This window comes from Gemmatimonadetes bacterium SCN 70-22 (genome assembly GCA_001724275.1).
Lineage (GTDB): Bacteria > Gemmatimonadota > Gemmatimonadetes > Gemmatimonadales > Gemmatimonadaceae > SCN-70-22.
Genome location: MEDZ01000002.1, coordinates 230,687 through 327,590 on the forward strand (window position 1 = coordinate 230,687; position 96,904 = coordinate 327,590).

Here is a 96,904-nt window from a genome sequence, read left to right on the forward strand (position 1 = left end):
AGCGGCGGGGACGCGCGGGATCTCGATGTTCCTCGTCCCCAAGTTCATCCCCGACGCCGACGGCTCGTTAGGCGCCCGCAACGGGGTCACCTGCGGCTCGATCGAGCACAAGATGGGGATCAAGGGGTCGGCCACCTGCGTCCTCAACTTCGACAACGCGGTGGGCTACCTGGTGGGCGAGGAGGGCAAGGGAATGCGCGCGATGTTCACGATGATGAACTCGGCGCGCCTCGGGGTGGGGATCCAGGGGTTGGGGCTGGCGGCGCACTCGTACACCAACGCGGTGAACTACGCGCGCGAACGGCTGCAGGGGCGCTCGCTCACCGGGACGAAGAACCCCGACGGTCCCGCCGACCCGATCATCGTGCACGCCGATACGCGACGCGGGTTGCTGACGATGCGCGCCTACATCGAGGGGGCGCGGGCGCTGTCGGCGTGGACGGGCATGCTCATCGACCAGGAGTTCCGCGACCCGGACGAGGCCAAACGGCAGGAAGCCGCCGACCTCGTGGCGCTCCTCACCCCCATCATCAAGGCGCTCTTCACCGACCTCGCCTTCGAGAGCACCAACATCGGGATGCAGGTGTACGGCGGGCACGGCTACATCCGCGAGTGGGGGATGGAGCAGTTCGTGCGCGACTCGCGCATCGGGCAGATCTACGAGGGGACCAACTACGTGCAGGCCATCGACCTCGTCGGGCGCAAGCTGGCCGAGGGGAACGGGCGGCTGCTCAAGCGCTACGCGGCCATCGTCGCGGCGGAAATCGAGGCGAGCGGAAAGGTTCCCGCGCTGGCGGCGCACGCGGCCACGCTGGGCAAGGCGGCGGGGGCGCTGCAGAAGGCGACCGAATGGCTCGCCCAGGCCGCCGCGCGCAACGCGGACGAGGCGGGGGCGGCCGCCTGCGAGTACCTGCGCATGTTCGGCCTGGTGACGCTGGGGCACCAGTGGCTGCGCACCGCGCGGGTGGCGACCGAGCGCCGGGCCAGCGGCGGGGCCTTCGCTCCCGCGCACTACGAGGCCAAGCTGGCCACGGCACGCTTCTTCTTCGAGCGGCTCATGCCGCAGACGCTGTCGCTCTACGCGACGATCACGGCGGGGGGCGGTGCGGTGATGGACTTCCCGTCGGAGGCGTTCTAGGGCAGTTATCCGGGCGAGGACCCGACCGTGGCTGGCGCGAAGCGAGGAGGGCGTGGCCGGCGATTGCTGCTGACGGTTGGCGCCCTCGCCATGGCGGGTTGCCCGGCCTGGCTCCTGCGCGACCCGGTGCCGGGGATGCGCGCCCGGCACGGTTCACTGCATGCGTCGGACCTCGTCCCGGTGGACAGCGCGGGGCGCTACGTGAACGAGCGCATCGTCCTGCGCTCGGCGAGCGGGCTGCGCGCGGAGCTGCTGCTGCGACGGCCGGCGGTCACGGCAGCATCGCCAGCTGCAAACCCGCGGGCGACGACCGGCTCGGAAGCGCCGTCGGCACGCCGGCGCCCGGTCTTCATCATCCTCGGCGGCCACACCACCCAGGAGCGCGCTGCCACACTCATCGAGGATCCGGGCGACAACATCGTCGCGGCGATGGCGTATCCCTTCCAGGGCGATCCGCGGGTGAAGGGACTCGCGGTCGTCCCTCTCGTCCCCCGCATCCGGAAGGCGCTCCTCGACACGCCACCGGCGGTGATGCTCGCCCTCGACTACCTGCGCGCGCGCCCCGACGTGGACACCACCCGCATCGAGCTGGTGGGGGCGAGCTTCGGCGCTCCGTTCGCCGCGATGACGGCGGCGCTCGACACGCGCGTCACCCGGCTCTGGCTGGTGCACGGCGCCGGCCAGCCCTATGCGCTGCTCGAGCACAACCTGAGGAAGAGCATCCCCTGGAAGGCGCCTCGCGTGCTCGTGGCGGCGCTGGCCGACCTCCTGGCCGCTGGGCCGCGCTTCGCGCCGGAGCGTTGGGTCCCGCTGGTGTCGCCACGCCCGGTGATCATGATCAACGCCACGGAAGACGAGCGCCTCCCGCGCTCGGCGATCGAGACACTGCACGACAGCGCGCGTCATCCGAAGGAGATCATCTGGCTCCCGGGGCAGCACATCCGCTCCAACCGCAAGGCGATCATCGAGGGGTTGGTGAAGCTCGTCCTCGAGCGCAGCGCCTTGCCGGCACGCGCGGGCTCGTAGGACGCCGCGAAGGCGTGCCAAAGAAGGGTGGCTTCCGGGCGAGATATATTCACGCCATGACCAGCTCGAAGCCCCACCTCATCCTCGTCAACCTCGGCACCCCCGAGGCCGCGACCGCACCCGCGGTGCGCGACTTCCTTCGCGAGTTCCTCAGCGACCCCGCGGTCATCGATTTCCCGCGCTGGTTCTGGCAGCCGATCCTCCAGGGGATCATCCTGCGCACGCGCCCCAAGCGCGTGGCCGAGGCGTACGCGACAATCTGGACCCCCGAGGGATCGCCCTTGCGCGTGGGGACGCAGCGGATGGTGGCGGCGGTTCGCGAACGCGCCGACGGGCGCCTGACGGTGAGCGAGGCATATCGATACGGCGAGCCGTCGCTGGAGACGGCGATCCGCCAGGCGGCGGCGCAGCACGATGGCCCAATCGTGATCCTCCCGCTCTTTCCGCAGCGCACCGATTCCACCACCGGCACGGCGTTCACGCGCGCGCGCGAAGCGGCCCAGGACATGGGCCTCACGTCGCGCCTCGCCGAGCGACTCGTTGCCCCTGACGACCACAACTACGTGGCCGCCATGGTGGCGTGCTGGCGCGATGCCATCGCTCAGGCTCCGGCGATGCCCGATCACCTCGTGCTGTCGTACCACGGCATCCCCGCCCGCTACGATCGCAACGAGCGACACGTCTACTCGCGCGATTGCGAGGCGACGACCCGCGCCTTCCTGGCCGCCATCGGGTGGCCGGCCGAGAAGGCGACGCATGCGTACCAGTCGAAGTTCGGCCCGGAGAAGTGGCTCACTCCGGCGACGGCCGACGTTCTCGAGGCACTCCCCGGCCAGGGGGTGAAGCGCGTCGCGGTCATCACCCCGGGCTTCGTGACCGACGGCCTCGAGACGATCGAGGAGATCGGCGAGCAGGGGCGCGAGAGCTTCCTCCACGCCGGCGGCGAGGTTCTCATTCGCGTGGCCGGCGTCGAGAGCCACCCGTCCTTCATCGACGCGCTCATCGGAAGCGCCCTGTCGTAGCCCGGGCGGCCGCCCGCGCGCGGCCATCGCCCGTTAGAGCTGCCTAAGGAAGGAGCGCCGGCCCATCGCCGGGAATTTTCCGGCGATGTGCGAGCCATGACGCGATTGTGACACTCCTGCGTCGAATGCTGCTAGAATCCCGAGTGGCGTGCGATGGCCTGGATGCCGTCGCACCTATGGCCGCCAGCGCGCGGGCGCGCGGCTGCGGCCTCGAGCCGTCCGTGACGTGCGAGACGGCTCGCAGCCCGATGGGAGGTCGCGTTTGCATCGAACCGGCGTAGTAGGCATTACCTGGCGGCATCGGCGTACGGACACGCTCGCCGCGTTCACGATCGCCCAAGAAGAGCGCGCCGAGCGCCTCACTCGCCTGGCGTCGGCCGTCGGCGTGCGGGAGCTCGTCTACATCGCCACCTGCAACCGCGTCGAGTTCGCCTTCGTCTCCGAGGGGCCGACCCCGATGGTCGAGTACCGGCGCCGGATCTTCGCCGCGCTCACGGGACGCCCGCCGTTCAGCGGCGAGGCCGAGCAGGCACTCCGCGTCTGGCAAGGGGAAGGGGCGGCCGAGCACCTCTTTCTCCTCACCGCCGGCCTCGACTCGGCGCGCCTCGGGGAGAGCGAGGTGACCGGGCAGGTGCGCGAGGCCATCGACACTTCCCGCGAACTGGGGCTCATGGGCCCGCGCCTGGAACACGTCTTTGGCGAGGCGCTGCGCGTCGCCAAGAGGATCCGCCCGATTACCGAGGGAAGGAACGGAAAGGTCTCGCTCGCCGACATCGCCGTGCGCCACGTGGAAGAGCGGCTGCAACGCACGCCGGGGAGCGTGGCGCTCATCGGCGTCTCGCCGATGACCGAGCAGTGCGCCCGCACACTGGCCTCGGCCGGCGTATCGGTGATCGTCGTGAACCGGACGAAGGAGCGCGCCGAGACGCTGGCCAGGGAGATCGGCGCACAGGCGCGGTCGCTCGACGAATTTCGCCGTGCCCCCGACCGTGTGGAGGCCGTGGTCACGGCGACCGGGGGTCGCGAACCGGTGCTGGGGCGTGGCGAGTTGGAACGGCTGGCCGCCCGCACCGGCTCGGGCGAATCCCCGCTGGTCATCGACCTCGGCGTCCCTCCCAACGTGGACCCCGACGTCGCCCGCACCGCCGACGTCCCGCGCATCGGGATGCACGAGATCAGCGCCGAGGCGGCCCATGATCGCGACCGGCTCCTCCTCGAGTTCGCCGACGCGCGCGCCATTGTCGACCACGCCCTCACCGAGATGCGGCGTCATGCTGCGGAGCGTTTGGTAGGGCCGATGATCGCCCAGCTGCGCCTGCGCTACCGCCACACCGCCATCGAGGGAGTCGAGCGTCTCTTCGAGCGCGAGCTGGCCGGCGTTGGCGAGGCCGAGCGGGAGGTGATCCGTCGCTGGGCCGAGACGCTGGCGCGCCGCTTCGCGCACGTCCCGTCGCTCGGCCTCCGCGACCTGGCCTTCGAGGCGGGGCCGACGGCGGTGGCCACCTTCTTCGGCAACGCCGAGCCCGAGCTGGCGCGCGAGCTGCGCGAGGCGGCGGAGCGCGCCGGGATGGACATGCTCGAACCTTCATCCGACGACTCGTGACACTGCGCATCGGCACCAGGGGCTCCGCCCTCGCGCGCGTGCAGGCCGCGGACGTGGCCCGTCGGCTGCAATCCGGGGGCTTCGAGACCGAGACGGTCATCATCAGCACGGCCGGCGACCGCGCGACCGACCGCCGCTTCGCCGACGTGGGCGCCTTCGGGATCTTCGTCCGTGAGATCGAGGAAGCCCTTCTCGATGGCCGCATCGACGTGGCGGTGCATTCGTACAAGGACCTCCCATCGCAGGGCCCGGAACAGCTGGTGATCGCCGCCGTCCCCGAGCGGGTCGACGCCGCCGACGTGCTCTTGATCCGCGCCGCCTCGTACGACGGAAAGGCTGGCCCCCTTCCCGTGCGCCAGGGCAGCACCGTGGGGACGTCGGCCGCGCGGCGCGCGGCGCTCGTGCGCGCCCTGCGCCCGGACCTCGCCGTCGGGATGCTCCGGGGCAACGTCCCCACACGCATCGCGGCACTGGCCGGCGGCAACTTCGACGCCATCGTCCTGGCCGCCGCCGGGCTCGCGCGGCTCGAACGCGATGCCGATCGCGCAGTACCCGTGGTTCCCGATGGAATCGTGCGCTCGCGCCTCGACCCCAGCGTCTTCACCCCTGCGCCTGCCCAGGGAGCGATCGCCGTGCAGGTGCGCCGCGACGCAGCCGACGTGATCGCGGCGGTCTCGCAGATCCATGATCCTCACAGCGGGCGCGCCCTCCGGGCCGAACGTCGCATCCTCGCCCGCGCCGAGGGGGGGTGCACGCTCCCCTTCGGGGCGTGGTGCGAGATCCTCCGCGACGAGTCGTTGCAGCTGCACGCCACGCTGGGGTGCGAGGACGGCTCGGTGGCGCGGATGGTGCACACCGGCAGCGACCCCGAGACGCTCGCCGACACGACGTGGGCGGAGCTGGCGCAGCTGGCGGGACTCGCCCGATGATCGCTCCGCTGGCCGGCCGCCGCGTCCTCGTCACGCGCGCCCAGGATGACGCCGAGCGGTGGGCGGCGCGCCTGGCGTCGCTCGGCGCCATCCCCGTCATCCTCCCCTGCCTGGTGAGCGAGCCGCTCGACTCGGCGCCCGCGCGCGCTGCCCTTCGCACCGCCCTGCATAACGCGGCGTGGCTCGTCGTCTCGTCGCCGCGCGGGGCGGCGATCGCTGCGACGCTCATCGGCGTCCAGCTCCCCGCGCACGTGCGCGTCGCGGCGGTGGGCGAGGCCACCGCCGCCGCCGCCCGCACGCACCTGGGGCGCGTCGACCTCGTCCCCGAGCTGCAGACGTCGGCAGGGCTCGGCGAGGCCCTCGCGCGTCGCCTCACCCACGACGGCGCCCCGCAGCTCCAGCCCGTGGTGCTCGCCGGGGCGCTCGGCGGGCGCGGCGAGGCCGAGATGTCGCTGCGAACGGTTGGGGCGCCGGTGACGCGCGTCGACATCTATCGCACCATCCCCGCCCCTGCCGCGTCCGCCAGGCGCGACCTGGCGCGCGAGACGATCCACGACATCCTCCTGGCCAGCCCCTCCGCGGTCGCCGGCCTCCTGAACATCGCGCGCGTCCCGGAAGGGGCGCGGGTGATCACCATCGGTCCCACCACCTCGACGGCGGCCCGCCAACGCGGGCTCACGGTGAGCGACGAGGCCCGGCGCCCCACCTTCGAGGGACTGCTCGAAGCGATGACATGAGTACCGATCACGTCACGACCCCGGGGCGCATTCGCCCGCGCCGCCTTCGCCGCACCTCCGCGCTCCGCGACCTGGTCGCCGAAACACAGGTGCGCGCCGGGCAGCTCATCATGCCCCACTTCGTCCTCCCGACCGAGCGCGGCGCCGAGCCCATCCCGTCGATGCCAGGACTGTCGCGACTTGGCGTCGACGACCTCGTGCGCACCGTCGAAGGCGACCTGGCTCTCGGGATCCGCACCGTCCTCCTGTTCGGGACTCCCGAGGAAGGGCGCAAGGACGCCACCGGGAGCTGCGCCAGCGACCCCAGCGGAACCGTGTCGCGCGCGATTCGCGCCCTCAAGGCGCAGTTCGGGAGCGACGTGGTGGTCATCACGGACGTCTGTCTCTGTGCCTACACCGATCACGGGCACTGTGGCGTGATCGTCGACGGCCGCATCGACAACGATCGCTCGTTGGCGCTGCTCGCCGCGATGGCCGCCGCCCATGCCGACGCGGGAGCCGACGTCGTGGCGCCCTCCGACATGATGGACGGGCGGGTCGGGGCCATTCGTGACGTGCTGGACGCGCGCGGCCAATCGGACGTGGCCATCATGTCGTATGCGGTGAAGTACGCCTCCGCCTACTACGGCCCCTTCCGCGACGCCGCCGCCTCGGCACCGCAGCACGGCGACCGGCGCGGCTACCAGATGGACTCGCGCAACGCCATCGAGGCGATCCGCGAGGCCCGCCTGGACGAGGCGGAGGGAGCGGACATGCTGATGGTGAAGCCGGCCCTGGCATACCTCGATGTCGTCCGCCGTGTGCGCGACGCGAGCACGTTGCCCCTGGCGGCCTACAACGTCTCGGGCGAGTACTCGGCGGTGAAGGCCGCGGCCGAGCGCGGGTGGCTCGACGAGGCGGGAATCGTGCGCGAGAACCTGCAGGCCATGGTGCGCGCGGGCGCCGACCTGGTCATCACCTATCACGCGCGCGAGGCGCTGCAGCGGAGGTGGCTGTGAGCGCGCGTCCGATGTCGGCGGCATGGATGGAGCGCGCCACCCGAGTCATCCCGGGCGGCGTGAGCTCGCCGGTTCGCGCCTTCCGCGCCGTCGGCGGGACCCCCCTGGTGATGCGCGCCGGCCTGGGCGCCGAGATCGAGGACGTGGATGGCCGTCGCTACGTCGATTTCGTCTGCTCGTGGGGACCGCTCATCCTGGGACACGCACACCCTGAAGTGCAGCCCGCGATCGTCGCCGCGGTGGCGCGCGGGACGACGTTCGGTGCCCCGTGCGAGCCGGAGATCGAGCTCGCCGAGCACATCGTCGCCTCCTACCCGGGGCTGGAGCAGGTCCGATTCGTCTCGTCCGGGACCGAGGCGACGATGAGCGCGATCCGCGTGGCGCGCGGCTTCACCGGACGCGACCGCATCATCAAGTTCTCCGGGTGCTACCACGGGCATGCCGATCCGCTCCTCGTCGCGGCCGGGTCGGGACTCGTCACATACGGTCGCCCGTCGTCGGCGGGAGTCCCCGAGGGCTTTGCCCGCGAGACCGTGGTCCTCCCGCTCGACGACGAGGAGCGCCTGGTGAGCTACCTCCGCGAGCACGGCGACCAGGTGGCGGCCGTCATCATCGAGCCCGTGCCGGCCAACAACGGCTTGTTGCTGCAGCGCATGGAGTTCCTCCAGACGCTGCGTCGCGAGACGGCGCGCGCTGGAGCCATCCTCATCTTCGACGAGGTGATCAGCGGCTTTCGCATCGCCCGCGGCGGCGCAGCAGAGTTCCTTGGCATCACCCCGGACCTGGCGACGTTCGGCAAGGTGATCGGCGGCGGGCTCCCGGTGGGCGCGTTCGGCGGGCGTCGCGAGATCATGCGGCAGCTGGCTCCCGAGGGTCCGGTGTACCAGGCGGGGACGCTCTCGGGGAACGCCGTGGCGATGTCGGCCGGGCTCGCGACGCTTCGCGTCCTGGAGCGCGAGAACGGGTGGGCGCGCCTCGAGGAGACTGGGCGCACGCTCGACGCGATGATTCGCCCGGTGCTCGCCCGTGCGCCGTTCCCGGCGAGCTTCGCGAGACTCGGCTCCCTCTTCTGGATGTCGTTGCAGCCGGGAGAGCCTCCGCGGTCTGCCGAGCGTGTCGAGAGTGCCGCCGCCGAGCGCTACCGCCCCGTCTTTCACGCGCTCCTGGAGGCGGGAGTCGCCATCGCGCCGTCCGCGTACGAGGTCGGCTTCCTGTCGCTGGCGCACGGCGAGGCGCATCTTGCTCGCCTGCGCGATGCCCTCGAGGGTGCCCTGGCCATGCTCCCCCGCCGAGATCGATGACCGCCTCGCCGTCCCGCCGAGTACGCGCCACCCAGGTCGGGCTTCTCGTCCTGCTGGTCGTCTGTAGCGCGCAGCTCGCGTACTGGATGTTCGACGAGGTGCGCTATACGGCCGACGTGAAGACGCGCCTGCGCGTGGCATACGAGGCGGAGGTGGAGTCGGCGCGCGCCCTCGTGCGAGCGGGAATGCCCTGGCACGAGATCGCGTACGCCTACCCGCAGGTCAAGTTGTCGGCGGACTCGGTCACCCTCGTGCTCGACCCCAACGTGGCCGAGCGTCTGGAGGCCGAGCGGGATCACCGTCTCAACCGCTACGGGTGGGAAGGGGCATTCTTCCTCGCCGTCCTTCTTGCCTCGATGACCATCGTCGTTCACGCCGTTCGCGAGGATGCCGCGCTGCGGCGCCGACAGGAGGAGTTCCTCGCCGCCGTGTCCCACGAACTCAAGAGCCCTCTTGCAAGCCTCCGTTTGTCTGCCGAGACGCTCGCCCTGCGGGACCCCCCTGCGGCGCGGCGCATCGAGCTGGTGCACCGGCTGCTGGCCGACCTCGGGCGCCTGCAGCGCGTGATCTCCAACCTGCTGGAGACGTCGCGCCTCTCGGCCGCTGAATTGCGTGGCGCGCCGCAGCCCACGGTGCTGGCCCACGCCGTGGCCGACGTGGTGGGTGAGATGCAGGACCAGGAGGAAGGGGCGGCGCGACTGCGCGTGGACGTCCCCGAACAACTGGTGATCGTGGCCGATCCGGAGGGGTTGCACGCGCTGCTGCGGAACCTCATGCACAACGCCCTCAAGGCCACCAGCGACGGCGGGGATGTCTCGGTGCGCGCGTGGGAGGCCGTCGACGGCGTGCATCTCGAGGTTCGCGACACGGGGATCGGCTTTCCGCCGGAGGAGGCGTCGCGCCTGTTCGACAAGTTCTATCGCGTCACGGGTGACGCGAGCGATCGGGCTGCTGGCACGGGGCTCGGCCTCTATCTCGTGCGGCGCTTTGCCGAGCTCGATGGCGGGACGGTGACCGCCCACAGCGAGGGGCCGGGGTACGGCGCCCGCTTCACCGTGACGTGGCCCCTCGCCCAGCGCACATGATGAGCACTCCCGCCCGCATCCTCCTGGTGGAGGACGAGATCAACCTCGCTCGTGGCATCCGTGAGAACCTGGAGGCCGAGGGCTACAGCGTGGAGGCCGTCGTCGACGGGCTCACTGCCCTCGACCGCATCCGCCGCAAGGAATACGGCCTCGTCATTCTCGACGTGATGCTTCCCGGCATGGACGGCTTCACCGTGTGCGAGACGGCGCGCCGCGAAGGACGCGACATTCCCGTCTTGTTCCTGACGGCGCGCGGAGGCGGCGACGACCGCATCCGCGGGCTCGAGGCCGGGGGTGATGACTACCTGCCCAAGCCGTTCCAGCTGCGCGAGCTCCTGCTGCGCGTGGCCGTCATCCTGCGCCGTCGCTCGCGCTACGACGCGATGACCGCGCTCGAGCCCGTGGTCCGCTTCGGCGGCAACGAGTTCGACTTCCGCAGCTTTCGCGGCCGTTCGTGGGACGGCAGCGACCAGATCCTGACACAGAAGGAAGCCATGATCCTCAAGGTCCTCGCCGAGCGCGAAGGAGAGGTCGTCTGGCGCGATGACATCCTCGAGAAGGTGTGGGGTGACGACGTCCTCCCCTCGTCGCGCACGATCGACAACTTCATCGTCCGGCTGCGCAAGCGCTTCGAGCCGGACCCCGAGCACCCGCGTCACTTCCACACCATTCGCGGCATCGGTTACCGCTTCACCGCGGCGGACGAGGAGGAGGGGCGATGAGCTCGATCCTCCTGTCGGCGCTGCGCGGCGAGGCGACCCCCCGCCGGCCGCTGTGGGTGATGCGGCAGGCCGGACGCTACCTCCCCGAGTATCGCGCCCTGCGGGCGAAGCACTCGTTCGAGGAGCTGTCGGGGAGCGCCGAGCTGGCCGCCGAGGTGACGTTGCAGCCGCTGGCCCGCTTTCCGCTGGACGCGGCGATCATCTTCGCCGACCTCATGAGCCCTGTCGGGGCGCTGGGGCTCGACGTGCGCTTCGACCCCGGTCCGATCCTCGCGCGCCCCGTGCGCACCGCGGCCGACGTCGACGCCCTGCGCGACCCGTCGCCCGGGGAGATCGCCCCCGAGGTGGCGCAGGCATTGCACCTGGTGAAACCCTCGCTCCCCCCCGGCACCGCGCTCCTGGGCTTCGCCGGTGCGCCGTGGTCGCTGGCGGCGTACCTCGTGCAGGGGCGCGGGAGCCCGGGCTTCCCCGCGCTTCGCGCGCTCGCCGCGCGCGACCCGGGGCTGCTCCACGCCTTGCTCGAGAAGCTCACCACGCTCGCCATCCGCTACGTGGGGAAGCAGGCCGAGGCCGGCGCCGACGCCGTGCAGCTTTTCGACACGTGGGCGGGGGTCTTGTCGCATGCCGACTGGGCACGCCTGGTGCGGCCGCACATCGCCCGCTTTCTCGCCGAGACCGAGGCGTTTGGCATCCCACGCATCCTGTTCGTGCAGGATGCGTCGCACCTCGTGGACGGCTACGCAGCGCTTCCCTCGGAGGGGCTCGCCGTCGACTGGCGTGAGGACCTGGCGGCGCTGCACCGGCGCATCGTCCCCGGCCGCGCGCTGCAGGGGAACCTCGACCCCGCCGTCCTCCTCGCCGGCCCCGAGGCCACCGCAGCGGCGGCGCGCGACCTCCTGGCCCGCGTCCCTCCGCATTCTCACATCGTCAACCTCGGGCACGGGATCCTTCCCGAGACCCCGATCGAAAGCGTGCAGGCACTGGTCGACACGGTGCATGCCGAGGTCCTGCCATGATAGACACCACTTCCCACGCGCCGGGCGACGACGTGCGCCCGGTCGAGCGACGCGTCACCGCGGAGCTCATTGCGCGCCACGACCGGCCCGGCCCGCGCTACACCAGCTACCCCACGGCGGTCGAGTTCCACGAGGGATTCACGGAGGCCGACTACCTCGGCCGCCTCGCGGTAGCCGATGCGGCGGCCGATGCGGCAGCCGACGACCCGCTGTCCATCTACATCCACCTCCCCTTCTGCGAGCAGCGCTGCCTGTTCTGCGGCTGCCACGTGATCATCACCCGTCACCGCGACGTGGCGGCGCCGTATCTCGAGCTGCTCAAGCGCGAGATCGAGCTCCTGGCCGAGCGGCTCCCCCACCGCCGCTCGTTCGCACAGTTGCACCTGGGGGGCGGGACGCCGACGTACTACACGCCGGCGCAGCTCACCGACCTCCTGACGCACCTGTTCCGCTACTTCCATGCCGTCCCCGGCGCCGAGCTGGCGGTGGAGGCCGACCCACGCGTCACGACCCCCGAGCACATCGACGCCCTGGCCGACCTGGGGTTCAACCGGATCTCGTTCGGCGTGCAGGACCTCACCCCCGAGGTACAGGAGGCCATCAATCGCATCCAGTCGCTGGAGCAGACCGAGCGACTCGTGAAGCACGCGCGCGCGCGCGGCTTCCGCGGGATCAACGTGGACCTCATCTACGGGCTCCCGCTGCAGACGCCGGAGAGCTTCGAGCGCACCATCGAGTCGGTGATCGGCCTCCAGCCCGACCGGGCGGCCGTCTACTCGTTCGCCTTCGTCCCCTGGGTGCGTGGACACCAGAAGAAGATCGAGGAGTCGCAGCTCCCCGACGCCCAGACGAAGGTCGCCCTCTTCGCCATCGCCCGCGAGCGCTTCCTGCGCGCCGGCTATGAACCGCTGGGGATGGACCACTTCGCGCGTCCCGACGACGAACTGGCGAAGACGAAGCGCGATGGACGGCTGCGCCGCAACTTCCAGGGCTACTCGGTGCTGCCCGGCGACGATGTCATCGGGCTCGGCATCTCGGCCATCGGCGACGTGCGCGGCGCCTACGTGCAGAACGAGAAGAAGCTTTCCACGTACGAGGAGCGCATCAACGCCGGCTCGCTCCCGGTGGCGCGCGGGATCATGCGCTCGGCCGACGACGAGGTGCGGCGCGTGGTGATCCACGAGCTGATGTGCAACTTCCGCGTCGACCCCGCGATGGTGGAGCGGCGATTCGGGATCGACTTCGCCTCGTACTTCGCCGCCGACCTCGAGCGCCTGGCGCCGCATGAACGGGAAGGGTTCGTGCGCATCCGCCCCGAGGCGATCGAGGCGACCCCCATCGGCGAGCTGTTCATCCGCAACCTCGCCATGTGCTTCGACCGCTACCAGCAGGAGAAGCACGCCGCCGAGTCGGCCCCCGTCTTCAGCCGCACGGTGTGATGGCCCCGCGGCTCGTCGTCGTCGGGGGAGGGATCTCCGGCCTCGCGGCGGCGTGGGCGGCGCGCCGGTTGGCCAGGGAGCGCGGTGACGCGCTCGAGGTCATCGTGCTCGAACGCGACGCCGAAGTCGGCGGCAAGGCTCGTTCGATCGAGCGGGACGGGTGGCTCGTGGAAGCGGGGCCGTCGGGCTTCCTTGGCGGGCGCCCGGCGATGGAGCGTCTCGTCGAGGAGGCGGGGTTGTCGCCAGATGCAATCCCGGCGGGAGTGGCGTCGAGGCGCCGCTTCATCTATCGCGCCGGGCGCATGCGGGAGATCGTGCCGAATCCCTTCGCCCTCGTGCGGCATGGCATCCTCAGCGTGCGCGGGATGGGGCGCCTGCTCGTGGAGCCGTTCGTCCGGGCGCGCCGCGACGGGGGCGACGAAGGGGTGTTCGACTTCGCCGCCCGCCGGCTCGGGAGCGAGGTAGCCGACCGCATGGTGCGCCCCATGGCGCTCGGGATCTTCGCCGGCGACGCTCGGCGGCTGTCGTTGGCTGCCGCCTTTCCCCGCATGGCAGCGCTGGAGCGCGAGCACGGCTCCATCATCCGTGGGATGATGGCGAGGAGGGGACGCACCTCGTCGGGGACGCTGACCTCCTTCCGCCACGGGATGCAGAGCCTCCCGCTCGCCCTGGCACAGGGAGGGGCCTTCACCGTCAGGCGCAACGCGCGGGTCGAGGCCATCCGCCGCGCCACGGCGTCATCAATGCCGACCCAGCCCGCATCGGCGTCCCCGTCATGGGAAGTCGTGGTGGAAGGCGATGGCATACCGATCCGGGCGGACGGGGTCATCCTCGCCGGTGAACCGTGGGCGATGGCCGCGCTCGTCCGCCCGCTGGACCACGCGGCCGCCGCCGAGCTCGAGGCGATTCCCTGCCCCCCGATCGCCGTGGTGGCGCTGGGTTTCGCCCCCGGGGCCACCGAGCGCATCCCAGCCGGCTTCGGCGTCCTCATCGCCCGCGACGAGGGATTCCGCATGCTCGGCAACCTCTGGGAGAGCCATCTCTATCCCGGACGCAGCCCGGAGGGGCACGTTTTGGTGCGCGCAATACTCGGCGGCGCGGTCGATCCCGACATCGGCGCGCTGTCGGACGACGCCGTGTTGCAGCTGGCGCGCGAGGAGGTCACCCGCCTCTACGGCATCACCGATCCCCCGGTCCATGTCCGGATCGAGCGGGTGGCGCGCGCCATCCCGCAGTACGTACTCGGGCACGGCGAGCGCGTGGCGCGCATCGAGCGGGCGCTGGCGTGCTTTCCGCACCTCGACGCCACCGGCTTCGGGCTGCGGGGGGTGGCGTTCGCCGACGCGGCATCGGACGGCGTGACGGTGGGCGAGCGCATGGCGGCGCGCCTGCTCGGCATGCCCACGTCCATCGACGCCGCGGCCGCCATCGCCGGCTAACCCCGGCGCGCGGCACACGCGCCGGGGAACCTTTCCTACTGCGCCACTCGCATCGGCGGGCTCGCCTTGCGCGGAAGCGGCTCGTCACGCATCGCCGCATTGTAGGCGAACCACGCCACCACGGTCGCCATCTGCACCATGTCGTCGCGCTGCACGTGGTCCACCACGTCCATGTTGGAGTGGTGGGTGCGCGAGTTGTACTCCAGGCGCTCCTGCATGAACTGGAACCCCGGAATCCCGGCGGCGTCGAACGGGACGTGGTCGGTACTGGTCACCGAACGGGGCCCGAGCGTGGTGACCCCCAGGTCCTTGAGCGGCGCAATCCACTGCTGGAAGACCGGCTGGACCCCAAAGTTCTGCTGCAGCCACACCCCGCGAATGCGCCCCGTCCCGTTGTCGATGTTGAAGTACGCCGAGTGCCTGGCCTGCTCCGGCTTCACGGTCGCGCCGTCGGCGATGTGCTCCTTCACGTAGTGGCGCGAGCCGAGCAGCCCCTGCTCCTCGGCTCCCCACAGCCCGAGGCGGATGGTGCGGCGCGGCTGCACGCCCAGTGCCTTGAGGATGCGCAGCGCCTCCATCATCGCCGACGCCCCGGCGGCATTGTCGGTGGCACCGGTCCCCGAATGCCACGAGTCGAAATGCGCCCCCAAGAGGACGATTTCGTCCTTCAGCCGGGGATCGGTCCCCGGCAACTCGGCGATGATGTTGAAGCCGTTCGGCGTCGCCCCCTCGTCGTGGAACTTCACCCGCACGTCGAGCTCGACCTTCACCGGGACTCCCTTCTTCAGGATGCGGACCATCCGGTTGTAGTGCTCCACGGCCAGCGTGACCTGCACCGGGACCGGGGCGGCGTTGGGCTCGCGCCCGCCCCCGCTCCCCACGAAGATCGTCCCGCCATCGACCCGCTGCGTCGTCCACGACAGGTCGCTCCCCCCGGTCGAGACGTCCGAGTCGGAGCCGCGGTCGAGCACCGCCGCCACCCCCTCGTTCACGAAGAACTGGTTCAGCTGCGCGGGCGTGACCGCCGGCCGCGCCGCGCGCCCACCGACAGCTGCAGGAATGGGCGTCGACTCGGCCTCGGCGATGTCCTGCTCGTTCATCTTGAGGACGATCCGCCCCTCGAGCATCCGCACGTCGCGCTCTGCCTGCGGGAGGACGATCTTCCCCTTGAGCGTCCCGCGGTACTTCTCGAAGTCGGCCGGCGTTGTGATGAGGACCTGCACCACGTCGCCGGTGATCACGCCGTTCGTCCCCGGCGTCCACGCCTTGGGATAGCCGATGAGTGGCTGGATCTGCGGGGCGATCATGTGGGCGCTGAAGCGCTCCAACGACCACCCGCGCCCGAACGGCCAGCGCTCGTAGTGCACGTTCGACAGCCCCCACTTCTTCAGCGTCTCCACCGTCCAGTCGCCCGCCTCCCTGAAGCCGGGGCTCCCCGTGAGGCGTGGCCCCTTCACGTCGGAGAGCCACGAGACCAGCTCCATGACCTGCGAACGCTGCATCCCCTCCTCCCGGATGCGGCCGAGCATCTGGTAGTCGAGCTTCTCCGGCGCCTGCGCCGACAGTGCGGGCGGGAGCGACACGAGGACGGCGAGGGCGAGCGAACGAGCGATGCGCATGGCGGGCTCCGGAAGCGGGAGGGAGACGATACAATAGTCGCCCATGACGCAATACGACGCCGGCGTCATCGTCGTTGGGGGCGGGCGTACCGGGTGGGGGGCGACCGACGGGCCGGCACTGCCCGGCTCCCTACTCCCCCGAAATCGGCTCCAGCACGTCCGGATACGCCTGCCCCAGCGGGAAGCTGCTCCCGGCCATCTCCATCACCACCCACTGCGCGATGCGCTCCCGGACATCGACGGGAACGTGCTTGTAGCGGTCGGCCGACCCGCTCACGAACAGCTCGGCGTTGGTCTGCAGGATATGCGGCGGGTGCATCTCGAAGGCATCCTGGTGCTCCTGCATGTAGGCGAAGCTGCACTTGCGCACGACTGCCGCCACCTCCGCCTCCGACAGCGGCGCCATGCCGAGGAACGCCGCCACCTGCCGCACGATGCGCGCCAGGTCCTTCTTCATGTCCTCGAAGTACACGAACAGGACGTTGGGCGACTGCTGCGAGCGCTCCCACCACCCCTTCACGTGGTCGGTCCAGGTCCCCCACCACATCAGGTCGGGCGACGTGTACCATCGCTCGAAGGCCGGGATGTCCGGGGCCATGCCGCCCACGTTGGTATCGACGAAGTCGATGCAGCTGGCGAAACACGACACCGGGTGGCGCGCCACATAGATGTACCGGGCCTCCGCGCTGAACGGGCACAGCGAGGCCGGGAGGTGCGTCTTGATGATGCGCGACGGGCGCTCCGTCCCCACCATCGGGGCCTGATCGACGGGAACGCTCCGGCGCCCCTCGATCCACGGGGAGATGGCGTACATCGCGCTCCCGGTGGCGACCAGGTCGCCCTCCCCCCGGCGCAGCACCTCGTACACGACGTGCTGCATCCACGTGGTCCCGCACTTCATCTGCGTCACCACGAACACGTCGTCGGGGCGCGGGGCGTAGGCCGCCGCCCGGGCGAACGATTCCTCGCTGCAACTGCCAGTTGGTGCCGAAATGCCCCGGTACTGGATGCGCGCTCGGGCGAAGTCGAGCTTGGCGAGTCGCGAGTTGAGGGCGAGAATCGGGCGCAACCGGCGCGCATGCGCACGGAGCCTGTCCTTGAAGGCGTTGCGCTCGGCCAGCGATCGCCCATAGTACCCCAGCCCCACCGTCTCCTCGTCCTCCCACTTCAGCACCATCGCCAGGTAGGTGGTGTAGGCCACGTAGCCGACGATGATCGCGCCGAGGAGCCAGAGGACGAGGGACATGTCTCGAAACGGGAGGCGGAGAACGGGAGGCGGATACACGCTGGGGTGCGGCCGCGGCGCGTGTCAAACCTACCGGGGCGCGGCGGTCGCATCCACACGCACAATCTGCCGGGCGCCCCGGGCTCGCGCGGCGGCGGCGAGCGCTCCCGCCCCCGGGCCTCACTCCTCGTCCGGGAGGGTCCGGGGAAAGTCCTCCTTGAGGAGGCGCGAGAGGGCGCGGTCGGCGAGGATGCGCCCGTCGTTCTGGCAGCGTGCGCAGTAGTTGGTCTCGTTGTCGGCGTAGCGAATGCGCTGGACGGGAGCCCCGCACGTGGGGCACGGCTGGCCGAAGCGCCCGTGCACCGCCATCCCCTCGCGGAAGGCGGTCACCTTCTCCGGAAAGCCATCGCCCACCTCGCGCCGAGTGCGCTCGGTCCACTCCGACAGGACCGCCATCGTGGCCAGGTGCAACCGGCTCACCTCGGCCTCGTCCAGGCGCGACGTGAGCTGCATGGGTGACAGTCGCGCGCGGTGAAGGATCTCATCGGAAAAGGCGTTGCCGATCCCGCTGAAGAGACGCGGGTCGGTGAGTGCGCGCTTGAGGGTGTGATTCTCGCGCTGCAGGCGCTCGGCGAACGCCTCGCGCGAGCAGCCGATCACCTCCATGCCCCCGCGATCGAGCGCCGCCAGGGCGGCCTCGCCTTGCACCAGGGTGATCGACGCGCGTCGCTTGGTCCCCGCCTCGGTCAGGATCAGGCTGCCGTCGGGGAAGTCGAGGAACGCCATGCCCATCCTGGCCGGTACCTTTCCGCCGACCGGGCGCCATCGAAGGCGCCCGGCGATCATCAGGTGAAAGACGAGAAAGCGCTCGTCGCCGAAGTCGAGGACGATCCGCTTTCCGAGCCGCCGCACCGCGATCACCGTCCGACCGGCGATCGACTCCAGTGGCGGAGTCACCGATCGCAGGACGAACGGACTCCCCAATCGCACGCGCGTGAGCGGGCGGCCGACCACGTGGCGGTCGAGCGCTTCGCAATAGACGACGACATCGGGGAGTTCGGGCACTCTGGAGACGGGAGACGGGAGTAGGGAGACGGGAGTCGGGGATCGAGCAACTGGCTGGGGCGGTCGCACGACGTGCGCGCGACGACCGCGCTCGCGCAGCACGACCGATGCTCCGCTCGTAGCTTTCCCCGCGTGAACTTGTACCCCGCATGACGCTCCCACCACTCCCCATCCTCGAGGCGCTCCCGGCGCTGCAGCACGCGCTGGAGACGAATGCGTGCGCGGTGCTCCAGGCGCCGCCCGGGGCGGGGAAGACGACGATCGTCCCGCTCGCGCTCCGCGATGCCGCGTGGCTGGGTGGGGCGAAGGTCATCATGCTGGAGCCGCGGCGGCTGGCGGCCCGCGCGGCGGCGCATCGCATGGCGCAGCTGCTGGGCGAACGGCTCCCCCAGACCGTCGGCTACCGCGTCCGGCGCGAGACGAAGGTCGCCTCCTCGACCCGGATCGAGGTCGTCACCGAGGGCGTGCTGGCGCGGATGATCAACTCCGACCCGACGCTCGAGGGCGTGGGGCTGGTGATCTTCGACGAGTTCCACGAGCGATCGTTGCAGGCCGACCTCGGTCTCGCCCTCACGCGGCACACGCAACGCCTCGTCCGCCCCGACCTGCGCATCCTCGTCATGTCGGCCACGCTGGACGGCGATCCGGTGTCGCGCCTGTTAGGCGGCGCGCCGATCGTCACCAGCGCAGGGCGCATGTTCCCGGTCGAGGCTCGCTGGCTCCCGCGTCGCACCGGCCAGCGCCTGGAGGCGGCCATGGCCTCGGCCGTCCGTCAGGCGCTGCGCGACGCCGAGGGCGACATCCTCGCCTTCCTCCCCGGCCAGGGAGAGATCCACCGCGTGGCCGACCTCCTCGACGCCGAGCCCGTGGGCGCGGGCGTGGACGTTTTGCCGCTGTACGGCAACCTCCCGTTCGACGAGCAGGACCGGGCCATCGCCCCATCCACGCCGGGGCGGCGGAAGGTGGTGCTCGCGACCTCCATCGCCGAAACGTCGCTCACCATCGAGGGGGTGCGATGCGTGGTCGACAGCGGACTGACACGCGTCGCGCGCTTCGCCCCTGCGGTCGGGATGACGCGGCTCGAGACGGTCCGCGTCTCGCGCGCCTCGGCCGAGCAGCGGGCGGGACGCGCCGGTCGGCTGGCCCCGGGGGTGGTGTACCGCCTGTGGGCCATGGAAGAGCACTCGGGGCTCGTCCCCTTCTCACCTCCCGAGATCGCCGAAGCCGACCTGGCCCCCCTCGCCCTCGAGCTTGCAGCTGCCGGCATTGCTGCGGTCGAGGAGCTCGAATGGCTCGACCCACCCCCGGCCGCATCGCTCGCCCGCGCGCGAAGTCTCCTCGCCTGGCTCGGCGCCGTCGATGCCGACGGGCGGATCACCGCGCACGGCACGCGCATGGTGCGGATGGCGGCCCATCCGCGCATCGCCCACATGCTGCTGCGCGCCCGCGAGGAAGGTGGAGCGGCGCTCGCCGCCGACCTCGCTGCGCTGGTCGGCGAGCGCGACATCCTGCGGTCCGAAGGCTCCATGCACGACGCCGACCTGCGCGTGCGCGTCGACCTGCTGCAGGCGCTCCGTCGGCGCCAACACCTTCCGGCAGACGTGCAGGGGATGCGCGTGCTCCGCGATGCGGTCAAGCGCGCGCTGGACGAGTCCAACGCCTGGCGGCGCGAGCTCGGGATTCCCCCCCATCCCAACTCCGAGTCGCGCCATGAGAGCGGACGGAGCAATGAGCGCGCCCTCCCCCGCGAGCGTCCGGCCGGCGTCCCGTGCAACGACGAGCCGGTGGACGACACGGGGCGCCTCCTCGCCCTCGCCTTTCCCGATCGCGTAGGCCAACGGCGCCCGGGGGCCGGGGCGCGTTACCTCCTGCGCAACGGGACCGGCGCCGTGCTGCGCGACTCCCCCACGCTCGCGCAATCGGAGTACATCGTCGTCGCCGAGTCCGACGGCAAGCGCCCGGAGAGCGCGATCTACCTGGCCGCCCCGATCACGCTCGACGAGGTCCGCCGGGACTTCGCCGACGATATCGAATCCGAGGACCTCGTCTCGTGGGACGATGCCCTCGACAGCGTGCGGGCCGTGCGCGTGGAGCGCCTCGGGGCGATCACGCTGCGCGAGAGCCCCTTGCGAGACCCGTCACCCGAACTCGTCACGAGGGCATTGCGCGACGCCGTGCTGCACTCGGCGTTGCAGTTGTTGCCGTGGCGCGAAGGGGCACGGCGGCTCCGCGAGCGGTTGTCCTTCCTCCACGCGCACGACGCCAGCTGGCCCGACGTGGGCGACGACGCGCTGGTGGCGACCCTGGACGAATGGCTCACCCCGCACCTCCATGGCATGCGCCGCGCCAGCGACCTCGAGTCGCTCGACCTCGCCGCGCTCCTCCTCGGGCGCCTCTCCTGGCAGCAGCGCTCGGCCCTCGACTCGCTTGCCCCCAGTCATGTCGAGGTCCCCACCGGGAGCCGGCTCCCAATCGACTATGGCGATCCCGCGTCGCCGGTCCTCGCCGTCCGCCTGCAGGAGATGTTTGGATGCCGGGACACTCCGCGCATCCTCGCCGGGCGCATCCCCGTCACGCTCCACCTCCTCTCGCCCGCCCATCGCCCCCTGCAGGTCACGCGTGACCTGGCCGGCTTCTGGCAGGGGTCGTACCGCGACGTCCAGAAGGAGATGAAGGGTCGCTATCCCCGGCACCCATGGCCCGATGACCCGGCCAACGCCGAGCCCACCCGCCGCGCCAAGCCGCGCGGGAGCTGAGGGGACCGGTATTCCCCTACGTCCCGCATCGAACAGCTAGGGCATTCTCCCACACGGCCCGGCGACGGCGCCAAAGTCGTGCGGGAATACGGGGATTGCCCCCATGACACGCCGCCGGGTGTCCGGCATGGTCATGAACATCGCCCTCCCTGTGACGTCCAATCATGTACGGGGCGACATGTCCGGGGCGAACCGAACCTCCCTGCCCCGTGCGCACGTCCGCGTGGGCAGCGCTGGAGCACCCGGCGGTTACGAGGCATGACATCATGACCAGGAAGTCTCTCACGATCGTAGTCGGACTTGCCGTGGCTGCCGCCGCAGCCATCTGGTGGTATCGCCGCGAGAGCGCCGCGGGCGCCGTGACGTACCGCTTTGCGTCCGTGGAGCGCGGCCCGCTCCAGTCCACCGTCTCCGCCACCGGGTCGCTCGACGCCGTCACCACCGTCCAGGTCGGCACGCAGGTCTCCGGTCAGGTCTCGGAGATCTACGTCGACTTCAACGACCGCGTGAAGAAGGGACAGCTCCTCGCCCGCATCGACCCGACGCTGCTGCAGCAGTCGGTGCTCGATGCGCAGGCCGTCCTCGAGCGCAACGTTGCCGAGCGCGACCAGGCGCAGCGCGAGAATGACCGCAACAAGTCGCTGTACGAGCGCAAGGTGCTGACCGAGGTCGAGTACCAGACCTCGCAGTACAAGCTGGCGGTGGCGGAGGCGTCGGTGAAGTCGGCTCGCGTGAGCCTCGAGCGCGCACGCCGCAACCTCGCCTATACGGAGATCTACGCCCCCATCGACGGCGTGGTCGTCGAGCGCAACGTCGACGTGGGACAGACCGTCGCCGCCTCGTTGCAGGCCCCCCAGCTCTTCCTCATCGCCAACGACCTGTCGCAGATGGAGATCCTGGCGCGCGTCGACGAGAGCGACATCGGCGCCATCCACGAGGGGCAGGCGGCGCGCTTCACCGTGCAGCCGTACCCCAACGAGACTTTCCCGGGGACCGTGCGGCAGGTGCGCCTCCAGAGCACCACACAGGAGAACGTCGTCAACTACACGGTCGTCGTCTCGGTGCGGAACGAGAGCGGCAAGCTCCTTCCGGGGATGACGGCCACGGTGTCGTTCATCACCGGTTCGGTCGACGACGCCCTCATCGTCCCCAATGCCGCGCTGCGCTTCCGCCCCACCAACGCGATGCTGGCGGCCTCGGGCGTCGACACCACGGTCGCACCACGCGCCAGCGGCGGCGGAAAGGCGGCCACGCCGGCAGCTGCAACCCCGGCGGCGCGCGGCGCATCCCGAAGCGGCGAGGCCGGCGCAGCGGCGGGCGGCGCTCCAGCGTCACGCGCGACGACCCGGCTCTGGGTCCTCGACGCCGACAAGCGCCTGCACCCCCTTCCCGTCCAGCCTGGACTCACCGACGGCCAGAAGACGGTCGTCTCGGGGACGGGGTTGGAGGCCGGCATGCAGGTCGTCATCGGCGCCGCGAGCGGCGACGCGGCTCCTCCCGCTGCCTCCGGGACTAGCCCCTTCCAGTCCACGCAACAGCGCGGGCCGACTGGTGGCCCGCGCCCTCCGGGGTTCTGACCGGGGAGATGCGCGCATGACGCCACTCAAGCTCATCGAGGTGCAACAGCTCTCGAAGGTTTACGAGAGCGGTGCCAACCGCGTGCTCGCCCTGCGCAACGTCGACCTCACGGTCGAGGCGGGGGAGATGATCGCCGTGATGGGCGCCTCGGGATCGGGGAAGTCCACCTTCATGAACATTCTCGGCTGCCTCGACACGCCCACCAGCGGGAGTTACCTCCTGGATGGCGTCCGCGTGGACGGCCTCAGCGCGAACGAACTCGCCGACCTGCGCAACGAGAAGCTCGGCTTCGTCTTCCAGGGATTCAACCTTCTCGCCCGCACGACGGCGCTCGACAACGTCGAGCTCCCGCTCCTGTATGACCGCAAGGGACGCTGGCCAGACCCGCGTGCGCTCGCCCTCGCCGCCCTCAGGCAGGTCGGGCTCGAGGACCGTGCCGAGCACCACCCGAGCGAGCTCTCCGGCGGGCAGCAGCAACGGGTGGCCATCGCGCGCGCCCTGGTCACCAGGCCGCGCCTCCTCCTCGCCGACGAGCCGACGGGGAACCTCGACAGCCGCACCTCGGTCGAGATCATGGCGATCTTCCAGGCGCTCAACGACGCGGGCATCACCATCCTCCTCGTGACGCACGAGCACGACATCGCCGACTACGCCAAGCGGGTGATCGAGATGCGCGATGGGCGGATCATCCGCGACGAACCGGTGGTGTCGCGCCGCATCGCATCGGTCGACCTGCGCGCCCTCGCGACGGAGTTCGACGAGGGCCGCGACGAGAGCCCCGCCCCGGCGCCCGCGCCCGCCCACTCTTCACCACGGGTGACGCCATGAAGACCACCACGCTGGCGCGCGTCGCCATCGAGAGCATCCGCAAGAACAAGATGCGCACCAGCCTCACCATGCTGGGCATCGTCATCGGCGTGGCGGCCGTCATCGTGATGGTCGCCATCGGCCAGGGCGCGACCACCCGCATCCAGCAGCAGATTCGCTCGCTCGGAACCAACATGCTGGTCATCACGCCCGGCGCCAGCGCACGCGGTGGCGTCAGCCAGGGGGCGCAGACGTTCAATCGCCTCACCGTTGCCGACGCCGAGAAGCTGCAACGCGAGGCGACGCTCGTCACCGGTGTGTCACCCGTCATCTTCACCCGCGGGCAGGTCATCGGCGGAACGGGGAACTGGCGCTCGCAGATCAACGGCGTCGACGCGAACTACACCACCATCCGCGACTGGTCCACCACCAGCGGTACCTTCTTCACCGATGCCGATGTCCGCGCCGCGCGCAAGGTCGTCGTCCTCGGCGCGACCGTCGCCGATGCACTCTTCCCGGGAAGCGATCCTGTCGGGCAGCTGGTACAGGTGCGCAACGTCCCGTTGACCGTCGTCGGCGTCCTCGCCCGCAAGGGACAGACGGCAGGCGGGAGCGACCAGGACGACGTGGTCATCGTCCCCTACACCACGGCGCAGAACCGCCTCGCCGGCCATTCGTTCATCGGGCAGATCATCGCCAGCGCGGCCTCGCCCGCGCAGGTGACCGCGGCGCAGGAGGAGCTGCGGGTCCTCATGCGGGAGTCGCACAAGCTCGGCGACGCCGATGACGACTTCACCGTGCGCAACCAGAACGAGCTCGCCGATGCCGCGACGAGCACGACCGAGGTCATGTCGTGGCTCCTCGCCGCCATCGCGTCGATCTCCCTCCTCGTCGGGGGAATCGGCATCATGAACATCATGCTCGTCTCGGTCACCGAGCGCACGCGCGAGATCGGGATCCGCATGGCGGTGGGGGCACGCGGCAACGACGTGCGTTTCCAGTTCCTGGTCGAGAGCGTGATGATCAGCCTCGCCGGCGGCGTCATCGGGATCCTCCTCGGCTTCCTCAGCGCCACCCTCGTGGGGAGGATGACGGGATGGAGCATGCGCACCTCCCCCGAAGCGGTCCTCGTCGCCGTCCTCTTCTCGGCGGCCGTCGGCATCTTCTTCGGCTTCTATCCCGCGCGAAAGGCCGCCTCGCTGAATCCCATCCAGGCCCTGCGCTATGAATAGCCCACGCGTGATCCGCGCTGCCCATGCCACCATGGTCCTGTCCCTCGTGCTCGCGACCGTGCTGCCCGTGACCCTGCCGGTCGCGGCGCAGCAAGCGGCGCAGCAGGCACCGCAGCGGCTTGCGCCGCCACCGGCGCAACCTCCGGCGCAACCACCGCAGGTCATCTCCTACGCCGAAGCACTCCGGCTCGCCCTGCAGCGCAACGTGACCGTCCGCCAGGCACAGGCCACCGTCGAGAGCAATGCCATCGCCGCGTCGCAGGCACGTCGCAACCTCCTCCCCGACTTCCGCTTCAACACGTCGGGGGCCGAGAGCTACGGCCGGAACTTCAACCAGTCCGACGGGCAGATCGTCAACCGGACGATCCAGACGCTGAATGCCGGCGTCTCGTCTGGTGTCACCCTCTTCGACGGGAAGCGGAGCCTCGCGTCCATTCGCCAGGCCGAGTCCAACGCCACCGCCAGCGAGCAGGACGCGGCCCGCACGCGGCAGACGGCGCTGTACACCGTCGCCGCGAATTACGTGGCGATGGTTGCCCAGCGCGAGCAGCTGACGGTTCGCGAGCAGGCGCTGGCGGCCCAGCGCGGGCTCGAGGCCCAGGTGCAGGCCTTCGTCGACGCCGGGACCCGCTCCATCGCCGACCTGTATGCGCAGCAGGCTGCCGTTGCCTCCGCCAACCTCGATGTCGTCCAGGCCAGGCGCGCCCTCGAACTCGCGCGCCTCGAGATCATCCGCACCCTGCAGCTCGACCCGGCCGGGAACTACGACTTCACCGCCCCGCCACTCACCGACACCGCCACCACACCGCCCCTCGACTCGCTCATCGCCCGTGCCCTGGCGCACCGCGCCGACCTCACGGCACAGGTATCTCGCCTCCAGGCAGCCAACGCCGCCGTCAACGCCGCTTCCGCCACCCGCTGGCCCACCCTCTCCCTTTCGTTGGGCTACAACACCTCGTACTCCAGCGTCTCCGACTTCGGGTTCGTCGACCAGCTCGACCAGCGTCGTGGCGGTTCGGTCTCCCTCGGCTTCTCCCTCCCCATCTTCGACAAGTTCAGCACCCGCAGCGCCACGCAGCAGGCCACCATCCAGCTCGAGAATGCGCGCCTGGCCCTCGAGAAGCAGCGCCTGGAGGTCGGGCTCGAAGTACGACAGGCCTGGCTCGACCTCACCTCGGCCCGCGAGCAGCTGGTAGCCGCCGAGGCGCAGCAGCGCTCGGCCGAGATGGCGCTCACCGCTTCGCGCGAACGCTACCAGGCCGGCGCCGCCACCCTCGTGGAGCTGGCGCAGGCCCGTGCGACACAAGTCCAGGCCGCGACCGCACTCGTCAACGCGCGCTACAACCTCATCCTGCAGCAGACGGTCGTGGCCTACGCCACGGGGGCGCTGGACGCATCCACCATGATGCCGTAGGGAACTCGTCCGCCGTTGGCGCTGGCAGGTTGTCGTCGTCGCACGCTAGGTTGCCGACATCCCAGCTCCCCTCCGCGAGGTCCCACGATGGCGCTCGTCCAGCGTGACCACATCCTGCGCCTCATCGAGCGCATCGCCGCCGCCATCGCGCGCGCCATGAAGCGCAAGAGCGATGGCGACCTGGTCGGCGCGCGCCAGGAGGTGCAGCAGGCCACCATGGAGCTGCTCGGGCCGGCGGCGGCGATGGCGCTGCTGGTCGATTCGCGCACCGCCGCCAACCTCGTTGGCGACGCCCATCGCATCCGGCTCTGGGCCGGACTGCTGTCCACGGATCGCGACCTGCTGCAAGCGATGGGGCGCGATGCGGAGGCCGTCAACACCGATCGCCGCATCGTCGAGCTGCTCCTGGAGGGGTGGAAGCGCGAGCCGGAGTGGGACGACGCCACGCACGCCATCTTTGCCGCGGCGCGAGCGCGTGGCGCCGGCGCGGCCCTCGACCCGGGGTTCACGGCGGCACTGCGGGCATGGGACGACGCCCGGCGATGACCACCCGATGCGCGTAGGGCGTTAGGCGTCCGGCCCCAGGCGTTCGGCGCGCGCTGGCGGGGCCTCGGGCGGCACGTGCGAGGCAGCACCGTCGCCCGCATCTCGATGCGACTCCTCGCCAGCTGTCCCCTCGCCGCGCCCGTACCCGGTGGCGATGGCGATGACGATCGCCAGCACCAGCGCCCACGCATACGTGTTCATCACCCCGGCCGACAGCGGCGCCACGCGCGGCATCCCGAACGCCTCGCCCGAGGCGCTCGCGCTCGACGCCAATATCGTCGGCAGGAAGTAGGGGAGGATGAACGGATAGGTACAGACCGTCATGTCGAGCAGGTTGGCGCGCCGGTAGGCGCTCAGCCCTGCTCCCCCTCCCAGCTCGCGAGCGAAGGGGGCGACCGTGAGGAGCGCGACGACCGAGTGCGTGGTCAACAGCACGGCGACCGAGGCGGCAGCCACGATCCAGACCTCGGCGCGGCGCGGCGAGGCCGTGGTCCCGCGCGCCCACGCCAACGCTCCCTCCACCGCGCTCGACGCCTGCAGCGCCCCCACCAGCCCCACCAGGAGGATCGTGAAGATCGACACGCCGACGCCCCGTGAGATTCCATCGATGATGAGCCCCTTCGCGCCGAAGGCGGCCTTGTCGATGTAGAGCAACTTGGCGGGGGCGATGAGCCCCAGGGCGACGCCCAGGACAAGGGCAAGGGCGATCCCCGAGAGGAGCCCCTCGAAGAGGTGGCGCCCCCGCGCGAGGAGCACGATCACCACCACGGGAACGAGGAGCATGGGGAGGGCGGCCGGCGATCCCGCCGGCGAGGCGCCGCCAATTCCTAACGACTCGCCACCAGCCGGGATGCCCGCGCCGAGGACCGCCAGCGTCATGCTCGCCACCAGGGCGAGCGCGCCGGCCGGGACGACGTACTTGAGCCTGGCCCGCACCGTCCCGGGAATGTCGGTGCGCTGCGACCCGGCGCTGGCGATGGTGGTGTCGGAGACCGGGGAGATGGAATCGCCGAACGTCGCCCCCGCCAGGATGGCCCCCATCAGGACGGCAGGCGGCGCCCCCAGTTCGCCCCCCGCCGGATAGAGGAGCGGCCCGGCGAGCATGATCGTGCCGAAGCTCGTCCCCGTCGACGTGGAGATGATGGCGCACGTGAGGAAGGCGGAGGCGACGAAGAGCGCTCCGGTGAGGTGAAGCGCGCGCGCCCCCCATACCAAGGTCTGCACAAACCCCGACTCGTTGAGCACCACGCCCAACACCCCCGCCAGGAGCCAGGCCATGATCATCAGCATGACCACCGGCTCCCCCATCGCCGCGATGACCGCCTCGCTGTATCGCGTGCGGTCGCGGGCGAGGGCGAGTCCGAGCGCGAGCGCCGCGAGCAGCACCGGCCAGAACCCCTTCTCGTCGGGGGCGCCAGCGAGCGAGAGCCACCCCACGCCGGCAAGGAAGAGGACGAAGGGCGCGAGGGCGCCCAGGAGCTTGCCGTGGAATTCGAGGGGAGCGCGCACGGCGGTTATCATACAACGCGCCCCCGTCGCGGGAAGGCATCCGCGGACGACTCTCGGAGCACGCACGGAGCCATCGATGTCCACGCCCAGCGACTCGTTCACGCTCTACGACCTGCGCATCGAGGTCATCGCCACCGATCGCCCCATGGTCTGCAACCACAAGGCCGGCGACTGGTTCGAGCTCTCGGGCGAGAACCTGCGCTTCCCTGATGGACAGACATTTCCGCTCTATTCGCTGGCGGGGATCCTCCCCCTCCTCCCCGCCAAGCAGCGCGAGACGCATCCGGCGGACTGGATGACAACCGACACCGACGTCGCCTGCGTCGACCCCAACTGCGGCGCACGTTTCCGCATCACGCGCACCGGCCGCCGCACCTTCCGCCACGGCGACGTCACCGTCGTCCCGATGCCGATCGGGGAGGGCCAGCCGTGAGCGACCAGCCATCCGCCACCCACGTCGACCTGGCGCCCGGCTACCGCATCTCGCGCCTCATCAAGGGAGGTTGGCAGCTGGCGGGGGGACACGGGCGCGTCGAGCACGAGCGCGCCATCGCCGACATGACCGCCTTTGCCGAGGCGGGGATCACGACCTTCGACTGCGCCGACATCTACAGCGGCGTGGAGGAGCTCATCGGCGAGTTCCTGCGCCGCTGGCGCCCCGCGCACGCGCACCCCGCCGGGCACGTGCGCGTGCACACCAAGTTCGTCCCCGACCTGGACGCCCTCGGATCGCTCACCGCGCACGACATCCGGCGCATCATCGACCGTTCGCGCGAGCGCCTGGGACTCCGCGCCCTCGACCTGGTGCAGTTCCACTGGTGGGACTACGACATCCACGGCCTCAAGGACACGGCACACTACCTCGACGCACTGCGGCAGGAGGGACGCATCCGCCAGCTCGGGGTCACCAACTTCGACACGGCGCGCCTCGCCACCCTCCTCGACGCCGGGATCCCGATCATCGCGCACCAACTGCAGTACTCGCTCCTCGACCGCCGGGCCGCCGGGACGATGGCGTCGCTGTGCATGGATCGGGGAGTCGGGATCCTGGCCTACGGATCGCTGGCCGGCGGCTTCTTCTCCGAGCGCTGGCTCGGCGTCCCCGAACCGACGACGCCGCTGGAGAATCGCTCCCTCGTGAAGTACAAGCCCATCATCGACGAATTCGGCGGATGGGCGCTCTTCCAGGAGCTGCTCCGCGTGCTGCAGCGCATCGCGGGGCGGCACGACGTGCGCATCGGGACCGTGGCCATCCGGTGGGTCCTCGACCAGCCGGGGGTGGCGGCCGCCATCGTCGGCGCGCGCGATGCCGGACACCTCCCGCACACCCTCGCGGCGCTCCACTTGCACCTCACGGAGGAAGACCACGCCGAGCTCGCCGCGGTCGTGGCCCGTGCCACGGGCCCCTCGGGCGAGGTCTACGCGCTGGAGCGGGACCGTCACGGAACCCATGGTCGCATCATGCGCTACAACCTCAACGCGATGCGCTGACCCCGGTGCCCCCAGGCGTCGCGCCGACCAGGGCCACGGCGCGCTGGTGTCGCATCTCCCCTTTCCTCCCTAGTTTGGTGACATGACCCGGCGCTGGTTCCGCTTCGCCCTTGCCCCCCTGCTGTGGGGGTGCTCGCAGGACCCGACGATTCCCAAGGTGGAGGAGGAACCGATCACCCTCTCGCTGGCCTTCAGCTCCGCCACCTTCCGCCAAGGCAAGGCCGACACCATCGGCGTCACGGCGCAGAGCGTCCTCGACTACGACGCCACGCTCCAGTTCGCGACCGACTGCCAGATCCTCGTCACCATCCGCAGCGCCAGCGGGAGCGCCGTCGTCCCGCCTAACGGGCAGGCCAGTTGCCTTCCCATCACCTCGAAGCTCGTGATCCCTGCCGGCGGGAGCGTGACGCAGCGGTTCGTCTGGACCGGCACCGACAACTTCACTCCACCCGGCTCCAGCGCCGTGCTCCCCCCGGGGACCTACTACGTCTCCGCCGCCATCAAGGCCCTCAACTACTCCACCGTCGCCCCGGCGGTGAAAGTCGAACTCGTCGCCCCATGACCCAGGCCATGATCCGTCGCACCGTCCTCCTCGCCGCGGCCGCCGCGGTCGGCACCTTGTCCTCGAGCGCCGCTGCGCAGCAGGGCGACGCGGCCCACCTCGCCAAGGTTCGGCGGGTCCTGCGCACCACCCCGCTCGTCGACGGGCACAACGACCTCCCGTGGTACGTGCGCGAGGAGGTCCCCCAGGCCCCCCGGGACGTCGACGCCTACGACCTTCGGAAGCCGACCTCGGGGAACACCGACATCGCCCGCCTCCGGAAGGGGATGGTCGGCGGGCAGTTCTGGTCGGTGTACATCCCGGGTGAGGCGAAGGACTCCGGCTACGCGCGGCTGCAGCTGGAGCAGATCGACATCGCCCGACGCATCATCGCGAAGTACCCCGAGGCCTTTGCCCCCGCCTACACCGCCGCCGACGTGCGCCGGGCCAAGGCCGCCGGGAAGGTCGGGTCGCTCCTGGGGATGGAAGGGGGGCATGCGATCGAGAACTCGTTAGGTGCCCTGCGCGCCTATTACGACCTCGGGGCGCGCTACATGACCCTCACCCACAACGTCACCCTCGACTGGGCCGACGCCGCCATGGACAGCGCCCGGCACGGCGGACTCACCCGGTTCGGCGAGGAGGTCGTGCGCGAGATGAACCGCCTCGGGATGCTCGTCGACCTCTCCCACGTCTCGCCGGCCACGATGAGCGATGCCCTCAACGTCTCCGAGGCGCCGGTCATCTTCTCGCACTCGAGCGCCCGCGCCCTCACCGACGTCCCGCGCAACGTCCCCGACTCCATCCTCCGCCGCCTCCCGAAGAACGGCGGCGTGGTGATGGTCACCTTCGTCCCGGGCTTCATCTCGAACAAGGTCGTCGCCCACGCGGCCGCGCGCGACGCCGAGCTTGGCCGCCTGCGCTCGCGGTTCGGGAGCGACACCGCCGCCGCACGGAGCGAGCTCGCCAAGTGGGACGCCGCCAACCCCGCCCCGCACGCCACCATCGCCGACGTCGCCGACCACATCGAACACGTACGCAAGGTGGCCGGCGTCGACCACGTCGGCCTCGGGAGCGACTTCGACGGCACCGGCAACAATCTCCCGGACGGGTTGCAGGACGTCTCCACCTATCCCGCCCTCCTCGTCGAGCTTTCCAAGCGCGGCTGGACCGAGGGCGACCTGCGGAAGGTGGCCGGGGAGAACATCCTCCGCGCCATGTCGACCGCCGAGCAGGTGTCGGCGCGCCTCCGCCGCGAGCGCCCGGCGTCGAACAAGACCATCGAGGAGCTCGACGGCGTGCGTCCGAAGATGTAGTCGGCGCCGTTCGTCACGCGCCCTCACGCGCCCTCACGCATCCGCCGTGATGCGTCGCCGGGTCCACCGCGCCGCGCTCGTCGCCGCCGCTTTCGCGTGCGTCGCGTGCGACCGCCCCGCCTCCACCCACGTCCCGTCACGAGCCGTGATTGCTCCGCTCTTTGCCCGGTTCGCCCAACCCGGACGTCCGGGGGCCAGCGTCCTCGTGATGCGTCACGACTCGGTGGTGGTGCGGGAGTCCTTCGGATTGGCCGATGTGGAGGGCGGCGTGGCGGCGACGCCCGCCACCAACTACCGCCTCGCCTCGCTCAGCAAGCAGTTCACCGCCACCGCCATCGCCCTGCTGGTGCGCGACGGCAAGCTCGCCTTCGACACGCCGGCGCGGGCGTTCCTCCCGGAGCTCCCCGCCTACACCTCGCAGGTCACCATCCGCCACCTCCTCACGCACACCTCGGGGCTGTGGGACTACGAGGACTTCGTCCCCGATTCGCAGGTGCGGCAGGTGCGCGATGCCGATGCGCTGACGCTGGTGAGCACGCGCGCGGAGCGCCTCTACTTCGCCCCGGGAAGTGCCTGGCGCTATTCCAACACCGGCTATGCGCTCCTGGCCCTCGTGGTGGAGCGCATCACCGGCCGGCCGTTCGCCGACGTCCTGCGCGAGCGCATCTTCGTCCCGCTGGAGATGCGCGACACCTACGCGCACGAGGAGGGACGCACCGTCGTGCCCCGGCGCGCGTGGGGATATACGGTGGGGGGCGACACCGTCACCCGGACCGACCAGAGCAACACCTCGGCGGTGCTGGGCGACGGCGGGATCTATTCGTCCATCGACGACCTGGCGCGATGGTACGCGTCGCTCGACCGCGCGCCATTGGTGGGTGAGGCGCTGTGGCGCGAGACGACGGCGCCGTTCGTCCTCACCGGCGGTGCGCCCACGGAGTATGGTTTCGGCTGGTTCGTCGAGCGGTACAAGGGACACCTCCGCCTCCGCCACCACGGCGAGACGCGCGGCTTCACCAACGCCGTCTCGCGCTTCCCCGACAGCGGGCTGACCATCGTCGTCCTCACCAACCGCACCGGCTCCGAGCCCTGGGCGATCGCCGACACCCTGTCCGATCGCTATCTCCCCCGGTAAAAACCGTCACCTGCAACGCGCGGCGGGTGGCCGGCGGGTGCGCCATGCGGGGCGGCGGGATGGAGACGGGATGGCGGCGGGGATCCGGCGGTCGCGTCGCCGTTTCCTGCCGGGGATGCTCGTCGTCCAATGAACGTTCGACGCCGCGCGTGTCGGTGCTTGACGGCGGCCGTCCAATGTCGCAGGATGGACTCGCGCAAACGCGACGACTGTCTTACGTTTACGCAGGCGGAGCAACCGGCCGCCCGATGGGACGCATGCGGCACCAGGATCTCCGGGGATCCTGGTGCCGCGTCGCTTTTGGGCATGCCGTCGGCTGCAATCCGCGCGCGCGGCATCCACCACCCGCGCCAACGCACGACGGGGCCCGGGCAGCGCCCGGACCCCGTCGTGTCATCAGCCACTCCCCAGTGGCGTTAGGCAGCGTGCTCGTCGCGCGGCACCCGGCGGCGGCGGCGCGCCAGCGCCCCCCCCACCCCCGCCAGCCCGCTCCCCAGCAGGACCAGCGTCGCCGGCTCCGGCGTCACCGTCGCCCCGAGCTCGAAGTTGTCGTAGACCGTCAACGCCGGGTCGTGGTCGAAGCCCAGCTTCACGTTGTCGGCAAAGGCCTGGTACGCGTGCGGCCAGTTGCTCCCCACCCCGACCCCGATCCCGTACACCACCGCGTCGCCTAACGCGTAGCAGTTGGTGCCGTTGGCCCACGTCGCCGGCGCGGCCGTCTTGAGCGGGATCCCCGGGGTGATGGCCGGCGGGCTGCTGCAGTCATCGATGGTGTAGCCGGCCCCCGACACGTACCGCCAGAACATCTGGTCGGTCGCGTTCTCGGTGATCCACTGGTTGGTCGGCGCCGGGCTCGCCAGCGTGTACCAGCGCTCCCATACCAGCTCGCTGTACACCGGCGCGCCGATCGTCCCGCTGCGCACGTACAGCCGCAGCGCCGGCGACTGCGCCTCCCACGGCGCGTCGCCGGTGGGCGCCATCGCCGTGCGGTACCAGTCGAAACCGACCATCGTGAGCGCCGACAGCTGTCCCCACCCCTGCGTCGTCGCCGGGTCGCCCGAGAACAGGTTGAACCACCCCCAGTCGGCCAGGTCGCCGCTCACCGACAGTTCGAGCGATCCGTTCCCGCTCCGCGGGTTCGTCCCGGTGATCTGCGCCGTCCCCGCCGAGCCGCGAACGTCGCTCACCCACGGCCCGTCCGGATACACGATGCGCTGCGCGTTGCCGGCGCTCGGAAGCGTCAGCAGCATCGCCAGCGTCGCCAGCGTTGCCAGTGCACCTCGGCGGGTGCGTGTCGTCGTCGTCATGAGAACTCCCTCTCGCTCGACGCCCCGCCACGTCGGGCGAGCCACCTCGCCCCAGTCGCGCGTCCGCCACATCGGCGATCACGTGACCATCGTGCGTTGCGTCACATTTGGGCATACGCAAGCCGTGTGCCTTGCAGCCGTCCGCTCGGGGCAGCTCCCCCCACGGACGCCGGCACGCCGCGCCCCACGGCGGACACCAGGGCGTCGACAGGCAAGCGCTTGAACGACTGGAACTTAGCGAGTGGGCGTCATCAGGGCGTCTCGCGCCGCCGGATCGCCTGCGCGTCGCCCGGCATCGCGCGCACTCGGGCGAGGCGATGCCCGCCTCCTACAGGGTGGCGGCTTAGAGAATTGAAATGCGACGGCAAGAAATGCCGCGTACGAGCGGACGCGTCACGCCACCCCCCCTCCGCTACGCGCGGTCACCGCGCCGAACACCTGCGCGAGCGCCATCAGCACGACGTTCTCCGCCGACACGGACGCCGGCGTCCTCGGTCCGCCGATCCAGCTTCCCCCCCCGACCGTCACCTCCCGCTCGGCCACCAGCGACCCGCGCACGTGGCACTGCGCCCCCACGACGATGCTGCCGCGCGACACGATCGCGCCGTCCACCAGCACGTCGTCCCCCAGCGTGCAGTCGCCGTGCACCTTCACGCTCCCGCCGATGCGCCCCCCGTCGCCCACCGTCAGGTCTCCCATCACCACCAGCGAACCGACCAGCGCCCCGCCCGGGGGGATGGCGAGATCGCCGGCAATCCGCGTGTAGCCGCGTTCGCGCCTGGCTCCTGGCGGGAGCTTCACCGTCCCCGTCACGATCGCGGGAATCGTGGGCGGGTCGGAGAGGACATCATCGCCCCCCCCGTCCCACGCCACCACGCGCGACGCGCGCACGCGGCGGAAGGTGACACCGGGCCCCATCAACAGCCGCCCCACCGCCGACGCCCGCCCATGGAGTGCGCTCCCACGCCCCACGCGCAGGTCGCCCGCGGCGTGCGCCCAGCGCAGCACCTCCGACCGGTCGCCTAACGATACATCGCGCTCGCCCAGCACGGCGCGGTACACCGCCCCCGCCCCGCCACGGAACGTGTCGCGCGCCAGGAGCTCGAGGAGGAACGTCTCCCCCCCGGGCGTCGCCAGCGCCCCGCTGGCAATCACCACCCGCGGAATCGTCCCATCCGCCGCCTCGACGTCGCGCAGCGCCGTCGCATCGCCCGTCAGCTGCACGAATGGCGTGCCGTCCCCCAGGCTCCCGACCAGCGCCCCCGCCCCGCCCGGCACGCCCCCGGCGCCTGCGGCGCCCACCCCCTCGGGCGCCCGTCCCTCCTCGCCCTCGCCCGGCGGACGCAGCACCGACGGGGGAAGCCATGCCGACGGGGGCAACTGTCGCGCGAGATAGTCCCGGAACCCGTCCGCGAAGATCGTGAGATCCCCGGCGTCGTGCCCGACCGCATCGAGCGGCTCGGCGTCGGTCGGGCGCACCAGCTCGCGGATCGCCGGAACGAGCGGGAGGAGGACCCACCCCGCCGTCGCGGCCACCAGGAGCAGGAACGGAAGCACGTTCATCCCCTCCCTCCCTCGATCGATCCGTCACCGGCGCGGCCACCTCCGTGGCCGTTCCCGCCGTTCCCGCCGTTCCCGCCGTTCCCGCCGTTCCCGCCATTCCCGCCATTCCCGCCACCAGCCTTCCCCGCGTCGACACTCCCGTTCCCGGGTTGCACCTGGCGGTACCGCTCGGTCTTGTCCCACCGCTTCGCCCGCCGCCCCAGCCCGCGTCCCACGAACTGCAGGATCGTCTCCTGCGACACCGCGAGCAGCGAGACCAGGAAGCCGAAGAAGAGGAACGGGAGGAGCCGCACCCGATGGCGCGATCCGTCCAGCCGCGTCGCCGCCGCCACCTCGAAGAACGCGGCGAAGTTCCCCAGCGTGCTGAACGCCGAGACGATCAGCAGCATCAGGATCCCGGACGACGGCTGGTAGCCCAGGTAGTAGAGCGTGAACGCCAGCACCCAGCCCAGCAGGAGGATCGGCCCCACCGCGAACACCCCCAGCAGGAGCGTCCCGTCCAGCGCCTGCGTCCACGTCACGTTCCCCTTTCGGGCCAGCACGCGCGCCACGTAACGCTTCAGCGCCTGGTTGTGCCCATGCGTCCAGCGGCGAATCTGCCGGATGCGCGTCGGCCAGTTCTCGGGGACCTCCTCATAACACTCCGACCGGTTCTGGTACACCACCTCCCACCCGGCCAACAGCAGGCGGAAGGTCATGTCGGTGTCCTCGGCGAGCGTATCGGTGCGCCACCCGCCGACGCTCGACAACGCCTCGCGCCTCACCCCGCCCACGGTCCCGCCGTACTGCGGCACCAGCCCCATGTTCATCCGCGCCTGCTGGTCCACCTGATAGCCCCCCGCGCGCTCCAGGTCGAGCAGGCGCGTGAGGAGCGAGCTCGAGACGTTCTGCGGCACCACCCGCCCCATCACCGCCCCCACTTCGGGGTCGAAGAACGGTGCCACCAGCTGCTTGAGCAGCTTCGGTCCGGGGATGTAGTCCGCGTCGAAGACGAGGTGCACCTCGCTCCCCACTCGTGCGCTCGCCTCGGCGAGCGCCGCCGCCTTCCCCGGCATGCCGCCGGTGCGCCACACCGGGCGCACCAGGTCGGGGTGGCGCTCCGCGTACTCGCGAAGGATCTGCCCCGTCGAGTCGGTCGAGCGGTCGTCGATCGGGATGATCGTCAGGCGGTCGTGCGGATAGTCGGCGGCGAGGAGCGCATCCAGCGATCCACGGATCACCTGCTCCTCGTTGTGGCACGGGATGAAGACCGTCACCGCCGGCCAATCCGCCACCGTGATGTCCACGTACGGCTGCCGCTGCCGTCCGAACAGGCGGTTGAACGTGAAGGTGTAGTGCCGCGCCGTGTACACCGCGAGCACCGCCACCACGCCCCACAGCAGGACGGCGAGTACCTGGATGATCATCGCGCCGTCGCCCCCCGCGCGCGCCCGCGCTCACCCCGCAGCGCCGGCGGGTGGCGCATGATGTCGGGCCAGCTCATCCCCCACCCGTAGAACGCGACGAAGACGAAGACCTCGACGAACATCCCCCACAGGAAGAACATCGCCGGGAGGACGAGCAGCGACAGGTGGTGCACCAGGTATGCGTGCACCGCCACTTGCAGCGGGAGGAGGACCGCGATGTGCCCCACCGTCATCGTCACCAGGAGCACCTTGCGCCAGAGTGCGATGTCGAACGGGAAGTAGGTGAGGCCGAGGACGAGCGGGATGAGGAAGAGGATCGCGCACCCCGCCTGCAGGAATCCCAGCGTGTACCCCGGGAGGGCGTACGGAAACGCGTCGGGGCGCCACGCGAATGCCACGATGCTGCTCAGCTGCACCAACAGCGAGAAGCGCAGGTAGTAGCGAAGCGGCGTGAAACGCTGCGGCAGCACCAGCGTCACCGCCAGGACCAGGGCACAGAGCCCGCCCACCACCCAGTAGTGCCAGCTCGCCGGGTGCGGCGCCGTCGTGGTGAGATGCGGAAGCGCGAACGAGAACACCTCACCCAGCGACACGGTCGCCATCGCCACCTCGCCGGGGAGTCCCGTCCAGGCCACGATGCGCTCCAGCAGCCAGCGCCACCCCTCGCCCAGCGGGCGGAGCGCCAGCAGCACCAGCGCCGACAGGAGGAGCGGGACCACCACCATGCTGAGGATGCGCGACGGCGTCAGCCGCCCGCTCACCATGGCCCGGTGCTGGCCGATCACCCCCCCTCGCGAGCCGCGCACGCGCAGCTCGCCCAACAGGCGCGCCCTCCGCTCGGAGGCGGGGAGCGCCGCGAGGGCCCGTGGCGTCAGGCTACCAGTGCGCGAAGACGCCAATGGTCACCCCCGTGCGCCGGTAGTACGGATTGCGATAGTGCTCCCCCTGCAGGAAGGCGCCGCCGAATGGCCCGAGCCACTGGCGCCACGAGACCGCGCCTTCGTGGCTGGTGAATCGCCGCACCGCCGCGCCGGGGCCGAGGAGCTGGTACCCCTCCCGCCCCGACGAGCCGCGCAGTACCACGACCGACGTCCCCTGCCTGCCTAACGTCAACGCCCCGTTGCCGCGCGCCGCGTCCACGTCGCCCGGGGTGCTGCGCGTCAGGCGCACCCCGGCCTCGGCCACCGCCACGGGCGAGAGGTAGGCGGTGAGCGCCGCGAACCCTCCCGCATCGCGATAGCCCAGCTTGCCGTCGACGAGCGTCGCCCCGACGGTCGAGACCAGCGCCTGCCGCGCCCCCCACTTGTACGAGAGCGACGCGTCCGCGCGCAGGTCCGGAAGGACGTAGCCGCCCGAGCCACCCGCAATCGCGATGTAGGTATACCAGCGATCCGTCCAGACGTGCTGGTTGGCGAGGCTGAGGTACGTCCCGGCGTCGCCGAAGGCGCGGCGGTGCAGTGCCTCGGCGAGCCAGGTGTCGCGCGCACCCACGGGGAGGGAGAGGCGTGTCCCCACCCCCTCCCAGTCGCCGAACCCGCCCGACACCTGGTGCCGATCGGCGAACAGCTCCACCCGGCGGTTGAGGTCCGGGGCGGGCGCTCCCTGCGCGCGCCCCACACTCGGCGCCACCACGAGCAACGCTGCCGCCAGCCGGGCCACCCCAGCCAGCAGGGGCGCGAGGGCAAGTGAGCGCAGCCGCCCGCGATCGCGGCCGCGTCCCGGGGTCATGGCTCGACGGCCCGCCGCGTCGGGAGGAGCGCAGGCCCCTCCGGCACCGGGAGTCCTCCCGCGTGCCGGGGCGCCCGCCGCATCAGCGTCTGCACGATGCGCTGCGCCGCCATCCCGTCGCCGAACGGGTTCTCGCCCGCCGTCATCTTCTCGATCTCGCGCACGTCGTCCAGGAGGAGCGTCGCCGCGTCGACGATGGCGAGCGTCTCCGTCCCCACCACGCGCCCGAACCCCGCCGCCACCACTTCCGGGCGCTCGGTGTTCTTGCGCAGGATCAGGACCGGCTTCCCCAGCGACGGACATTCCTCCTGGATCCCCCCGGAATCGGTCATCGCGAACTCGGAGCGACGCAGCAGCTCGAGCAGGTCCGCATAGCCTAACGGGTCCAGCAGCTCCACGCGAGGCATCCCCCCAAGTTCGTCGAACACCACGTCGCGCACGTGCGGGTTGAGGTGCACCGGGAAGACGAAGTGCGTATCCGTGTGCATCGACGCCAGCTCACCCACCGCCCGGCAGATGTTCGCCAGCGGCTCGCCCAGGTTCTCGCGGCGGTGCACCGTGCACAGGACGAAGCGCCGCTTCCCCCACGGGAGGGCGTTCAGGCGCGGCTCGTCGAACAGCGCCTTGCGCGGCATCCGCCGCAGCGCGTCGACGATCGTGTTCCCGGTGACCACGATCCGCTCGTCGGGGACGCCCTCGCGGAGCAGGTTCTGCCGCGCCGTCTCGGTGGGGGCGAAGTGCAGGTCGGCCACCACCGACGCCAGGCGCCGGTTGAGCTCCTCGGGGAACGGATTGCGCAGGTTCCCCGAGCGCAGCCCCGCCTCGATGTGCCCCACGGGGATCCCCAGGTAGTGCGCAGCCAGCGCGGCGCACAACACTGTCGTCGTGTCTCCCTGCACCAGGACCAGGTCCGGGCGCGTCTCGGCGAAGCACGACGACAGCGCCAGCATGGCCCGCGCCGTGAAGTCGGCCAGCGCCTGCTTGGTCGACATCAGCCCCAGGTCCACGTGCGGCTTGATCCCGAAGGCGTCCAGCGCCTGCGACAGCATCTCGCGGTGCTGCGCCGTCGTCACCACCATGGTGTCGATCACGTGGCGATGCTGCGCCAGCTCGAGAATCACCGGCGCCATCTTGATCGCCTCCGGACGCGTCCCGACGATCACGCAGACACGGTACTTCCCTCCATGCCCGATCGCGGACAGGTCACGCGGAGTCTGTCGATCTGCCACCCGCCGGTTCATCGGCGGGGTGCGGCGGTGCGTTTCGCCCGCCGCCTTGTAGTCGGTCATGCGTGGAGTGCTGGTGTCCGTCGCGCGTGAGTCGGCGCCCCATCCCATCGCTCACCCCGCCCGCCGCCGGTGGTCTCCTTACCCATTGCCGCGCAGGAAGTTGCGGCGCGGGCAAGCTCTGCCATTCAACAGACCGCTGGACAGGGGCCGACGCAACATCCCGCCGAGGCACGCCGCAAGGACGACCGGACCCTACATGCCGACCGCATGCGCCGCGAAGAATCCCCCCTGCGGATCCTTCGCCATGAAGATCTTCCCACCCGGAATGTCCATCACCGGCTGCACGATCGTCCCCCCCGCCGCCTCCGTCCGCGCCGCCGCCGCGTCGATGTCGGAAACGAGAATGTAGTACGCCCACGACGGCGGCATCGGCATCGCCTCCTGGATCGTGTACATCCCGCCCATCATCTCGCCATTCCGGGCAAAGATGCGATACGTCCCCATCTCACCCATGTCCATGTCGCTGTGCAGCGTCCAGCCGAAGAGCGCGCCGTAGAAGTCGAGCGCCCCGTTCAAGTCGCGCGTCGCCAGCTCGCGCCATGAGAACTCGCCCACCTCGGTCATCCCCTCGTGCCCCGGAGCGTCCTGCTCCGGCGTGAAGAGCGCGAAGACCGCACCATACGGATCGCGCACGACGGCGAACCGGCCGACGGTGGGGATCGGTGTCGGCGGCACTCGTACCGTCCCGCCGAGTGCCTTCACCTGAGCCGCCGTCGCGTCGATGTCGGGGGTGCCGACGTAGCCCAGCCAGTGCGGCGGCGTTCCGGCCGCCGCGGCCTCGGCGGGAAGCTGCATCACCCCCCCGATCGCCGTCCCCTTCACCGTCCACATGGTGTAGGGCATCCCTCCCCCTTCCCACACCTCGGTCCCCCATTCGGCGACCGATGTATAGAAGTCCCTGGCCGCCGCGACGTCGGTGGTCATGAGGTCGTGCCAGACAAAGCGACCGAGGTAGGAGGGGATCGGAGACATTTTCAGGTGGGGTGGGAGGGCAGACGGGGGACGGGAGACGGGAGACGGGAGACGGGAGTTCGGTGGCGCGAGGGGCATGGGGGGGGTGTGCGCCGCGTGCGACTACCCGTCGCAAGCAGATTCTCGCTCGCGAGTTCGGTTGACGCAGGGCAACGAAGCTGCACCCGTCCCGTTCTCCTGTCGATGCCCGAGTGACGAACCGTTCATCCCGGTGCACCGTCCTCGCCAAGCCGAACCACCCCCCGTAGCTTGCCTACACGCCGGACTCTCCCCGCCGTCGACGCCACCCCCGTCTCCCAACTCCCGTCTCCCGTCTCCCGTCTCCCGTCTCCCGTCTCCCGTCTCCCGTCTCCCGTCTCAAGACCTTGTCCCCTTCCCGCGTCCCCGACCACGCCACCCGCGGCTACATCATCCCCATCGGGGGCCGTATCGGCGATTCCGATATCCTCACCCACTTCGTCTCGCTCTGCGGCGGGCGGGAGGGTCGCATCGCGATCCTCCCCACCGCCTCGTCCGACCCCGACACCGGACGCGAGTACGAGAAGCTCTTCCTCAAGATGGGGGTGCGCGACGCCAAGGCGGTCGCCGTCGAGCGTCGGAGCGACGCCGACGACCAGGACTACCTCGAGGTCCTCGAGCGCGCCGACGGCGTCTTCCTCACCGGCGGCAACCAGCTCAAGCTCTCCACCACGTTAGGCGGGACCCCCGTCGCCAAGCTCCTGCGGATCCGCAACGCGCACGGCCAGCACGTCGCCGGCACCTCGGCCGGGGCCGCGTTCCTGTCGGAGCACATGATCGCCTTCGGCGAGGAAGGCCCCACACCCAAGGTCGGGATGGCCACGCTCGCCCCGGGGCTCGGCCTCACCAACCGTGTCGTCGTCGACCAGCACTTCCGCCAGCGCGACCGCCTCGGCCGCCTGCTCATGGCCCTCTCCCTCAACCCCTTCGCCGTGGGACTCGGCCTCGACGAGGACACCGCCGCCTTCATCGGCCCGGATGACGTCATGGAGATCCGCGGCTCCGGTGGGATCACCGTCATCGATCCCTCGCGCGTGGAGTACTCCAGCGCCGATCACACCGATCGTGGCCAGCCCATCTCGCTCGTCGGCGTCAAGCTCCACATCCTCACCCACGGCGCCTCGTACGACCTGCACACGCGGCTCGCGGACACCAGCGCCATGCAGCCCTCGGGATAGGCCGCGCGCCGCGTTCGTGCCGATCACGGGCGAGGCGCAGTTGCGCACGCCGACTCTCGTCTTCTCGTCTTCTCGTCTTCTCATTCTCTGATGCAGATTCTCGATCGCCGCACCTTCGTCGGCCCCTCCATCTACGCCCACTTCGCGGTCATCCGCCTCGAAGTCGACCTGGGCGAGCTGGAAGCGTGGCCCACCATGCGGCTCGGGCACGCCTTCGTGGATGCCCTCGTCGAGCGCCTGCCGGGGCTGGGAGAGCACGGGTGCTCGTACGGCGAGTCCGGCGGCTTCATCCGCCGCATGACGGAAGACGAAGGGACCTGGCTCGGCCACGTCCTCGAGCACGTCGCCATCGAGCTGCAGAACATCGCCGGCGAGGACGTCACCTTTGGGAAGACGCGCTCCATCGACGGACGCCCCGGTGTCTACGACGTCGTCTTCGAGTACGAGCAGGCGGAGGTGGGGAACGAGGGCGCCGACCTCGCGCTGGCGCTCCTGCACTCGCTCCTCCCGCCCGCCCTTCGCCCCGAGGGATTCGAGGCCGATTGGAACTGGGAGACGGCGCGCGACGAGTACATCCGCTACGCGCAGCGCCGCGCGCTCGGCCCTTCCACGGCGTCGATCGTGCACGAGGCGGCGCGCCGCGGGATCCCGTGGATCCGCCTCAACCAGTTCTCCCTTATCCAGCTGGGCCACGGGAAGTACCAGAAGCGCATCCAGGCCACCGTCACCTCGCAGACCTCGCACATCGCCGTCGAGCTGGCGTCGGACAAGGAGGAGACCAACCGGATCCTCTCCTCGTTAGGCCTCCCCGTCCCGCTGCAGCGCCTCGTGCAGACCGAGGATGGCTGCGTGCAGGCGGCCCGCCGCATCGGCTATCCCGTCGTGGTCAAGCCGTACAACGCCAACCACGGGCGCGGCGTCTCCATCCACCTGATGGACGAGGCGGCCGTGCGCATCGCCTTCCAGAAGGCCAGGGAGCACTCGAAGTCGGTCATCGTGGAAAGCTTCATCACCGGAGCCGACCATCGCATGCTCGTCATCAACGGCGAGCTCGTCGCCGCGTCCAAGCGCCTCCCGGGGCGCGTGGTCGGCGATGGCGTCCGCACCATCGAGGCCCTGGTCGCCGAGGTCAACGCCGACCCCCGTCGCGGGATCGGGCACGAGAAGGTCCTCACCCGCATCGAGCTCGACCACGAGGCGCAGCGGCTGATGGAGGCGAAAGGGTACACGAAGGACTCCATTCCCCCGGCTGGCGCGTCGGTCATGCTGCGCCTGACGGCCAATCTCTCCACCGGCGGGACCGCCACCGACGTCACCGACATCGTCCACCCCGACAACGTCGAGATGGCGGTGCGTGCCATCAAGGCGATCGGGCTCGACGTGGGCGGCGTCGACTTCCTCACCCCCGACATCTCCCAGTCCTACAAGGACAGCGGCGGCGCCATCTGCGAGGTCAATGCCGCGCCGGGCTACCGCATGCACATGGCTCCCAGCGAGGGGAAGCCGCGCGACGTGGCCGGCAAGACGGTCGACATGCTCTTCCCCCCGGGAAGCCCGAGCTGGATTCCCATCGCCGCCGTCACCGGTACCAACGGGAAGACGACGACGGCCCGCATGCTGGCCCATATCCACAAGCTCGCCGGCCGGCACGTCGGACTCACCAGCACCGATGGCGTCTACGTGGACGGGCAGCGCACCGTCCCCGGCGACATGACCGGCCCGGTGGCGACCCGCATGGTGCTCAGCGACCCGTCGGTCGACGTCGCGGTGCTCGAGGTTGCACGTGGCGGTCTCCTGCGCGCCGGCATGGGGGTGCGCCACGTCGACGTGGGCGCGGTGCTCAACGTCCAGAGCGACCACCTGGGAATGCGCGGCGTCGACACGCTCGACGAGTTGGCCGAGGTCAAGCGCATCATTGCCGAGGTGGCGCGCGACACCGCCGTCCTCAACGCCGACGACCCGCGCGTCTTGCGCATGGCGGGGTACACCGAGGCCAGGCACGTCTGCTACGTGACGATGAACCCGCAGCACGAGCTGGTGCGCGAGCACATCCGCGCCGGCGGACGCGCCATTGCGCTCGAAGCCGGGATCAACGGGCAGATGATCACCATCTACGATCGCGGCGCCCACATCCCGCTCCTCTGGACACATCTCGTCCCCGCCACCATGGAGGGGAAGGCCACCTTCAACGTGCAGAACGCGATGTTCGCCGCGGCGATGGCCTTCTCCATGGGCGTGCGCCTCGAGGACATTCGCAACGGGCTGCGCACCTTCCACACGACCTTCTACCAGGCCCCCGGGCGGATGAACGTCTTCGACGAGCATCCGTTCAAGGTCATCATGGATTACGGCCACAACGCCGCCGCCGTCGACTCCGTCTGCCAGCTCGTCACCCGCCTCGACGTGAAGGGACGCCGCATCTGCGTCGTCGCCGGCCCCGGCGACCGGCGCGACGAGGACATCGTGGAGATCGGCCAGGCGGCGGCCCGTGGCGACTTCGATCACTACATCGTCCGACGCGACGACGACCTGCGCGGGCGCGGCGGCGACGAGGTACCGCGCCTCATCCGTGACGCACTACTTGCCGCCGGCATCACCGAGTCGCGCATCACGCTCATCCCCGACGAGCAGGAGGCCATGGACGCCGCCCTCCGCATGGCGCGCCCAGGCGACCTCGTCCTGCTCTTTGCCGATGCCCTCGCCCGCAGCTGGAAGCAGGTGGTACACTTCCGTCCCACGCTCGAGGACGGGACCCTGGCCCCGCCGCGGCGCACGGGCGAGTGGGCCGTCGCCGACTTCGCGGCCACGACGCCCGGCGATGGCGCCGCCGGAGACGTCCCCGCCTTCACCGACGACGTGGTCATCGTCCGAGACGAGCGCGGCGTCCACATCGCCCGCGAGAGTGACGACTAGGGGCCCGATCGGCGATATTGAGCCTCCAGCACCAACCCCGGATACGTCCCTGCCCAACTGCATCGTCGATTCGCGGCGCCTCCTTGGCGCCAACCTGTTCTCCCTGCGCCCGGGCGCAGTGCTCGAGCTCCTCGCAAGCGACGACGAACGCCCCGCGCTCCTCCTCGCCTGGCGCACCACGGCCCGGCACTTCGCCGCCCGCCTCGGGTGGACCGGCGTCGAGACGATCGTGCGCACGCACCCGGGGGGCGCCCAGTGTTTCATCTCCGCCCCCATCGACGCCCTCCTCACCGCCACCGAGGTCAACGAACAGGCCTGGCTCGCCGCCGAGCGGCTGGTGGAGGGGCGTTGCGTCACCGACGAGCGCGACGTCATCGACCGGTTGCGGGTGCATGCGCACCACGAGTCGCGTCCCCGCCTCGTGGCGCTCGAGCGCGAGGCCGCGCGCCGGGGGGTCAACTTCACGGTCGACGACGACTCGATATCGTTAGGCGCCGGCACCGGGAGCGTGACCGTCCCCCTCGGCGCCCTCCCCATTCCCGGGATGGTGCAGTGGGAGGGGGTGCACGACATCCCCATCGCCCTCGTCACCGGCTCCAACGGCAAGACGACCACCACGCGCCTGCTCGCCGCCATGCTCTCCGAGGGCGGGCACGTCGCCGCCCTCACGTCGACCGACGGCGTCTGGTGCGCCGGCCAGCTCATCGACGAGGGCGATTACTCCGGTCCCGCCGGCGCACGCCTCGCGTTGCGCGACCAGCGCGCCACCGCCGCCGTGCTCGAGACCGCCCGCGGCGGGATCCTGCGCCGGGGCCTCGCCGTGACCCACGCCGCCGCCGCCGTCGTCACCCGTGTCACCGCCGACCACCTGGGTGAGTACGGCATCCACGACCTCCGCGCGCTCGGCGAGGTCAAGCTGGTCGTCGCCCGCGTCGTCACCTCCGGCGGGCGGGTCGTCCTCAATGCCGACGACCGTACCCTGGTGGCCCTCGCCGCGACGGTGGGCGCCCCCATCACCTGGTTCTCGCTCGACGCCGGGAATCCCACCGTCGCCGCCTACGTTGCAGCTGGCGGTGAGGCCTGCGTGCTGCGTGACGACACCCTCACCTACGTGTCACCGGCAGGCGAGACCGCGCTCGGCGAGGCCACCACCATGCCCCTCACCCTCGGCGGTGCCGCCCGCTACAACGTCGCCAACGCCCTCGCCGCCTCCGCCACGGCGATCGCGATGGGCGTCGCCCCCGACGCCGTCCGCGCCACCCTCGCGCGCTTCGGGCGCCTCCCCACCGACAACCCCGGCCGCCTCTCCCTCCTCGAGTACAACGGCGCCCGCATCGTCGTCGATTTCGTTCACAACCCCGACGGGTGGCTCGCCCTGTCGGACGCGCTGCACGACATTCCCGCCCGGCGGCGCCTCGTGGTCATCGGACAGGCCGGCGACCGGGACGACGAGGCGCTCGAGGAGCTGGCCGCCGCCGTCTGGAACGAGGAGCCGGACGTCGTGATCCTGAAGGAGATGCCGCGCTTCCTGCGAGGCCGCGAATCGGGAGACGTCACCGGGCGGCTCGCCGAGGCGCTCCTCTCGCTCGACTGCCCGCGCGAGGCGCTGCGCTTCGCCGACGGCGAGCTGGCCGCCGTGCAGCTGGCGATGGCCGAGTCACGCCCCGGCGACCTCCTCATCCTCAGCGTACACGCCGACTACCACGCGGCCATGCACGCGCTTCAGGAGGCGGGCGCCCGCGTGGTGTCGTCCTTCACCTGATCGCGCTTCTCGCGCGCCGCCTGCTCCCTCGCCGCCTGCTCCGCCGCGGCGCGCGCCTCCGCCTTCCGCCGGGCCGTGTCGTACAGCCACCACTCCAGGTGGCTCCCCACGATCGGGAGCGGCAGGGCACCTAACGACAGCATCTCCGCGTGCCAGGCGCTGAGCGAGAAGTCGCGCCCCTGCTCGCGCTGCATCCACGCCCGCATCGCCGCCACCTCGCGCGCGCCCAGCGCCCCGGCCCCGGCGAGCCCCGGGCGATTCACCACCCGCTCCACCAGCATCGTGTCCACCTCCGCCGCAGTGGCGAGTACGTAGCGCCCCAGCACCGCCCGCGCCTGCGGAATCGACCACCCCAGATAGTGGATCCCCGTGTCCACCACCAGCAGCGCCACCGACGCCCCCTCGTCCAGCAGCCGCCCATACGCGTCCAGGGGGGCGGCGTACATCCCCAGCTCCCCCGCCAGCGACGCCGCGTACTGCGCCCAGCCGTCGCTGAATCCGGGCGTCCGCATGAAGCGCCGCAACGGCGGGATCGCCGCATTCCCGCCCACCAGCGCCGCTGCGAAATGTTGCCCCGGCGCCAGCTGGCGATAGCTCGTCGACGCCACCACCCCCGCGACCGCCGGGCGCCGCCATCGCTCCGTCAGCAGCAACGTCCCGATCGTGTCCTCCACGTTGGCCGGGAGGTACACCCCGTCGGGCCACAGCAAGGCCTCGGCGGCGGTGGCCCGACGGACGATGGCGTCGTGCGCCGGGCGGCAAGCGAACGGCGCGGCCAGCGCCGGCGCCAGCTGCGCCTGACGGGCGGCCAGCGCGGCCGCCACCACCTCGACGGAGCGGGCGTCCCCCATCGCCAGCCGCAACGAGTCGTGGAAGGCGCGCGCGTCCGGGTTCCATCGATGCTCCCGGCGCAGCGCCGTCATCGTCGCGTCGATGCGCCTGAGCTCGGCCAGCCCGACCCGATGCGCCTCTTCCGGCGGAACGTCGAGCGACGACGCACGCCGCAGCAGGTGGCGGTACAGCTCCTTCCCCCCCGCATACTGCCAGAGCCCGGGACGGTCCGATGCCGCCGGGAGATACGACGCGCCCAGATAGGTCACCAGCGAATCGAGCGCCGGGACGATCCGCAGCGATGCCAGCGACTCGACCTCCGCCAGGAAGGCCGCACGTCCCGCGGAATCGAGTGCCGCCAGCCGCTCCGGCGGCGGACGCCATGGCCCATCGCGCCCGAGCAACATCACTCCGCGATAGAACGAGATGGCCGACTCCACCAGCTCGCGTGGCGCCACGTACCCGCGCTTCCTCCGTTCCTCCAACCCCGCCTGGATCCGCTCGGCGAGGAACGGTAACGCCTCCACGAAGAAGAGGTATCGTTCGACATCCGACGTCGTCGCCAGGGGATGCAGGCGATACACCTCCACCAGGTCGCGGATCGGCGTCGTGGCCGGCGAGAGGAACGAGAAGTCGGGCCAGTAGAAGGCCGACGCCTCGGCGCGCGCCTCCGTCTCCCATCGGAGCGCCAGGGTCGTGAGGTAGTCACCCTGTGACAGCGCACCGACGTTCAACCGATCCAGCCCGCGCGCCACACGTTGCGCCAGGCGCAGGTCGCCCTTGCGCCCCTCCGCCGAGAGATCCGGCAGCATCGTCACCGGGAGTCCGTTGGCGAGCGCCACGTCGTAGCGACGCCCCAGGGCGTCGCGCCAGTACTCGGTCAGCACCTCCTGCAGCACCTGGCGCGCCACCGCCGAGTCGGCCGGTGTGGGCACGAGCGGGGGCGGGTTGAGGATCGCGCACGCCGACTGGAACGCTCCCGCCATCGCCACGAGCAAGGCGCGCAGCACGTGAGTTCGGCGACGTCGGGGCAGCGGCAAGGCTTGCGGGGGTTGCACCAGTGGAGTGATCGTGACGATGCCTACCATGCGGCGTGGCACCGCCCCCGGAAAGGGACGACGGAGCCTCGACGCAACGTAGTACCCCGCCTGCGCCGCAGTAGCCCCACCGCCGCGCGGTGCCGTAGCTTTCGCCCGATGATCGGCGACCTGTGGCGCTCCCTCGCAGCCTCGCTCACCCCCCTCGAGGGGACCGCGGTGGCGTTCGGGCTGGTGAGCGTCTGGCTCAGCACCCGCGAGAACATCTGGAGCTGGCCCACCGCCATCGTCAACGTGGGGCTCTACTCCGTCCTCTTCCTGCGCGAGAAGCTCTACGCCGACGCGGGGTTGCAGCTCATCTACCTCGTCCTGTCCATCTATGGGTGGTACGAGTGGAAGTTCGGCGGCGAGAACCGCAGCGAGTTGCACGTGTCGCGCCTCACTCCGCGCCTGGCCGTCACGTTGGGTGCCATCGGCCTCGCCGGCTCCGCCGCCCTCGGGTGGTTGCTGCACCGGCACACCGATGCCTCGCTCCCCTACCTCGACGCCACGCTGTCCGTGTTCTCGCTCATCGCCCAATGGATGATGACGCGCAAGATCCTGGAGAATTGGGCGCTCTGGATCGTGCTGGACGTGGTGTACGTCTGGATGTTCGTCTTCCTCAAGCACCTGAACTTCACCGCCTTCCAGTACGGCGTCTTTCTCGCCCTGGCGGTGCTGGGGCTGCGCGACTGGAAGCGGTCGTACGAGGCCCGTCGTGCCATCGCCGTCGCCTGAGCGTGAAATGCACCTGACGGTCGCGCTCCGCCATGTCGCCTGAGCCCGAGTCGCCGGCGGTTGGGACTCGCGCTCGCGTCCCACGCATCGTGGTCACCGGCGGTGAGAGCACCGGGAAGACCACCCTGGCCGCGGCGCTCGCCAAGGCGTTGGGATCGCTGTGGGTCCCCGAGTACTCGCGCAGCTATGCCGAGCAGGTGGGGCGGGCGCTGACGTGGGCCGACGTTGAGCCCATTGCGCGGGGGCAGGCGGCCGTCGAGGACGCGGCGATCGAGCGCTGGCGCGCCCAGTTCGGGCGCAGCCGCGACGCCCCCCCGCTGGTGCTCGACACCGACCTCGTGAGCACCACGGTGTACGCCGAGCATTACTACGGGGCATGCCCCGAGTGGATCATGGCCGCGGCGCGGGAGCGGCTGGGCGACCTGTACCTGCTGTGCGAGCCCGACCTGCCGTGGGAGGCCGATGGCGTGCGCGATCAGCCTGCCGCTGGAACCAGGCTGCATTCGGCGTTTGGGGAGCGCCTGCGCACGCTCGGAGCTCGCGTTGCGCCAGTGCGAGGAATCGGACACACAAGGCTCGAGGCCGCACTTGCCGCGGTGAGAACCGCCCTCGTCTCTCCCGCCGTCGACAGCGGGCGCTAGCCGCCCGGCAGCCCGACTCCCCCTCGCCACGCATCGATTGCACACCCGCTGCTAACCGCAAGACCTCGACGACGACCCCGTCACGCCGAGTGATACCTCGACTGCAGCCAGTTCATCGCCGCATCGGATATCGCCTGGGGCACTTCGTGCCCGCCGGTGAATTCCTGGTACTCCACCGAGTAGCCCTGCGAACGGAACTTCGGTACCAGAAGCCGACTGCTCTGGTTGATCGGCAACACGGTGTCCTGGATGCCGTGCGAGATGAAGATCTCCGGCTTGCCGCGCGCCGTGGACGACGCGAAGAAGCCCGGCGAGTAGCCGATCACCTGGCTGAACAGGTCGCCGTTGGCCAGTCCGAGCGAGAGGGCGTACGAAGCGCCGTCGGAGAAACCCGCGACGGCAATGTGGCGCGCGTCGAACGCGCATACCGAGAAGGTGTACGCCAGCGCCCGGTCGATGAACTCGACGTCGGGACCGAAGCCGCCGAACCGAATGTCCCATGACGAGGCACGCGACTCCGGCGCCAGCATGACGAACCTGTTCGCGTCGGCGCGGTTGCCGTACGACCCGAACCACATCGACGCCGCCCCGCTCGCCCCGTGCAGCAGGACGACCAACGGCAACGGTACCGTCGGGGCGTAGCCGGTGGGGACGTAGAGCAGTCCATCGCGCGAACTACCGAGACCCAACTGGTGGAGCCCCGGAGCGAGCGCCGACGTTGGCGAGCCGACGCGCGACTGCAGGTGTTCGGCGCCGTCGCCGGACGGACCAGCCGAATCGCCCTTGCAGCCGGCGAGCATGCCGATCGACGCCGCGGCTTGGGCAAGGAAGAGGCGTCGGTCGATTCCCGCCTCGCGCGGGCTTGGTGCTGGTGAGTGCGTCGTCACAGAGGCCTGCAGGGTGAATGTCTCCAGGAGCAACTTCCTCCCAGCCTAGGTGCCCGGCCAGTCAATGGTGACGAGGCAGGATTTCCTGTGACGACGCGTACCCGGAATGGTGTCAGGCCTGGCCCAGGCGGCGCCGAGACGCCGTCAGGTCGGAGAGGCAGCATTCTCGGCGCCTTCCCGTTCGCCCCCTTTCCCCCGATACCAGTACGCCACCCCCAGCAGAAACACCCCCGCCAGCAGGTATCCCCCCACCCGCCACCCGATCGACAGCGACGACGTCTCGGCCATCGCCTTGACCGCCGCGAAGACCGCCAGCGCCAACCCCAGCTGCCGCAACATCGGAATCCCTCGCCACCGCCCGAGCCCGATCGCCACCACGCCGCTCATCGCGTAGTACGCCACCAACAGGAACGTCGACACGTCGAGTGACACGGTGCGCGACAGCTCGGCGTGGATCCACAAAAAGGTCAGCACCCCGCCCAGGATGCGAACGACCGTCCGCGGCATCGTCGTCACGACGCCACCGTCAGCTGCATCAGTGCGCGCCGCGTGCCACGAGAACACAACCCACGCCGAGCAAATGGCGAGCGCCGCCCCCGACGCCGGCGTCAGGAAGGGATTGGTGATCCAGCGCCCGCGGTCGCCCAGCGCGTCGAACGCCACCGCCGCGCCGATCGCCAGCCAGCCGAGCGCCGCCACGCCGACGCCGCGCAGCACCAGGCGCCGCATCACGATCGCCATCGCCGCACCATACACCGCGATCGCCACGGCGAAGGCCACCTCCCGGTTGTCGAACTGAAGGGCGATCGCCACCCCGCCCATCGCCGCTGCCATGAAGGCGTGCCACTCCCGCGCCCCGTCGCGATTGGCCGCGGCGGCTCCGGCGCTCCCCGCCGCCCACAGCACCGCCAGCGCCACGTCCGCGTATGCGGCGCCACGCCCCGCCGTCGCCAGCGCCGCCACCAGAGTCGCCGCCGGCAGCAGCAACGCCGCCACGAGCTGTACCACCCGCTCGGCGCCCCCGCCGCGCGCCATGAGGAAACCGCTCACGACGATCGTCGCCGCCAGCATGTAGCGCATCGTGCTCACGCTCGGACGCTCGTGGATCGCCAGCAGGGCAAGCGTCGCCGTGATGAGCGCCACCGTCGCCAATCGCTCTCGCGACGCGCCCCGCACGAAGAGCAGCGCCAGCCACCCCACGGCGATGGCGAACACGCTCGGCGCCCCAGCGCGCACCCACACCTCCGACTGCGACAGCTTTCCGCTCGCCGCCGCCGCGTAGGCCATCACGCCAAGCCCCAGGACGAACGGCGTCTTGCTCCACACTCGCGCGCGCATCGCCCGCATCCCCGCTCCCAGCACGATCGCCCCATACAAGAGCAGGAGCACGGGATCGCCGGTCTCCGCCGACGTGACGAACGGCGCCAGGAGCGCGCCGCCGAAGCCGACATTGAACAGCGACTGGTCCTCCTCGCGCAGTGCCAGCAGTGCCAACCCAGCCGACGCCGCCGAGGCCACGCCTAACGCCGCTGCGTCGGGGACCAGGTGCAAGAGCGGCCCTGCCCCCCAACACACCACATGCATGATGGCCAGCGACAGCGCGAGGAGCACGCTCCCGAACCGCGGCGAGTCCCCGCGGCGCAGCCGCCACCCCACCGCCGCCACGACCCCGGCCAGAAGGGCGCCGAGGATCACCCGCATCGCCGGCCCGATGATTCCGTTCCTGACTGCCCAGCCGATGAAGGCGCCGACCCCCATGAGGATGGTGAACGCAGCCAGAGCGAGCGTCCCGTAGCGGCCGATGAAGGCCTCCATGTTCGGGCGATCCCAGTGCCGCGACGGGCGCCCACGCGCTGCGCGCGACTCGGCGCTGTCGCTGGCGAAGCCCGACGCCATGCGGCGCAGCTCGTCGCTGACGAAGGGCGCCGAGGTACTGGCGACTTGTGCCGAAGTCGCGTCGATTGACGCTGTGGCCAGGGGTGTCGGGGGCTCCGGAGCTCGATGCGCCGTGCCCCCTGGCTCCACGGCCGATCCTTCCGAGAGCGACCCGACCTCTCGCTTGAGCGACACCAACTCGCGGGTCAGGCGGGCTACCGCTAGCTCCAGGGCATCGAGGCGCGATGAGTCGGACATGTTGGCGGGAGGAGGGTTGCCGATGATCTACACTCGACGGGCGCAATTGCCAGTTCCCCGCATCCGGGCGGGCGTGCGACGGCGGCTGTTCGCGGCGATGCGAGGGGCGATCAGGCTGGTAGTCGCTGGCGCCTGTTTCGTGCCGAGCGCCGCCGCACAGCAGTCACCATCACGCACCATCGAGGTCTTCGTGCGTGACAGCGCCACGCGACTCGCCATCGCCGGGGCGCGCGTTCGTGCCACGCGCGACACGTCGCGATCGACCGTGTCCGACAGCACCGGCCGTGCGCGCCTCACGATCCCCATGCGCCTCGCCGACACCGTCATCGTCACTCGGCGCGGCTATCGGCGCTACGATCGCCCGCTCGCCAACGATGGCGAAGAGTTCCTCTCCTTCGACGTGAGTCTCGCCCGCACACCACAGGAACTCGCCGAGCTGCGTGTCGAGGAACGGAACAGTGCCGGCGCTCCAGAAGGGCGCCTCGCCGACTTCGAACGACGTCGCACCGCCGGAACGTTCGGGAAGTTCCTCACTGAAGCCGACATCGACCGGCGCCGCCCCGTCCGCGTGACCGACCTCTTTCGTGGCCTGGCCGGCGTGCGCGTCATCGACAGCGGCTACGTGCGCCTCGTCGTCTCCAACCGCGGCCCCAACCCATCGCTCGTCTCCAAGTCGGCCGCCGGCAGCGCCTGCGTCCTCCGCATCATGGTCGATGGCGTGCTGCGAGGCGGCGGCTTCTCCCTCGACGAACTCGACCCCAAGGAGCTCCACGGCATCGAGATCTACGTCGGCCCCGGCTCCATCCCCCCGTCGTTCACCAGCATGCAGCGAGACGCCTGGTGCGGCCTGATCGCCGTGTGGAGTGGGTAGAGCCCGGACAGACGCGCAGCAGGAGGAGATGTGAAAGCTCGCCATGCGCGCAAACGACGACGCCGAGCGGCCTAGCCGCTCGGCGTCGTCACCCCCGTCTCCCGTCCCCCGTCTCCCGTCAGCGCTTCTAGTACCTGTAGTGCTCCGCCTTGTACGGCCCCTCCACCTTCACCCCGATGTACGCCGCCTGGTCCGGCGTCAGCGTCGTCAGCTTCACCCCCAGCTTGTCCAGGTGCAACCGCGCCACCTTCTCATCCAGGTGCTTCGGCAGCACGTACACCTTCTTCTCGTACCTGGCGGTGTTGCCGAACAGCTCCATCTGCGCGATCACCTGGTTGGAGAACGACGCCGACATCACGAAGCTCGGGTGCCCGGTGGCGCAGCCGAGGTTGAGGAGGCGCCCCTCGGCGAGCACCAGGACCGAGTGCCCGTCGGGGAAGACGAACTCGTCGAACTGCGGCTTGATGTTGATGCGCGTGATCCCGTGCTTCTTGAGCCCGGCCATGTCGATCTCGTTGTCGAAGTGGCCGATGTTGCCCACGATCGCCTTGTCCTTCATCTGCTGCATGTGCTCCACGGTGATGATTCCCTTGTTCCCCGTGGCGGTGATGAAGATGTCGGCCGTCGCGACCACGTCGTCGAGCGTTGTCACCTGGTACCCTTCCATCGCCGCCTGCAAGGCGCAGATGGGGTCGATCTCGGTGATGACCACGCGCGCCCCCTGCCCCTTGAGCGCCTGGGCGCATCCCTTCCCTACATCGCCGTAGCCGCAGACCACCGCCACCTTCCCGGCCAGCATTACGTCGCTGGCGCGGAGGATCCCGTCGGTGAGCGAGTGGCGGCAGCCGTACAGGTTGTCGAACTTGGACTTGGTCACCGAGTCGTTGACGTTGATGGCCGGGAAGAGGAGCGTCCCCGCCTGCATCATCTCGTACAGGCGGTGCACGCCCGTCGTCGTCTCCTCGGTTACGCCCTTGATGTCGGCGGCCACCTTGGTCCAGCGCCCGGGGTTCCTCACCAGCTCCGCACGCAGGAGGTCGAGGATCACTCCCCATTCCTCGGAATCCTGCTCGGCGTTGAACGCCGGCACCGCACCCGCCTTCTCGTACTCCACTCCCTTGTGGATGAGGAGCGTCGCGTCGCCGCCATCATCGAGGAGCATGTTGGGGCCGGCGCCGTCGGGCCACATCAGCGCCTGCTCGGTGCACCACCAGTACTCCTCCAGCGTCTCCCCCTTCCAGGCGTAGACCGGGACGCCGGTCGGGTTGTCGACCGTCCCGTTGCGCCCGACGACCACCGCCGCCGCCGCATGGTCCTGGGTGGAGAAGATGTTGCACGACACCCAGCGCACGTCGGCGCCGAGGTCCACGAGCGTCTCGATCAGGACCGCCGTCTGCACCGTCATGTGCAGCGACCCCATGATCCGCGCCCCCTTGAGCGGGAACTTCCCCTTTTGCTCCTCGCGGATGGCCATCAGCCCGGGCATCTCGTGCTCGGCCAGGCGGATCTCCTTGCGCCCCCACTCGGCGAGCGAGAGGTCCTTGACCTTGAAGGCGGGGCGATCGAGGGGCGACGGCGTACCTAACGACTGCTGGATGGTGGTGGACACGGGATCTCCAGATAGGGGCAGAGGACGAGAAGACGAGAAGACGAGAAGACGAGTGCCTATGCGACGGGCTTGCGGGCGGTTGCGGCGAAGAGCGCGGGGCCGCGGGCCGATTCATCCGGCGGGAGCGGGGTGATGCGGATAGCAGTGAAGCCGGCGGCAGCGAGCCACTGTGTCAGCTGCGACTCGGGAAAGCCGCGCCAGGCATGCCCCATGCGCTGCTGCAGGTCGTCGCGGTCGTGCGGCATCATGTCGATCACCGCCAGCCGCCCCCCGTCGCGCAGCGCGCGATGCGACTCGGCGATCGCCCGCGCCGGGTTGGCCACGTAGTGCAGCGCCAGCGAGAAGGTCGCCAGGTCGAGCGACGCCGTGGCGACCGGGAGCTGCTCCAGCTCGCCCAGGCGCAGGTCGACGTTAGGCATCGTCCGCGTCCGCTCCCGCGCCGCCGCCAGCATCTCCTCCGATGCGTCCACCGCCACCACCCGCGCCACGTGCGGGGCCAGGAGTGCCGCCAGGTGCCCGGTCCCGCACCCCAGGTCCCCCACCACCGCCGCCGGGTCGAGGAGCGCGAGCGCCAGGTGCAAGTCGAGCCTGGACCCGAACAGCTCCGCCCGCACCGACTCCCACTCCCCCGCCACCGAGGCGAAGAACTCCCGGGACCGCGACCGCCGCGCCACCAGCACCGCCTCCTCGCGCAGCCGGTCCTGCTCCGCCATCGGGGTCTCCAGCACACTCTCCCGCACCACCGCCCACAACCGCTCCCCCCACTCGTCCAGCGTCGGCGACATCCTATAGAAGCGGCTCGTCCCCTCCGACCGGCTCTCCACCCACCGCTCGTCCCCCAGCACCTTGAGGTGACGCGACACGGTGGACTGCGGAAGTTGAAGCACCGCACAGAGTTCCCCGACCGTTATCTCGTGGCGCTCCAGCACGAGCAAGAGCCGGCTCCGGGTGGAGTCGGCCAGCGTGCTGAGATGGTCGAGCGTGACGGGGGACGCCATATTCATCCGTAGAACCGGATGAAAGGTTGTTGCATCTCCCCCCTCCGTCAACCCCCTCCGTCAACCCCTCCGCCGCCCCACCAGGCTCGTTTCACGCCCCCATTTCAGGAGAATGCCCTCTTTCTGCATCCCGCGTCACCGAGGAGACTGGATGCGGTCGCGATTCTCCGGCACTCTTGCCTCCCATCGATCCACCCGATCCCAAGAGCACATCATGACGGGAACCTTTGAGCTCAAGCAGGCCGGCGACGGCCGCTATCTCTTCAACCTCAAGGCCGGCAACGGTCAGGTCATCCTCACCAGCCAGATGTACGCCTCGCGGCAGGGAGCGGTCGAGGGGGTGGATTCGGTGCGACGCCATGCCGCCAATGACGCCAGCTACGAACGCCGGACTGCCAAGGATGGCGCACCGTACTTCGTCCTCGTCGCCTCCAACAAGCAGGAGATCGGCCGCAGCGAGATGTATTCGGGAACGGCCGCAATGGAGAACGGAATCGCGTCGGTGAAGAAAAACGCCCCGGACGCGACCATCTCCGACGCCTGACCCCTGGCGGGGCGAGACGTTCCTCACCACCCCGGCGTGCGTAGCCATGAGGGCCGCGAAGCGGCCCTCATGCGCCTTGGCCGGGATCGCCCTCGTCCGTTTCCGTTTCCGCGACCGACTGGCTCAGCACGTACCGCGCCCGCTCCACGTACGGCAGCGGCACCTCCACGAAGAACCCGCGCGCCGTCGCCCCCTGGAAACCGGGGCCGAAGATCCCGGTCAGGTCGTTTCCGCTCACCCGTACCGGGATCCCCTCGGCGTCGAGCCGGGCCGCCGCGAGGTCGGCCTCCCACCCTGCCCCGTAGTTCGCGACGCGAACCCAGGCATGCCGCTCGACCCTCACATCGACGGGGTGAACATGATGTGCGCCTTGGGCGTCCCCGGGAACATGATCCACGGCTGGTTCCCGTTCGGCTTCGTCGACAGCCCGGTGTTCTCGGCCGTGGCGTAGGGGATGTACACCACGTACAGGTGCCGGGCGCCGGGTGCCGTCCCCGTCTTCGGGTCGAAGTCGCCGTCGGTCAGCGAGTACAGCGCGGCGGGAAACGTCGGTACCGCGAGCTTCCCCGCCCGCACATCGCGAAAGCGGATCGTGTCGACTTCGGCGGCACTCGTGATCCCCTGCGCGCGGAGCTCGCGCCCGCGTGCCATGAACGGCTCCATCGACTCGTGGTAGCACGCCACGTGGAAGCGCGGCGCCTTGGGGTCGCGGGCCAGGCACACCATCCCCTTCCCCTCGCGCAGCGTGGTGAGCTTGCCATCGGTGCCGTAGCCCAGCACGCGTGCCGAGGCGCGGTACTCCGGCGGGAGGGGGAGGACGGCGGCGGCGATCTGTTGATCCCTCGGGGCGATCTTCCCCTGGGCGTGGGCCGCCTGCGGGACGGACAGGGCGGCGCCGACGGCGACCACGGCCGTCAGCAGGTGCAATGCGCGAACGTGCATCTGGAGCATCTCCGGGGTGGTGGAAGGACCCGATCGAGCGCCTAACGTAAAGCCGCCAACCCCGCCCCCAGCCGCGGGAGCGCCCCGGCGATGTCCTCCAGGCTCACCGCCCCCACCGAGAGGCGGCACCACCCGGTTTCCCCCTCGGCGCCGAAGGCGTGGAAGGGGACCACCGCCAGCCCCGACTCGCGCAACAGCCAGGCGCGGATGTCCTCGCTGGTGCGCAGCACCTCGCCCTGTGGCGTCCGCTTGCCGTAGAGGTCGAAGCGCGCGCTCAGGTAGATCGCCCCCTGCGGGGCGATCGCGTCCACGGGATGCCCCGCCCCCTTGAAGGCGGCGATCCCGTCGTACAGCGCATCGAGCCGCGCGCGCACGCCGGCCAGGAGCTGCGACCGGTAGTCGGCAATGGCATCCTCGTTGAGCAGGAGGGCGGCGGTCGCCACCTGCTCGGCGCGCGGCGCCCACGTCCCCACGTGGCTGAGGAAGTTGTTCATCCCCTCGACCACGTCGGTCGGCCCCAGCACCCACCCCACCCGTACCCCGGTGGCGGCGAACGCCTTGGAGATCCCGTCCACCAGCACCGTGTAGCGCGCCATCTCGGGACGCAGCGACACCGGGTCCACGTGCTGCACGTCGCCGAACGTCAGCTGCCAGTACACCTGGTCGTACATGACGTACAGCGGACGCTCCGCCCTGCCGCGGCGCGCGTTCTCCTCCAGCACGAGGTCGCAGATGGCGCCTAACGACTCGGCGGTGAAGGCCGTCCCGCACGGGTTGAGCGGCGAGTTGAGCGCCAGCATCCGCGCCCCGCGCAGGTGCGGCGCCAGCGTCTCCGCCGACGGCATGAACGACTCGTCGGGCGTCGTCATCACCGGGTCGGCCACCGCCCCCACCATGTGGCAGTAGTAGTTGTTGTTCCAGCTCGGCGCCGGGTAGACCACCCGGTCCCCCGGGTCGACCAGCGTGCAGTAGGTCCCGTACACCCCGGGGCGCGACCCCGACGTCACCAGGACCGACTCCACCGGGTACCGCAGCCCTAACGAGCGCTCGTAGTAGGCCAGGATCGCGTCGCGAAGCGCGGGAATCCCCGTCCCGGGGGGATAGTTGGTCTCGCCACGCGCCAGCGCCTGCGCAATCCCCTGCTCCAGCGCCGCCGGGATCCGGAACTGCCGCGGGTCGAAATCGCCCACGGTGAGGTTGCAGACCTTCTCGCCCGCTGCCACGCGCTGGCGGATCTCGCCGGCGATCTTCAGGATCGCCGACCCCTCGAGCGTCCCGACGGGGGTGGAAATGCGACCCGGTGTCTGGGGACCGCGGACCAGCGCGGTCACGTCGTTCACATCGGCAGCGTGCGTCATGGTGCCCTCGGCAATTACGGTCAGCGTGGCGTTCATCCCAACTTACCCCGGGGAGGGGGGGCCCTCCAACCGCTCCCGGCGGAACCGTGGCATTGGGCGTGCAACGGTCGTCATACCCTCGCCATCCCCGCTGGGCGCCGTTCTCGACAGGGGCCCGTCCGCAGTCCGGAGGGGCACGGGGGCGCGTCCTGGGTATACTTAGTCCCGCAACACCCTTCCGCTCTTCACCTTGCGCTCCGACGGAGCACCCGTGCGCCCTCTCGCCCTCGTCTCGGTCACCTCGCTGCTGGCGCTGCTGGCCCTCCCTTCCCAGGCGCAGCAGCCCCGTCCCTCCACCTCCCGTCCGTCGACCGGGCTCCCGATCGTCCCTGGGGCGCGGGTGCGGATCTCGGCCTCCACCCTCGTCTCCCCCCTCCTGGCCAACTACCTGGAGATGAAGGGAGACACCGCCGTCTTCATCGAGGCCGCCGCCGGGCGCGGGATCTGGACCTTCACCCTCGACCAGATCACCAGGATCGAGCAGAGCCAGGGCGAAAAGCGCTTCAACAAGGCGCCCATGCTGAAGGGGGGACTCATCGGCATCCCGGCTGGCGCCCTGCTCTTCTGGGGCGCGACGGGGATCTTCAACCCCTCGGACTCCACCAGGCAATACAACCGCGGCGGCACCGCCGCCGCCGGCGCCCTCGTGGGCGGGGTGGTGGGGGTCCTCGTGGGCTCGCGCTTCAAGGCCGAGCACTGGATGCCGCTCCCACTCCCCAACCGGATCTCGTTCCTCCCCTCCCGGCGCGGAGGGATGGATATCGGCCTCGGCTTCACCTTCTAGGCAGCCGCCCGCCCCCGCCGCGCCTAACGATCGGCCGGGGCCAGGTCCGCGGATCGGGTGAGCGTGGCCCCCCGGCTCGCCCAGAGGTCGAAGGTGTCGGCGGGGCCGAGGAGGCCGAGCGACCACGTGGCGTCCTGCACCACCGCCACCACCGCCTCGCGGTCCAGCAGGCCGTCCACCGCCATCTTGACGCAGACGTCGGTGGCCACGCCGCAGACGAAGAATTCGGGCGCGCCACCTAACGCGTCACGCAGCGCGGCGACGAACGCATCGGCCCCGGCGTTCCCCTCGAACACCGAGAACTCGTGCTTCTGCACGAAGACGGCGCGCCGCTCGGCGAGGGCGCGCCGCGCCACCTCGCGCGCGTGCGCCTCGCTGGCATCCCGCGGAAGGACGTGCACGTCCCGGCCCGGGTCGACCTCGGCAATCAGGCTGGCGCCGCGCGCCTCCTCGGGGTCCTCCGACATCCCCATGCAGTGCGGGTGATACGTCCCCTTCGTCGGGTCGGGGGCAACGGTGTCGATCTCGCGGTCGCCATAGGCGTGCCAGTCGCCCGTGTACACGACCACGTCGCACGCCGCGCGCATCCACTCCACCGTGCGCACGATCGCGGGGGTCGCCTGCACGGCCCCGGCATCGCTCGCGTCGAAGAGGTTGCGCACGTACAACCGCCCCTCGGGGCGCATGAAATCGTGCTGGACATCCACCACCCACCCGATGCGGGGGCGGCGCAAGGAAGGCGTCGTCATGCGCGTGCGTCCGGATTGCCGAGCGCGCCGATGTCGACGGGAACCAACCGGGCGTTGGGGACGAAACCGCGCCCCACCTTGCTCTCCAGTCGCCCGTCCACCATCACCACGTCGGCCGTGAAGTCGAAGTCGTTGAGCAGGCCATCCTGCTCGCCATCATTGTGCCCCAATAGGGAGGAGCCGATGCCGTAGCCCGTCACCGGGACCCCCTCCCGCTCGAAGCGGCGGATCTTGGCCGGCGTGAAGCCGCCGGAGACGATGATCCCTACATCGGGAAAGCCTCCCTGGTCGAGCGCACTGCGCAGTCGCCGCACCAGCTCGGGGTTCACTCCGGTGAGCCCCTCGCGCCCGCGCGCCGCCGCATCCGCGGCGAGCGCGACATCGACCAGCCGCTCGCTCGTATCCACGCGCACCGCCACCAACGATCCGGCGCCAAAGGCATCGTGCATCGCGCGGGCCACCGCCAGCGCATCGCGCACCACGTCGTTGTGATAGTCCACCAGCGACACCACCTTCACGTCGGGCTCGTGCGCCAGGCAGCAACGGGCAAAGGCGAGCGTGGCCCCGACGACGTCTCCCCCGAAGGCCGCGATCATGGCGTGCGGCATCGTCCCCCCCCCCGACGCCCCCCACCACGCCCCGCCCGCGTCGCTCGACACGCTCCCCGCCCCCCCGACGCGCGCGGCGTACCCGTCCGGCGTCTGGACCCGCCAGTCGTCATGCCGCGCCCCCATGAAGATCACCGGCTTGCCGTGGGCCGCGTCCATGACCCGGCGCACGTTCGTGGCCACCAGCGACCGCCGCGCCAGCACGCCGAGAAAATCGGTCTCCAGGTGCGCGAAGGCGATGTACGGACCGGTGATCAGGAGCGCCGACTCGTGCGGCGAGAGCGGGTCGCCGTCGATCAGCGTCTCGATGCTGAAGTCGCGGATGGAGTACGCCCGCCCCGTGTACGGATGCCGAGCCAGCTGGGTCTGGAGCATGCGGATCACCTCGTACACCCCGGCGATGATCCCGTGCTGCTTGGCGAAGACCTGGACCTGCACCACCGGGTCGCGATCGTCGAACGCGAGGGTGTTGGCGGTCCGCACGAAGTACCGGTCCGAGTACCACCCCTCGGACATGCGCGGGTCGAACTGGAAGAGCGACGCGGGATAGGCGCGCAACCCCTCGTGCAACGCGCGATGCCGCGCCTCGGCCGAGTCGGAAGGCGGGGCGGCGAAGGGAACCGTCGAGGTCATGCGCGACGCGGGAACGGCCGGTACACACCCTGAACCTGACGGAGGGCCACGTCGTTGTCTATGGGCGCACCCCCCACGGCTATCGCGCCGCGCGCCACGGCTCGCGGCCCAGCACCGTGCACATCGTCGCCAGGGCGCGCTCCATCGTGGCGCGGTCGAAGGCGGCGAAGCCCAGTAGCAATGCGCCCCGGGGCCCCGGCACGAGCGACAGGGCGCGCAGCGGCGACGCCACCACGCCGGCCTCCAGCAGGCGCTGCGCCACGCCGGCGTCGTCCATCCCCCGGCGCAGCCACCCCACCAGGTGCATCCCCGCATCCACCGACTCCGCCTCGAGCCACGCCGAGGCCGCGCCGCCCAGCAGCTGCAACAAGGTCGCCTGCCGCTCCGCGTACAGCGCGCGCATCCGTCGTACGTGGCGCGCGAAGTGCCCCTCGGCGATGAACTCGGCGAGCACCACCTGCTCCAGCGCCGCCGGCTGGCGATCGACCGTGGCGCGCGCGCGCGCGAACGGTTCCACCAGCGCCTCCGGGACGATGAGGTAGCCCAGGCGCAACGCCGGGAAGAGCGTCTTGCTGAAGGTCCCGACGTAGATCACGCGCGACGCCGGAGCCATCCCCTGCAGCGACGGGAGCGGGCGCCCGCGAAAGCGGTACTCGCTGTCGAAGTCGTCCTCCACGATCCACCCCCCGCCGGCGCGCGCCCAGTCCAGCAGCGCCAGCCGCCGCGCCGCCGAGAGCGTGACGCCTAACGGGAACTGGTGCGACGGCGTCACGCACACCAGGCGGGGCGCCCGCACCAGCCCCCGCAGCGCGCCCACGTCCATCCCCTCGCGATCCACCGGGATCGGGACCAGCGTGGCCCCCGCCGCTTCCAGGGCGGCGCGCGTCCCCCGGTAGCCGGGATCCTCCACCGCCGCGGCGTCACCGGGGTCGAGGAGGACGCGCGCCACCAGGTCGAACGCCTGCTGCGCCCCGCTCACCACGATCACCTGCCCCGCCTCGCACCGCACCGCGCGCGCCTGCCCGACGTAGGCCGCGATCGCTTCACGCAGTTGGGGTTCGCCATGCGGCTCGGCGTAGGAAAGGCGGGCCGCCGACATGCCGCGCCAGCGCCGCGCCAGCAGCCGCCCCCACAGCTGCAACGGAAAGTGGTCCAGCGCCGGCGTCCCCAGCCGGAACGCGCGCGCCCCCGACTGCCGCCCCAACGGCGTCGACGTCACCACGAGCGACGAGAGCAGCGCCCCCCGTCGCGAGAGGTCGGCACCCGGCTCATCGCGAACGCGCGGAGCGCGCACGCGGCGCACCTCGCCCCCCTGCACCCCCACATGCGCGTCGGGAAGGACGTCGGCAACGAACGTCCCGGACCGCTCGCGCCCCTGCACGTACCCCTCCGCTCGCAGCTGATCGAAGACCAGCGCCACCGTCGTCCGCGACACCTCCAGCGACTCGGCCAGCGAGCGGGTCCCCGGCAGCCGCACGCGCGGTGCCAGGCGCCCCTCCAGGATGGCGGAGCGCAGCGCGACATACAGCTGCCGCTGCAGGCTCTCGCTCGCCGAGGGATCGAGGGCGAGCGTCAACGGCGTCACCCCGCCGCGGGGCGCGGAACGCCCCCCGCCCGCTGCATCGCGACGCCCTCCGCGCCTACTTCTGGCCGTATCAAGTGGTGTGACTCTGGCCATTTGCATGACTCCAGATTTCCCGTAAGCTCATGCACGCCGGGGGCCACCGCCACCCCCTGCGAAGACTCACGCACCCCCGCGCACGTTCCCAGGCGCACTCCCACGCCCCCTCAGCGTCTCCCCCGCGACATGAACACCGCCATCCCTGCACCCGGCCCGCGCCCGGTCTTCGACACCGAGCGCACCCGGCTCCGGGTCCATCCCGAGCGCTCGTCGCCTGACGAAGTCGCGAACATCCTGCGCGACGGACTCGTCGCACACGTCGCCATCGCCGACGACGCCGGACCGGTCGTGATCCCGATGACGTACTACGTAGCCCCCGAGCGTCCGTACACCATCTACCTCCACGGTGGGCATCACTCACGCCTGATGGCACACGTCGCCGGCGGCCGGCCGTGCTGCGTGACGGTGACGATGGTGGACGGGCTCGTGTACTCGCGCACCGCGCTGTACCACTCGATGAACTACCGCAGCGCGGTCTGTTTCGGCACCGCCCGCATCCTCGAGGACCCGGCCGAGCAGTTGCAGGTGGCGGAAGGACTCGTGACGCGCTACTTCCCCGGACGCACCGTCGGCGTCGATTGCGAACCGGCCGCCGCCGCCCACGTGCAGGCCACCGCCTGGCTGGCCATCGAGCTCACCGACGCGAGCGCGAAGGTCCGACGCGGCCCGCCCAAGGGCCCCCGCGACAACGACCCCACCGCCCCGGGCAGCGCCGGCGTGATCGACTTCATCCCCCCACGCTGACTCCCGTCTCCCGTCTCCCGTCTCCGAAGCATGCCTGCTCATCGCTACACCGTTGACGTGGCCTGGACCGGCAATCTCGGCACCGGCACCGCCACCTATCGCGGATACTCCCGCGCGCACCAGCTCTCGGCGCCGGGCAAGGCCCCCATCGCCGGTTCCTCCGACCCGATGTTCAGGGGAGACGCGGCCCGCTACAGCCCAGAGGAACTCCTCGTCGGGGCGCTCTCGGCGTGCCACATGCTCTGGTTCCTGCACCTCTGCGCCGACTCCGGCGTGGTGCTCGAGAGCTATCGCGATGCCGCCGAGGGGACGATGGTCCTCGCGGCCGACGGTGGCGGGCACTTCACCGAGGTGACGCTGCACCCCGATTGCACCTACCGCGATCCCGTGGACCCCGAGCTCATCCGTCGGCTGCACGACCGGGCACACGCCCTCTGCTTCATCGCCAGCTCGATGAACTTTCCCGTGCGCGTGGAGCCGGTCGGGGCGTGAGGCGTCATGGCGGCGGTCACCGTCGCCGCCGCTCCACGACCAGGGCGTTCCCGACCGCGCGTTCCCCGGTCGGGTCCGACGGGTAGTTCACGACCTCGCCATCGACCCACAGCGCGCTCGACCCGCCGCCGTCGAGGTTCATCGCCTGCCAGGCGCCTAACGCGATCAGGGCATCTCCGAGTTCGGCGAGCGACATCCCCACGCTCCACGGGCGACGCCCGTCCACGACCACCAGCATGAGCTGCGTGGAGTCCCGGGAGAGCGCGATCGCGCTACGCGGGTGACGCGCCGCGGAGAATCGGGGGAAGGTCCCCTCGAGCGAGTCGGCGCGTGTACCGACATTCGCCCCATCCTGCACCACCCGTGGCCACCCCCCGATCGACATGCGCGGGGTGAACGGCGGATCGCCGAGCGTCGCCACCACCCGTACGACACCGCCACGGCGTGCCATGCGGCGCACGAAGGCGATGGCCGAGTCTCCCGTCGCGCTGAGGACCACACCCCGCGGCGGGATCGCCGTCCCGCCCCCTCGCCGCTCGGAGCCGGCGCGCACCCGGTACAGCAATGTATCGCCCCGCCGTCCCTCCTCGGCGAGCACCACCTCCACCGCCTCGCGCGTGGCCGCCAGTGTCGCCGCCCGGGCGCTGTCCGCGCGAAGCTGCGACACCGATGGCGCCGGACGCGCTTGAGCCGGCAAACCGGTCGGCGATGCGTCGGGGTCGCGAGGGCGCTGCGTCGTGATGCGCGCCAGCGTGTCGCGCAACGTCCTCGTCCCGTACCACGGCGTGTACAGTACCAGCCCCGTCGTTCGCGGGGGGCGGTAGTTGATCCCCGTCAGCGCCTGGCGCTCCCCCCCTGCCTGCACTGCGCCGTGCAGCTCGAAGCGCCCCATGTGCACCCCGCCCCGCCGGTCGATGGCGAACTGCGTATGCGCGTTGTCGAACTCGTCGTGCGGCGAGTCGGTGATCACCGCCCCCTTCACCCATCTCCCGTTCACCACCTGGTTGTTCTCCACCTCCCCCGTCCCCAGGTCGAAGAAGTCGGCGTTGATCATCACCACCGGACGCTCCCCGCGGCTGGCAAGGCGTGCCGCCATCGCGCTCACCCGCTCGCGCCCCACCATCCGGTCGTGCGCCCGCACACCGCCAATGGTGTACTCGCGATTCCGCAAATCGACCGTCGCCACGTGCAACAGCCAGGGACCTCCGGGATTCATGAGGCACGTGTACGTCACCCCGGGTGCGATGGTGTCGACTGTTTGCACCCTCAGCTGTGCCGGGAGGACACGTGTCGTGTCGCTGAGGCAGCGTCTCGCCCCACCGCCCTGAGCCGTTCCATCGGCCGGGACGAAGATTAGAACGCCGAGCAGCGCCACCAAGTTGCGTATTGACGTCCTCCGCGAGACTACTGACACTTCGCCCCACGGAATTCGTTGCACGATTCGTGTTCCGTTCACGTTTTTCACCCCCTTGGGAGATCAGACCAGATGCGAACCTGGGTTGTTCGTGCCCTAGTCCTGGCGACACTCGGTTGGGTCGTCGCATCGGCGCCGGCTCACGCGCAGACGACGATCACGCTCGAAGGCGTCGTGACGAGCACCGATGGGCAACCGATCGTCGGTGCGCAGGTGTCCGTCACCAACACCGCCACAAGTGAACGCCGCAACATCACGACGCGCCAGACCGGCGAGTTCGTCGTCCTCGGCCTCTTCTCGGGCAAGTACGTGATCGACGTGCGCGCCCTCGGCTTCAAGCCGGTGCAGGACTCGGTCCAGCTCGTCATCGGCCAGCGCGCCCGCCTCACCATCACCATGGAACGCGGCGCCACCGAGCTGCAGGCGGTCGCCGTCACCGCCGAACGGGTGAAGCAGGTCGAGGTGCAACGCCTCTCGATCTCCGCCCCCGTCCTCAAGGAGGAGATCGAGAACCTCCCCATGAACGCACGCGGCGTCATGAACCTCGCCGCCATCGCCCCGGGGGTGAAGAGCTACGCGCCGCAGCAGGGGCGCGCGCTCCCGTCGGCCGGCGGTGCGCCGGACCTGCGCTTCATCAACCTCTACATGGACGGGGTCGAGATGAAGTCGCTGTACAACGGCAACCTCGTCGGCATTCCGCAGACCGGGTCGCCGTTGCCGCAGGAGGCGCTCGAGGAGTTCCGCGTCTACCTCAACCCGTACGACGCCGAGTACTCGCGGGCCGGATCCTACGTCATCTCGGCGGTCAGCCGCCGCGGCACCGACAAGTGGGAAGGCTCGGCGTTCGGCTTCTACCAGGGGAAGGATTACATCGCGCGGACCTTCATCCAGCAGCGCTCCAACGCCAAGCTCCCCGACTACAGCCGCAACCAGTTCGGCTTCAACCTCCGCGGCCCCATCGCCAAGGGGAAGCTCTACTTCGCCGGGAGCTACGAGGGGACGCTGACCGACAACTACATCGACGTCGTCCCCACCACGTCGGCCTGGAACCAGTATCGCGGCTCGTTCCTCGCCCCGCAGAAGAACCACACCTTCTTCACCCGCCTCACCGCGACGCCCACGGAGAAGAGTACCTACGACTTCATGTGGTCGACGCGTATCCTCGATGGCGAGGGGAACTTCGGCGGGCGCTCGTCGCGCGACGCGGGGATCTCGCAGGAATACCTCATCAATACCGCGCAGCTGCGCCATCGCTGGCTCCCGACCACGAACCTCGTGAACGAGTTCTCGCTCCAGTACGTGCAGTGGGACCACACCGAGGCGCCACTCCTCCCCGGGCCCACGCGTACCTACCCGGGGATCATCACCGGCACCGCCGGCTTCCCGCTCGAGCTGCGGGAGAAGCACTTCCGCCTGGTGAACCGCTCCACCTACAACGTGGCCGACTGGGGCGGGAGCCATCTCGTCAAGTTCGGCCTCGAGTTGGCAAGGATCGACGGGAGCCAGTACCTCCCGTCCAACCAGTTCGGCTCGTTCAACTTCCTCACCGACACGTCGAGCCTCCCCAACTCCGCCTCCATCTCGGTCGGCTTCAACGACCCCAGCGGCACCGACGACGCGCGCGCCGAGGCCACCGGCTACTCCACGGGCTTCTACATCAACGATGAGTGGCGCCCGCAGGACAACCTCTCGATCAACCTCGGCCTTCGGTACGACGCCGAGATCAACACGCTCAACAACGACTACACCGTCCCCTGGGCCAGCGACTCGCGCCTGACCTCGCGGGCCGAGTTGAATGACTACATCAACCGCGGCAACCGCAAGAACGACCTCAACAACTTCTCGCCGCGCATCTCGTTCTCCTGGGATCCCAACCGCCGGAACCAGACCTTCGTGCGCGGTGGCTTCGCGATCCTCTTCGACCGCGTGACGTCGTTCATCGGCTTCCAGGAGCGGCTCAACTCCACCTGGCGTTCGTACACCTTCGCCAATCCGGGGACGACCGATCCGGCGGTCCTGCGCCAGCGCGTGGCAGCTGGCGGCGCCACCGCCCCCCTCTCGCCGGTCCTCGTCAAGAACCTCATGCGCACGCCCGAGAACCGGCAGTTCTCGCTCGGCATCGGGCACCAGTTCACCGACGCCTTCGGCGTCAACATGGACTACGTGCACCAGGACATCCGCAACCTGTACGTCCGCCTCAACGCCAACTGGTTCAACCGCACCACCAACCAGCGCGTCCTGAGCTCGGCGTACGGCGACATCGTGTTGTGGGACGACTTCGGCCGCGCCAAGTTCGACGGCCTCGTGACCCAGGCCACCTACAGCAAGAACGGCCAGCGCTTCAACCTGGCCTACACGCTGGGCTTCTATAAGTCCGACTTCGACGGCAACCTGGCCAGCATCTTCCCCAACCGCTCGTCGTACCAGATGCAGTACACGTCGGGCGACGAGCGCCATCGCTTCGTCCTGTCGGCCATCAACAAGCTCCCGCTCGGGATCCAGGCCTCGACCATCACGACCGTCGCCTCGCCGCGCCCGTTCGTGGCCATCGACGGCAAGGACCTGAACAACAACAACGTCACCTTCGACGACTTCGCCGGCCCGGATCGCGTACAGCGTCCGGACAACTCGTGGGAGAACTGGTACAAGACCGTCGACCTTCGCCTGCAGCGCCCGCTCATCCAGCGCGGGTCGCAGAAGATCACCGTGATGGCCGAGGTCTTCAACCTGTTCAACAGCGAGAACATCTCGGCCTACGGCGGCCAGAAGTTCCAGGGGACCACGCCCATCGCGACCTTCGGCAAGTCCACCGGCGCCTTCGCCGCCCGCCAGGCGCAACTAGGGCTGAAGGTCGAGTTCTAGGACCGCCGCGGCACGGGTGTCACGCCGAAGCGGGGGTGTCCTCACGGACGCCCCCGCTTCGTGCTCAGGGTGGCGCGTCCTCGGCCGGGACCGCCGATTCCGATCCCGGCGTGGCGGCGGTGCGAGTCCCCTCCAGCTCCGTCGTCAGGCGCCCCAGCAGCTGCAACGCATGCGCCCTCACTTCGTCGGTCGCTGCCTCGAGGGCCGCCGTCGCCGCACGCTCGACCGTCCCCTCGCTGTGTGACAACAGCGTCGCCCCCGCCTCGGTCAACGACACCACGACACGTCGCGCATCGGTGGCGCCTCGCGTCCGCTGCACCAGCCCGCGCCGCTCGAGTCGCGCCAGCGTGGCCGACAGCGTCCCGGGGTGCACGTGAAGGACGCGGCTCAGGCGTCCCGCGGGCGATGGCCCCAGCACGCCGACGATCCGCAGGACCATGCGCTGCTGCGCCGTGACACCGAACCGCCGCTGCATGTCGCTCGAGGTCGTCTCGAGCGCGTGGTTCAGGCTCCAGAGCACGCGAAGGAACTCCAGTACCGGCGGGAGCGCCGGTACGTCGGGACGGGAAGGGGCGGCGGGGGCTGGCATGTCCGGATGCGGCGCGCGAGGGAGATCCTTATTCTCGCGCCTGTGCGGATACGGACGCCAGTGGCGCGCGGGATGGCCGGCCCGGCGACCGGCGAGCCGCTCCCCGCTGGACGACCGAGAGGACGTGCTGGAGCATGCTGTCCACCGCTTCCTGCCCCGGCAGGTAGAAGCGCGCGCTCGAGCGTTTCGACTTCCCGATGCGTACTCCCACGCTCCGCGTCTGGTCGAGGACCGCGAACGCGTCTTCGTCGGTCTCCTCGTCGCCCGCGTACAGGACCACGCGTGCTGAGAGTCTCGCCTCCACCCACCGAACCGCATCCCCCTTGGTGGGCGCACCGGCCGGGACCAGGTTCACGAGGGCATGGCCTTCGGTGACGCGCACCGCGTCACCCAATTGCCGACGGACTTCCGCGAGGACCTCGCGCACCATGCGTGGCGACGAGGCGTGACGGTAGTGCACGGCGATGGAATACACCTTGTCCTCGACATGGACGCCGGCGAGTCTCCCGACCGTCGCGTCGAGTAGGGGCCGCCACCCCGCCACCGTCCGCTTCGCACCCGCCATGGCTGCCGACGGCTCCACTCCGTGGTTCCCCACGATCGCCGCGGTCCGCACGCCGTGCAGCCGAGGCGTCACGTCGGCCACCGAGCGCCCGGAGACGATCACCACCGGGCGTAGCTCGCTGATCGCGACGAGGAGGTGACGGGTCTCGTCACGCATGCCGGCGGCGCCCGGCACCGCCACGATCGGCGCCAGCGTCCCGTCGAAGTCGAAGGCCAGCACGCCATCGGGCCCCACGGTGCGTGCCAGGTGCAACAGGTTGCGGCGCGAGAGCAGGTTGCGCATGGTCAGGCCATCCCCGCCAGCGGCTCTCCCGCCATCTGCAACGACCGGCGCGCGCGCTGGCGCAGCTGCGCAGCGTCCAGCAGCATCCGCCCCGCCCAGCGATACACGTTGCGTTCCTCCACCGTCGCGCGCAGCGCCCGCATCCGCTCCCCCTGCTCGGCCGACGACATCTCGATGGCGCGTTCCAGGGCCTCGCTCGCCGCCTCGAGGTCGTAGGGATTCACGATGAGCGCCTCGGTCAGCTCGTGCGCGGCCCCCGCAAACTGGCTCAGCACCAGGACGCCCTGCTCGTCGTCGCGCGCCGAGACGAACTCCTTGCTCACCAGGTTCATCCCGTCGTGCAGGCTGCTCACGTAGCACAGTTGCGCGGCGCGGTAGAACCGGAAGACCCGGTCGGGCTCATGGTGCTCCCGCAGGAGGATCACCGGTTGGTAGCGCGCGTCGCCGAAGCGGGCGTTGATCCGGCGCACGCCCTCCTGCACCACGTCGGTGATCTGCTGGTAGCCCGGAATGCGCGTCCGGCTCGGTGCCGCCAGCTGCACGAAGGTGAAGCGTCCCACCAGGTCGGGGCGCCGCTCCAGGAGCCGCTCCACCGCCTCGATGCGCTCCTCGAGTCCCTTCGTGTAGTCCAGGCGGTCCACTCCGACCCCAAGGATCGCGACGGGCGCCAGCCCCAGCTCGGCGAACACCTCGCGCCGGCACGCACCCGCGGCGGGGAGTGACCGTGCCGCACGCGCGGGCCACTCCACGGAGATGGGATACGCACGCACCAGCGTGCGCGAGCCGCCGAGGATCACCGCCTGGTCCACGCGGTCGATGCGCGACTCCACGAACGTGTCCACCGCATCCAGGAACTGGTTGCAGTGCGCCTGCGTGTGAAAGCCGACGATGCTCGAGCCAAGGAGCCCGTCGATGATCTCCTCGCGCCACGGACAGATCCCGAATCGCTCGGCGTTGGGGAAGGGAATGTGCCAGAAAGTGATGACCGTCGCGCGCGGCAGGCGCTCGCGGATGAGGCGCGGCGCCAGGGCGAAGTGATAGTCCTGCACCAGCACGATCGGGTCGTCCACCGCCGCTTCCTCCACCACGGCGTCGGCGAAGCGCTCGTTGATGCGCCGGTACGCCGCCCAGTCACTCGCGCGAAACACCGGTCGCGCATACGCCACGTGACACAGCGGCCACAGCCCCTCGTTCGAGAGACCGTAGTAGTAGCCCTCCTCCTCGTCCTCGCTGAGCCATACGCGCCGCAGCGTGTACGAGTCCTCGCCAGGCGGGACGCGGAGACGCCCCTCCTGGTCCGACACGGCGCGATCGGCGTTCCCGCTGCCGTGTGCGATCCAGGTCCCCGAGCACGCCCGCATCACCGGTTCCAGGGCGCTCACCAGCCCGCTCGCCGGATGCTTCACGACGATCGCCCCGTCAGCCGCACGTTCGTGTATGTAGGGCTCGCGGTTGGCCACGATGATCAGCCCCCCGTCGTCCAGGTGCTCCACCATCGCCGAGCGGAGGCGCTCCTGCGTCCATCGCCCCGTCGCCACCGACTCCGCGGCAGCAATGGCGGCGCGCCGCTTCGCCAGGGCACGCACGTCCTCGAGCAGCGGCGACGGTGTCCTGCCGCGCTCCGCCTCACCGCGCAACGCGCGCCCGAGCTGCCGGACCCACTCGCGCGACGCCACCCGGGCCGCCAGGGCGGTCAGGAGCGATGCCACCCCCGCGGCGAGGACGAGAATCCCCAGCCCCCATGTCCGGGCGAGCCGCTCCCGCTCCATCACCTGTGAGAAATCCTGCACCACGACCAGCGACAGCCCAGCGGGAACGTCCACCCCACCTCGCACCGGGACCCACGCGACGTGCAACGCCGGGGTCGCTCCCTCCGGCGAGATGACCTTCGTCAGCGCCCCCTGGAGACGGACATCGTCGTCGAACGCTTCGCGCCTCGGACACGCCGTCGCCTCCGCCGGAAAGGCCGCGCTGCGGGCAATCGCCTCTCCCTCTCCGCCGCACAGCGCCGCTCCAATCACCCGATCGTCACGCACGATGTCGCGCAGCAGTCGGTCGAATTGCCCCCGATCGCCCCGCGCCTCCGCCTCCACAATGGATAGACGCGCGCTCGACGCGGCCAATCGCGCCCGCTGCGTCAGCTCCGACGTGTACCAGGCGCGAGCCGCTCGCGTCACCGCCACCCCACCCACGACCGCGATCAGCGCGATCAGCAGGAGCGGTGGAATCGTCAACCGGAGCGCATTGCGGACAGGACCCATGCCTTTGAGATTAACTTGGATATCCAATTAAACCAAGCTGAGCCATGCACCTCGAGCACATCGGACTGATTGGAAATTGCCAATGCTCGGCGCTCGTCGCCGCAAATGGCGATGTCACATGGTGTTGCCTGCCACGATTCGACTCGCCACCTGCCTTCGGCGCCCTCCTGGATCCCGATGCAGGACACTTCCAGATCGCCCCGGCCAACGGAGGCACGGGACAACAGCGCTATCTCGAGAACACCAACGTCCTCGAAACCACTTTCTCCACCCCAGATGGCCGCTTCCGCGTCCTCGACTTCGCCCCGCGCTTCTCCATCCACGAACGCTCCTTCCGCCCAACCAAGCTCGTCCGTATCGTCGAGCCGCTGGAGGGGACGCCGCGCCTGCGCGTCGTCTGCGACCCGATCCTGGGATGGGACAAGCGCCGCCCCGCCGTGGAGCTCGGATCCAACCACATCGACTTCCTCGGCTTCCCCGCGACCGTCCGCCTCACCACCGATATCCCCCTCTCCTACGTCGGCGGGCCAGCATTTGCCCTGAGCGAACGACGCCATCTCGTGCTCGCCTTCGGAGCCCCGGTCGAGGAACCCCTCAAGCCCCTCTGCGACCGTCTCCTGCGCGAAACCGTCGACTACTGGGTCCGCTGGGTCAAGCAGTGCAACATCCCGCCGCTCTTCCAGAAAGAGGTCATTCGCTCCGCCCTCGCCCTCAAGCTCCACTGCTTCGAGGACACCGGCGCCATCGTGGCTTCCATGACGACCTCCATCCCGGAGTCGCCGGGAAGCGGACGCACATGGGACTATCGCTACTGCTGGCTCCGCGATGCGTACTACGTGCTCGGCGCCTTCGAACTCCTCGGCCACTTCGAGGAGCGCGAGCAGTTCCTGCACTATCTCCTGACCGTCGCCTCCGCGGTCGCCGATCTCGACCTGGCCCCGCTCTACCGGGTCGATGCCAGCAGCGACGTCCCCGAGATCATCTGCCCCTCGTGGGCCGGGTACGAGGGGTACGGTCCTGTTCGCATCGGTAACGCCGCCGCCCAGCAGGTGCAAAACGACATCTTCGGCGAGCTCGTCCTCTCGCTCGCCCCGCTTTTCATGGACGAGCGCTTCCGCCCCGACCAGACGCCGACCACGCTCGCCCTCATGACGCGGCTCGCGCGCAAGGCGATCGCCGTCGCCGACCGGCCCGATGCGGGAATCTGGGAGTATCGCGCCCCCACCACGGGACCGCAGACTTTCTCAGTGCTCATGTCCTGGGCGGCTGCGGATCGCATGCGCGCCGTGGCCGAGCGTCACGCTCCCCACCTCGTCGCCGAGTTTGCCGAGGCCGCCGACCGCCTCCGTCGGGAGATCATGGACCGGGCCTGGAACCCGGCGCTCGGCACCTTTGCCTCCACGTACGATGGCGACGCGCTCGACGCCTCGGTGCTGCAGGCGGTGACCCTCCGCCTCGTTGCACCTGACGATTGGCGTGCGGGGGCCACCATCGACGTCCTGCGGGGCGTCCTCGAGGATGACGGCTGGATGTACCGCTACAAGCGCGACGACGACTTCGGTGCCCCCGCCATCCCGTTCGTCATCTGCACGTTCTGGCTCATCGAGGCACTCGCCCGCACCGGGCGAGGCGATGAGGCCCGCGCGCTCCTGCAACGCGTCGCCGCCCAGCTCCCCCCACTGGGTTTGATGTCCGAGGACTTCGACCCGCACGAACGCCGCTTCTGGGGCAACTTCCCCCAGGCGTATTCGCACGTGGGGCTCATCCGTGCTGCCTTCGCCGCCTCCCCGGGCTGGCACGAAGTCGTCTGACCGGCGCGCCTCCTCGGCCGGGACGAGCTCGGCAGGTGGGCGACGCGACGCGTCAGTCGCGCTCGTACCCCTGACGCGCCTGCGCGTAGCCGCCGGCGTCCACCACCCGGCGATACCCCATGCGCCGCAGCGTCTCGGCCGCCGATGCGGAGCGGGCTCCGCTGGCGCAGTAGACCATGATCGAGGAGTCGCGCGTGATGTCGTCACGCTCGAGGATGGCGTGATCGATCCCGTTGACCGGCATGCAGATGGCGCCCGGGAGGTGACCGAAGAAGAACTCCAGGTGCGAGCGCACGTCGATGACCGCATCGACCTTCTTGTTGTTGAACTTCGCCATGCCGTTCTCCGGGTTCTCCTGACGTACACGTGGTGAGGGGATGCTACCTTCGTGCGGCAGCAGGCGTCGATCCGGGGAAATCTGCACGCCGACCGACCATTAATCAACCATATAGTGATATAGTTATCACATATCGCTCGTCGCCGTCGCTGCCCCGGCAGCCCCACATGGAGACCAGGCATGAGCCGCACCGTCATCCTCGGCGCCGGGATTTCCGGCCACACCGCCGCCACCCGGCTGCGCCAGCGCCTCGGGCGCAACCACGACGTCATCGTCGTCACGCCCAACGCCAGGTGGAACTGGATCCCCTCCAATATCTGGGTCGGCGTGGGGCGCATGACGTCGGACGACGTCACCTTCCCCCTCGCGCCCGTCTACGCGAAGCTCGGCATCACCTACGTCCAGGCACGGGCCACCGAGCTCCATCCCGAGGGCGACGCCGCGAGCCCGGCCGCGTACGTCACCGTCGAGCACACCAGCCCCGAACGGCGTGGCGAGGTCGAGCGCATTCCCTACGACTTCCTGGTGAACGCCACCGGCCCGAAGCTCAACTTCGGCGCCGTGCAGGGACTCGGCCCGGACGGGCACTCCCTCTCCGTCTGCACCGCATCCCACGCCACCGAGGCCGCCAAGGCGCTGGCGCTCGCCATCGAGCGGATGCGGCGCGGTGAACGCCAGACGCTCGTCGTCGGCACCAGCCACGGCACCTGCACCTGCGAAGGCGCCGCCTTCGAGTACGTCTTCAATGTCGAGCACGAGATCCGCACGCGCGGGCTCCGCCACCTGGCGGACATCGTCTACCTGTCCAACGAGCACGAACTCGGCGACTTCGGCGTGGCGGGGCTGCACGTCGAGGTCGGCGGCTTCATCACGCACAGCAAGACGTGGGCGGAGTCGCTGTACGCGGAGCGCGGCATCCGCTGGATCCTGCAGGCGCACGTCGAGCGCGTCGAGCCCGGCGAGGTCTTCTACGAGACGCTCGACGGCGCGCACCACTCGCTGAAGTTCGACTTCGCCATGCTCCTCCCCCCCTTCGGCGGGGTGGGGCTCAGGTCGTTCGACCAGGCCGGACACGACACGACCGCCGAGCTCTTCGCCCCGAACGGCTTCATGCGCGTCGATGCCGACTACACGCAGAAAACCTTCGACCAGTGGGACGCCGGCGACTGGCCCTCCACCTACCAGACGCCCCGCTACGACAACGTCTTCGCGGTCGGGATCGCCTTCGCCCCGCCGCACCAGATCTCGAAGCCCTTCAAGAGCCCCAACGGGACGGTCATCACCCCCTCGCCCCCGCGCACCGGAATGCCGAGCGGCATCATGGGACGCGTGGTCGCGAACACCATCGCCGATCGCATCCTGCGCGGACGCGACTCCAAGGCGCACACGGCGTCGATGGCGCGCATGGGAGCGGCCTGCATTGCCTCGGCGGGCGCCTCGTTGCTGAAGGGGACGGCGGCCGCCATGACCATGTACCCCATCGTCCCCGACTACAAGCGCTTCCCGGTGTTCGGTCGCGACCTCCGGTACACCTTCGGCGAGATCGGGCTCGGGGCCCACTGGATCAAGCGCATCCTGCATCACGCCTTCATCTGGAAGGCCAAGGCAAGGCCCGGATGGCAGTTCATCCCGGAATAGGTGCCCGACAGCCTCTCGTCACCCCTCCCTTCTCACGCCATGCCTGACGACACGCCGACCTCACGCCCTGCGCCCTACACCGAGGGCTACTTCGCGCCCACGCCCACGCGCCTCACGCAGGCGCTTCGCACGTTCCTTCCGTGGCAGCTCTGGCGCTTTGCGGTCATCAACATCCGCATGCTCCGCATGATCGCGAAGTCACACGACTGACGCGGGGGTCAGAACCCCGTCTTCACCCCGAACAGCACCTGGGCGTCGTTGTTGCTCTGCGCCCCGCGGCCGCGGGCGGCGCTGTCGTACAGCGACTGGTACGAGATGGTGAAGCTCGTCGACTGGCGCACCGCGAAGCTCAGCTCCGAGGTCGAGTTGACGGTGAAGCTCTCCAGGTCGCTCACCCGGGGCTGCCAGAAGGTGGTGTGCGAGAGCTTGAGGCGCGGATCGAACTGGTGCTTGAATCGCGCGCGCCCCGACCAACGCGCCGCCGACACGGTCTCGGTGTCGGGCGACAGGCGGCTCGGGCGCAGTCGCTCGGCCAGCATCGCCAGCGAGACGTTGGCCTCGGTCGACCCCGACTGCATCAGCACCGCCTTCCCCCCCACACCGACCCCCACCCGGTCGAGGACGCGCTTCTCGTAGCTCGACTCGTAGTTCACGAACAGGAACGGCGAGAGGTGGTCGAACGGCCGGTAGTCCAGCGCCACGTTCCCGAGCCAGGTGCGCTTGGTGACGTTGCGCGGCAGCGTGTCGCGTGCGGCATCGGCGTAGCCGAACGTCACCCCGCCGCGCAGCTGCCAGGTGCTGTCGGCGTGCCCCAGCTCGCCCTTGGTCAGGATCGCCCTCTGGTCGGTGTTTCCCTGGAACAGCGACGCCGACGCCTCGACCACCCCCGACCAGCGTTTCTTCCCCTGCCCCTGCATCGTGGCCGGCGTCGCGATGAGGATGGCGGCCACGGCCAGTCTGGGGAGGTAGGGAAGGAGCTGCATGTCGTGGGGGAGCGGGGATGGACATGATGAGACGCCGGCGACGCGTGAAAACGCGCGCCGCCGGCGTCCGAAGCGTGCCTGCGCCGGTGGGGCCCTGAAAGATACTTACCCCGGGCGGCAATGTGTCCCCTCTCATCGTGCCAATTCGGGAGAGGAGGAGGGGGCCGACCGCCGCCGGCGGTCGCCCCCTCCACCCGTCAGGCGATCGGCTTGAGGAGGGCGCTCATCTTCGCGTTGAAGGCCGGGAGCTCCTTCTCCATCAAGACCTTGAAGGCAGCCTTGGCCCGCTCCAGGTCGCCCTCGAGCTCCTTCAGCGTCTGCATCGACGCGTCGGTCGGGCGCCAGTCGGCGCCGCCGGCCACGTCACCCGCGCCACTCCCGATCTCGCCCGCCAGCCACAACAGCGAGAGGTACGTGCGGTAGGTCTCGACGAACCACTTGTCGTCGGAATGCAGGTCGTGGCGCGACAGGAGGATCAGCTCGATGTCGAGCATCTTCTGGTCCATCTCCTTGAGCGCCTTGACCGCCGCCGCATTGCCGGCGTTGGCCTTGAGCTGGTCCTCGATGTTCTTGCGCAGGACCTCGATCTGGTTGACGATGGTGGCCGTCTCCGTGAGGCGGTCGCGCACGCGCACCTGCGCCTCGGTCGAGGCGATCAGGTCGTCGACCGACGCGGGGACGTCGGTCGCCTTGAGGATCGTGAGCGGCTGCCGGAACGTCTGCCCGCCCGCGGTGAGCGTCACCGTGTATGCTCCCGGCGCCCCCAGCGGTCCCTGCGACTGGGGCTGCTGGATCCCCCAGTGGGCGATGGGGCGGGTGTCCATCCCCTTGAAGCGGGGCTCGTCCCAGATGTACGGATTGTCGGGCGGCAGGGCGCGCAGCGCCACCGGGACCGACAGGTCGTAGCGAAGGTTCCACACCACGCGGTTGAGCCCCACCTGCGGCCGCACCTTGAGCGTGCGGGCCACGCGCCCGGCGGCGTCGCGGATCTCGAGCGTCACCAACGACGTGTCGGTCGCCCGGAAGGTCAGGTCGGCCCGCCCCTCGCGCGCGCGCCGGACCCCGGGGTGCGGCGCGAAGAGCGTGGCACCGCCAGCCGCAACTCCCCCGTCCTGCAGCGCCGCGAGGTCGCGCAGCACCCACAGCCCGCGCCCGTACGTCGACACCACGGCGTCATTCCACCCCTTGGGAATCTCGATCCACGTCACCGGCGCCGCGGGGAGCCCGGTCTGGTACTGGGTCCAGCGCGCGCCGTCGTCCAGCGAGTAGTAGAACGCGTGCCCCGTCCCCGCCAGGAGCATCCCCTTCCGCTCCGGATGCTCGGCGATGCTCAGCACATAGTCGAGCGGGTGCGCGCTCGGGAGGTTGCTGACGATGCTCTTCCAGGTCTTGCCGTAATCGCTCGTCTTGTAGAGGTACGGGCGCCGATCGTCATTCGTGTGCAGGTCCACGACGACGTACGCCGTCGCGGCATCGTGCAGCGACGGCTCGATCTCGCGGATCGTCCCCCACGCCGGCATCCCGGTGATGTTCTTCGTGAGGTCGGTCCACTCGCCGCCGCCATTGCGCGTGACCCATACCTTTCCGTCGTTCGTCCCGGCCCAGATGAGCCCGCGCTCCACCTTCGACGGGGCGATGGCGAAGACCACCGACCCGTAGAACTGCCCCAGGTTGTCACCGATCACCCCACCCGATGGCTTGACCTTCGACGGGTCCTTCATCGACAGGTCGGGAGAGATGATGTCCCAGCTCTGCCCCTTGTCGTTGCTGCGGAAGATCACCTGGCAGCCGTAGTACAGCGTCTCCGTCTCGAACGGATCGGCGGCCAGCGGCGCCGTCCAGTGACAGCGGTACTTGATGTCGTCGGGCGGCGAGTCCAGGGTGATGCGGTACGGCTGCACCGAACGCGCCGTCTGCATCCGGTGATCGTAGCGCGTGACCTTGTTGCCGTAGCAGCTCGCCCAGATCACGTCCGGGTTGTTGGGGAGGGGGAAGGTGAAGCCCGACTCGCAGCCGCCGATCCCGTGGTCCCATTCCCGCACGCCGTCCTGCGAGGCGCCGTAGAACTGCGGGCCGCCGCCCCCCATTCCCGGAGTCCCGCGCTCATAGCCGTCCGAGGGGCCGCGCATGGTCCCGTTGTCCTGGCGGTTGGAGTACACCCAGTACGGGATGCGGTTGTCGACCGCCACGTGGTACATCTGCCCGTTGTTCAAGACCACGTTCTTGCGCTGCCGCATGTGCGTCGTCGTGATCTTGAAGCCCACATCGTCGGTGAGGCCGAAGTGGTCGGGGTCCGTGGGCGAGATCCAGATGTCGTGCGTGTCGCCTCCCCAACGCGTGTCCTCGAACGTCTTCCCGCCATCCATCGAGCGCCAGAACGACGAGTTCGCGACATAGACCTCGTCCTGGTTCCCGCTGTTCACCGCCAGGTGCATGTAGTAGCCGGCGCGCCCGATCAGCGAGCGCTGCCAGCTCACCGCCTGCCACGTCGCCCCACCGTCATCGCTTCGCCACAGCGACCCCTGATTGAGCGTCTGGATGAGGGCGAAGATGCGGTTGGGGTTCGAGGGGGCGATCGCCACGCCGACCTTCCCGATCGGCGGCTTCGGGAGCCCCGCGTGCTCGACCTTCTTCCACGCGGCGCCACCGTTGCGCGTCATCCAGATCCCGCTCCCCGGTCCCCCGCTCGTCATCCCCCACGACTTCATGTCCACCTGCCACATCCCCGCCACCAGGACATCGGGATTCTTGGCGTCCATGGCCAGGTCGGAGCACCCGGTGTTGACGTCGACGAACGCCGAGCGCGTCCACGTCTTCCCCCCGTCGGTCGTCTTGTAGACGCCGCGCTCCTGCTGGGGGCCGGTGGTCCGGCCTAACGCACAGACATAGACGACGTTGGCGTCGGTCGGGTGCACCAGGATCCGCGCGATGCGCCCCGTCTCGCGCAGTCCCATGTGCTGCCACGTCGCCCCCGCATCGGTCGACTTGTAGATCCCGTCCCCCATCACGTCGGACTCGCGGATTGCCCACGCCTCGCCCGTCCCCGCCCAGACGGTGTTCCGGTCGCTGGGCGCCACGGCGAGGGCGCCGATGGCCTGCACCGGCTGCCCGTCGAAGATGGGGCGCCAGTTGGCGCCGCCGTCGGTCGTCTTCCAGATCCCCCCGGAGGCCGATCCAGCGTACCAGGTCGCGGTGTCACCCTCCACCCCGGCCAGCGAGGCAAAGCGCCCCCCGGTGGCGGGGCCGAGGAACTCGAAGCGGTACGGCTGCGCGTTCACGGGGGCGTTGGGATCGGGCGCGCCGCGGCGTTGCGCGGTCGCGGGGGAAGCGAGCGTGCTCACGAGGAGCACCGCCGTCAGCAGCGACGCAGCCGACGGCGCAGTGCGGGACCAGCGAGGTGTTTCCGGCATGGCAACCACGGATGGGGGCGAAAGGGGAAGGGGTCGCGCGGAATAGGCGCGCCGGGCGCACGGCGTGCAATGGCGGCGCTCGTATCACTACGCCGCTCGGCGCGTGCATGCTGACGGACTTCCGGTCAGGGAACCCACCCGTAGCTTCCCGCGCGTCACCTCCAGCGAGCCTTTCGTGCGCCCTCACGCCTTTTTCGCAACCACGGCCATCGCCCTCGCCGCCTGCACCACCCAGTCGGTGCCGCCACACTCCGCCGAAGGCGCCGCCGCCGCCACGGCCACCTACTTCGACACCACCGGGCGCACCGACATCCTCGGTGGCGGGGCACGGCTCATCCCCGTCAGCACCCCCAAGGGAACCTTCCGGGTCTGGACCAAGCGCGTCGGCAACAACCCCACCATCAAGGTCCTCCTGTTGCACGGGGGGCCGGGAATGACGCACGAGTACTTCGAGGCCGCCGACTCGTACTTTCCCGGCGCCGGCATCGAGTACTACTACTACGACCAATTGGGCTCGTACTACTCGGACCAGCCAAGGGATTCCTCGCTCTGGAACACCGCGCGCTTCGTCGAGGAAGTGGAGCAGGTGCGGCAGGCGCTTGGCCTCGGCCCGGAGAACTTCTATCTCCTGGGGCAGTCGTGGGGGGGGATCCTCGCGATGGAATACGCCCTCAAGTACCAGCAGCACCTCAAGGGGCTCATCATCTCCAACATGATGGCCAGCATCCCGGCCTACAACGAGTATGCCGCCAAGGTCCTGATGCCGAAGATGGACCAGAAGGTGCTGGCCGAGATCAAGGCGCTCGAGGCGAAGAAGGATTACGGGAACCCGCGCTACATGGAGCTCCTGGTCCCCAACCACTACGAGCACCACGTCCTGCGCATGCCGCAGGCCGAGTGGCCCGATGGCGTGCAACGCGCCTTCAAGCACGTGAACCCCGACATCTATGTGTCCATGCAGGGGCCGAGCGAGCTCGGAGCCAGCGGCAAGCTGGAGAAGTGGGATCGCACCGCCGACCTCCCCAAGCTCACCATCCCGACGCTGGTGATCGGCGCCGAATACGACACCATGGACCCCAAGCACATGGAGTGGATGGCGGGGCAGGTACAGCGGGGGCGGTACCTCTACTGCCCCAAGGGGAGCCACCTGTCGCTGTACGACGACCAGCAGGTGTACTTCGACGGGGTGATCCGCTTCCTCAAGGACGTCGACGCCGGGCGGTTCGCGGAGGCGAAGTGAGGTAGCGCCTGGGGTGGGAGCGCCGCGAGCGGCAGGATCGCCCGCTGCGCCTCCGCACGGCGTCACCCGTCGTTGCTCAGCGTCCCAGGAACTTCTCCACCGCCGGCCATACCACATCGGGGCGCTCGGCGTACGGGAAGTGTGCCGCGCGAGGCACCTTGACCAGGGTCGCGCGGGGCAAGGCCGCAATCCACTCCTCCACCAGGTCCATGGGGATCGCCTCCTGCTCCCCATGAAGGACGAGCGTCGGGATGTCGAGCGTGTGCAACGCCCCGCGGATGTCCCAGTCGCCGTACGACGCCATCACCAAGCGGAGCGGGGCCAATGAAGATCATGCGCGCCACGTTGGCCGGGTGCGCGATGGCGTACGTCGCGGCCAGGAGCGGGCCGTACGAGTGCGCGATGAGCGTCATGTGCGCCAGGCTGAAGTGACGCCGCACCGCGTCGAGGTCGGAAACCTGTTGCGTCGCGTTCAGCGTCGTCGTATCGGTCGGCAAGGTGGAGCGTCCCGCGCCGCGCTGGTCATAGAAGATGACCGTGTGCCTCTGGGCGAGCGCGGCGAAGTCGTCGGCAATGCTCTCCAAGTCGACGCCCGGGCCGCCATGGATGGCCACCAGGGTGTCGGCGCCGTTCCCCACGGCACGGTCGCGTGTGTCCTCACATGGTCGCGCTGCCATAAAGGTGGGAGCCTCCTTCAAGCCCGGGGCGGTTCAGTGAGATGATCGGCATCCCGCTTCTCGATCACGTGATCGTCGGCAGCGGTAGATACGTGTCCATCGCCGAACAACGGCTTCTATATGCCAAGGGCGCAGCAGAGATGCTGCGCCCTTATTGTCATGACCGCACCGAAGCGCGTGGAGCGCGCTAACGCCGAAACGAGACCGTGATAGCGTCGACGCTGGAAGCCGAGAAGGCACGTTCTGTGAACCCGGTGCGCGTGAGTTGTACGAATGGCGCCTTTGGCGACGAGCCCAGAGGTATTTCCACGCCTGCCCGCCAGGTGGCTCGGACCGCCGCGCTCTCGTCCACTGGGACTTTTCTTCGTTGGTTCACTCGCGGATCGTAAGCAACAATCGCTCCGAGCCCCCCGACAAGGCGAAGCGGCCAGCCCACTCGTGGAGCCACGCTGCCCTCCAACGCTAGGCCGCTCATCCAAGTGGGAAACACGCCATCAGGTAGGCAACCGTTGCCGACCGGATGACACAGGTCGATGCCATCGACGAGGAAGATCCCACGGGTCAGTGACGCGAGTGCACGTAACGAGAATAGCGTCGCCAGTTGGCGCTCTACACCCAACACGAGGCCGACTGTTCCGATGCCACCTTCCGGGTGTGCCGTTCGCAGACCGCCTACGGTAAGCCCCGCCACAACTACGGTACGAGGCACTCTCTCCTGGGCATCAGACGTCCCAGGTGATAGCGAGAGCGCAATGCCACTTACCACCGCGACAACAGGCCACAGATCGCGCATGGTACCCTCTCAGGATGCGAGGTTAGAAGCCACAGGTCGGATTCCCCGCCGACACAGACACTGCGCGTGAGTCAACTGAACCGCCCCGGGCTCCGTGGAGGCTCGGTGAGTTGAGTCTCACCGCCCCGGTGTGGCCGGTGAGGGTCTCGTGATACATCGCCTCGAACTCTGCGGGGGGAACATAGCTCAGCGGTTCCAGCAAGCGCTGCGTGTTGAACCAGCCGACCCATTCCAGCGTCGCCAACTCCCCGTCATCAAAGCGGCGCCACGGGCCACGCCGCCGGATGACTTCCGTCTCGCACCAGCCGATCACCGACTCCGCCAGCGCGTTGTCGTAGGCGTCGCCGACGCTGCCGACCGAGGGGGCCGCCCCGGCCTCCGCCAGGCGCTCGGTGTAGCGCATGGACGGTCAAGGATCACCCACTTCTGCGCAGTTGGCGATCGCCAAGTGTTACGCACCAGGTTTGCTCGATCTCTTGGGAGCATCACCTCCTGACGGGGCGGGCGGCTCGCCGGCCTCGCGCTCCGCTTCCCGCACCCAGCGGCGCAGGGTCTCGTTTGTGCACCCCAGCTTCGGGGCAATCGCACAAATCGTCGCCCATTGCGACGCATGCTGCGGCGTCTGCTCCCGGACCAGCCGGATAACGCGCTGGCGCACCTCAGGACTGAACCGCTGCTGCCGTTTCGATGTGCTCATGGCTCCAATCTCTCACAGAGTGGAGCCTCCAGTAATCCCGGCGCGGTTCATTCCTTGCGCGCGACGGCCGCCATCAACGCGCTCGATCACGAGGCGGATATCGCCACGGTACTGGAGTGGCTGGGGCACGCGAACATCGCGACCACGCGCCGGTACGACCGGCGGAAGACACGCTCCGTGGACAGTCCGACGTTCAAGGTCCGCTACTAATTCAGAGCCCTTCGCAGCGACGCTCCAAGGCTGATGGCGAGAAAAGCACGGAGCGCACCACGAGCACACGCAGCACGCCGGTAACCCGGAGCACCACCAGTACGTCCAACTCGTTGCACCGCCACGAGTGCCCTGGTCGCATCCCCGATCGGTGGGGGCGCTGCTCCACCAGCCGTATCCAGGACGTGGGAGCGACGTTGCGATGGGCGCGCCCCAGAGTCGCGGCGAAGCGAGGAGGTGACGGTGTCGATGACTTCCCTGAATCACTCGCCGATGACGACGACCAGCCGTTCTGAGGTCAACCAGACGTCGCCAATTGCGAAGCGATTCCGCCAACACACCGGTGCGGATGACGGGGGCGCCCCCCCGTCGTCCGGTACCCGTTCCCTCCGCCTACACCGCGTCGCTCAAGCTGGTGAACGCGAACTCCCGCGTGCGGATGGCGGGGACGACGATCGCTTGCCCCGTGTTCCCGCTCTCGCTCGCACTCACGCGGATCGCGCGCGACATCGCCTCCAGGTTGTTCAGCATGAACACGGGCGACTCGTTGAAGCGGAAGTTCTTCACCGCCTTGGTGATCTTCCCCTTCTCCACCAGGAAGGTCCCGTCGCGCGTGAGCCCGGTGTACAGCACCGTGCGCGGGTCCACCGGCCGGATGTACCAGAAGCGCGTAACCAGGATCCCGCGCTCGGTCCCGGCGATGAGCTCCTCGAGCGACTGGTCACCGCCCATCATCTTGAGCCCGGCCCCGCCTCCACCGAAGCCGCCGAAGCCGCCGCCACCACCCCCCGTGTTGGCCTCCTTCCCCTGCTTCTGCGCCCAGTAGCGGTCGTAGGCCAGGTTCTTCACGACGCCATTCTCGATCCAGACCGTGCGCTTGAGCGGGAGCCCGTCAGCCGCAAAGGTGTTGGTGCCGATATCGGGATCGAGCGGGTCGGAAACGAGCGTGACCCGCTCGTCCATCACCTTCATCCCGATCTTGTTCCCCCCGCCCTGCTTCGTGAAGAAGGACCGCCCCTCGTCGGCGTTGCGGGCGTTCATCGCCCCCAGTAGCAGCTGCACGAGGTTCCCCACCGCGGTGGGCTCGAGGATCACGGTGTAGCGCCCCGGCTCGATCGCCACCGCGTTCTGCGACGCGCGCGCCTTCTGGATCGCCGTCGCGCCCAGCGCCCTGGCGTCGATCTTCGACCAATCCCAGTGCGCCGCTCCGCCCCACCCCGACCCCTGCCCGTCTGGGGTGCGGACGGTGGTGGTGAGCACCGCCTCGGTGGTGCGCGAATACGCGAACAGTCCCTTGTTGTTGGCGATCGCCAGCGCCGTCCCGCGCGACTCGATGTACCCCGTCGACACCAACCCCGCGCCGCGCGCCGGCTCGGTGATCGTCCGGATCGCACCGGCCCGCGCCACCGGGTCGAGGAGCGCCGTGGCGTCGCTCCACCCCGCGGACTCCGCATATTCCTGGGGCCCGAGCTCCGGCATGGCCTCCGGGTCCTCGGGCGACAGGCGCGCCAGCTTCTCGGAGTTGGCCACCACCTGCCGCAGCGCCGCATCATCCAGCTTGTTGGTCGTCGCCGTCGCGCTCCGCTTCCCGTACGTGCTGAGCACGGTGACGACCGTGTCGAAGTTGTCGCCCGCGGTCGAGATCTGGTTCACCGCAAAGCGCGAGTTGGCGCGCGCCGCGCTCCGGATCGTGACGCGCGTGGCGTCGGCGGTCGCGAACGACAGCACCCGCTTGGCCAGCGCCTGCGCCTCGTCGCGCGACAGGATGGGCGCCCCCTCGACGTACAACGAACGCGGCGCGCTCATCCCTGCCTCCCGGTGTTGATGACGTTGACCTGGCGATGGCGCGTCGGGATGCACCCGTGCGACACGGCGTTGGACTGCGACGGCTGCCCCTTGGCGTCGCCGAAGGCACCGCACAGTTGGTAACTCTTCGGCCCGCCGATCATGTCCATCGACGCCCAGAACTCCGGCGTGCGAATCTGGTAGGCCACGTCCTTCAACATCCCCGTGATCTTCCCCCCGCGAATCTCGTAGAACAGCTGGCCGCCGAACTGCGCGTTGTAGCGCTGCTGGTCGATCGAGAACGACCCGTCGCCCACGATCGCGATCCCGCGATCCGTCGCCGCGATGATGTCCTCGAACGAGCGCTCCTCCTTCCCCGGCACCATCGAGACGTTCGGCATGCGCTCGAACTGCACGTCGGCCCAGCTCTGCGCATAGCTGCACCCCTGCGAGCGGGTCGCCCGCCCCTTCTGCTTGTCCCACCACTCCAGGAATGGGGCCTGCATGCGCGTGATCGCGTGGTAATTCACCAGGATCCCCTTCTCGATGATCATGAAGTCCTCGGGCTGCTGCCCCTCGTCGTCCCACCCGCACGCCGAGAGCGAGCCCACCTGCGAGCGATCGCCACGAACGTTCATGAGCTCCGAGCCGAACTTGAGCTTGCCCAGCGCCTTCTCCGGCGGCGCCGCGAACGACGTCCCGGCATAGTTGGCCTCGTAGCCCAAGGCGCGATCGAGCTCGGTGGGATGGGCGCACGCCTCGTGCACCGTCAGCCACAAGTGCGTCGGGTCCAGCACCAGGTCGTAGCGCCCCACCTCGACCGGCTTGGCCGACAGCTTCTCCACCGCCTGCTCGGCCCACTTGGCCGCATTCACCACCAGGTTGGCGTCGGTCACGTGCTCGTAGCCGAGCCCCTTGGGCTGGATGTCGGTGGACTGGCGTGACTGGAAGTCGGTGAAGTCGCTCGACACCGCCGTCACCGTCAGCGACGGCTGCGCCCGGTAGATGGTCTGGACGGTGTACGTCCCGTCGGTGTTGGCGTAGGTCTTCTCCTCGCGCAGGAAGAACATGCTGGAGGTGCAGAAGCGCGCCCCCTTCACCTTGAGCGCCGCCTCGTTGGCCGCCAGGAGCAACTGCGCCTTCTCCTCGATGGGGACGTCGAACGGGTCCACCTTGATCGGCGACTTCCAGCGCCCGTCGGTCACGGGCGCCCCCCCGGGGGCGAGGACGACGGGGCGGAGCTGCGTCGGCGCCGAGGCCTGCGCCTGGCGGGCCGCCTGTCGCGCCACGCGCACGATCTCGTCCGGCGTGATGGTGCTGCTGGCGGCGAATCCCCACGCCCCGTTCACCAGGACACGCACCCCGAAGCCGAACGTCTCGTTGTCCACCACCCCCTGCACCCGCCGCTCACGGGTGAAGAGGTTCTGGGTGCGGTTGCGGGAGATGCGGACGTCGGCATACGACGCCCCTGCCCCCTTCGCCGCCTCCAGCGCCCGCATCGCGAGCTCCTTGAAGGCCGGGTCCTGCAGGGGGAGGGCGTCCGGCCCGACCAGGGCCGATGCCGTGCGCGGCGAAATGTGCGTGACGCCGAGCGCGGCGGCCGCGACCGACGAGGCGCGCACGAAGTCGCGTCGAGTGAATGTCACCGGGTAACCTCTGAGGTGAGTGGGCGGTGGTACAACGGCTGGCGCGCCGCAGATGTTGACCGGCGCTCATGCTTCGGCGCGTCCATGGGCGGCCAAGCGGGAGAGCCCCATCGCGAGAGCCCTACCGCGAGAGCCCTACCGCGAGAGCCGCTCGGCGCGAGCCGCTCCCCAGGGGGCTGCCGTCCGCAACGAGGCCGCTCCCCGTTCCGCCTCTCGACCCGTCTCCGCACGTCTTGTGCGTAGTCTCCATATGGAATAGACTTGGGAATACTATCCCCATGGAGTCGCACGTGCGACCATCCAGAGAGCGCGCACCAGCGGACCTCGCGGTCCACGCCCCCGCCGCCCTGCGCACGGTCTTCCACATCGCCGAGTCGTGGCAGCTCTCGGCACGTGAGACGAGGATCCTTCTCGGGAGCCCCCCCGAATCCACGTTCTATAAGTGGAAGGCCGGCAAGGTCGGGGTCGTCTCGCGCGACCTCCTGGAGCGGGTGTCGTACCTCCTCGGCATCTACAAGGCGCTGCAGCTCCTCCTCCCCGATCCCGACGCCGCCGACGCCTGGGTCAAGCGCCCCAACGACGCCCCGCCCTTCAATGGCCGCTCCGCCCTCGATGTCATGCGCTCCGGCAACGTGGCCGACCTCTATCTGGTGCGGCAGTATCTCGACGCGCAGCGCAGCGGGTGGGCATGACGCGTGAGGGCGATGCACCTGACGGGCTCCCCCGCGGCCTCTCCACGGGACCGGCCGACCTCTCCCTGGTTACGTGGGATCCGCCCGTGCGGCGCGTGCGCTGGGAACCGTCCGTTCGCGTCGTCCCGTCGCGCTTCCCGCCCATCGACCTCTTCGAGCGGGTGGCCGACCCGCGCGACTACGATGCGATCTACGCCGTCGAGTCGCTCACCAACACGCGACTGCGCGACGAGGTCGGCGAGCTCTCGCTCGTCCCGCCGCGCGACCGTGTGAGCGGCCCGGGGTCCAGCTGGATCATGGCCCCCTTCACGCACCTCTCGTCAGGCGGCGGGCGGTTCTCCACCGGCGCCTTCGGCGCCTACTACTGCGCCCGCACGCTCGCGACCGCGGTCGCCGAGACGCGGCATCACCGGGAGGCCTTCCTCCGGGCCACGCGGCAGGGCCCCATCGAACTCGACATGCGCGTGATCCACGCGACACTCGACGCCGAGCTGCATGACCTGCGGGGGCTCGCGACGCGACATCCGGAGCTGCATTCGCCCACCGACTACTCGGCGAGCCAGGGGCTCGCGATGCGGCTGCGCGCGGCCGGGTCGTGGGGCCTCGCCTGGGAGAGCGTGCGACACGCGGGGGGCGAATGCGCGGCGGTGCTGCGACCGATCGCGCTTTCGCAGCCGCGACAGGCACAGCACCTCGCCTATGTGTGGGACGGGGTGCGCATCACCCACGTCTATGAGAAGAGGCTGCTCGGCTTCTAGCCGGCAGCGAGAAGAGGCTGCTCGGCTTCTAGCCGGCGCCTGCTACCGCTTCTTGGCGCGCTTCTTCATCGCGATGCCGGCCACGGCCAGCGCGGCCCCGGCGAGCGCGGCTCCGGCTGCGGCGCGCTTGATCGCCTTCTTCTTCTTGTCGCGTCCCGTGACCTTGTCGGCCACCTTCGTCGCCAGCGCCTTGGCGCGCTTCTGGGCCTTCACCGCCGACTGCTTCGCCGTCTTCTTCAGCGTCTTTCCACCCGTGCGTACGGCCTTCTTCGCGGTCTTCGCTAGCGTTGCCATGTGGTTCCTCCGGTAATGGCGTGAGTGACGCGATGCCCCATGATACACCTAACGCCGGATGCGGTCCACGCTTTTCTTCGCGCGCGGCCGCTCAGCGCCGGTGCCCCATGCCCATCCCGTGCTTCCCTTCCGAGAGCGACCAGACGTATGCCGCGGCGGCACGCAGCTGCTCGTCGGGGAGCGGAAGCGGCGCCATCAGCCCGAAGCGTTCGATCGCCATCGGCGGCATCAGCGACTTCTCCTTTGCCGGCGCCTTGATCCACGCCACGATCCGTTCGAGCGCGGCATCGCGATCGCCCTCGAGCTGCATCCGGTAGCGGTGCGAGACGTGCGCCAGCGGCGGCGCGAGCTTCGCGGGCGGCTGCTCGGTGTGGCACGCGGCGCAGACGGTGGTCACCAGTTGCTTCCCCTGCGCCAGCAGGGCGGAATCGGGCGCGGTTCCCTGCGCCTCCGCCGCCACTGCGACGCCGGTGCAGAGTGCCGCCGCCGTGATGGCCGTGATGATGCGTTGCATGCTGTCTCCAGGAATCGAGGCGACGCCACCACGTGCCCGCTGGCGGGCCAGTTGGCGGGCCAGCGCGCTCAGCGCGCCGGCGTGGCGTCAGGAATGAAGATCGAGTAGATCCCGCGCAGGTCGCCGGCGGCGAAGCCGAACGCCTTGTCGTTAGGGTAGTTCTTCTTCACGAAGTCCGGGCGCGCATCCCGCTTGCCATGGCACGCCAGGCACGCCGGCTCCACCGTGATGCGGCGGAAGTAGCGCGTTCCCTGCCGTCCCTTGAGCGACGCGCGCACCCACTCCCCCATCACGTCGGGATTCCGGCGCATCTGCATGAAGGCGCGCCGGGCTCCGCCATCGAGCGCGTTGTCCGGATGGCGGTTGCGCTCGGCCAGCTGCGCCACCACCCAGCCGTTCTCCGAGGCGACCTTCATGGCCTGCGCCTTGACCGGCTTGCACACCTGCGCGAAGGTCGAGTCGGTGGCCGCCACCCCGCCCGACGCGAAGGTACGGGCCAGCGACGAGCGGAGGGCGTCCAGCTGCTCCACCTCGCGCACGGCGCGGGCGAGCGCTTCGTTGGGTGCGCCGGGGCGTGTCCCCCCCTGCGCCCCGAGGGAAAGGAACGGAACACCGAGCACAAGGAGCGCGAGCGGCAAGGACGTCGTGGGGAGGCGAGGCATGGCGGACTCCAGCGATGGACTGCCGTATATAACCTGACGGTTATATACAGCCATTCTTCGCGAGGCACAGTCCGGGTTTGCCCTGCGTCGCCCTCCCGTCACCCCGACGGACTGGGCACGCTCACGCCCCCTCGCGCATCGGCACCCACACCCGCATCCGATCCCGCATCCGCGATCGCCCCCGCGATCGCTCACTCCGCGGGAGCGTCGAACTCCGGCGCCTGCAGGGCGCGGGGGGCGAGGTCCAGCGGCTCCACCTCCTGGATGGCGCGCGGCGACTCCACCCCCAACTCCCGGAACTTGCGCGCCGAGACCAGGACGCGTGACTCGATGGTCCCGACCGCGTTGTTGTACGCATCCACCGCCGTCCGCAGCCCACGCCCCATCCGGTCGAAGTGCTCGGCCAGCTTGCCGACGCGGTCGTACAGCTCCTGCCCCAGGTCGCGCACGCGTTCCGCGTTGGCGGCGATGACCTCCTGTCGCCATCCGTAGGCGATCGTCTTGAGCAGCGCCACCAGCGTCGACGGCCCCGCCAGCAGCACGCGGTTGGCGAAGCCGCGCTCGTAGAGCCCCGGGTCTTCCTGGCACGCCGCAGCCAGGAACGACTCGCCGGGGACGAAGAGGACGACGAAATCGGGCGTCTGGGCGAACTGGTCCCAGTACGCCTTGGTGGACAGCTGCTCCATGTGGGAGCGGAGGTGCGCCGCATGCCGCTTGAGCGCCTGCCCGCGCGCCCCCTCGTCAGGCGCCTCCAGCGCGTCGAGGTACCCCTGGAGGGCGACCTTCGAGTCGACCACCACGGTCTTCCCGCCGGGAAGCTTCACCACCAGGTCGGGGCGCTGGCGCCCCTCGGCGCCATCCACGCTCTGCTGCTCCTGGAAGTCGGCGTGCTCCTCCATTCCCGACATCTCGACCACGTTTCGCAGCTGCAACTCCCCCCACCGCCCGCGCACCTGCGGCGCCCGCAGCGCCTTGGTCAGGTTCTGCGTCTCCACCTGCAGCCGTGTGCTCCCCTCGGCCACCGCGCGCAGCTGCGACTCGAGCGAGGCGAAGGCGCTGATGCGCTGCTTCTCCACGCCGTCCACCACGCCGTGCAGCCGCTCCAGCCCCTCGCGCAGCGGCGCCACCAATTGCTCGACCTCGGCCTTGCGGGCATCGAGGTCGGCCGACGAGTGGGCGCGCATCTCGCCCATCCTGCTCCCCGCGAGTTCGAGGAAGGCGGCCCCGTTCTGCTGCAACACCTCGGTGGCCAGCGCCGAGAAGGCGTCCTTGAGCCGCGCCTCCGAGCTGGAGAGGAGGGCGAGCTTCTCCTCTACCGCACGCTGCTCGGCCTCGTTGCCGGCGCGCAGCGCGGCGAGCGATTCGCGCGCCTCAGCCAGGGCGCGTTGCAGCTGGGCCAGCTCCTGGCGGGCGGTGGCCAGCTCGCCGCGGGCGGTGGTGAGGTCGGCGGCAGCCCGATCGCGGTCGGCGCGCAGCTGCTGCTGGGTGCCGCGCAGGGCGAGCCAGGTGAGGAGGGCGCCGGCGACCCCGGCCGCCACCGCCACCAGAAGCACTACGGAGTTCACGGGGGGCAGGGCTCGAGTCAGGAGATGCGACCGTCTGCGAGTGCACGAATCGCTCGGGATGAACCAGCGACCAACGTAACCACGGCCGGTGACACCCGCCTCGGGGGCGCTGTCGGCCGCGAGCGCGGTCGGCAACCGACGCCGGCGCCACCCTACCCCACCCCCGCCAGCTCCACCAACGCCCCCGCGCACCCCACCCCCACCAGCTGCGCCCGCACGCGCACCACCGCCTCCCGCGGCACTGCCTCCGTGTGCGCCGCCGCGTTCCGCACCTCCGCCACCATGCGCACCACCGACGGAAGCGACCCGGTGAACCAGCGCCCCTTGCGGAGGTGCTCACCGAGCCACGCCACGCGCGCGTCGTCCCTGTCGATCGCGTCGGCCAGCGCGCCTAACGTCCAGTTCGTCCCGTCGGCCAGGTCGCGCGTCGTCCCGTCCACGTTCGCCAGCCGCACGTCGCGCGGCGCCCGCCGCAGCGCGTGGCGCAGCACCAGGTTCACCTGCAGCTCCAGCGCCCGCGCCAGGTTCACCGCTACCGGGGACAAGTCGAACGCCGCATCGCGATGGTGCGCCCGGAAGATCTGCTCGGCCGAGGCGATGAACGAGCGCGCCGCCGGGTCGAGCGCCTCCCACAGCGCCGGGCCGAAGCGATGGTCGCGCAACTCCGCCTGCATCGCGGCGTTCCCTCCCTGCTCGGCGTCGAACTCCACCCAGAAGCGCCCGTTCGTGTAGCGCTCCCGCAGGGCGGCGTCGAACCACCGCACCTCGTCGTCGCGCCACACGAGCAACGGAAGGTCGACCATCCCGCCGTACAACGACACCGGACGGTCGTGATAGTGCACGTTGCGCAGCTTCTTGAGCTCGGCGATGACCGCCAGCGTGTCGTCGGCCACCACGCGCCGGATGTCGAACAGGCGAAACCAGCAGTCGCACGACAACCCCGCCTCGCGATAGTACGACGGAACGTGGTCGTCGTCGTCGTCGTCCAGCACGTCGTCACTCGTGATCTCCGCCACGTGCGCCACGTACAGCGACCGGTAGTCGGTGAGATACAGGTGCAACTCGCGCTCGCTCCCGTCGCCCAGCATCGCGTCGAGCGCCAGGACCTGGTCCAGGTGCGCCATGGGCTGCTGCCGGTTGCTCGATCGTACCTTCCCCCACCAGACGTACACGTCCTCCTCCTCGCTCTCCTCGGCGCGATGCGCCCGCGCATGGCGCAGGAGCACCTCCAGGTGCGCCTCCATCGCGTCGGCCTCGTACGAGGGGTTCCAGACACCCAACAGGTGGTGGGCTCGGTCGGTCGCGGGCATGCGGTGAGGGGAGGGAGTGATCGATGCGGAGTGAGGTTAGCGCCCACGCCTCACCTACGCGACAGGCGTCTCGACCGGCGCTGGCCCATGCGCTGGATGCTTCGCGCGTGGTCGGGGCGGCGTATCCGGCCCCAGGGGGGGCAGCCCACCAGGACGTAGCGCCCGGCCCCCGCTAAGCGAGCCGCCGCGATCGATAATCGCTCGCATAATCCCCCCCGGCGACCTTCCCTCGCGAACGACAGCCCCCAGCAGGGCGCGTCGAGCCACTCATACAGGGGAGACAGACGACATGTTGACGTCGTGGATCAGGGACGCGCGGCACCTTGGAATAGGCCTGGCCGCCAAGCTGGCCCTCGCCGCGCTGGTCGCGTGCGGAGATGGAGGGAATTCGGGGACGGGGCCTCTCCCTCCCGCGGCCGTGGCATCGGTCACCGTGGCCCCGGGGACGGCCTCCGTCCTGGCTGGTCGTCAGGTCACGCTGCTCGCCGTCGCCAAGGACGCGAACAGCCGCCCGCTCGAGCGCGCCATCACCTGGGCCTCGGCCAACGCCGCCATCGCCACCGTCTCGGCCACCGGCACGGTGACCGCCCTCGCCCCCGGCGAGGTGACCATCACCGCCACCAGCGAGGGGAAGGTGGGGTCGGCGCTCATCCAGGTGGCGCAGGTCCCGGTGGCCGAGGTGCGCCTGAGCGCAGACGAGGAAGTGGTGCTGGAGTGGAACGGGAGCGCGCAGCTGTCGGCCATCGCGATGGACGCCGAGGGGAACACGATCACCGGGCGCCCGGTGACGTGGCAGTCGAGCAAGCCGGCGGTGGTGACCGTTGCGCCTGACGGCACGCTCCAGGCGCTGGCGAGCGGCGTGGCCAACGTCACCGCGATCATCGAGGGGAAGGCCGCCACCGTCGGCGTGCGGGTGAACCCGGTCCCCGTGGCCAAGGTCTCCATCGACGGGCATCCCGATGGCATCGAGACCGGCGACACCTTCTTCCTCTCCTCGTACGTGGAAGGGGCGAACGGCCAGCCGCAGCCACGTATCGCCACCTGGACCACCGACAACCCGGCCGTCGCCACGGTGCAGGCCAACCAGCAGTCGCTCGCCGCGGTGCAGGCCGTCGGGGCGGGGACGGTCACGATCACCGCGGCGGTGGACGGCAAGAGCGCGTCCGTCACCTTCACCGTCACCCCGCGTCCGACGCACGACCTCATCTACGCGAACATCGCCAACAACGGCGCGGCGGAGCTGTTCGTCCTCGGCCTGGGCGGCGGCGGCGCGGCTCCGGTGCGCCTCAATGCCGGGAACGTCTCGCGCGAGCCGTCGCCCTCGCCCGACGGCCAGCGCATCGTCTTCAGCGTGTCGCAGGCGCATCCGGTCACCGGCGAACCGCAGCACGATCTCTACATCGTGCAGCGCAACGGGATGGGGATGCGCCAGCTCACCAGCATGGCCGGCTACGAGCACGCGCCGCAGTGGAGCCCCGACGGCTCGCGCATCCTCTTCCGGGCCGCGGACGGGGTCAACGCTCGGCCGGAGTTCTGGGTCATCAACCCCGACGGGAGCGGCCTGAAGAACCTCTCGACGCAGGTCGCCGTTGCGATGACCGACATGCGCACGCCGGCCTGGTCGCCCGATGGATCGCAGATCGCCTTCATCGGCGCGGTGAACGGCCAGCACAAGGTCTGGCTGATGAATGCGGATGGCACCAACCTCCGGCAGCTGACGAAGGACGCCGGCTTCGACAGCAGCCCCACCTGGTCGCCCGACGGGAGCACCATCGCCTTTACGCGCTGGAACGTGGCCAATCCCGCGCTCGGCGAGGACATCATGATCGTCCCGCTCGCCACCGGCACCCCGCGGCGCATCGCCCTGGCGGGCGACCAGCGCTCGCCGGCGTGGTCCCCCGACGGACGCTTGATCGCCTACGCGGGGACGGTCGTGAGCGGCACGGGGACATCGGCCCTCTATACCATCCGCCCCGACGGCTCGGGCGTTCGCGCGCGCACCGCGCACGTGCAAGGGTCTGGGGCGTTCGGCCCGGCCTGGATCATCCGTTAGGCAACCGTACCGGGGGACGCTCCGATTCGATCGCCCGCGCCAGCACACCGGCGCGGGCGATCGTCATTCGGTCATTTCGGCCTCGATGAGCCGCGGCCCCGCGGTGGCGAACGACTCGCGCAGGGCGCCGGCCAGCCCCTCCGCCGTCGTCACCCGCGAGGCCGGCACCCCCATCGCCCCCGCCAGTTGCACGAAGTCCAGCAGCGGGCGCGACAGGTCGGTGAGGGCGCGCCCGCGCTCCACCCCCGCCAGCTGCATGCGGTGCAGCTCCACGTCGAGGATGCGATACCGGCGGTTGGCGAGGATGACCGTCGTCACGTCGACCCCCTCCCGGGCGAACGACCAGAGCGCCTGCGGCGTGTACATGGCGCTCCCGTCAGCCTGCAGGTTCACCACCCGGCGCCCCGGAGCGGCCAGCGCCGCGCCTAACGACATCGGCATCCCGGCGCCCAGCGACCCTCCCGTCAGGCAGAACCACTCGTGCGGCAGGGCGCCCGCCGTCGCCGCCATGCAGGTGAAGCGGTTGGTGATCGCCTCGTCGCAGACGATCGCCCCCTCGGGGAGGACGGCGGCGACGGTCTGGGCCAGCGCGGCGGCGGTCAGCGCCCCGCTCGCCACCGGCGGGATGGCGCGCGCCACCCGCACCGGCTCCCGCCCGCCGGCGCCCGTCGCC

General features: G+C 70.1%; 79 protein-coding genes and 2 pseudogenes (2 of these 81 cut by a window edge). 42 read left to right on the forward strand and 39 right to left on the reverse strand.

The features are described from left to right. The 13 genes from ABS52_01040 to ABS52_01100 all read left to right on the forward strand — a co-directional run. On the forward strand, positions 1 to 1,138 hold the 3' portion of the coding sequence (locus tag ABS52_01040; protein ODT05308.1) for an acyl-CoA dehydrogenase. It extends 656 nt beyond the left edge of the window; the window shows 1,138 of its 1,794 coding nt (coding positions 657–1,794); its start codon lies off the left edge, out of view; its stop codon occupies positions 1,136 to 1,138. Between the two features lie 90 nt (positions 1,139 to 1,228). Next, a complete protein-coding gene (locus ABS52_01045) occupies positions 1,229 to 2,164 on the forward strand; it encodes a hypothetical protein (GenBank protein ID ODT05309.1) in 936 nt (311 codons plus the stop codon). Between the two features lie 56 nt (positions 2,165 to 2,220). Further along, a complete protein-coding gene (locus tag ABS52_01050) occupies positions 2,221 to 3,186 on the forward strand; it encodes a ferrochelatase (GenBank protein ODT05310.1) in 966 nt (321 codons plus the stop codon). 385 nt (positions 3,187 to 3,571) lie between these two features. After that, entirely contained in the window at positions 3,572 to 4,789 is a 1,218-nt protein-coding gene (locus tag ABS52_01055) for a hypothetical protein (GenBank protein ODT05311.1), read from the forward strand. Next, positions 4,786 to 5,718 (forward strand): hydroxymethylbilane synthase, encoded by a 933-nt coding sequence (locus tag ABS52_01060; protein ODT05312.1) that lies wholly within the window; start codon positions 4,786 to 4,788, stop codon positions 5,716 to 5,718. The genes ABS52_01055 and ABS52_01060 overlap by 4 nt, the downstream gene beginning before the upstream one ends. Beyond that, complete coding sequence (locus ABS52_01065; protein ID ODT05313.1) at positions 5,715 to 6,455, forward strand: hypothetical protein; 741 nt, start codon at positions 5,715 to 5,717, stop codon at positions 6,453 to 6,455. The genes ABS52_01060 and ABS52_01065 overlap by 4 nt, the downstream gene beginning before the upstream one ends. Continuing rightward, positions 6,452 to 7,453, forward strand: a complete 1,002-nt coding sequence (locus ABS52_01070; GenBank protein ID ODT05314.1) for a delta-aminolevulinic acid dehydratase — start codon at positions 6,452 to 6,454, stop codon at positions 7,451 to 7,453. Before ABS52_01065 ends, ABS52_01070 begins: the two co-directional genes overlap by 4 nt. Positions 7,454 to 7,464: 11 nt before the next feature. After that, on the forward strand, positions 7,465 to 8,754 hold the full coding sequence (locus ABS52_01075; GenBank protein ODT05418.1) for a glutamate-1-semialdehyde aminotransferase: 1,290 nt from the start codon (positions 7,465 to 7,467) through the stop codon (positions 8,752 to 8,754). After that, positions 8,751 to 9,839: a hypothetical protein gene (locus ABS52_01080; GenBank protein ID ODT05315.1), complete on the forward strand. Its 1,089-nt coding sequence runs from the start codon at positions 8,751 to 8,753 to the stop codon at positions 9,837 to 9,839. Before ABS52_01075 ends, ABS52_01080 begins: the two co-directional genes overlap by 4 nt. Beyond that, positions 9,839 to 10,561, forward strand: a complete 723-nt coding sequence (locus ABS52_01085; protein ID ODT05419.1) for a hypothetical protein — start codon at positions 9,839 to 9,841, stop codon at positions 10,559 to 10,561. The genes ABS52_01080 and ABS52_01085 overlap by 1 nt, the downstream gene beginning before the upstream one ends. Next, a complete protein-coding gene (locus ABS52_01090; protein ODT05316.1) occupies positions 10,558 to 11,577 on the forward strand; it encodes a uroporphyrinogen decarboxylase in 1,020 nt (339 codons plus the stop codon). Before ABS52_01085 ends, ABS52_01090 begins: the two co-directional genes overlap by 4 nt. Next, on the forward strand, positions 11,574 to 13,016 hold the full coding sequence (locus ABS52_01095) for an oxygen-independent coproporphyrinogen III oxidase (GenBank protein ID ODT05317.1): 1,443 nt from the start codon (positions 11,574 to 11,576) through the stop codon (positions 13,014 to 13,016). The genes ABS52_01090 and ABS52_01095 overlap by 4 nt, the downstream gene beginning before the upstream one ends. Next, entirely contained in the window at positions 13,016 to 14,455 is a 1,440-nt protein-coding gene (locus ABS52_01100) for a protoporphyrinogen oxidase (protein ID ODT05318.1), read from the forward strand. The genes ABS52_01095 and ABS52_01100 overlap by 1 nt, the downstream gene beginning before the upstream one ends. Positions 14,456 to 14,490: 35 nt before the next feature. On the opposite strand, the gene ABS52_01105 is transcribed toward ABS52_01100, so the two are convergent. The 3 genes from ABS52_01105 to ABS52_01115 form a co-directional block, all read right to left on the reverse strand. Further along, the gene (locus ABS52_01105; GenBank protein ODT05319.1) at positions 14,491 to 16,074 is read right to left on the reverse strand and encodes a hypothetical protein; all 1,584 of its coding nucleotides are present in this window, start codon (positions 16,072 to 16,074) and stop codon (positions 14,491 to 14,493) included. Between the two features lie 130 nt (positions 16,075 to 16,204). Beyond that, complete coding sequence (locus ABS52_01110; GenBank protein ID ODT05320.1) at positions 16,205 to 17,320, reverse strand: hypothetical protein; 1,116 nt, start codon at positions 17,318 to 17,320, stop codon at positions 16,205 to 16,207. Between the two features lie 159 nt (positions 17,321 to 17,479). Continuing rightward, entirely contained in the window at positions 17,480 to 18,364 is an 885-nt protein-coding gene (locus ABS52_01115; protein ID ODT05321.1) for a formamidopyrimidine-DNA glycosylase, read from the reverse strand. A gap of 149 nt (positions 18,365 to 18,513) precedes the next feature. Here ABS52_01115 and ABS52_01120 point away from each other — a divergent pair, with 149 nt between their 5' ends. From ABS52_01120 to ABS52_01145, 6 genes are all read left to right on the forward strand, one after another. After that, the gene (locus ABS52_01120; protein ID ODT05322.1) at positions 18,514 to 21,120 is read left to right on the forward strand and encodes an ATP-dependent helicase HrpB; all 2,607 of its coding nucleotides are present in this window, start codon (positions 18,514 to 18,516) and stop codon (positions 21,118 to 21,120) included. A gap of 305 nt (positions 21,121 to 21,425) precedes the next feature. Then, positions 21,426 to 22,697 (forward strand): hypothetical protein, encoded by a 1,272-nt coding sequence (locus tag ABS52_01125; protein ID ODT05323.1) that lies wholly within the window; start codon positions 21,426 to 21,428, stop codon positions 22,695 to 22,697. Continuing rightward, complete coding sequence (locus tag ABS52_01130; GenBank protein ID ODT05324.1) at positions 22,672 to 23,526, forward strand: macrolide ABC transporter ATP-binding protein; 855 nt, start codon at positions 22,672 to 22,674, stop codon at positions 23,524 to 23,526. Before ABS52_01125 ends, ABS52_01130 begins: the two co-directional genes overlap by 26 nt. Next, positions 23,523 to 24,737 (forward strand): multidrug ABC transporter substrate-binding protein, encoded by a 1,215-nt coding sequence (locus tag ABS52_01135; GenBank protein ID ODT05325.1) that lies wholly within the window; start codon positions 23,523 to 23,525, stop codon positions 24,735 to 24,737. Before ABS52_01130 ends, ABS52_01135 begins: the two co-directional genes overlap by 4 nt. A gap of 31 nt (positions 24,738 to 24,768) precedes the next feature. Then, the gene (locus tag ABS52_01140; protein ODT05420.1) at positions 24,769 to 26,151 is read left to right on the forward strand and encodes a hypothetical protein; all 1,383 of its coding nucleotides are present in this window, start codon (positions 24,769 to 24,771) and stop codon (positions 26,149 to 26,151) included. 87 nt (positions 26,152 to 26,238) lie between these two features. Beyond that, positions 26,239 to 26,697, forward strand: a complete 459-nt coding sequence (locus tag ABS52_01145; GenBank protein ID ODT05326.1) for a hypothetical protein — start codon at positions 26,239 to 26,241, stop codon at positions 26,695 to 26,697. 21 nt (positions 26,698 to 26,718) lie between these two features. Here the strand turns inward: ABS52_01145 and ABS52_01150 are convergent, their stop codons facing one another. Beyond that, positions 26,719 to 28,218 (reverse strand): hypothetical protein, encoded by a 1,500-nt coding sequence (locus tag ABS52_01150; GenBank protein ID ODT05327.1) that lies wholly within the window; start codon positions 28,216 to 28,218, stop codon positions 26,719 to 26,721. Between the two features lie 64 nt (positions 28,219 to 28,282). On the opposite strand from ABS52_01150, the gene ABS52_01155 reads away from it, so the two are divergent. The 5 genes from ABS52_01155 (at position 28,283) to ABS52_01175 (ending at position 32,689) form a co-directional block, all read left to right on the forward strand. Continuing rightward, a complete protein-coding gene (locus ABS52_01155; GenBank protein ID ODT05328.1) occupies positions 28,283 to 28,639 on the forward strand; it encodes a hypothetical protein in 357 nt (118 codons plus the stop codon). Beyond that, positions 28,636 to 29,697: an aldo/keto reductase gene (locus ABS52_01160; GenBank protein ID ODT05329.1), complete on the forward strand. Its 1,062-nt coding sequence runs from the start codon at positions 28,636 to 28,638 to the stop codon at positions 29,695 to 29,697. Before ABS52_01155 ends, ABS52_01160 begins: the two co-directional genes overlap by 4 nt. A gap of 82 nt (positions 29,698 to 29,779) precedes the next feature. Next, the gene (locus tag ABS52_01165) at positions 29,780 to 30,259 is read left to right on the forward strand and encodes a hypothetical protein (GenBank protein ID ODT05330.1); all 480 of its coding nucleotides are present in this window, start codon (positions 29,780 to 29,782) and stop codon (positions 30,257 to 30,259) included. Positions 30,260 to 30,267: 8 nt separating this feature from the next. Continuing rightward, positions 30,268 to 31,554 carry a membrane dipeptidase gene (locus ABS52_01170; protein ODT05421.1) on the forward strand — a complete coding sequence of 429 codons (1,287 nt, stop codon included), beginning with the start codon at positions 30,268 to 30,270 and terminating at the stop codon, positions 31,552 to 31,554. A 49-nt stretch (positions 31,555 to 31,603) separates the two neighbouring features. Then, positions 31,604 to 32,689, forward strand: coding sequence for a hypothetical protein (locus ABS52_01175; GenBank protein ID ODT05331.1), 1,086 nt, complete (start codon positions 31,604 to 31,606; stop codon positions 32,687 to 32,689). Positions 32,690 to 33,105: 416 nt separating this feature from the next. Here ABS52_01175 and ABS52_01180 read toward each other — a convergent pair whose 3' ends face one another. The 7 genes from ABS52_01180 to ABS52_01210 form a co-directional block, all read right to left on the reverse strand. After that, complete coding sequence (locus ABS52_01180; protein ODT05332.1) at positions 33,106 to 34,068, reverse strand: hypothetical protein; 963 nt, start codon at positions 34,066 to 34,068, stop codon at positions 33,106 to 33,108. Between the two features lie 321 nt (positions 34,069 to 34,389). Continuing rightward, entirely contained in the window at positions 34,390 to 35,559 is a 1,170-nt protein-coding gene (locus ABS52_01185; protein ID ODT05333.1) for a hypothetical protein, read from the reverse strand. Beyond that, positions 35,556 to 36,965, reverse strand: coding sequence for a glycosyl transferase family 2 (locus tag ABS52_01190; GenBank protein ODT05334.1), 1,410 nt, complete (start codon positions 36,963 to 36,965; stop codon positions 35,556 to 35,558). The genes ABS52_01185 and ABS52_01190 overlap by 4 nt, the downstream gene beginning before the upstream one ends. Continuing rightward, the gene (locus tag ABS52_01195; GenBank protein ID ODT05335.1) at positions 36,962 to 37,786 is read right to left on the reverse strand and encodes a hypothetical protein; all 825 of its coding nucleotides are present in this window, start codon (positions 37,784 to 37,786) and stop codon (positions 36,962 to 36,964) included. Before ABS52_01195 ends, ABS52_01190 begins: the two co-directional genes overlap by 4 nt. Positions 37,787 to 37,841: 55 nt before the next feature. Further along, positions 37,842 to 38,693 (reverse strand): hypothetical protein, encoded by an 852-nt coding sequence (locus tag ABS52_01200; GenBank protein ID ODT05336.1) that lies wholly within the window; start codon positions 38,691 to 38,693, stop codon positions 37,842 to 37,844. Next, the gene (locus ABS52_01205) at positions 38,690 to 39,934 is read right to left on the reverse strand and encodes a UDP-N-acetylglucosamine 2-epimerase (protein ID ODT05422.1); all 1,245 of its coding nucleotides are present in this window, start codon (positions 39,932 to 39,934) and stop codon (positions 38,690 to 38,692) included. The genes ABS52_01200 and ABS52_01205 overlap by 4 nt, the downstream gene beginning before the upstream one ends. 240 nt (positions 39,935 to 40,174) lie before the next feature. Further along, positions 40,175 to 40,954, reverse strand: coding sequence for a hypothetical protein (locus tag ABS52_01210; protein ODT05337.1), 780 nt, complete (start codon positions 40,952 to 40,954; stop codon positions 40,175 to 40,177). Between the two features lie 365 nt (positions 40,955 to 41,319). On the opposite strand from ABS52_01210, the gene ABS52_01215 reads away from it, so the two are divergent. The 3 genes from ABS52_01215 to ABS52_01225 all read left to right on the forward strand — a co-directional run bounded on the left by ABS52_01215 (position 41,320) and on the right by ABS52_01225 (position 46,825). Continuing rightward, positions 41,320 to 42,150 carry a cyanophycinase gene (locus ABS52_01215; GenBank protein ODT05338.1) on the forward strand — a complete coding sequence of 277 codons (831 nt, stop codon included), beginning with the start codon at positions 41,320 to 41,322 and terminating at the stop codon, positions 42,148 to 42,150. A 90-nt stretch (positions 42,151 to 42,240) separates the two neighbouring features. After that, the gene (locus ABS52_01220) at positions 42,241 to 45,063 is read left to right on the forward strand and encodes a cyanophycin synthetase (GenBank protein ID ODT05339.1); all 2,823 of its coding nucleotides are present in this window, start codon (positions 42,241 to 42,243) and stop codon (positions 45,061 to 45,063) included. A gap of 118 nt (positions 45,064 to 45,181) precedes the next feature. Continuing rightward, the gene (locus ABS52_01225) at positions 45,182 to 46,825 is read left to right on the forward strand and encodes a hypothetical protein (protein ID ODT05340.1); all 1,644 of its coding nucleotides are present in this window, start codon (positions 45,182 to 45,184) and stop codon (positions 46,823 to 46,825) included. Here ABS52_01225 and ABS52_01230 read toward each other — a convergent pair. Further along, positions 46,786 to 48,666: a hypothetical protein gene (locus ABS52_01230; protein ID ODT05341.1), complete on the reverse strand. Its 1,881-nt coding sequence runs from the start codon at positions 48,664 to 48,666 to the stop codon at positions 46,786 to 46,788. The genes ABS52_01225 and ABS52_01230 overlap by 40 nt on opposite strands. A gap of 186 nt (positions 48,667 to 48,852) precedes the next feature. Here ABS52_01230 and ABS52_01235 point away from each other — a divergent pair, with 186 nt between their 5' ends. Together ABS52_01235 and ABS52_01240 are read left to right on the forward strand one after the other, a co-directional pair. Continuing rightward, a complete protein-coding gene (locus ABS52_01235) occupies positions 48,853 to 49,470 on the forward strand; it encodes a hypothetical protein (protein ID ODT05342.1) in 618 nt (205 codons plus the stop codon). Positions 49,471 to 49,502: 32 nt separating this feature from the next. After that, the gene (locus ABS52_01240) at positions 49,503 to 50,111 is read left to right on the forward strand and encodes a hypothetical protein (GenBank protein ODT05343.1); all 609 of its coding nucleotides are present in this window, start codon (positions 49,503 to 49,505) and stop codon (positions 50,109 to 50,111) included. 80 nt (positions 50,112 to 50,191) lie between these two features. Here the strand turns inward: ABS52_01240 and ABS52_01245 are convergent, their stop codons facing one another. Next, on the reverse strand, positions 50,192 to 50,911 hold the full coding sequence (locus tag ABS52_01245) for a hypothetical protein (GenBank protein ODT05344.1): 720 nt from the start codon (positions 50,909 to 50,911) through the stop codon (positions 50,192 to 50,194). A 231-nt stretch (positions 50,912 to 51,142) separates the two neighbouring features. After that, on the reverse strand, positions 51,143 to 52,894 hold the full coding sequence (locus tag ABS52_01250) for a hypothetical protein (GenBank protein ID ODT05345.1): 1,752 nt from the start codon (positions 52,892 to 52,894) through the stop codon (positions 51,143 to 51,145). Between the two features lie 376 nt (positions 52,895 to 53,270). Between ABS52_01250 and ABS52_01255 the strand changes: the two genes are divergently transcribed. After that, positions 53,271 to 54,002, forward strand: a complete 732-nt coding sequence (locus ABS52_01255) for a hypothetical protein (GenBank protein ODT05346.1) — start codon at positions 53,271 to 53,273, stop codon at positions 54,000 to 54,002. Positions 54,003 to 54,129: 127 nt separating this feature from the next. On the opposite strand, the gene ABS52_01260 is transcribed toward ABS52_01255, so the two are convergent. Further along, on the reverse strand, positions 54,130 to 55,599 hold the full coding sequence (locus ABS52_01260) for an adenosylhomocysteinase (GenBank protein ODT05423.1): 1,470 nt from the start codon (positions 55,597 to 55,599) through the stop codon (positions 54,130 to 54,132). A gap of 68 nt (positions 55,600 to 55,667) precedes the next feature. Beyond that, a complete protein-coding gene (locus ABS52_01265; GenBank protein ID ODT05347.1) occupies positions 55,668 to 56,615 on the reverse strand; it encodes a hypothetical protein in 948 nt (315 codons plus the stop codon). A gap of 208 nt (positions 56,616 to 56,823) precedes the next feature. Between ABS52_01265 and ABS52_01270 the strand changes: the two genes are divergently transcribed. Further along, on the forward strand, positions 56,824 to 57,153 hold the full coding sequence (locus tag ABS52_01270; protein ODT05348.1) for a hypothetical protein: 330 nt from the start codon (positions 56,824 to 56,826) through the stop codon (positions 57,151 to 57,153). 67 nt (positions 57,154 to 57,220) lie between these two features. Here the strand turns inward: ABS52_01270 and ABS52_01275 are convergent, their stop codons facing one another. The 3 genes from ABS52_01275 to ABS52_01285 form a co-directional block, all read right to left on the reverse strand. Beyond that, positions 57,221 to 57,496 (reverse strand): hypothetical protein, encoded by a 276-nt coding sequence (locus ABS52_01275; protein ODT05349.1) that lies wholly within the window; start codon positions 57,494 to 57,496, stop codon positions 57,221 to 57,223. Next, positions 57,493 to 58,071 carry a hypothetical protein gene (locus ABS52_01280; GenBank protein ODT05424.1) on the reverse strand — a complete coding sequence of 193 codons (579 nt, stop codon included), beginning with the start codon at positions 58,069 to 58,071 and terminating at the stop codon, positions 57,493 to 57,495. Before ABS52_01280 ends, ABS52_01275 begins: the two co-directional genes overlap by 4 nt. 65 nt (positions 58,072 to 58,136) lie before the next feature. After that, a complete protein-coding gene (locus ABS52_01285) occupies positions 58,137 to 59,453 on the reverse strand; it encodes an aminotransferase (protein ID ODT05425.1) in 1,317 nt (438 codons plus the stop codon). Between the two features lie 250 nt (positions 59,454 to 59,703). Between ABS52_01285 and ABS52_01290 the strand changes: the two genes are divergently transcribed. Beyond that, a complete protein-coding gene (locus ABS52_01290) occupies positions 59,704 to 60,276 on the forward strand; it encodes a hypothetical protein (protein ODT05350.1) in 573 nt (190 codons plus the stop codon). Between the two features lie 23 nt (positions 60,277 to 60,299). On the opposite strand, the gene ABS52_01295 is transcribed toward ABS52_01290, so the two are convergent. The 3 genes from ABS52_01295 to ABS52_01305 form a co-directional block, all read right to left on the reverse strand. Then, on the reverse strand, positions 60,300 to 61,025 hold the full coding sequence (locus ABS52_01295; protein ID ODT05351.1) for a hypothetical protein: 726 nt from the start codon (positions 61,023 to 61,025) through the stop codon (positions 60,300 to 60,302). Beyond that, positions 61,022 to 62,203, reverse strand: a complete 1,182-nt coding sequence (locus tag ABS52_01300; protein ODT05426.1) for a hypothetical protein — start codon at positions 62,201 to 62,203, stop codon at positions 61,022 to 61,024. The genes ABS52_01295 and ABS52_01300 overlap by 4 nt, the downstream gene beginning before the upstream one ends. Positions 62,204 to 62,345: 142 nt before the next feature. Beyond that, positions 62,346 to 63,842, reverse strand: a complete 1,497-nt coding sequence (locus tag ABS52_01305) for a hypothetical protein (protein ODT05427.1) — start codon at positions 63,840 to 63,842, stop codon at positions 62,346 to 62,348. 231 nt (positions 63,843 to 64,073) lie between these two features. On the opposite strand from ABS52_01305, the gene ABS52_01310 reads away from it, so the two are divergent. Both ABS52_01310 and ABS52_01315 read left to right on the forward strand, forming a co-directional pair. Next, positions 64,074 to 64,691, forward strand: coding sequence for a hypothetical protein (locus tag ABS52_01310; GenBank protein ODT05352.1), 618 nt, complete (start codon positions 64,074 to 64,076; stop codon positions 64,689 to 64,691). Between the two features lie 30 nt (positions 64,692 to 64,721). Continuing rightward, positions 64,722 to 65,183, forward strand: a complete 462-nt coding sequence (locus tag ABS52_01315; protein ODT05353.1) for a peroxiredoxin — start codon at positions 64,722 to 64,724, stop codon at positions 65,181 to 65,183. 16 nt (positions 65,184 to 65,199) lie between these two features. Here ABS52_01315 and ABS52_01320 read toward each other — a convergent pair whose 3' ends face one another. Continuing rightward, positions 65,200 to 66,417: a hypothetical protein gene (locus ABS52_01320; GenBank protein ID ODT05354.1), complete on the reverse strand. Its 1,218-nt coding sequence runs from the start codon at positions 66,415 to 66,417 to the stop codon at positions 65,200 to 65,202. A 252-nt stretch (positions 66,418 to 66,669) separates the two neighbouring features. Here ABS52_01320 and ABS52_01325 point away from each other — a divergent pair, with 252 nt between their 5' ends. Beyond that, positions 66,670 to 69,459 carry a hypothetical protein gene (locus ABS52_01325; protein ID ODT05355.1) on the forward strand — a complete coding sequence of 930 codons (2,790 nt, stop codon included), beginning with the start codon at positions 66,670 to 66,672 and terminating at the stop codon, positions 69,457 to 69,459. Between the two features lie 64 nt (positions 69,460 to 69,523). Here ABS52_01325 and ABS52_01330 read toward each other — a convergent pair whose 3' ends face one another. From ABS52_01330 to ABS52_01340, 3 genes are read right to left on the reverse strand one after another with little or no spacing between them, the layout of a single operon-like run. Next, positions 69,524 to 70,048 (reverse strand): hypothetical protein, encoded by a 525-nt coding sequence (locus tag ABS52_01330; GenBank protein ID ODT05356.1) that lies wholly within the window; start codon positions 70,046 to 70,048, stop codon positions 69,524 to 69,526. 28 nt (positions 70,049 to 70,076) lie between these two features. Next, complete coding sequence (locus tag ABS52_01335) at positions 70,077 to 70,895, reverse strand: trehalose-phosphatase (GenBank protein ID ODT05357.1); 819 nt, start codon at positions 70,893 to 70,895, stop codon at positions 70,077 to 70,079. Between the two features lie 2 nt (positions 70,896 to 70,897). Further along, positions 70,898 to 73,156 carry a trehalose-6-phosphate synthase gene (locus ABS52_01340; GenBank protein ID ODT05358.1) on the reverse strand — a complete coding sequence of 753 codons (2,259 nt, stop codon included), beginning with the start codon at positions 73,154 to 73,156 and terminating at the stop codon, positions 70,898 to 70,900. Positions 73,157 to 73,200: 44 nt separating this feature from the next. On the opposite strand from ABS52_01340, the gene ABS52_01345 reads away from it, so the two are divergent. After that, positions 73,201 to 74,967 carry a hypothetical protein gene (locus tag ABS52_01345; protein ID ODT05359.1) on the forward strand — a complete coding sequence of 589 codons (1,767 nt, stop codon included), beginning with the start codon at positions 73,201 to 73,203 and terminating at the stop codon, positions 74,965 to 74,967. Between the two features lie 52 nt (positions 74,968 to 75,019). Here the strand turns inward: ABS52_01345 and ABS52_01350 are convergent, their stop codons facing one another. Further along, on the reverse strand, positions 75,020 to 75,304 hold the full coding sequence (locus ABS52_01350) for a hypothetical protein (GenBank protein ID ODT05360.1): 285 nt from the start codon (positions 75,302 to 75,304) through the stop codon (positions 75,020 to 75,022). Between the two features lie 180 nt (positions 75,305 to 75,484). Between ABS52_01350 and ABS52_01355 the strand changes: the two genes are divergently transcribed. Then, positions 75,485 to 76,942, forward strand: a complete 1,458-nt coding sequence (locus ABS52_01355; protein ODT05361.1) for a sulfide:quinone reductase — start codon at positions 75,485 to 75,487, stop codon at positions 76,940 to 76,942. A gap of 218 nt (positions 76,943 to 77,160) precedes the next feature. On the opposite strand, the gene ABS52_01360 is transcribed toward ABS52_01355, so the two are convergent. Next, positions 77,161 to 77,925 carry a hypothetical protein gene (locus ABS52_01360; GenBank protein ID ODT05362.1) on the reverse strand — a complete coding sequence of 255 codons (765 nt, stop codon included), beginning with the start codon at positions 77,923 to 77,925 and terminating at the stop codon, positions 77,161 to 77,163. 197 nt (positions 77,926 to 78,122) lie between these two features. Then, complete coding sequence (locus ABS52_01365; GenBank protein ODT05363.1) at positions 78,123 to 81,275, reverse strand: hypothetical protein; 3,153 nt, start codon at positions 81,273 to 81,275, stop codon at positions 78,123 to 78,125. 298 nt (positions 81,276 to 81,573) lie between these two features. Here ABS52_01365 and ABS52_01370 point away from each other — a divergent pair, with 298 nt between their 5' ends. Beyond that, positions 81,574 to 82,575, forward strand: a complete 1,002-nt coding sequence (locus ABS52_01370) for a proline iminopeptidase (GenBank protein ID ODT05428.1) — start codon at positions 81,574 to 81,576, stop codon at positions 82,573 to 82,575. Between the two features lie 76 nt (positions 82,576 to 82,651). Here the strand turns inward: ABS52_01370 and ABS52_01375 are convergent, their stop codons facing one another. Together ABS52_01375 and ABS52_01380 are read right to left on the reverse strand one after the other, a co-directional pair. Next, positions 82,652 to 82,900: a hypothetical protein gene (locus ABS52_01375; GenBank protein ODT05364.1), complete on the reverse strand. Its 249-nt coding sequence runs from the start codon at positions 82,898 to 82,900 to the stop codon at positions 82,652 to 82,654. Between the two features lie 1,293 nt (positions 82,901 to 84,193). Further along, a pseudogene (locus ABS52_01380) lies at positions 84,194 to 84,448 on the reverse strand (hypothetical protein). Positions 84,449 to 84,796: 348 nt separating this feature from the next. On the opposite strand from ABS52_01380, the gene ABS52_01385 reads away from it, so the two are divergent. Continuing rightward, positions 84,797 to 84,952: an integrase gene (locus tag ABS52_01385; GenBank protein ID ODT05365.1), complete on the forward strand. Its 156-nt coding sequence runs from the start codon at positions 84,797 to 84,799 to the stop codon at positions 84,950 to 84,952. Positions 84,953 to 85,345: 393 nt separating this feature from the next. Here ABS52_01385 and ABS52_01390 read toward each other — a convergent pair whose 3' ends face one another. Both ABS52_01390 and ABS52_01395 read right to left on the reverse strand, forming a co-directional pair. Next, complete coding sequence (locus ABS52_01390; GenBank protein ID ODT05366.1) at positions 85,346 to 86,758, reverse strand: peptidase C69; 1,413 nt, start codon at positions 86,756 to 86,758, stop codon at positions 85,346 to 85,348. Beyond that, the gene (locus tag ABS52_01395) at positions 86,755 to 88,383 is read right to left on the reverse strand and encodes a hypothetical protein (protein ID ODT05367.1); all 1,629 of its coding nucleotides are present in this window, start codon (positions 88,381 to 88,383) and stop codon (positions 86,755 to 86,757) included. The genes ABS52_01390 and ABS52_01395 overlap by 4 nt, the downstream gene beginning before the upstream one ends. Before the next feature lie 278 nt (positions 88,384 to 88,661). On the opposite strand from ABS52_01395, the gene ABS52_01400 reads away from it, so the two are divergent. Next, entirely contained in the window at positions 88,662 to 89,075 is a 414-nt protein-coding gene (locus ABS52_01400; protein ODT05368.1) for a hypothetical protein, read from the forward strand. An 86-nt stretch (positions 89,076 to 89,161) separates the two neighbouring features. Further along, positions 89,162 to 89,833, forward strand: coding sequence for a hypothetical protein (locus ABS52_01405; GenBank protein ODT05429.1), 672 nt, complete (start codon positions 89,162 to 89,164; stop codon positions 89,831 to 89,833). A 42-nt stretch (positions 89,834 to 89,875) separates the two neighbouring features. Here the strand turns inward: ABS52_01405 and ABS52_01410 are convergent, their stop codons facing one another. The 5 genes from ABS52_01410 to ABS52_01430 form a co-directional block, all read right to left on the reverse strand. Next, the gene (locus ABS52_01410; protein ODT05369.1) at positions 89,876 to 90,127 is read right to left on the reverse strand and encodes a hypothetical protein; all 252 of its coding nucleotides are present in this window, start codon (positions 90,125 to 90,127) and stop codon (positions 89,876 to 89,878) included. A gap of 91 nt (positions 90,128 to 90,218) precedes the next feature. Next, positions 90,219 to 90,641: a hypothetical protein gene (locus ABS52_01415; GenBank protein ID ODT05370.1), complete on the reverse strand. Its 423-nt coding sequence runs from the start codon at positions 90,639 to 90,641 to the stop codon at positions 90,219 to 90,221. A gap of 68 nt (positions 90,642 to 90,709) precedes the next feature. Then, complete coding sequence (locus ABS52_01420; protein ODT05371.1) at positions 90,710 to 91,303, reverse strand: hypothetical protein; 594 nt, start codon at positions 91,301 to 91,303, stop codon at positions 90,710 to 90,712. Positions 91,304 to 91,494: 191 nt separating this feature from the next. Then, positions 91,495 to 92,889 (reverse strand): hypothetical protein, encoded by a 1,395-nt coding sequence (locus ABS52_01425; protein ID ODT05430.1) that lies wholly within the window; start codon positions 92,887 to 92,889, stop codon positions 91,495 to 91,497. A gap of 131 nt (positions 92,890 to 93,020) precedes the next feature. Then, positions 93,021 to 94,178 (reverse strand): hypothetical protein, encoded by a 1,158-nt coding sequence (locus ABS52_01430; protein ODT05372.1) that lies wholly within the window; start codon positions 94,176 to 94,178, stop codon positions 93,021 to 93,023. Positions 94,179 to 94,467: 289 nt separating this feature from the next. Between ABS52_01430 and ABS52_01435 the strand changes: the two genes are divergently transcribed. Continuing rightward, the gene (locus ABS52_01435) at positions 94,468 to 96,231 is read left to right on the forward strand and encodes a hypothetical protein (GenBank protein ID ODT05373.1); all 1,764 of its coding nucleotides are present in this window, start codon (positions 94,468 to 94,470) and stop codon (positions 96,229 to 96,231) included. 63 nt (positions 96,232 to 96,294) lie between these two features. On the opposite strand, the pseudogene ABS52_01440 reads toward ABS52_01435, so the two are convergent. After that, positions 96,295 to 96,904: pseudogene (locus ABS52_01440) on the reverse strand (hypothetical protein); it runs 973 nt beyond the window's last position.

Excerpts from the sequence above, each read along its gene's own strand:
- ABS52_01175 (ODT05331.1), top strand. The coding sequence starts at position 31,604 with ATGCGTCGCCGGGTCCACCGCGCCGCGCTCGTCGCCGCCGCTTTCGCG.
- ABS52_01045 (ODT05309.1), top strand. The coding sequence starts at position 1,229 with ATGGCGGGTTGCCCGGCCTGGCTCCTGCGCGACCCGGTGCCGGGGATG.
- ABS52_01135 (ODT05325.1), top strand. The coding sequence starts at position 23,523 with ATGAAGACCACCACGCTGGCGCGCGTCGCCATCGAGAGCATCCGCAAG.
- ABS52_01240 (ODT05343.1), top strand. The coding sequence starts at position 49,503 with ATGTCGCCTGAGCCCGAGTCGCCGGCGGTTGGGACTCGCGCTCGCGTC.
- ABS52_01095 (ODT05317.1), top strand. The coding sequence starts at position 11,574 with ATGATAGACACCACTTCCCACGCGCCGGGCGACGACGTGCGCCCGGTC.
- ABS52_01200 (ODT05336.1), bottom strand. The coding sequence starts at position 38,693 with ATGACCCCGGGACGCGGCCGCGATCGCGGGCGGCTGCGCTCACTTGCC.
- ABS52_01050 (ODT05310.1), top strand. The coding sequence starts at position 2,221 with ATGACCAGCTCGAAGCCCCACCTCATCCTCGTCAACCTCGGCACCCCC.
- ABS52_01400 (ODT05368.1), top strand. The coding sequence starts at position 88,662 with ATGGAGTCGCACGTGCGACCATCCAGAGAGCGCGCACCAGCGGACCTC.
- ABS52_01430 (ODT05372.1), bottom strand. The coding sequence starts at position 94,178 with ATGCCCGCGACCGACCGAGCCCACCACCTGTTGGGTGTCTGGAACCCC.
- ABS52_01210 (ODT05337.1), bottom strand. The coding sequence starts at position 40,954 with ATGTCTCCGATCCCCTCCTACCTCGGTCGCTTTGTCTGGCACGACCTC.
- ABS52_01080 (ODT05315.1), top strand. The coding sequence starts at position 8,751 with ATGACCGCCTCGCCGTCCCGCCGAGTACGCGCCACCCAGGTCGGGCTT.
- ABS52_01145 (ODT05326.1), top strand. The coding sequence starts at position 26,239 with ATGGCGCTCGTCCAGCGTGACCACATCCTGCGCCTCATCGAGCGCATC.
- ABS52_01265 (ODT05347.1), bottom strand. The coding sequence starts at position 56,615 with ATGAATATGGCGTCCCCCGTCACGCTCGACCATCTCAGCACGCTGGCC.
- ABS52_01120 (ODT05322.1), top strand. The coding sequence starts at position 18,514 with ATGACGCTCCCACCACTCCCCATCCTCGAGGCGCTCCCGGCGCTGCAG.
- ABS52_01390 (ODT05366.1), bottom strand. The coding sequence starts at position 86,758 with ATGAGCGCGCCGCGTTCGTTGTACGTCGAGGGGGCGCCCATCCTGTCG.
- ABS52_01205 (ODT05422.1), bottom strand. The coding sequence starts at position 39,934 with ATGAACCGGCGGGTGGCAGATCGACAGACTCCGCGTGACCTGTCCGCG.
- ABS52_01110 (ODT05320.1), bottom strand. The coding sequence starts at position 17,320 with ATGTCCCTCGTCCTCTGGCTCCTCGGCGCGATCATCGTCGGCTACGTG.
- ABS52_01140 (ODT05420.1), top strand. The coding sequence starts at position 24,769 with ATGGTCCTGTCCCTCGTGCTCGCGACCGTGCTGCCCGTGACCCTGCCG.
- ABS52_01335 (ODT05357.1), bottom strand. The coding sequence starts at position 70,895 with ATGCGCAACCTGCTCTCGCGCCGCAACCTGTTGCACCTGGCACGCACC.
- ABS52_01360 (ODT05362.1), bottom strand. The coding sequence starts at position 77,925 with ATGCAGCTCCTTCCCTACCTCCCCAGACTGGCCGTGGCCGCCATCCTC.
- ABS52_01070 (ODT05314.1), top strand. The coding sequence starts at position 6,452 with ATGAGTACCGATCACGTCACGACCCCGGGGCGCATTCGCCCGCGCCGC.
- ABS52_01190 (ODT05334.1), bottom strand. The coding sequence starts at position 36,965 with ATGATCATCCAGGTACTCGCCGTCCTGCTGTGGGGCGTGGTGGCGGTG.
- ABS52_01075 (ODT05418.1), top strand. The coding sequence starts at position 7,465 with ATGTCGGCGGCATGGATGGAGCGCGCCACCCGAGTCATCCCGGGCGGC.
- ABS52_01090 (ODT05316.1), top strand. The coding sequence starts at position 10,558 with ATGAGCTCGATCCTCCTGTCGGCGCTGCGCGGCGAGGCGACCCCCCGC.
- ABS52_01165 (ODT05330.1), top strand. The coding sequence starts at position 29,780 with ATGACCCGGCGCTGGTTCCGCTTCGCCCTTGCCCCCCTGCTGTGGGGG.
- ABS52_01245 (ODT05344.1), bottom strand. The coding sequence starts at position 50,911 with ATGCTCGCCGGCTGCAAGGGCGATTCGGCTGGTCCGTCCGGCGACGGC.
- ABS52_01285 (ODT05425.1), bottom strand. The coding sequence starts at position 59,453 with ATGACGCACGCTGCCGATGTGAACGACGTGACCGCGCTGGTCCGCGGT.
- ABS52_01295 (ODT05351.1), bottom strand. The coding sequence starts at position 61,025 with ATGACGACGCCTTCCTTGCGCCGCCCCCGCATCGGGTGGGTGGTGGAT.
- ABS52_01345 (ODT05359.1), top strand. The coding sequence starts at position 73,201 with ATGCACCTCGAGCACATCGGACTGATTGGAAATTGCCAATGCTCGGCG.
- ABS52_01220 (ODT05339.1), top strand. The coding sequence starts at position 42,241 with ATGCAGATTCTCGATCGCCGCACCTTCGTCGGCCCCTCCATCTACGCC.
- ABS52_01350 (ODT05360.1), bottom strand. The coding sequence starts at position 75,304 with ATGGCGAAGTTCAACAACAAGAAGGTCGATGCGGTCATCGACGTGCGC.
- ABS52_01235 (ODT05342.1), top strand. The coding sequence starts at position 48,853 with ATGATCGGCGACCTGTGGCGCTCCCTCGCAGCCTCGCTCACCCCCCTC.
- ABS52_01415 (ODT05370.1), bottom strand. The coding sequence starts at position 90,641 with ATGCAACGCATCATCACGGCCATCACGGCGGCGGCACTCTGCACCGGC.
- ABS52_01085 (ODT05419.1), top strand. The coding sequence starts at position 9,839 with ATGAGCACTCCCGCCCGCATCCTCCTGGTGGAGGACGAGATCAACCTC.
- ABS52_01100 (ODT05318.1), top strand. The coding sequence starts at position 13,016 with ATGGCCCCGCGGCTCGTCGTCGTCGGGGGAGGGATCTCCGGCCTCGCG.
- ABS52_01315 (ODT05353.1), top strand. The coding sequence starts at position 64,722 with ATGCCTGCTCATCGCTACACCGTTGACGTGGCCTGGACCGGCAATCTC.
- ABS52_01155 (ODT05328.1), top strand. The coding sequence starts at position 28,283 with ATGTCCACGCCCAGCGACTCGTTCACGCTCTACGACCTGCGCATCGAG.
- ABS52_01250 (ODT05345.1), bottom strand. The coding sequence starts at position 52,894 with ATGGCGTCGGGCTTCGCCAGCGACAGCGCCGAGTCGCGCGCAGCGCGT.
- ABS52_01180 (ODT05332.1), bottom strand. The coding sequence starts at position 34,068 with ATGTGGCGGACGCGCGACTGGGGCGAGGTGGCTCGCCCGACGTGGCGG.
- ABS52_01150 (ODT05327.1), bottom strand. The coding sequence starts at position 28,218 with ATGATAACCGCCGTGCGCGCTCCCCTCGAATTCCACGGCAAGCTCCTG.
- ABS52_01435 (ODT05373.1), top strand. The coding sequence starts at position 94,468 with ATGTTGACGTCGTGGATCAGGGACGCGCGGCACCTTGGAATAGGCCTG.
- ABS52_01410 (ODT05369.1), bottom strand. The coding sequence starts at position 90,127 with ATGGCAACGCTAGCGAAGACCGCGAAGAAGGCCGTACGCACGGGTGGA.
- ABS52_01105 (ODT05319.1), bottom strand. The coding sequence starts at position 16,074 with ATGCGCATCGCTCGTTCGCTCGCCCTCGCCGTCCTCGTGTCGCTCCCG.
- ABS52_01065 (ODT05313.1), top strand. The coding sequence starts at position 5,715 with ATGATCGCTCCGCTGGCCGGCCGCCGCGTCCTCGTCACGCGCGCCCAG.
- ABS52_01270 (ODT05348.1), top strand. The coding sequence starts at position 56,824 with ATGACGGGAACCTTTGAGCTCAAGCAGGCCGGCGACGGCCGCTATCTC.
- ABS52_01310 (ODT05352.1), top strand. The coding sequence starts at position 64,074 with ATGAACACCGCCATCCCTGCACCCGGCCCGCGCCCGGTCTTCGACACC.
- ABS52_01330 (ODT05356.1), bottom strand. The coding sequence starts at position 70,048 with ATGCCAGCCCCCGCCGCCCCTTCCCGTCCCGACGTACCGGCGCTCCCG.
- ABS52_01185 (ODT05333.1), bottom strand. The coding sequence starts at position 35,559 with ATGAACGTGCTTCCGTTCCTGCTCCTGGTGGCCGCGACGGCGGGGTGG.
- ABS52_01170 (ODT05421.1), top strand. The coding sequence starts at position 30,268 with ATGATCCGTCGCACCGTCCTCCTCGCCGCGGCCGCCGCGGTCGGCACC.
- ABS52_01420 (ODT05371.1), bottom strand. The coding sequence starts at position 91,303 with ATGCCTCGCCTCCCCACGACGTCCTTGCCGCTCGCGCTCCTTGTGCTC.
- ABS52_01325 (ODT05355.1), top strand. The coding sequence starts at position 66,670 with ATGCGAACCTGGGTTGTTCGTGCCCTAGTCCTGGCGACACTCGGTTGG.
- ABS52_01355 (ODT05361.1), top strand. The coding sequence starts at position 75,485 with ATGAGCCGCACCGTCATCCTCGGCGCCGGGATTTCCGGCCACACCGCC.
- ABS52_01340 (ODT05358.1), bottom strand. The coding sequence starts at position 73,156 with ATGGGTCCTGTCCGCAATGCGCTCCGGTTGACGATTCCACCGCTCCTG.